The organism is Hydrogenophilus islandicus, from assembly GCF_054657095.1.
Genome location: NZ_BAAHXE010000006.1, coordinates 1 through 88146, shown reverse-complemented (window position 1 = coordinate 88146; position 88146 = coordinate 1). Strand labels below are relative to the sequence as shown.

80 protein-coding genes and 1 riboswitch are annotated in these 88146 nt (G+C 64.6%); of the genes, 42 read left to right on the top strand and 38 right to left on the bottom strand.

The annotated features are described in order from the left end of the window. The 6 genes from ACYQ6T_RS03660 to ACYQ6T_RS03635 form a co-directional block, all read right to left on the bottom strand. The coding region (locus ACYQ6T_RS03660; protein WP_459827762.1) for a glycosyltransferase at positions 1-251 on the bottom strand (251 nt) is incomplete at its 3' end. Beyond that, positions 248-1030, bottom strand: coding sequence for a class I SAM-dependent methyltransferase (locus ACYQ6T_RS03655; protein ID WP_459827759.1), 783 nt, complete (start codon positions 1028-1030; stop codon positions 248-250). The genes ACYQ6T_RS03655 and ACYQ6T_RS03660, both read right to left, overlap by 4 nt. Beyond that, positions 1017-2255: an oligosaccharide flippase family protein gene (locus ACYQ6T_RS03650; RefSeq protein ID WP_459827756.1), complete on the bottom strand. Its 1239-nt coding sequence runs from the start codon at positions 2253-2255 to the stop codon at positions 1017-1019. Before ACYQ6T_RS03650 ends, ACYQ6T_RS03655 begins: the two co-directional genes overlap by 14 nt. Positions 2256-2298: 43 nt before the next feature. Continuing rightward, positions 2299-3432: a glycosyltransferase family 4 protein gene (locus ACYQ6T_RS03645; RefSeq protein ID WP_459827753.1), complete on the bottom strand. Its 1134-nt coding sequence runs from the start codon at positions 3430-3432 to the stop codon at positions 2299-2301. A 105-nt stretch (positions 3433-3537) separates the two neighbouring features. Further along, positions 3538-3816, bottom strand: coding sequence for a type II toxin-antitoxin system RelE/ParE family toxin (locus ACYQ6T_RS03640; protein WP_459827769.1), 279 nt, complete (start codon positions 3814-3816; stop codon positions 3538-3540). Further along, positions 3816-4106, bottom strand: coding sequence for a hypothetical protein (locus ACYQ6T_RS03635; RefSeq protein ID WP_459827750.1), 291 nt, complete (start codon positions 4104-4106; stop codon positions 3816-3818). The genes ACYQ6T_RS03640 and ACYQ6T_RS03635 overlap by 1 nt, the downstream gene beginning before the upstream one ends. Before the next feature lie 127 nt (positions 4107-4233). On the opposite strand from ACYQ6T_RS03635, the gene tviB reads away from it, so the two are divergent. Then, complete coding sequence (gene tviB / locus ACYQ6T_RS03630; RefSeq protein WP_459827747.1) at positions 4234-5508, top strand: Vi polysaccharide biosynthesis UDP-N-acetylglucosamine C-6 dehydrogenase TviB; 1275 nt, start codon at positions 4234-4236, stop codon at positions 5506-5508. On the opposite strand, the gene ACYQ6T_RS03625 is transcribed toward tviB, so the two are convergent. After that, positions 5465-6019 (bottom strand): Gx transporter family protein, encoded by a 555-nt coding sequence (locus ACYQ6T_RS03625; RefSeq protein ID WP_459827745.1) that lies wholly within the window; start codon positions 6017-6019, stop codon positions 5465-5467. The two genes, tviB and ACYQ6T_RS03625, sit on opposite strands and share 44 nt — an antisense overlap. Further along, a complete protein-coding gene (locus ACYQ6T_RS03620; protein ID WP_459827742.1) occupies positions 6016-7389 on the bottom strand; it encodes a sigma-54-dependent transcriptional regulator in 1374 nt (457 codons plus the stop codon). The genes ACYQ6T_RS03625 and ACYQ6T_RS03620 overlap by 4 nt, the downstream gene beginning before the upstream one ends. Positions 7390-7465: 76 nt before the next feature. Here ACYQ6T_RS03620 and ACYQ6T_RS03615 point away from each other — a divergent pair, with 76 nt between their 5' ends. Genes ACYQ6T_RS03615 through ACYQ6T_RS03600 form a run of 4 tightly spaced genes read left to right on the top strand, consistent with a single transcriptional unit; the run spans position 7466 to position 11345 of the window. Next, entirely contained in the window at positions 7466-8356 is an 891-nt protein-coding gene (locus tag ACYQ6T_RS03615; RefSeq protein WP_459827739.1) for an NAD(P)-dependent oxidoreductase, read from the top strand. Next, the gene (locus ACYQ6T_RS03610; protein WP_459827736.1) at positions 8343-9560 is read left to right on the top strand and encodes a methionine aminotransferase; all 1218 of its coding nucleotides are present in this window, start codon (positions 8343-8345) and stop codon (positions 9558-9560) included. The genes ACYQ6T_RS03615 and ACYQ6T_RS03610 overlap by 14 nt, the downstream gene beginning before the upstream one ends. After that, positions 9557-9844: a PP0621 family protein gene (locus ACYQ6T_RS03605; protein ID WP_459827734.1), complete on the top strand. Its 288-nt coding sequence runs from the start codon at positions 9557-9559 to the stop codon at positions 9842-9844. Before ACYQ6T_RS03610 ends, ACYQ6T_RS03605 begins: the two co-directional genes overlap by 4 nt. After that, the gene (locus ACYQ6T_RS03600; RefSeq protein ID WP_459827731.1) at positions 9816-11345 is read left to right on the top strand and encodes a sensor histidine kinase; all 1530 of its coding nucleotides are present in this window, start codon (positions 9816-9818) and stop codon (positions 11343-11345) included. The genes ACYQ6T_RS03605 and ACYQ6T_RS03600 overlap by 29 nt, the downstream gene beginning before the upstream one ends. Here ACYQ6T_RS03600 and mltA read toward each other — a convergent pair. Next, a complete protein-coding gene (gene mltA / locus ACYQ6T_RS03595; protein WP_459827728.1) occupies positions 11302-12570 on the bottom strand; it encodes a murein transglycosylase A in 1269 nt (422 codons plus the stop codon). The genes ACYQ6T_RS03600 and mltA overlap by 44 nt on opposite strands. Positions 12571-12669: 99 nt before the next feature. On the opposite strand from mltA, the gene ACYQ6T_RS03590 reads away from it, so the two are divergent. Further along, positions 12670-13560 carry an ATP-binding protein gene (locus ACYQ6T_RS03590; protein ID WP_459827727.1) on the top strand — a complete coding sequence of 297 codons (891 nt, stop codon included), beginning with the start codon at positions 12670-12672 and terminating at the stop codon, positions 13558-13560. Continuing rightward, the gene (locus ACYQ6T_RS03585; RefSeq protein ID WP_459827724.1) at positions 13557-14582 is read left to right on the top strand and encodes a Nudix family hydrolase; all 1026 of its coding nucleotides are present in this window, start codon (positions 13557-13559) and stop codon (positions 14580-14582) included. The genes ACYQ6T_RS03590 and ACYQ6T_RS03585 overlap by 4 nt, the downstream gene beginning before the upstream one ends. On the opposite strand, the gene zapD is transcribed toward ACYQ6T_RS03585, so the two are convergent. Genes zapD through ACYQ6T_RS03560 form a run of 5 tightly spaced genes read right to left on the bottom strand, consistent with a single transcriptional unit; the run spans position 14579 to position 19888 of the window. Then, positions 14579-15346: a cell division protein ZapD gene (gene zapD / locus ACYQ6T_RS03580; RefSeq protein ID WP_459827723.1), complete on the bottom strand. Its 768-nt coding sequence runs from the start codon at positions 15344-15346 to the stop codon at positions 14579-14581. The genes ACYQ6T_RS03585 and zapD overlap by 4 nt on opposite strands. Next, a complete protein-coding gene (gene coaE / locus ACYQ6T_RS03575; RefSeq protein WP_459827720.1) occupies positions 15343-15960 on the bottom strand; it encodes a dephospho-CoA kinase in 618 nt (205 codons plus the stop codon). The genes zapD and coaE overlap by 4 nt, the downstream gene beginning before the upstream one ends. Next, positions 15957-16931: an SPOR domain-containing protein gene (locus ACYQ6T_RS03570; protein WP_459827718.1), complete on the bottom strand. Its 975-nt coding sequence runs from the start codon at positions 16929-16931 to the stop codon at positions 15957-15959. The genes coaE and ACYQ6T_RS03570 overlap by 4 nt, the downstream gene beginning before the upstream one ends. A gap of 36 nt (positions 16932-16967) precedes the next feature. Further along, on the bottom strand, positions 16968-18347 hold the full coding sequence (locus ACYQ6T_RS03565) for a TrpB-like pyridoxal phosphate-dependent enzyme (RefSeq protein ID WP_459827715.1): 1380 nt from the start codon (positions 18345-18347) through the stop codon (positions 16968-16970). After that, on the bottom strand, positions 18344-19888 hold the full coding sequence (locus ACYQ6T_RS03560; protein ID WP_459827712.1) for a biotin--[acetyl-CoA-carboxylase] ligase: 1545 nt from the start codon (positions 19886-19888) through the stop codon (positions 18344-18346). Before ACYQ6T_RS03560 ends, ACYQ6T_RS03565 begins: the two co-directional genes overlap by 4 nt. A gap of 49 nt (positions 19889-19937) precedes the next feature. Here ACYQ6T_RS03560 and ACYQ6T_RS03555 point away from each other — a divergent pair, with 49 nt between their 5' ends. The 9 genes from ACYQ6T_RS03555 (at position 19938) to ACYQ6T_RS03515 (ending at position 31521) form a co-directional block, all read left to right on the top strand. Next, positions 19938-20642, top strand: a complete 705-nt coding sequence (locus ACYQ6T_RS03555; RefSeq protein WP_459827709.1) for a type 1 glutamine amidotransferase — start codon at positions 19938-19940, stop codon at positions 20640-20642. Positions 20643-20738: 96 nt separating this feature from the next. Next, the gene (gene glnK / locus ACYQ6T_RS03550; protein ID WP_459827706.1) at positions 20739-21077 is read left to right on the top strand and encodes a P-II family nitrogen regulator; all 339 of its coding nucleotides are present in this window, start codon (positions 20739-20741) and stop codon (positions 21075-21077) included. A gap of 39 nt (positions 21078-21116) precedes the next feature. Continuing rightward, positions 21117-22355 (top strand): ammonium transporter, encoded by a 1239-nt coding sequence (locus ACYQ6T_RS03545; RefSeq protein ID WP_459827703.1) that lies wholly within the window; start codon positions 21117-21119, stop codon positions 22353-22355. Positions 22356-22704: 349 nt separating this feature from the next. Then, positions 22705-24003 (top strand): CmpA/NrtA family ABC transporter substrate-binding protein, encoded by a 1299-nt coding sequence (locus ACYQ6T_RS03540; protein WP_459827700.1) that lies wholly within the window; start codon positions 22705-22707, stop codon positions 24001-24003. 42 nt (positions 24004-24045) lie between these two features. After that, positions 24046-25014 (top strand): nitrate ABC transporter permease, encoded by a 969-nt coding sequence (gene ntrB / locus ACYQ6T_RS03535; RefSeq protein WP_459827697.1) that lies wholly within the window; start codon positions 24046-24048, stop codon positions 25012-25014. Next, a complete protein-coding gene (locus tag ACYQ6T_RS03530) occupies positions 25011-25835 on the top strand; it encodes an ABC transporter ATP-binding protein (protein WP_459827695.1) in 825 nt (274 codons plus the stop codon). Before ntrB ends, ACYQ6T_RS03530 begins: the two co-directional genes overlap by 4 nt. Beyond that, on the top strand, positions 25832-28342 hold the full coding sequence (gene nirB, locus ACYQ6T_RS03525) for a nitrite reductase large subunit NirB (protein ID WP_459827692.1): 2511 nt from the start codon (positions 25832-25834) through the stop codon (positions 28340-28342). Before ACYQ6T_RS03530 ends, nirB begins: the two co-directional genes overlap by 4 nt. Positions 28343-28354: 12 nt before the next feature. Next, positions 28355-28711, top strand: a complete 357-nt coding sequence (nirD, locus tag ACYQ6T_RS03520) for a nitrite reductase small subunit NirD (RefSeq protein WP_459827690.1) — start codon at positions 28355-28357, stop codon at positions 28709-28711. Next, positions 28708-31521 carry a nitrate reductase gene (locus ACYQ6T_RS03515; RefSeq protein ID WP_459827688.1) on the top strand — a complete coding sequence of 938 codons (2814 nt, stop codon included), beginning with the start codon at positions 28708-28710 and terminating at the stop codon, positions 31519-31521. The genes nirD and ACYQ6T_RS03515 overlap by 4 nt, the downstream gene beginning before the upstream one ends. Before the next feature lie 16 nt (positions 31522-31537). On the opposite strand, the gene rapZ is transcribed toward ACYQ6T_RS03515, so the two are convergent. Genes rapZ through ACYQ6T_RS03495 form a run of 4 tightly spaced genes read right to left on the bottom strand, consistent with a single transcriptional unit; the run spans position 31538 to position 35110 of the window. Further along, positions 31538-32449, bottom strand: coding sequence for an RNase adapter RapZ (gene rapZ / locus ACYQ6T_RS03510; protein WP_459827685.1), 912 nt, complete (start codon positions 32447-32449; stop codon positions 31538-31540). Beyond that, entirely contained in the window at positions 32449-33003 is a 555-nt protein-coding gene (locus ACYQ6T_RS03505; RefSeq protein ID WP_459827683.1) for a thioredoxin family protein, read from the bottom strand. Before ACYQ6T_RS03505 ends, rapZ begins: the two co-directional genes overlap by 1 nt. Before the next feature lie 30 nt (positions 33004-33033). Continuing rightward, positions 33034-34449, bottom strand: coding sequence for a sensor histidine kinase (locus ACYQ6T_RS03500; protein ID WP_459827680.1), 1416 nt, complete (start codon positions 34447-34449; stop codon positions 33034-33036). After that, positions 34418-35110, bottom strand: a complete 693-nt coding sequence (locus tag ACYQ6T_RS03495) for a response regulator (RefSeq protein ID WP_459827677.1) — start codon at positions 35108-35110, stop codon at positions 34418-34420. The genes ACYQ6T_RS03500 and ACYQ6T_RS03495 overlap by 32 nt, the downstream gene beginning before the upstream one ends. 122 nt (positions 35111-35232) lie before the next feature. On the opposite strand from ACYQ6T_RS03495, the gene hemA reads away from it, so the two are divergent. The 4 genes from hemA to grxD are packed head-to-tail and all read left to right on the top strand — an operon-like array spanning position 35233 to position 38857. Then, positions 35233-36492: a glutamyl-tRNA reductase gene (gene hemA, locus ACYQ6T_RS03490; RefSeq protein WP_459827674.1), complete on the top strand. Its 1260-nt coding sequence runs from the start codon at positions 35233-35235 to the stop codon at positions 36490-36492. After that, positions 36489-37583: a peptide chain release factor 1 gene (gene prfA / locus ACYQ6T_RS03485; protein ID WP_459827671.1), complete on the top strand. Its 1095-nt coding sequence runs from the start codon at positions 36489-36491 to the stop codon at positions 37581-37583. Before hemA ends, prfA begins: the two co-directional genes overlap by 4 nt. Positions 37584-37627: 44 nt before the next feature. After that, the gene (prmC, locus tag ACYQ6T_RS03480; protein WP_459827668.1) at positions 37628-38491 is read left to right on the top strand and encodes a peptide chain release factor N(5)-glutamine methyltransferase; all 864 of its coding nucleotides are present in this window, start codon (positions 37628-37630) and stop codon (positions 38489-38491) included. Positions 38492-38524: 33 nt separating this feature from the next. Then, positions 38525-38857: a Grx4 family monothiol glutaredoxin gene (grxD, locus tag ACYQ6T_RS03475; RefSeq protein ID WP_459827665.1), complete on the top strand. Its 333-nt coding sequence runs from the start codon at positions 38525-38527 to the stop codon at positions 38855-38857. A 21-nt stretch (positions 38858-38878) separates the two neighbouring features. Here the strand turns inward: grxD and ACYQ6T_RS03470 are convergent, their stop codons facing one another. From ACYQ6T_RS03470 to ACYQ6T_RS03460, 3 genes are all read right to left on the bottom strand, one after another. Further along, positions 38879-39757, bottom strand: coding sequence for a fructosamine kinase family protein (locus ACYQ6T_RS03470; RefSeq protein ID WP_459827662.1), 879 nt, complete (start codon positions 39755-39757; stop codon positions 38879-38881). Between the two features lie 11 nt (positions 39758-39768). Next, positions 39769-41166, bottom strand: a complete 1398-nt coding sequence (gene argH / locus ACYQ6T_RS03465; RefSeq protein WP_459827659.1) for an argininosuccinate lyase — start codon at positions 41164-41166, stop codon at positions 39769-39771. 71 nt (positions 41167-41237) lie between these two features. Beyond that, entirely contained in the window at positions 41238-42794 is a 1557-nt protein-coding gene (locus ACYQ6T_RS03460; RefSeq protein ID WP_459827657.1) for a SulP family inorganic anion transporter, read from the bottom strand. Positions 42795-42960: 166 nt separating this feature from the next. On the opposite strand from ACYQ6T_RS03460, the gene ACYQ6T_RS03455 reads away from it, so the two are divergent. Genes ACYQ6T_RS03455 through tilS form a run of 3 tightly spaced genes read left to right on the top strand, consistent with a single transcriptional unit; the run spans position 42961 to position 45510 of the window. Then, positions 42961-43398: a MaoC family dehydratase gene (locus ACYQ6T_RS03455; protein WP_459827655.1), complete on the top strand. Its 438-nt coding sequence runs from the start codon at positions 42961-42963 to the stop codon at positions 43396-43398. Between the two features lie 23 nt (positions 43399-43421). Next, on the top strand, positions 43422-44384 hold the full coding sequence (locus ACYQ6T_RS03450; RefSeq protein ID WP_459827767.1) for an acetyl-CoA carboxylase carboxyltransferase subunit alpha: 963 nt from the start codon (positions 43422-43424) through the stop codon (positions 44382-44384). Beyond that, a complete protein-coding gene (tilS, locus tag ACYQ6T_RS03445; protein WP_459827652.1) occupies positions 44359-45510 on the top strand; it encodes a tRNA lysidine(34) synthetase TilS in 1152 nt (383 codons plus the stop codon). Before ACYQ6T_RS03450 ends, tilS begins: the two co-directional genes overlap by 26 nt. A gap of 40 nt (positions 45511-45550) precedes the next feature. Here the strand turns inward: tilS and ilvC are convergent, their stop codons facing one another. Genes ilvC through ilvB form a run of 3 tightly spaced genes read right to left on the bottom strand, consistent with a single transcriptional unit; the run spans position 45551 to position 48846 of the window. Further along, positions 45551-46567 carry a ketol-acid reductoisomerase gene (ilvC, locus tag ACYQ6T_RS03440; RefSeq protein WP_459827649.1) on the bottom strand — a complete coding sequence of 339 codons (1017 nt, stop codon included), beginning with the start codon at positions 46565-46567 and terminating at the stop codon, positions 45551-45553. A 45-nt stretch (positions 46568-46612) separates the two neighbouring features. Beyond that, complete coding sequence (ilvN, locus tag ACYQ6T_RS03435) at positions 46613-47104, bottom strand: acetolactate synthase small subunit (RefSeq protein ID WP_459827646.1); 492 nt, start codon at positions 47102-47104, stop codon at positions 46613-46615. Between the two features lie 11 nt (positions 47105-47115). Continuing rightward, positions 47116-48846 carry a biosynthetic-type acetolactate synthase large subunit gene (ilvB, locus tag ACYQ6T_RS03430; protein ID WP_459827643.1) on the bottom strand — a complete coding sequence of 577 codons (1731 nt, stop codon included), beginning with the start codon at positions 48844-48846 and terminating at the stop codon, positions 47116-47118. 120 nt (positions 48847-48966) lie between these two features. On the opposite strand from ilvB, the gene ACYQ6T_RS03425 reads away from it, so the two are divergent. Next, the gene (locus ACYQ6T_RS03425; protein ID WP_459827641.1) at positions 48967-49410 is read left to right on the top strand and encodes an RDD family protein; all 444 of its coding nucleotides are present in this window, start codon (positions 48967-48969) and stop codon (positions 49408-49410) included. Then, positions 49411-52263 (top strand): aminopeptidase N, encoded by a 2853-nt coding sequence (gene pepN / locus ACYQ6T_RS03420; protein ID WP_459827638.1) that lies wholly within the window; start codon positions 49411-49413, stop codon positions 52261-52263. Positions 52264-52282: 19 nt separating this feature from the next. Here pepN and ACYQ6T_RS03415 read toward each other — a convergent pair whose 3' ends face one another. The 3 genes from ACYQ6T_RS03415 to ACYQ6T_RS03405 form a co-directional block, all read right to left on the bottom strand. Next, positions 52283-53608, bottom strand: coding sequence for a lytic murein transglycosylase (locus ACYQ6T_RS03415; RefSeq protein WP_459827635.1), 1326 nt, complete (start codon positions 53606-53608; stop codon positions 52283-52285). Between the two features lie 9 nt (positions 53609-53617). Next, positions 53618-54616: an HpcH/HpaI aldolase/citrate lyase family protein gene (locus ACYQ6T_RS03410; RefSeq protein WP_459827632.1), complete on the bottom strand. Its 999-nt coding sequence runs from the start codon at positions 54614-54616 to the stop codon at positions 53618-53620. A 101-nt stretch (positions 54617-54717) separates the two neighbouring features. Next, entirely contained in the window at positions 54718-55722 is a 1005-nt protein-coding gene (locus ACYQ6T_RS03405) for a malate dehydrogenase (RefSeq protein ID WP_459827629.1), read from the bottom strand. Between the two features lie 149 nt (positions 55723-55871). On the opposite strand from ACYQ6T_RS03405, the gene ACYQ6T_RS03400 reads away from it, so the two are divergent. From ACYQ6T_RS03400 to moaE, 15 genes are all read left to right on the top strand, one after another. Continuing rightward, entirely contained in the window at positions 55872-56597 is a 726-nt protein-coding gene (locus ACYQ6T_RS03400) for a GntR family transcriptional regulator (protein WP_459827626.1), read from the top strand. A gap of 58 nt (positions 56598-56655) precedes the next feature. Continuing rightward, positions 56656-57042: a succinate dehydrogenase, cytochrome b556 subunit gene (gene sdhC, locus ACYQ6T_RS03395; RefSeq protein ID WP_459827623.1), complete on the top strand. Its 387-nt coding sequence runs from the start codon at positions 56656-56658 to the stop codon at positions 57040-57042. Then, positions 57036-57383, top strand: a complete 348-nt coding sequence (gene sdhD / locus ACYQ6T_RS03390; protein ID WP_459827621.1) for a succinate dehydrogenase, hydrophobic membrane anchor protein — start codon at positions 57036-57038, stop codon at positions 57381-57383. Before sdhC ends, sdhD begins: the two co-directional genes overlap by 7 nt. A gap of 1 nt (position 57384) precedes the next feature. Beyond that, the gene (sdhA, locus tag ACYQ6T_RS03385; RefSeq protein WP_459827618.1) at positions 57385-59178 is read left to right on the top strand and encodes a succinate dehydrogenase flavoprotein subunit; all 1794 of its coding nucleotides are present in this window, start codon (positions 57385-57387) and stop codon (positions 59176-59178) included. A gap of 18 nt (positions 59179-59196) precedes the next feature. Further along, positions 59197-59907, top strand: a complete 711-nt coding sequence (locus ACYQ6T_RS03380) for a succinate dehydrogenase iron-sulfur subunit (RefSeq protein WP_459827616.1) — start codon at positions 59197-59199, stop codon at positions 59905-59907. 10 nt (positions 59908-59917) lie between these two features. Next, complete coding sequence (gene gltA / locus ACYQ6T_RS03375; protein ID WP_459827614.1) at positions 59918-61510, top strand: citrate synthase; 1593 nt, start codon at positions 59918-59920, stop codon at positions 61508-61510. A gap of 111 nt (positions 61511-61621) precedes the next feature. Next, positions 61622-64453 carry a 2-oxoglutarate dehydrogenase E1 component gene (locus ACYQ6T_RS03370; RefSeq protein ID WP_459827611.1) on the top strand — a complete coding sequence of 944 codons (2832 nt, stop codon included), beginning with the start codon at positions 61622-61624 and terminating at the stop codon, positions 64451-64453. A 15-nt stretch (positions 64454-64468) separates the two neighbouring features. Continuing rightward, positions 64469-65683, top strand: coding sequence for a 2-oxoglutarate dehydrogenase complex dihydrolipoyllysine-residue succinyltransferase (gene odhB, locus ACYQ6T_RS03365; RefSeq protein WP_459827608.1), 1215 nt, complete (start codon positions 64469-64471; stop codon positions 65681-65683). Positions 65684-65722: 39 nt separating this feature from the next. Next, a complete protein-coding gene (gene lpdA, locus ACYQ6T_RS03360) occupies positions 65723-67156 on the top strand; it encodes a dihydrolipoyl dehydrogenase (protein WP_459827605.1) in 1434 nt (477 codons plus the stop codon). After that, complete coding sequence (gene zapE, locus ACYQ6T_RS03355) at positions 67157-68377, top strand: cell division protein ZapE (RefSeq protein ID WP_459827603.1); 1221 nt, start codon at positions 67157-67159, stop codon at positions 68375-68377. A gap of 62 nt (positions 68378-68439) precedes the next feature. Then, positions 68440-70473, top strand: a complete 2034-nt coding sequence (yoaA, locus tag ACYQ6T_RS03350; RefSeq protein WP_459827600.1) for a DNA repair helicase YoaA — start codon at positions 68440-68442, stop codon at positions 70471-70473. 9 nt (positions 70474-70482) lie between these two features. Next, a complete protein-coding gene (gene mobB / locus ACYQ6T_RS03345; protein WP_459827597.1) occupies positions 70483-71028 on the top strand; it encodes a molybdopterin-guanine dinucleotide biosynthesis protein B in 546 nt (181 codons plus the stop codon). After that, on the top strand, positions 71025-72227 hold the full coding sequence (locus ACYQ6T_RS03340; RefSeq protein ID WP_459827594.1) for a molybdopterin molybdotransferase MoeA: 1203 nt from the start codon (positions 71025-71027) through the stop codon (positions 72225-72227). The genes mobB and ACYQ6T_RS03340 overlap by 4 nt, the downstream gene beginning before the upstream one ends. Before the next feature lie 10 nt (positions 72228-72237). Beyond that, positions 72238-72492, top strand: a complete 255-nt coding sequence (locus tag ACYQ6T_RS03335) for a MoaD/ThiS family protein (RefSeq protein ID WP_459827592.1) — start codon at positions 72238-72240, stop codon at positions 72490-72492. Between the two features lie 3 nt (positions 72493-72495). Continuing rightward, positions 72496-72978 (top strand): molybdopterin synthase catalytic subunit MoaE, encoded by a 483-nt coding sequence (gene moaE / locus ACYQ6T_RS03330; RefSeq protein WP_459827589.1) that lies wholly within the window; start codon positions 72496-72498, stop codon positions 72976-72978. Here the strand turns inward: moaE and ACYQ6T_RS03325 are convergent. After that, complete coding sequence (locus tag ACYQ6T_RS03325) at positions 72975-73499, bottom strand: phasin family protein (RefSeq protein ID WP_459827586.1); 525 nt, start codon at positions 73497-73499, stop codon at positions 72975-72977. The two genes, moaE and ACYQ6T_RS03325, sit on opposite strands and share 4 nt — an antisense overlap. A gap of 139 nt (positions 73500-73638) precedes the next feature. On the opposite strand from ACYQ6T_RS03325, the gene clpB reads away from it, so the two are divergent. Together clpB and ACYQ6T_RS03315 are read left to right on the top strand one after the other, a co-directional pair. After that, positions 73639-76218 carry an ATP-dependent chaperone ClpB gene (clpB, locus tag ACYQ6T_RS03320; RefSeq protein ID WP_459827583.1) on the top strand — a complete coding sequence of 860 codons (2580 nt, stop codon included), beginning with the start codon at positions 73639-73641 and terminating at the stop codon, positions 76216-76218. A 57-nt stretch (positions 76219-76275) separates the two neighbouring features. Then, positions 76276-77184 carry a cobalamin-binding protein gene (locus tag ACYQ6T_RS03315; protein ID WP_459827764.1) on the top strand — a complete coding sequence of 303 codons (909 nt, stop codon included), beginning with the start codon at positions 76276-76278 and terminating at the stop codon, positions 77182-77184. On the opposite strand, the gene ACYQ6T_RS03310 is transcribed toward ACYQ6T_RS03315, so the two are convergent. The 10 genes from ACYQ6T_RS03310 to ACYQ6T_RS03265 form a co-directional block, all read right to left on the bottom strand. Continuing rightward, positions 77154-77936 (bottom strand): ABC transporter ATP-binding protein, encoded by a 783-nt coding sequence (locus ACYQ6T_RS03310; protein WP_459827580.1) that lies wholly within the window; start codon positions 77934-77936, stop codon positions 77154-77156. The genes ACYQ6T_RS03315 and ACYQ6T_RS03310 overlap by 31 nt on opposite strands. Next, on the bottom strand, positions 77933-78925 hold the full coding sequence (locus ACYQ6T_RS03305; RefSeq protein ID WP_459827577.1) for a FecCD family ABC transporter permease: 993 nt from the start codon (positions 78923-78925) through the stop codon (positions 77933-77935). The genes ACYQ6T_RS03310 and ACYQ6T_RS03305 overlap by 4 nt, the downstream gene beginning before the upstream one ends. Before the next feature lie 8 nt (positions 78926-78933). Then, a complete protein-coding gene (locus ACYQ6T_RS03300; protein WP_459827575.1) occupies positions 78934-80775 on the bottom strand; it encodes a TonB-dependent receptor domain-containing protein in 1842 nt (613 codons plus the stop codon). A gap of 40 nt (positions 80776-80815) precedes the next feature. Next, positions 80816-81049, bottom strand: a riboswitch (cobalamin riboswitch). Positions 81050-81076: 27 nt separating this feature from the next. Next, on the bottom strand, positions 81077-82045 hold the full coding sequence (locus tag ACYQ6T_RS03295) for an NAD(P)/FAD-dependent oxidoreductase (RefSeq protein ID WP_459827572.1): 969 nt from the start codon (positions 82043-82045) through the stop codon (positions 81077-81079). Next, positions 82030-82620: a malonic semialdehyde reductase gene (locus ACYQ6T_RS03290; RefSeq protein WP_459827569.1), complete on the bottom strand. Its 591-nt coding sequence runs from the start codon at positions 82618-82620 to the stop codon at positions 82030-82032. Before ACYQ6T_RS03290 ends, ACYQ6T_RS03295 begins: the two co-directional genes overlap by 16 nt. A 52-nt stretch (positions 82621-82672) precedes the next feature. Then, positions 82673-83842 carry a glutamate 5-kinase gene (gene proB, locus ACYQ6T_RS03285; protein ID WP_459827567.1) on the bottom strand — a complete coding sequence of 390 codons (1170 nt, stop codon included), beginning with the start codon at positions 83840-83842 and terminating at the stop codon, positions 82673-82675. Further along, on the bottom strand, positions 83811-84926 hold the full coding sequence (gene obgE / locus ACYQ6T_RS03280; RefSeq protein ID WP_459827564.1) for a GTPase ObgE: 1116 nt from the start codon (positions 84924-84926) through the stop codon (positions 83811-83813). Before obgE ends, proB begins: the two co-directional genes overlap by 32 nt. A gap of 39 nt (positions 84927-84965) precedes the next feature. Further along, complete coding sequence (gene rpmA, locus ACYQ6T_RS03275; protein ID WP_459827561.1) at positions 84966-85238, bottom strand: 50S ribosomal protein L27; 273 nt, start codon at positions 85236-85238, stop codon at positions 84966-84968. A gap of 25 nt (positions 85239-85263) precedes the next feature. Continuing rightward, entirely contained in the window at positions 85264-85575 is a 312-nt protein-coding gene (gene rplU / locus ACYQ6T_RS03270; RefSeq protein ID WP_459827558.1) for a 50S ribosomal protein L21, read from the bottom strand. A 47-nt stretch (positions 85576-85622) separates the two neighbouring features. Continuing rightward, entirely contained in the window at positions 85623-88130 is a 2508-nt protein-coding gene (locus ACYQ6T_RS03265; protein WP_459827556.1) for an excinuclease ABC subunit UvrA, read from the bottom strand. Positions 88131-88146 lie beyond the last annotated feature (16 nt).

Sequence of the window (88146 nt, the reverse complement as noted above, 5' to 3'; positions counted from 1 at the left end):
ATCACGATATCGGCCTGCCGCACCCATGGCAGCAGGCGCAGTGCCGCCAAGGGTTTGTTCCAACCGCGCATGTTCAGGCGTACGACGTCCAAACCGGAAGGGTCGAGCGGCTCGAACCATGGGCGTTTGAAGAGCGTCACTAAGCGTACAGGGTAATCCCGCCCTTGCAGTTGCCGCGCCAGGCGCAAGTTCATCGGCTGTGCGCCGCCCGGCCCGAGGTCGGAAATAATGAACAACAGGCGCGGTTTCATTTTCGTGCCACCACGATGAGATTCGGATCAAATTGAGTTGGCGACAGGAAATCCACTAGCAGATACACGGCTTTGTGAAGCATGTGGTTCAGATGCCAACGGCCGTGGTTCAGTAGCCGGAAAACCGCGCGATGCGGCTCAGACCAACTCCAAAAGAGACGCGGCGCCTGCGACTCAAATTCGATTTTTTGAAGATCAAATCCCGCCGCTTCCATAACCTGCAGCAAAGAAAACTCCGAAAAATGCGTAATGTGGGTAAAATCGATCGCCATATGAAAAGGTGCAATCAAACACCCCATATTGGGCACCCGAACACTGAGCCGCCCGCCTGGCGCTAGCAGCCGATAAAATCCGCGTAGCACCTCAATCGTATCCTCGCGCGGCAGGTGTTCGAGCACATCGTGAAAAAATATGACGTCGAACGATCCCTCTGGCATCTGTTTGAGCCACTCACGGATGTCAGCTTGAATCAGCTGCGCTTGAGGTACGTGCGCTCTGGCTTCGGCGAGCAACTGGTCAGAGAGGTCCACGCCGGTCAGATTTTCAAAGCCGACGCGCGCCAGCGTCAGGAGAAGATGCCCTTGGGCGCAACCTGCGTCCAAAATCCGCGCGTTTTTGGGAATCTCATCGATCCAGGGCGGCAGGCGATCGCGTTTCAAGCGTTCCAAATCATCGGGAACACGATCGACACGTCTACCGCCCCGCTCTTCACCAGTTTTATAGTGACGGGCATAATTCTGAAAAAGGTCATACGAAGGATCGCGCTTAGGCTCGGTCATACCATCGCCTCGTTTTGATGATTACCATTGAAACCAGGGTCATGGCGACCTCAGCCACATAGGTCGCCGCGGCCGCACCCTGCCAACCCCAGAGGGGAATCCACCATGCATTGAGCGCCAGATTCATGAGCGCGCCGACGAACAATGCCACCATTCCTTGCTGCTGAAAACCACTCGTGGCCAGCGCCTGGTGGAGCAGGGTACGGGGAAGGCTCACGAGCGGCAACCACGCAAGCCACTGCACCACCGCGACCGCCTCTTCGTACTCTGCACCGAGTAGCCACGGCACCAGAGGCGCTGCAAGCGTAAGTCCTATCCCGGCAGCGAGCGCGTAACCCGCAATCGGAAGGGCGATGGCGCGCACTGCTTTGAGTGCCTCGGCCAGGCCTTGCGCGCCAGCGCGAAAGTGGCGCGGGGCGGCGGCACCCAGGAGCGCTTGTATCGGCAGCGTCACCAGATCGACCAAGCGGTGGCCAGCGGAATAGACCCCGGCGGCTTGCAGTGTGGCCAGCGCAGCAAGCAGGAATTTGTCTGCGTCGAGGTAGAGTTTGTGGGCGCTCCCCCAGACGGCGAAAGGGGCACCTTCGCGCAGGTACGTGCGCACTGCCTCATGCCCGGGTGCTGCTGGAGAACTTAAGTCGCGATGTAGGCGGTGCGAGGCATACCAGACCGCGACAAGGGTTGCCAGCAGGTAGAGCATCGCCCAACTGGGCAGAAGATCGGTTGAAGCAGGAGCGAATTGCGCTAAAGCGACGAGCAAGATCGCTGCGACGAGCCGCGCCACCACAGGCACCAGCAAGAGGCGAGACGCACGGCCGATGCGCTCGACACCCTGATAGGCGCTCGCAAACGTTTGCACGAGGGGAAATAGCGCGAGTTCACTGAGCCCCACGAGAGCGATCACCGACCAGGTGATTTCACCGAGCAACCAACTTGCGACCAAAAAATAGGCAATGCCAACAGGAACGAGGCTGATCGCGTAGACCACAAGCGCTGCGCCCAAACTTTTGCGGTAGCTACTGCCGTCGCGCGCGACGTCGCGCATCAAAAGCACGTGGCTGCCCAGACCGACGAATACCCCACAAGCGCCTGCCAAGGCGAGTGTCGCCGAAAACGCGCCATAACCCTGGCTCCCCAAAAGCTGGGCGGTGATCAGGAACACAAGCGCCTGTGCGCCCGAGCGCAGCCCCAGGCCCGCCGTCAGGATCGCCGTATGTCGTGCCAAGCGGCCGGGGCGGTAGTTTCTCCATGACGCGGGGATCATTACCTCATCCCCGCAACGCCTGCCACACCGCGTCGCCAAAGTGGGGCCAGGCAAAGCGTGCGGCAAAAGCGGTGAGAGCTTCTTCACTCGGGGGATTGATCAGCATGTCGAGCACCGCTTGGGCAAACCCCGCCGCGTCGCCAGGCGCAACGAGCCGCCCCGAGAGACCGTCGGCCACGGCGTCCACCACGCCGCCGGTGGCATAGGCGACGGTGGGTAGCCCGTGAGCGGCTGCTTCCACCGCCACCATGCCGAAACCTTCGGGGTCGCCGGGAAGGTCTCTGACGGGAAAGACGTGCACATCAGCGGCGAAAAAGGCTGCAGACAGGTCGCTGCCGAATCGGGGCCCCAGCCAGCGGACGTGGTTGCCGACGTTTGCCTGCTCAGCCGCGCGCAGAATCGTCTCCGGCGGTTCGGCGGTGGCGGCCAAGGCGCCCCGCGGCACGTCACCCACGACAAGGAGGCACACATCCGGTCGCACCCGCACGATTTGCGGCAACACCTCAGCGACGAACGGCGCGACGCCCTTGCGGGTGGTTAGCCGCCCCACGGTCAGCAAAACGGGCCGTTCCTCCAGGCCGTGTTGTTCGCGAAACGCCATGCGCAAGCGCGCCCGCTCTTCGGATGCCGCCGTAGGGAGCTCGACGCCGGGATGGACGATGGCGATCCGCTCCGCTGCGACGCCGACCTCCTGCGCAAGGTTCGCTGTCGCGCGGCTGTTGGCGATCACCCGATCGAGGCGGCGAATCGCCGGGAGCCAGAGCGCCCGGTAGAGGGGGTGGCGCACGGCAAGGTCGAGGCCGTGGACGTAAGCGGCGGCTTTCGCGTGGGCAGCTTTCGCCGCAGTGAGTGCCATCGGGGCGGTGAGGCCGCTACCTGCCAGTACCCAGTCGAAAGAGCCTGCGCGTACTTCCTGCAGCGCAGCGGCAGATGCGGCGAACAAAAATCGCGCCAAAGGGTGCCCGGCCACTTCACGCACTGTGACGCCAGCCGGTGCATGCGCAGTGGCACCCGCCGGCGCGATCAGGCGCACCCGGCCACGCGCGGCGAGCTCCCGGGTCAAGTGGTAGTTGAGCCGCTCCATTCCGCCCCAGAGGGGGGGGAAGTTACGGGTAATGAGCAGAACGTTACCGGCCATCGCCCCACGTGCGAAAAGAGGTCGCGCGATTCGGATTGCCTCATCATACCACCCGAAGCGTTTCCGTGCGATACTCTCTGGGGCTCACTTTATCGGGATCGGGAGCTATCGTGATGGCCACTGCCGTGCTGCATGAAGCACACGCAACACGCGCACCATGTCGTTAGTCACGTCATAGACCAGAATGTAATTCTTGTGGACCACCAGCTCGCGAGTGCCCGCTTCGCGCCCAGGTTTCCCCATCTCTGGATGATCGACCAGCAACCCAGCCCTCTCTTCGAACAACGCATCGAGAGCTAACGCCGCGACCGGGTTGTCGGCCTCGATGTAATCATAGATTTCGTTGCGGTCTTGTATCGCCTCTGGTGTCCAAAAGAGCTGCATCATTCGGCAGGATTTTCAAGCCGACGGCGCGTTGCTGCACGCTTCTCGGCAAACATGGCCTCAACCTCTGCCGATGGAATGAGGTTTCCAGCATTTGCTGAGTCAAGCCCGATTTGCACTTGGCGGCGAAACCATGCGTCATGCTCAGCGGCCTTGTGTTGCTGCTGAACGAAATCACGCATGAAATCACGCAAGAGCTGTGCGGCATTGCGGTTGCAGTTCTTGGCTGCGGTGGAGAACTCAGATTTCAAAGCCTTATCGACCCGGAAAGTAAAGGTTGTTTCGTTCATGGTGCCCACCCCTCAGGACATGGTAGTTCATGGCTCGCGATCCCAGACAACTTCGATTGCCTCATCATACCACCCGAAGCGGTTCCGTGCGATACTCGCTTGAGCTTACTTCAGCAGCGAGATCACGATGAATCTCATCGGTAAGCGGATCGCGGTGATTGGTCTCGGGTACGTGGGGCTCCCCCTTGCGGTGGAGTTCGGGAAGAAGTTTCCGGTGGTCGGGTTCGATGTCAACCCCAAGCGGGTAGCGGAGCTTGCGAGTGGTTGGGATCGCACGCGAGAGGTGGAGCCTGAGGAGTTACGCGCTGCAACCCATTTGACGGTGACCTCCGATTCTGGCGTGCTCAAGTGTTGCGATCTCTTTATCGTCACGGTGCCGACACCCGTCGACGCCGTCAATCGCCCCGACCTCGGCCCCCTAATCGCTGCAAGCGAAACGGTTGGTCGGGCACTGAAGCCAGGGGGAGTGGTGGTTTATGAATCGACCGTCTATCCCGGGGCGACAGAGGAGGTCTGCGTACCGGTGCTGGAGCGGGTGAGTGGCCTTTGCTTCAACCGTGACTTTTTTGTCGGTTACAGCCCCGAGCGGATCAACCCAGGCGACAAGAGCCGTCGGTTGCCGAACATCAAGAAGGTGACGAGCGGTTCGACTCCGGAGGTGGCTCGGGCGATCGACGCCCTCTACGCGCAGATCATCACCGCGGGGACGCACTTAGCGAGTTCGATTAAGGTTGCTGAAGCAGCCAAGGTGATCGAAAATACCCAGCGCGACCTCAACATCGCGTTGGTCAATGAGCTTGCGATCCTCTTCAACCGCTTGGGGATTGACACCCTCGAGGTTCTGGAGGCGGCGGGGACGAAGTGGAATTTTCTGCCGTTTCGTCCAGGGCTCGTGGGGGGGCATTGCATCGGCGTCGATCCCTACTACCTCACCCACAAGGCGCAAGAGATCGGTTACCACCCCGAGGTGATCCTCGCTGGGCGGCGGATCAACGACCGAATGGGGGAGTATGTCGCAAACGAGGTGGTTCGGTTGATGCTGAAGAGGCGGATCAATCCGGTGGGGGCGCGGGTGCTGGTGTTGGGGCTCACCTTCAAGGAAAATTGCCCCGATATTCGCAACAGCAAAGTGGTCGATCTGATCCAAACGCTGCACGAGCTCGGGCTCGCGGTCGAGATCTACGATCCGTTGGTCGCTCCCGAGGAGGCGATGGCCGAGTATTGCCTGACGCTCACCACCGATCCCCCAGCGGCGAGTTTCGATGCTGTGGTTCTCGCTGTGGCGCACGAGGCTTTCCTCCGGATGGGCGCGGAGGCGATTCGCGCTTGGCTCAAAGTGGGTGGCGTTTTGTATGACGTCAAAAGCGTGTTGCCGAAGGATCGGGTCGATGGGCGGTTATGAGGTAGGCCACCACCACGCCATTGACAACGCCAAAGAGCGTTGCGGTGGTGAGAAAGATCGGGAGCAGCCACCAGAGGCCGTCGTGGGGGATGAGCCAGAGGCGGGCAAATATGAGCTGCCCGGCGATGTGGGCCCACGCCATCAGGAGCGATGCAGTGACGGGCCCAAAGAGACGGCGGGGGAGATGGAGCGCGACGGCGAGCGCCGCAAGGCTTGCGACTGCCCCCGCGAGCGCCAGGAAAAAGCCTGGGGCGAAGAGTTGCCCGAGCGCGATACTCGCCGCGAAAACGCGCAAGAGACTCACCCACGCCGCGGCGTTCCAGCCGTGGTGCCACGCCACCCACAGGACGACGATGTTCGCGAGCCCCGGTTTGACGCCGGGAATCGGGAGCGGGATCGCCGCTTCAGCAACGGCGAGCGCGATTGCTGCGGCGCTCCAGCGGGCGATACGGTGGTCTTCGGGCGTTGCGGGGAGGAACGCTTCGTTGCCGTTCGGCGCGTGCGTGGTCACGGCAAGAGCCCCCACTTGCGCATCCGGTAGCGGAGTTGGCTGAGGGTCAATCCCAACTGCTGCGCGGCTCTAGACTGATTCCCGCCGCACGCGGCGAGCGCCGCTTGGATCGTCTCCGGGGTGAGGGGGGCGTTCGTCGTGAGAGCGGCGGCTGGAGGCTCCCCAGCAGCGGGTTGACGGTCGGGGGCGGGAGAGGGGATAGGCGAGGGAGAGGCAGCCTGTTGTGCTCCTGGCTGCACAGTGCGGTGGCAGCGGGCAAGGAGCTGCGGGGTGATTGCTCCATCGGCGAGCGCCAACGCGCGGGCAAGCAGGTTCTCGAGCTCCCGGACATTCCCCGGCCACGGCTGCGCGACAAGCCACGCTTCGGCCTCTGCGGTAAGGGGCGCGACAGGGAGGCGGTCCCGTTCGGCGATGCGGGCGATGAGGTGGTGGGCGAGGAGCGGAATATCCTCGCGGTGCGCCGTGAGCGGTGGAAGCTCAATCACCAGCACCGCAAGCCGGTAGTAGAGGTCTTCGCGAAAGCGGCCTGCGGCAACCGCAGCGGCGAGGTCGACGTGGGTTGCGGCGCAGATGCGCACGTCGATCGGCGTCTCCGCTGTTGCTCCAAGCGGCCGCACGGTGCGCTCTTGCAGGACCCGGAGGAGCTTGGGTTGCAGCGCGAGCGGCAGTTCCGCAATCTCGTCCAGGAGGAGCGTCCCCCCTTCGGCGGCGGCTATGAGCCCCGGGCGGTCGCGGTGCGCGCCGGTGTAGGCCCCTTTGTGGACGCCGAAGAGTTCGGCTTCGATCAGCTCCGCCGGGATCGCGCCGCAATTGACGGCGACGAACGGCCCCTGGCTTCTCGGGGAGAGGCGGTGCAGCAGCCGCGCGGTGAGCTCTTTGCCCGAGCCCGACGGGCCTTGGATGAGGACCGGCGCCAGGCTCTTCGCGAAGCGCGCGATCTCTTCACGCACCGTGGCGATCGCTGGGCTTTGGCCGATGAGCTCCGCCATGCCGTCCTGCGGAGTAGGGTGAGGCTGTGAAGGGGTGATCGCGGCCAAGAGCTTCGCGAGCCGCTCGCGCTGAATCGGTTTGGTGATGAAGTCGACCGCCCCGAGTTTGGTTGCGCGCACCGCGGTGTCGATGTCACCATACGCGGTGATCACCGCGACGGGGATTTCTGGGCGCGTTTTGGCCAAGGTTTCGACGATGTCGATGCCGTTGCCGTCGGGGAGGCGCAGGTCGGTGAGGATGAGATCAAACGGTTCCCTCTGCGCCAGGGTCACCCCTTCGCGCGAGCATGCGGCGCCTACCGCCTCCCACCCGAGGCGCTCAAGCATCCGTTCGAGGGTGAGGCGCAGGTCGGCTTCGTCGTCGATGATGAGCGCGCGCATGGGCGCTATTGTGCCCGATTTTGTGTCGTTGTGCTTCGTGCGATAATGGAAAAGTCGTGGTGCAAGGAGAATGGAGATGACGGAGCAGGTGGGGTTCATCGGGCTGGGGTTGATGGGGCGGCCGATGGCGCTCAATCTCGTCAAGGCGGGGTTCGAGGTCCATGTCTGGGCGCGGCGGCGGGAGTCGATGGAGCCCCTTCTGGCCGCCGGGGCGCGGGCGGCAGCTTCGCCCGCAGCGTTGGCCGAGGCGGTGCCGGTGACGATTTCGATGGTCGCCGACGCGCCGGATGTCGCCGAGGTGACGCTCGGACCCGAGGGGGTGGCGCAAGGGGCGCGGGCGGGGCATATCCACGTCGACATGAGTACGATCGCTCCGGGTGCGGCGCAAAGCATCGCCGCGCAGTTGGCTGAGCGCAGAGTGCGCTTTCTCGACGCGCCGGTCTCGGGCGGCGAAGTGGGGGCGATCGAGGGGACGCTCACGATCATGGTGGGGGGCGATGAGGCGGCCTTTGCCACCGTGTTGCCCTTCTTCCAGGCGATGGGCAAGAAAGTGACCCTGGTGGGCGGGAGCGGCGCAGGGCAGGTGGCGAAGGCGTGTAACCAGGTGCTCACCGGTGTCACAGTGGTGGCGGTGGCGGAAGCGTTGAATCTTGCGCGAGCGGCTGGGGTCGATCCGGCGCGGGTGCGTGAAGCGCTCCTTGGGGGCTCCGCCTATTCGCGGGTGTTGGAGAACCACGGCGCGCGGATGCTCGCGCGCAATTTCCAACCCGGTTTCAAGGCGTGGATGCACCAGAAGGATATGCGGATCGTGCTCGAAGAGGCGCACCGCTTGAAGGTGCCGGCGTTCACCTCGGCGGTTGCCGCGCAGCTCTTCAACGCGCTCGTCGGGAGCGGGCAAGGGGAGGCCGATTCGATCGCGGTGCTGCGGCTCTTAGAAGCGATGAGTGGCGCAGATGCGCACGAGTGATCTTCGCGGCAGATTGCTTCCTCAAGGGGGCGTGCCGCGGAGCAAGCTCCCGGAGGTGGGGACGACGATCTTCACGGTGATGAGTGCGCTCGCCGAGGAGCACGGGGCGATCAACCTCTCGCAGGGGTTTCCCGATTTCGACCCCGACCCCATGCTGGTTGAGCGCGTTGCCCACTGGATGCGCGCGGGGAAGAACCAGTATCCGCCGATGGCCGGGGTGTTGGCGTTGCGCGAGGCGATCGCGCGCAAGATCGAACGCTCGCTCGACCTCGTCGTCGATCCGTTGGAGGAGGTCACGGTGACCGCCGGCGCCACTCAGGCGCTCTTCTCCGCGATTCACGCGCTCGTCCACCCCGGAGACGAGGTGATCCTTTTCGAACCAGCCTACGACAGTTACGCGCCGGCGGTTCGCCTGGCGGGCGGGGTGGTGCGCTTTGTTCCCCTGGTGCCGCCTTCTTTCGAACCCGACTGGGAGGTATTCGACCGCCAGTTTTCGACGAAGACGCGGTTGGTGGTGGTCAATACTCCCCACAACCCGACGGGGAGCGTCTGGCGGCGCGAGACGTGGGCGGCGCTGGCGGCGCGCATCGCTGCGAGTGACTGCTGGGTGCTCTCCGACGAGGTCTATGAGCATATCGTCTTCAACGGGGTGAGCCACGAAAGCGTCTTGACGCAGCCGGAGCTCGCCGGTCGGGCGCTCGCGGTCTTCAGTTTCGGTAAGACCTTTCACATCACCGGCTGGAAGATCGGTTACGTCGTCGGCAACGGGGCGCTGATGAGGGAGTTTCGCCGCGTCCACCAGTTCGACGTCTTCACGGTGAGCCATGCCGAGCAGTGGGCGTTGGCCGACTACCTGAGCGAGCCCCGCCACTACGAGACGCTCGCCCCCTTTTACCAGGCGAAACGCGACCGGCTCCGCAGGTGGCTGATGGAGGCGGGTTTTGACCTTCTGCCCTCGGCGGGGACCTACTTCCAGTTGGCGTCGCACCCTGCTTACCGTGAGCTTTCCGATACCACCTTCGTGCGCTGGCTCACCGAAGCGGTGGGAGTGGCGGCGATCCCGGTGTCGGTCTTTTACCACGATCGACGTGACGACCACCTGATCCGCTTCTGTTTTGCCAAGCGCGACGAGACGCTCGACGAGGCAGGTCGCCGCCTGGTGGCGGTCTGTGGCCGGGGGAACAAGGCGGAGAGGGGGCGATGAAGTATCTTCTGCTGTTGGCGGTGGTCCTGGGGGTGGTCTGGTGGTTGCGCCGTGCGCTTCCTGATGAGCGGGAAAGGGGCGAAAGAACGGCTCAGCGCCGGCCGTGGTGGAGCCGGCGACCACCCGCGCGTGAGGAGCCGCAGGCCTCTACTCGCTCCGCGGTACGCGAAGAGGCGCTCGTCGCTTGCGCCCACTGCGGGGTGCTGCTGCCGAAAAGCGACGCAGTCGAGGGGGAGGGACGCTTCTACTGCTGCGATGAACACCGCCGACTCGGACCGCGCTGAACCGACCCCAACCGGCGGGGTGGTTGCGCGCGCGGGTGACGCGCTCCGTTTGGTGGTTGCTGGGCTCCTCTTGGTGGGGGGGCCGGGAATGGGGCTCGGGCAGGAGGCGCCGAGGCTCTTTTTCGTTTCGGCGCTCGGTTACCTCACCGGGGCGGTCTTTTTGGCGGTGGTGCCGGGCCGCTTGCGGGCGTTTGCCCCCTACCGGAGTGTCGCGGTGGCGCTCCTGGACGCTGCCGCTTTTCTCCTTTTTCTTGCAACGAGTGGCGGTTTTGCCTCGGGTTTGCCGACGCTCCTCTTTGTGCTGGTCTTTGCGTCAGCGCTGGAAGCCGAGCCGCGTCTCGCCCTCTTTCACGCGGCGCTCGCGGCGCTCGTGCTCCTCGGCGAAAACCTGTGGCGCTTTTGGCGAACCACCCTTGCCGTCGACCCCTTTTTCGTCGGCGCGGCGGGTGCGGGGCTCTTTGTTGCGGCGTGGCTGGCGTACCACTTGGGGGCGCGATTGCGTCGTGCAGAGCGCGCGCAAGAGGCGCAGCAGGCGCTGATCGCGTGGCAGCGGACGGTGAACGACCGGATCGTCCAGGAGCTTGCCGACGGGGTGTTGTGGATCGACAGCGACGGGGTGGTGCGTTACGCTTCGCCCCGGGTCGTCGCCTGGTTGGGGGAGGATCCGAGCGGTCAGCCGCTCTCCGCAGTGATCGACGAGCCGATCGCCCCAGGCGAAGAGCGGTGGTGGCGCCACGGGGGGGTTCTGTGGCGGCTGAAAGGGGGGATGCGTGACCGCGACGGGGTGTGGCTTCTCTTCCTCACCGATTTCGCTGCGGTTCAGCGGACGTTTCGTCAGGAACAGCTCGCGGCGCTGGGGCTTTTGATTTCGGGGGTTGCCCATGAGGTGCGTAACCCCCTGGCTGGGGTAGTGCAGGCGTTGGACCTGCTGCGGGACGCCGTGAGCGAAGCAGAGCGTGCCGAGCTGATCGCGGTGGCGTTACGCAACGCCGCGCGCATCACCCATCTGATCGACGACGTGCTGCTTTTTGGACGCCTGCATCCGCCGCAGCCGCGCGCGGTGGCTCTGAAGCGCTGGCTTGAGGCGTGGGCGGAAGAGCTTCCCCTGTCGGAGCGGAAGCGCTTGGCGGTCGGTGGAAGCGCCGCGGCGACCGCGTGGGTGGACCCCGAGCATCTCCGCACGGTGGTGGAGAATCTCGTCCGCAACGCGCTCGCCTTTGCTTCGCTTGCAGAAGGGGCGGTGGAGGTGCGTGTGGGAGAGGAGGGTGAGCAGGTGACGGTGGAGGTCGCCGACGATGGCCCGGGGGTGGCGGAGGGGGTGGTCGCACGCCTTTTCGAGCCCTTCGTCTCGGAGCGGCCAAACGGCACTGGCCTTGGGCTCTACCTCGTCCACGAACTGGTGCGGGCGAACGGCGGCGAGGTCCACTACCGCCGCAGCAACCGCGGCGGCGCGTCGTTCATTGTCCAGCTGCCGGCGGCGTCGGCGGTTGCAGCGTCGTGAGCGGAGGGGTAGCGGCGCGCGGCCAGAGGAGCCACCAGGCGGCGTCGGCTTGCGTGCGCCCCGCGTCAATCCCTGCCTGACGGCCGCTTCCCCAGTAGAAGTCGCCGCGCAGCGGCCCTTTGATCGCCCCGCCGGTATCGAGCACCACGACGAAGCGCGCAAGGGGCTGCGGCGCGCGCGCAGCAGAGAGCCAGAGCGGTGCGCCCAACGGGAGGTAACGGGGGTCGACCGCGACGCTGCGTTGCGCAACGAGGGGAACGCCCAAGGTGCCTACTGGCCCATCGGCGGGGTCGGTCGCAGCGGGAAGTTCGCGAAAGAAGACGTAGCTTGGGTTCTCGGCCAGGAGCGCGTCGCGGGCGTCGGGGTGGCGGTCGAGCCACGCGCGGATCGCGTCGAGCGAAACGCCCCCCGGGGGGAGCTCCCCTTTTTCGATCAACACGCGGCCGATCGAGCGGTAGGGGTGGCCGTTGTGGTCGGCATAGCCAACGCGCGCCTCACCCCCTTCGGCAAGGCGCAGCCGCCCGGAGCCTTGGACGTGGAGGAAGAAGAGGTCGACGGGGTCTTGGGCCCAGAAGAGGACCGGCGCGGGGAACTGCGCGCCGCGTGCGGTAATCTCGCCGCGGCTAGCATAGGGGACGAGGCGGTTGCCCTCCACCCGCCCCTTGAGGCGGAGGTGGCGGGTTTCTGGGGCGACCGCTTCCAGCGCTACGGTGACAAGGTCGGGCGGTGGGGCGTGGATTGGGTAGGGATAGTCGGGGCGGGGCGAGCGGCTCGCGGCGATCACCGGTTCGAAGTAGCCGGTCAAAAGCCCCGTGCGTTGCAGCACACCGTCGCGACGGGCAGTGAGTTGCCAAGGGGTGAGGTGGGTCTTGAGCCACGCGCGCAACACCTCGGGTTTCGGGGAGGTGGGAAGCTCGGCGCAGAGGGGTAGCCATTCGGGGTAGCGGCTCTGTAACGTGGGGCAGGAGCGGGTGAGCGCCGTGAGCGCCCCGTCTAAGGGGTCGGTGGCGACACCTGGCAGGTCGGACCACGCGACGGGAGTGGCGACGAGCTCGGCAGAAGGTTCGCGCACCTCGGGTTGGGGGAGGGGCGCGTGCGCGCTCTCGGGGAGCATGAGGCACGGCTCATGAACGACGGTTTGGCAGCCGACAAGGAGCGTGACAACGGCGAGCATGGCGACGAAAGTCGTGGTCTTCAGCGAGCGGATGTCAGAGAGGTGTGGCATGGCTCCTTCCCTGAGGGAGGGGAACGCGCAGTATAAACGAAACACGGCCGTCGCCTCCTCTTCGGTACAATGGCGAACCCAGTTGTGGAGGGCATTGCGATGGAATCGGATCGGCAGCATGAGGCGTGGCAGGCGGTCCTTCCCCTGTTGGATCGGATCGCGCGGGCACTGGAGGCGAATCATCTTGGGAGTGCGCTCGTTCCCCCCGATTGGGGGCAGTACGACGCCTTTTGGTTGCGTCGCTTCGGGCCGCAGCTGGCGCTCGAACCGGTGCGCCATCCTCACCGCTTGCGGCTCGCCCAGCTCCAGGAGATTGACGCGCAGAAGGCGCGGGTGGTTGCCAACACCGAGCAGTTCCTGCGCGGGCTTCCGGCGAACAACGTGCTCCTTACCGGCGCCCGCGGCTGCGGGAAGTCGTCGCTGGTCAAAGCGCTCCTCACCGAATATGCCGCGCAAGGGCTGCGGTTGATCGAGATCGACAAGGGGGATCTCACGGAGCTTCCGCGCCTTTTGGAGTTGGTGGCGGAGGCGCCGTGGAAGTTCATCCTTTTTATTGACGACCTCTCGTTCGAGCCGGGTGAGGCCGCCTACAAGACGCTCAAAAGTGTCCTCGACGGTTCGATCTGGGCGCAACCCGAGAATGTCTTGATCTATGCGACCTCCAACCGCCGCCACTTGATGCCCGAGTACTTCGCCGAGAACGAGGCGACGCGCCACGTCGGGGACGAGGTCCATCCGGCAGAGGCGACCGAAGAGAAGGTCTCGCTCTCCGAGCGGTTCGGCCTCTGGGTCTCTTTTTACCCCTTCTCGCAAGCGGCTTACCTCGCGATCGTCGAGACCTGGTTGCGCCACTTTGGCGCGGGTGACGCCGAGGTGGCTGCCGCGCGGCAGGAGGCGATCGTCTGGGCGATCGAGCGGGGGTCCCGTTCGGGTCGGGTCGCGTGGCAGTTTGCGCGCGATTGGGCCGGCCGCCATGGGCTCGCGCGATGAAGCAGGTGGTGGTGGCTGCAGCGGTCCTGTGGCGAAGCGACGGCGCGGTGCTCTTGGGGCAGCGCGCCGCGGGGACCTTCTACGCCGGGTTCTGGGAGTTTCCCGGCGGCAAGGTGGAAGCGGGCGAGACACCGCACGACGCGCTGATTCGCGAGCTCGCGGAGGAGTTGGGGGTAGTGCTCACCCACGCCCGGATTGCCCCGTGGCTCGTGCGCACCCACCGTTACGAACACGCCGAGGTGACGCTCCACTTTTTTCAGGTGTGGGATTGGGAGGGGGTTCCCCAACCGCTTGTCCATGCGGCGCTCGCGTGGGAGCGGCCCGGGGCGTGGTCGGTTTCGCCCGTTTTGCCCGCGAACGCACCGGTGCTCGCCGCGTTGGCGCTCCCGCAGCGGATGGTGGTCTCGAACGTCACCGCAGCGTGTCAGGGCGCTCCGGTCGGGAGCCGCGCGTGGGGGGAGGCGGCCGAGCGTTTAGCTGACGCGATCGCTGCGGCGCGCACCCACGGCGAGGTGATCGTCCAGATTCGCGAGCGGCTGCCGGGGGAGAGTGAATATGCGCACTCAGAGCCGTGGTCGGCATTGGGAATCGACCGGCTGGTGTGCCTCGCGCGCGACGCCGGGGCGAAACGGGTCGTAGTGAACGGCCCGCCCGAGTGGGCAGTGGCGGTAGCGGCCGACGGGTGTCACCTCCCGGCCGAGCAGGCGCGGGCATTTGCTTCTACCCCCGCAGGGTGGCGGCGCGAGGGGCTGCTCGTGGGGGTTTCGGTCCATGACGCTCAAGAGCGGGCGGTGGCCGAGGCGCTTGCCGCCGACTATTGGGTGGTGGGCCCGGTTGCCCCCACCGCGACCCATCCCGATGCCACCCCGCTTGGTTGGTCCCGTTTTGCGGCGTTGATCGCTCACCCGCCGGTGCCAGTTTTTGCGATTGGCGGGCTTGGGGAAAAGGATCTGACGGTCGCGCAGGCGCACGGCGCGCACGGGATAGCGGCGATTCGCGGCTGGCGATCGGCCTCTGACTAGTAGCAGAGGGCGAGGGCAAAGGGAAAAGTGTCGCGGCTCACCGTTTCGCTCCCGATCCCCCCGTCGGGGGTGAGCGGAATGAAGTGGATGTTGAATTGGTACTTGTTCGCCGAAACTTTGGGCACAACCCGATGGGCGGCGTCGACCCAGACCTGCACGAGGCGCGGGAGTGTTCCGTCGAGCGTCCGTTGGTAGCAGCCGTTTGCCGCAATAAGCGTCTGCGGTTCGCTCTGGGCGCGCAGCTGTTCGAGCACACAGGCAACGGCATTGGTGAGTGGCGCAAAGGGTTCGGCCCATGCCGCAAGGTCGGCACGACGCTTTTCTGCCGTCTGGTTGAGCCAGAAGTGGTAGGTGGGGAGATCGAACCCACAGACGCCGCCCGAGACGTGGGCACGGGTACGCAGGGCGTTGAGAAGCGGCTGGCTGCGCATCTGGTGGTCGATGCGCCCCGGTTGGTGACGAAGTGCCTCGATCACAGGGAGCACCCGGGCGGCACGCTCGGCACCCGAGAGGCGGCGAGGTCGTTGTGGGGGCGAATCGGCGGACTCGGAAGACGCCGTGAGCTCGCTTTCGAGCGTCGCGATGAGGTGTCTTTTGAGGTCCCCCCGGCTCGCGATATCGACGCACTCAAAGAGGGTCATCAGCGCGGCGTGGTGGTCGTTGGGGTCGCTCGCCGACGCGAAGTGGTTCCAGCGGAGCCACGCTGCTTCGATTCTCAGCCACGTGCGCACCTGTTCGGTGAGGGGGAATTCGAAACAGATCATCGCTCCCCCGCGGCAAGTTTCAGGTAGCGCTGGTGGTGGTCCGCCACTTGACGCGCCAGGTGCTCAAGGTCGCCGCTGTTGTCGATGACATCATTTGCGGCAGCAAGGCGCACGGCGCGCGGCGCCTGAGCGGCGAGAATTGCGGCGATCTGTTCGTCCGGCAACCCTGAGCGCGCTTTGACGCGCGCAATCTGCAGCGCCTCTGGGCAATCGACGACGAGGATGCGGTCCAGCAACGCCTGGTAGGCCCCCGTTTCGACAAGGAGCGGGACAACCAGGATCAGGTAAGGGTGGTGGGGGGCGAGCGCGGTGATCTCGTCGCCGACAATCCCGCGGATCATCGGGTGGAGGATTGCTTCGAGCCGTTTGCGTGCGGTTGCGTCCCGAAAAACGAGCGCCCGCATCGCCGCCCGGTCGAGTGCCCCCTCGGCGGTCACCACCGCGTCGCCAAAGGCGTCGCGAATCGCCGGGATCGCGGCGCCTCCAGGTGCGGTAAGGCGGTGGGCGATCGCGTCGGTGTCGATCACCCCGGCACCCGCTTCGGCGAAGAGGTGTGCCGCGGTGCTCTTCCCCGAGCCGATTCCGCCGGTGAGCCCCACGAGATAAGGTTTCATCGCGCGCACTCCTGCCACGTGACCTCAGGAAGACGCGCTCGCGCGCGCCCAAGGAAGCGGTCGACGAGCGGCTGAGCCCCCTCCACGGTGATGGTGACCTTTGGCGACCGCTCGCGCGGCAGCAGCTCAACCGCCGTCACACCCCGGCGACGCAGCTCGGCAACCAGCCGCTCGGCGCGCTCGCGGGTACGGAAGATCCCGAGCGAGATCCGCCACTGGTGGGGCCCCGGGTCGCGAATGATGAAGAGGTCATTCACCCCCTGTTGACGCAGCGTCTCGGCGAGCGCCCGCGCCGCTTTCTCGTTCGCTTGACGGGGGGTGGTCACCCACCACGCGTCGACAGCCGCTTCCCGGGCGATCGCCAAGCGAACTCCGCCGACACTCTGCGCCAGTTCCTGGGCGATGTGCACCCGCTCCCGATCGATCTCCGCGAGCCGGCAGAGGATCACCGCTTTGGGCGGGGGGAAGGGGGTGGGCGCAGACGGAGGAGCTGCAGGGGTAGCAGGTGGAGCGCTGGGAGGGGCGCTCGGTTGTTGGGCGGGGGGTGTGGCGGAGGGTTCCAAGGAAGGTGCCTCGGAAGAGGCGGGCAGAGACGGGGGCTGGGGTGCCTCTGGCGCTGCGGCCAAGGGAGGTCGGCCAGCCCCTCCCGGGGCGTCGGAACCAGCGTCGGACCCAGAGGCGGGACCGGGTGGAGGCGACTGGGGAGCCGCTCCACTCGGGGGTTGGGGTGAGGGAGCATCCGCGGCTGCGACAGAGGGTTCTGGGCGGTCGGTTGGCCCTGAGGAAGCAGAGGGTTCCCCCCGTTTGTTACCGTATTCAGTGACGGTGGCACGCACCAACCGGAGCGCGTCGCTTCTGAGCGGCTGAGGAATCGGCTGCGGACGCGGCGGTTCCGGGAGCTTGACGATCCCGGTTTGGACCGCGACCAAGAGCGCGTTGATCACGAGCAGCAGGGCGATCGCAAAACGCATCGCGCAGGAGTCTCCTCAGCCGTCGGGCGCTCTGCCTCAAGCGGCCGGGGCCGCCACCTTCGGGAGGTGTTCGAGCGACGCAACAACCGCCTCAGCGGGGTATTCGTAATCTTCGAGTTCCCCACGCAGATATTTGTCGTACGCGGCGAGGTCGAAGTGGCCGTGACCGGTGAGGTTGAAGAGGATCACCTTCGCTTCGCCCGTCTCTTTGCAGCGCAGCGCCTCGTCGATCGCGGCGCGAATGGCATGGCACGACTCCGGCGCCGGCAGAATCCCCTCGCAGCGGGCAAAGAGGACGCCCGCTTCGAAGGTGGCCACCTGCGGAACCGCGACCGCCTCCAGCAACCCTTCATGGTAGAGTTGGGAGACGAGCGGCGAGTCGCCATGGTAGCGCAACCCTCCGGCGTGAATCCCGGGGGGCATGAAGTCGTGCCCGAGGGTGTACATTCTCATGAGCGGCGTGAAGCCCGAGGCGTCGCCAAAGTCGTAGGCATAGACCCCTTTGGTGAGGGTGGGGCATGAGGTGGGTTCGACCGCAACGCACCTCAGGTTCGCGGCCCGCTTTTCGCCGGCGATCTTGTCCGCCAAAAAGGGAAACGCGATGCCGCCAAAGCTCGAACCGCCGCCGCACGGACCGAAGATCACGTCGGGGTAGAGCCCGAGCTGCGCAAACTGCTTCTTCGCCTCGAGCCCGATCACCGTCTGGTGGAGAAGCACGTGGTTGAGCACCGAGCCGAGGGTGTAGTTGGTGTCGGCGCGGCTCGCTGCCTCCTCCACCGCCTCGGAGATCGCGATCCCCAAAGAGCCGGGGTTGTCGGGATCGCGTTCCAGGATCGCGCGGCCGGTTTGGGTGTGGGGCGAGGGGCTGGCGAAGACTTCGGCGCCCCACGTCTGCATCAGAATGCGGCGGTAGGGCTTTTGCTCGTAGCTCACCTTTACCATGTAGACGCGGACGTCGAGCCCGAACATCTGTCCCGCAAAGGCGATCGAGCTCCCCCACTGTCCTGCACCGGTCTCCGTGGTGAGCCGCTTGATCCCCACCAACTGGTTGTAGTAGGCCTGCGGCACCGCCGAGTTGGGCTTGTGGGACCCGGAGGGGGAGACCCCCTCATACTTGAAGAAGAGCTTTGCGGGGGTGCCGAGCGCCTGCTCGAGACGAACGGCGCGCACCAGCGGCGACGGGCGCCAGATGCGGTAGGCGTCGCGAACGGCCTCCGGGATCGGGATCCAGCGCTCGGAGCTCATCTCCTGCTCAAGGAGCGGCCCCGGGAAGATCGCCCCCATCTGCTCGGGGGTGACCGGTTTGCCGTCGGGCCCAAGGGGCGGTGACGGCGGGTTGGGCATGTCGGCGACGATGTTGTACCAATGGGTGGGGATCTCGTTTTCGGGCAGAAGAATCCGCGTCGGTGTGCTCATGGCGTCTCCTTGTGGTGGATGGGGGGTGTGGCGGCGGGCGAGCAGGAGAGAGCTGCCAGCCCTAAAAACAGCAAATTATCGCGCACCTCATGGGGGAAGTCTAGGTGGGGTGCGATGAGCGGCGCTGCGCCTCCGTGGAGGATGACGTGCGGAGGGCGCTTGGAGCGGGCGGCAGCCTCAGCAACGAACGCGGCGATCGCCCCTTTGTGCGCGAAGAGGACGCCGCCCGTGATCGCCATTTCGGTATCGGTGGGGGGGAAGGAGGTTGCCGCAAGGCGCGGCATCACCGTTTGGGGGTCGAGGAGTGGCAGCTGGGCTGTCGCGCGGGCGAGCGCGTCGAACATGAGGGAGACGCCCGGAAGGATCACCCCGCCGCGGTAGGTCGCCGTCTCGTCGATCCAGTCGAGGGTAGTCGCCGTGCCGCATCCGACGATCACCGCAGGAAGCTGACCGAGGATCACGGCGCCGATCGCCGCAACCCAGCGATCGGTCCCAAGCTGCTGCGGGTTGCGGTAGCCGTTGGTGACTCCGCACGCGTGGGCCGTCGTGGCGATCCAGCGGCAAGGGATCGCGTGCACCGCGAAGCGCGCAGTGATTGCGTCGCGTAAGCTCGGCTCGGTGACGCTCACCCCCACCGCTTCGCGAATCAATGGGAGGTGGGGGGTGAGCTTCTGCCACCAGGCGTCGAGAGATGCCGGATCGTAAGCGAATGCCCCTTGGGCGTCGTCGCGCCAATACCACTTGCCGCGGCTGTTGCCGAGGTCCAGAAGGAGCGGCACGGGGCGGAGCCGAGCGGTTGCCGTGCGTAACGTCATCGGGCTCCCGGCCGGCGTCGTCACCTCAAGCGCCCCGTCTTCATTGACCCCGGTGAGGCGCACGAGCGTCTCACCGGGTGCGTCGGCATTTCTCGAGAGGCGCAGCCAGCGGTCGCGCCACGCTGCGCGCTCCCACCACGCCGCGCGCCACGGGGTGAAACCTGCGCCCCGGCGGTAATCCTCGAACACCTCGACCACCGCGCCCACAAGCGTCTGGGTCAATGTCTCTGCCGGGGGGACGAGCGCCAGATGGTGCGCAATCGCTGTCGGGGGGAGCGTCCATGGGTCACTCGCGTCGAGCGGGGGCGTTGCGCGGTGGTTGATCCCCACCCCCACGACAACGAGCGGCGGTTCTGTACCACGCCACTGGGCTTCGACGAGGATGCCGCCGAGTTTCTGGTCAGCGATCAAGAGGTCGTTGGGCCATTTGAGGCGAACGGGGAGCTCCAGGAGTTCAAGCCGTTCGGCAAGCGCCGCACCTACCGCGAGCGACAGCCCCTCGAGCGGCTGCCCAAAAGGGAGGCGTGTCGCAACCGAAAAGGCGATTCCCGCGCCATCGGGCATCGTCCAGCGGCGCCCCTGCTGACCGCGCCCCGCGCTCTGCCGCTCAGCTGTGACGGCGAGATAGGCTCCAGGCGCGAGGCTCGCGCCGTGGGTCGCGGCGACGTCGTTGGTTGACGTGCAGCTTTCGAGCTTCAACCACTGGAGCGCCAGAGAATCGGGCATGAATCTTGCTCTTATTTCGACGAGACGGTGATCACTTCGAGGAGATCAGATGAAAGAGATTGCGATTGTACGCTTTTCTCCCCAGGAAGGGCCGGGGACCTTTGCCGATTTCGTCGCCCAGCAAGGGGGTGAAACGCATCTCATTGCGGTCGATGAGGGCGATCGACTTCCAGACGATCCCGAACGGTACGACGGCTGGTGCCTGATGGGGGGACCGATGAGTGTCAATGATCCTCTTCCGTGGATTCCACCGTTGTTGTCGCTGCTCCGTCGCGCGGTAGCTTTAAGGGTGCCGCTCATCGGCCACTGTCTGGGCGGACAGCTGATCGCGAAAGCGTTGGGGGGGCGTGTCGTTCGCAATCCGACGAAAGAGATCGGTTGGGGTGCGGTGTGGGTGACCGACCGCGAAGAGGGGGCGCGGTGGCTGGGGGGCAGCGAGCGCTTCGTCGCTTTTCACTGGCATGGCGAGACCTTCTCGCTTCCTCCCGGAGCAAAGGGGTGGCTCGCTAGTGCCCATTGTGCCAACCAGGCCTTTGCGCTCGGTCCCCATCTCGCGTTGCAGTGTCACGTTGAGATGACCGAAGAGATGATTCACCGCTGGTGCGCGGAGTGGGAGAAAGAGGGGGCCGCACCGAGCCCAGCGGTGCAGACGCCAGCGGAGATCATCGCGGCGATCCCGGAATTTTTGCCGCAGCTCACCGAGACCGCTGCCACGCTCTACCGGGCCTGGTGGCAAGGGGTGCTCAACAGGTGAGCAATTGCTGCCACGATTAGGTGCATCGCGTGCTCCGTTTGGGTGCGTCGATGTGTGTGTGTGTCAGAAGGGGTTGATTCACGAAAGGAGCTCTTCATGAAAATGGTTAGTGCGATCATCAAGCCGTTCAAGCTCGACGAAGTGCGCGAAGCGTTGAGCGAAGTCGGTGTATCGGGGTTGACGGTGACCGAGGTCAAAGGATTTGGCCGGCAGAAGGGGCACACCGAGCTCTACCGCGGCGCGGAGTATGTGGTCGATTTTCTGCCCAAAGTACGTATCGATGTTGCGGTGCAAGACGAGCAACTCGATCAGGTGATCGATGCGATTGTCGCAGCGGCGCGAACGGGCAAAGTCGGCGACGGAAAGATCTTCGTGATGCCGCTGGAGGAGGTGGTGCGGATCCGAACCGGCGAAACGAATGATGCGGCCCTGTGATCCTGGGCTTGAGCGAAACAGTGTGAAAGGAGAGTAGCAATGGAGATGGTCAATAAAGGCGATGTCGCCTGGATGCTCACGGCAACGCTCTTGGTGTTGATGATGGTCGCGCCTGGACTTGCCCTCTTTTATGGCGGGATGGTGCGGGCCAAGAATGCCCTATCGGTGTTGATGCAGGTATTGACCACCTTTGCGTTGGCCGTGGTCCTCTGGGCCATTTACGGTTATACGCTCGCGTTCACCGAAGGCACCCCCTGGATCGGCTCGTTGGCCAAACTCTTTCTCCACGGGGTGGGGGTTGAAAGCGTTGCAGATACCTTCAGTGAAGGGGTGAAGTTGCCCGAATTCGCGTTCGTCGCCTTTCAGGGGACCTTCGCCGGAATTACTGCTGCGTTGATCGTCGGCGGTTTTGCGGAACGGATCCGTTTTTCGGCGGTGCTGATCTTCACGGCCCTCTGGCTCACCTTTGCCTACCTGCCGATCGCCCATATGGTTTGGGGGCCGGGGGGGTGGCTCCTTAAGGATGGGGCGCTCGACTTCGCCGGAGGGACGGTGGTCCATATCAACGCGGGAATCGCCGGGTTGGTCGGTGCCTACCTCGTCGGCAAACGGATCGGCTACGGTCGCGAGGCGCTCACGCCCCACTCGCTCCCCCTGACGATGGTGGGCGCGTCGCTCCTCTGGGTGGGTTGGTTCGGCTTCAACGCCGGTTCCGCACTCGAAGCGAACAGCACGGCGGCGCTCGCTTTCCTCAACACGTTGTTGGCTACGGCTGCAGCGATCCTGATGTGGCTGCTCGGCGAGGCGATGCTAAAAGGGAAACCGTCGATGCTCGGCGGCGCGTCGGGGGCGGTGGCCGGGTTGGTGGCGATCACACCTGCGGCGGGGACGGTAGGGCCGATGGGGGCGCTGGTGATCGGTGCCGTCGGCGGCATGGCCGGGTTGTGGGGGGTCAATGGCTTGAAGCGGTTGCTCGGTGTCGACGACGCCCTCGACGTCTTCGGGGTGCATGGCGTCTGCGGCATCGTCGGTGCGCTGCTGACTGGCGTTTTTACCGCTCCCTCACTGGGGGGAACGGGCAGTGCCGATTTTGCGATCGCCACCCAGCTCGTGATCCAAGCAAAAGGGGTGATCGTCACCCTGGTGTGGTCCGGTTTGGTTTCGCTCGCCGCATACAAGATCACGGCGCTCATCACGGGCGGTTTGCGGGTGGCAGAGGATGAGGAGCGCGAAGGGCTCGACATCGTTGCCCACGGCGAGAGCGCCTATCGATATTAATTTCTAAGAAAGCATCTCTTCTGTGTCTCGTTGCCCCTTGCTGTTTGTCGGCAAGGGGTGTTTTTTTGAGTGTCAGTTGAGCATACGCTTTGACCATTGGGGTATGGTCGGTGTCACTTGGGACAATACCCCGAAATCCTATCATTTGTCAGATTGAGCGCGCACCCAAACTGTGCAGAGTATGCACACTTTGGAAACCAAGCGCACCTTTTTGCTCCATTTTTTTAAAAACTCAGTGGTATTCGCCTGGCTCCGGTTAGGAAAAAGCTCGGACAATACCTGGCACGCAATTTGCTAGATGAAAAGTAGAGAAGCTTTTTGCCTTGGGATTCTTTCTAGGAGTGAAGCCATGCACCCAACAATCTCTGGTTCAGACGCAACCTTGGAATCTTCATCTGTCACTGCCAAATCCTCTCCGGTCAGTAGCAGCCGTCGTAAGCTGCTTACTGGGGCCGCTGCGGTGGTTGGCAGTTCGCTATTAGCCAACCTCAGCCACTTGGCATGGGCTGGCGGTTCGGACGCACCCGAGAAGAAGGAGATCAAGATCGGCTTTATCCCACTGACCGACTGTGCAAGCGTTGTCATGGCCAGCGTGCTGGGCTTCGATCAGAAGTACGGTGTAAAGATCGTTCCCAGCAAGGAAGCCAGTTGGGCTGGGGTACGCGACAAGCTGCTCAGCGGCGAGCTTGATTTCGCCCACGTGCTCTATGGCCTGGTGTACGGGGTGCATCTGGGTACGGCTGGACCTCAGAGGGAGATGGCTGTGCTGATGACCCTTAACAACAACGGTCAGGCTCTGACGCTGTCCAAAAAGCTGGCCGACAAGGGTGCCAGCACGCTCGAGGGGCTGGTGGCGCTCATGAAGCGCGAACCTCGTGAGTATACCTTTGCCCATACCTTCCCCACGGGCACCCACGCGATGTGGCTCTACTACTGGCTGGCTAGCGCGGGGGTAAACCCCCTCAAGAATGTGAAAACCATCGTGGTGCCCCCGCCGCAAATGGTGGCCAACATGCGGGTCGGCAACATGGACGGCTTCTGTGTGGGCGAGCCCTGGAACCACCGCGCGATCCTCGACGGCATCGGGGTGACCGCAGCGACCAGCCAGGACGTTTGGAAAGACCATCCTGAAAAGGTGCTGGGAACGACGGCTCACTTCGTACGGCAATACCCCAATACCGCGCGTGCCGTTACGGCAGCCATTTTGGAGGCGAGCCGTTGGATCGATGCCAGTTTGCAGAACAAGACGAAGATGGCCGAGACGGTGGCCCAGAAAGCTTATATCAACACCAGCGTCGATGCCATCATCGATCGCATCTTGGGTCGCTACCAGAACGGTCTGGGTAAGACCTGGGACGACCCCAATCATATGAAGTTTTATAACGACGGTGCGGTGAATTTCCCTTATCTGAGCGACGGCATGTGGTTTCTGACGCAACACAAGCGTTGGGGTTTGTTGAAAGACCATCCCGATTATCTCACAGTAGCAAAACAGATTAACCAGATTGCTATTTACAAGGATGCCGCCGCTGAAACTAAAACACCCTTGCCAAATAGCGAAATGCGTACGTCGAAGCTGATCGATGGTGTGGTTTGGGATGGAAAGGATCCTGCCAAATACGCTGACAGTTTCGCTATCAAAGTGTGACTGGCGCGACACCTCGCCAAAACTTCAGTCAGGAGATCCAATATGGTTAGCAGCGTTGTCCTCAGTAGTATAAAGCATACGGGCGTATCAACTTCCGGGGGATGCGTATCTCCCGGACCTTCGATTCCTGAGCAGGATAACCACAAATGCGGTGACAGTGGAGGCGAAAAGACGTTGCAAGGTAAAGCACCTGAAGCCGTCGCGTCATCCGTGAGATCGCAACGAGTTGACGGCCAGGAACTGGCCATGCGCATCATGGCGCCAGTCATGGGCCTGAGCTTGCTGGTCATTGTCTGGGCGCTGGTTGCCAACGGTTCCGGCAGCGCCATCCCAAACCCAATAGAGACCTGGCAGCAGGCAGTGCAGGTCTTTGCCGATCCGTTTTACCGCAATGGCCCTAACGATCAGGGCATCGGCTGGAATCTGCTCTCATCCCTGCAGCGGGTGGCCACTGGTTTTGGGTTGGCGGCGCTGATCGGCATCCCGGCGGGGTTTGCCATCGGGCGTTCCGAATTTTTGCGCCGCATGTGCAATCCCATCATCAGCTTACTACGCCCCGTGTCACCCCTGGCGTGGCTGCCGATTGGTCTGCTGGTCTTCAAGGGAGCCCATCCGGCAGCCATCTGGACCATTTTTATCTGCTCCATCTGGCCGATGATCATCAACACGGCGGTGGGGGTCCAGCGGGTGCCGCAGGACTATCTGAATGTGGCCAGGGTGCTGGACCTCAGCGAATGGAAGATCATGACCAGGATCCTCTTTCCCGCCGTTTTGCCTTACATGCTGACCGGCGTGCGCCTTGCTGTCGGCACCGCGTGGCTGGTGATCGTGGCTGCCGAAATGTTGACGGGTGGCGTGGGCATCGGTTTCTGGGTCTGGGATGAATGGAACAACCTGAACGTGAAGAACATCATTGTCGCGATTTTCGTCATCGGTATCGTGGGGCTGGTGTTGGAGTTTGCGCTCATCAAACTGGCTTCGGCCTTCACCTACGACGAGGTGAAATCATGAACGCCAGCAAGTACATCGAGATCCAGGGCGTGAGCCAGACCTTCAAGACCAAAAAGGGGCCCTTCACCGCCCTGCGCGACATCAATCTCACCATTGCCAAGGGTGAGTTTGTCGCCCTCATCGGTCACTCGGGCTGCGGCAAATCGACCCTGCTCAACCTGATTGCCGGACTCACCACCCCGACAACCGGTACCCTGTTGTGCGACAACCGTGAAATTGCCAGTCCCGGGCCCGAGCGGGCGGTGGTGTTCCAGAACCACTCCCTGCTGCCGTGGCTGAGTTGTTTCGACAACGTCTATCTGGCCGTTGAGCGGGTATTTGGCCGGGGGCGTGCAGGCGCCCCTGCCGAGACCAAAGCCCAACTGAAAGCGCGCACCGAAGCTGCCCTGGCACTGGTGGGGCTGAGTCACGCGGCACACAAGCGCCCCGGCGAAATCAGCGGTGGCATGAAACAGCGCGTGGGCATTGCCCGCGCGCTGGCCATGGAGCCCAAAGTGCTTTTGATGGACGAGCCTTTCGGCGCGCTGGATGCTCTCACCCGCGCCAGGCTGCAAGACGAGCTGATGGAAATTGTCGCCCGCACCCGCAGCACGGTGGTGATGGTGACCCACGACGTCGACGAGGCGGTGCTGCTGTCCGACAAGATCGTCATGATGACCAACGGCCCTGCCGCCACCATCGGCGAGATCCTGCCTGTCGAACTGCCTCGCCCGCGCAACCGCGTGGCGCTGGCCGACCATCCGGACTACCTGCGCTACCGCAAGGCGGTGATCGACTTTCTCTACACGAGACAACGGCACGTTGAAAAGGAGGCTGTATGAACCATCCTTCCCCCTCCCGGACCGGCACAACCGACATCCGCCCACCGCGGTTGGTGATGGTCGGCAACGGCATGGCGGGCGTCCGCGCTTTGGAAGAGCTTCTGAAGCTGGCACCCGACCTGTACGAGATCACGGTTTTTGGCGCCGAGCCTTACCCCAACTACAACCGCATCATGCTGTCGCCGGTGCTGGCGGGCGAACAGACCCTGGATGAAATCATCCTGAACGACTGGTCGTGGTACGAGCAGCACCACATCACCCTGTACGCCGGCTGGACGGTGACCAGTGTCGATCGCGCCCGCCGCCTGGTTCACGCCAGCGGTCCGGGCGGCGCCACCAAATCGGTGCCTTATGACCGGCTCATCCTGGCCACGGGTTCCAACCCCATCCTGCTGCCTGTGCCGGGCAAGGAACTGGCCGGAGTGCTGGCCTACCGCGACATCGCCGACACACAGGCGATGATCGATGCCGCCGCAAAGTACAAGCAGGCGGTGGTGATTGGCGGCGGCCTGCTGGGTCTGGAAGCGGCCAACGGCCTGTTGAAACGGGGTATGGAGGTGACGGTCGTGCACCTGGCCCCGTGGCTGATGGAGCGCCAGCTGGACCAAACCGCTGCTGGGTTGTTGCAGCGCTCGCTGGAGGAGCGGGGCATGAAGTTCCTGCTCGGGGCACAGACCGAGGCCCTGGTAGGTGGCGAAGACGGCCGGGTGGCTGCCGTCCGCTTCAAGCCCGGCACTGCGCCGGTACCGGAGATAGCAGCCCAACTGGTGGTCATGGCCGTGGGTATCCGCCCCAACACCGCGCTGGCTGAGCGCATGCGCTTGCACGTCAACCGCGGCATCGTGGTCACCGACACGATGCAGACCGTGACCGACCCGCGCATCTACGCCGTCGGCGAATGTGTCGAACACCGCGGTGTGACCTACGGGCTGGTCGCCCCACTGTTCGAGCAGGCCAAGGTACTGGCCAACCACCTGGCGCTGTTTGGCATTGCCCGCTACAGCGGCAGTCAGGTCTCTACCAAACTCAAGGTCACCGGGATCGACCTCTTCAGCGCGGGCGATTTCATGGGCGGAGAAGGCACCGAAACCATTGTGCTTTCTGACCCTGTGGGTGGCGTCTACAAAAAGCTGGTGCTGAAAGACGACCGGCTGGTGGGCGCCTGCCTCTACGGCGATACCGTCGACGGTGCCTGGTACTTCAAGCTCATGCGGGAAAAGCGCAATGTTCGGGACCTGCGCGACCGGCTGATGTTCGGCGAGGCCAACCTGGGCGATACCGGCCATCAGGGACACAACAAGGCCGCGTCGATGGCCGACGACGATGAGGTCTGCGGCTGCAACGGCGTGACCAAGGGTGCGATCTGCAAGGCGATCAAGGAGAAAGGGCTGTTTACGCTGGAGGATGTGCGCCGGCATACCAAAGCGAGCGCCTCCTGTGGCTCCTGCTCTGGGTTGGTCGAGCAGTTGCTGATGCTCACCCTGGGTGGGGACTATTCGGCGGCCCCATCGAAAAAGGCGATATGCGGCTGTACCGATCTCAGCCATGAGGAGGTGCGTCAGGCCATCCGAACCCCGCTGCCCGACGGCAGTAAGCTCCTGACCATCGACGCCGTCATGCGGTACCTGCAATGGCGCACGCCCAACGGTTGCGCCAGCTGCCGGCCGGCGCTCAACTACTATCTGATCTCCACCTGGCCGAAAGAGGCGCAAGACGACCCGCAGTCTCGCTTCATCAACGAGCGCGCCCACGCCAATATCCAGAAGGATGGCACCTTCAGCGTGGTCCCCCGCATGTGGGGCGGAGAAACCAGCGCCGCCGAACTGCGCCGCATTGCCAAAGTGGTGGAACGCTACAAGATCCCGACCGTCAAGGTGACGGGTGGGCAGCGCATCGACCTGCTTGGCGTGAAGAAAGAGGATCTCCCGGCCGTCTGGCGCGATCTTGGTATGCCCTCGGGGCACGCCTATGCCAAAGCCCTGCGTACGGTAAAAACCTGCGTCGGCAGTGAATGGTGTCGCTTTGGTACCCAGGACTCGACGCAGATGGGCAAAGCGCTCGAGCGCGCCTTGTGGCGGATGTACGCGCCGCACAAGGTCAAGCTCGCCGTCAGCGGTTGTCCGCGCAACTGCGCCGAGGCGGGAATCAAGGATGTCGGCATCATCGGTGTCGATTCCGGCTGGGAAATCTATATCGCCGGCAATGGCGGCATCAAAACCGAGGTGGCCCAGTTCCTCTGCAAGGTGAAAACGCCCCAGGAGGTCCTGGAATATGCCGGCGCCTTCCTGCAGCTCTACCGCCTCGAGGGGTGGTATCTGGAGCGCACCGTCCATTTTGTCCAGCGTGTCGGAATGGATTACGTGAAAAAGCGCATTCTCGACGACGCCGAGGGTCGCAAACGCCTGTGGGAGCAGTTGCAATTCGCTCTCGATGGCGAACCGGACCCGTGGTCGGAGCTTGCGCAGGCAAAGCTCGATGCCCGGCAATTTGAAACGATTGAGGTCTGAGCGGAGAAACCCATGAGCGAATGGATCTATATCTGCCGCATGGAAGACATTCCAAAGCTGGGCGCCCGTCGGGTGCGGCGAAAGAGGGGTGCGGATGTGGCCATCTTTCGCACGGCCGATGACCAGGTTTTTGCCCTGCTCAACCGCTGTCCCCACAAAGGGGGGCCGCTCAGTGAGGGGATCGTTTTTGGCACGAACGTCGCCTGCCCGCTCCACAACTGGACCATCGGCCTTGAGGATGGATGCGCCCGCGAGCCCGATCACGGGTGTACCCAGCGCTTTGCGGTCAAGGTTGAATCCGGGCTCGTCTATCTCGCCGCGCACGAGATCGATGCGCTGGTGCCTGACGCCGTCGAGGAAAGCCCATGACACCGACGCCTGTTCGGCAGACGCGCTCGACCTGCCCCTATTGCGGAGTAGGCTGTGGTGTCATCATCGAATCCGCCGGCACGCAAATCATCGGCGTGCGCGGCGACCCCGATCATCCGGCCAACTTCGGCAGGCTATGCAGCAAAGGCAGCACCTTGCATCTTACCGCCGCCGCGGCAACCCACGCTACCCGGTTGCTCCATCCCATGCGCCGTTGTGCACGCGGTCAGGAACCATCTGTGATCAGCTGGGATGAGGCGCTTGACGAGGCAGCACGCCGGTTTGGCGAGATCATCGAACAACACGGCCCGGATGCGGTGGGGTTTTACATCTCCGGCCAGTTGCTCACGGAAGACTATTATGTCTTCAACAAGCTGGCACGCGGCCTGATTGGCACCAACCATATCGACAGCAATTCGCGCCTTTGTATGAGCAGCGCGGTGGCCGCGTACAAACAGGCGTTCGGGGCCGATGCGCCACCGGCCTGTTATGCCGACATCGATCACGCCGACGTGATCTTCATCGCCGGCGCCAACCCCGCTTTTGCCCACCCGATACTGTTTCGCCGCATCGAGCAGGCAAAGGAGGCCAACCCGGCGCTGAAGATCATTGTGGCCGACCCCCGCCGCACGGAAACGGCCGAGCTCGCCGATCTCCATCTGCCCCTACTTCCGGGCAGCGATATTGCCCTGTTTCACGGCATGCTGCATGTGATGGTCTGGGAACGACTGATCGACGACCCGTTTATTGCTGCCCATACCGTGGGATTTGACGACCTGAAAAGGCTGGTCGTCGACTTCACCCCGCGTCAGACAGCGCAACTGTGTGGCCTCGACGCGGAGGCAATCGTGCAGGCCGCGCGCTGGTTCGCCCAATCCCGCGCAACCCTCTCGCTCTACTGCCAGGGGTTGAACCAGAGCCGTTGCGGCACGGATAAAAACGCGGCACTCATCAACCTGCATCTGGCCACCGGTCAAATAGGCCGCCCGGGGGCCGGCCCTTTCTCGCTCACCGGCCAGCCCAACGCGATGGGCGGACGTGAGGTTGGCGCAATGGCTACCCTACTGAGCGGCCATCGCGACTGGTCAAACCCCGCCCACCGCGCCGAGGTCGCGCAATTGTGGGGGGTGAAAGCCCTGCCCGACACCCCCGGCAAAACCGCGGTCGAGCTGTTTGAAGCGGCTGCCCAGGGGCAAATCAAGGCCTTATGGATCGCCTGCACCAACCCGGCGCAATCGATGCCCAACCAGGAGATGGTTCGTCGGGCGCTGAAGCGCTGTGAATTTGTCGTGGTCCAGGAAGCTTACGCCCACACGGCAACCTGCGCTTACGCCGACCTCTTGCTTCCAGCGGCGACGTGGGGGGAAAAAGAGGGCACTGTCACCAACAGCGAACGGCGCATCAGCCGGGTTCGGGCGGCCGTGCCCCCACCCGGCGAGGCCCGCCCGGACTGGCGGATTGTGGTGGACTTCGCCCGCCGCCTTGAGGCGCGCTGGCCCTCACGGCTCAACGGGCAGTCTACCCTTTTTCCCTACCGCAGCCCCGAAGAGATCTGGAATGAGCACCGCGAATCGACGCGGGGGCGTGACCTGGATATCACCGGGCTCAGCTACGGGCAGCTGGAACGCGCGCCCCAACAATGGCCCTGCCCCGAAGGGGGAATGCCACGGGCCAGGTTGTACGAGGACGGCCGCTTCCCCACGCCCGATGGCCGTGCGCGCTTTGTGGCCGTGACCTACCAGCCGCTGGCCGAGCCCCGTGACGCGCGGTATCCGTTCAGCCTGATCACGGGCCGGCTGCGCGATCAATGGCACGGGATGAGTCGCACCGGGCTCCTTGGTCGACTGTTTGGTCACGTCAACGAGCCCACAGTGCAGTTGCATCCGCGCGACATGGCGCGGCTGGGGCTGCAGGAGGGGGACCTTGTCGAGCTCGCCTCGCGACGCGGCTTTATCCTCCTGCCGGTGCAGGGCAGCGAACAGCTGGCCCCCTCGCAGGCCTTCCTGCCCATGCATTGGGGCGAGGAATTTCTCAGCGGCGCCAGCGACTCGGGCGAGGCGCTGGCCGGCGTTAACACCTTGACCACCTCGGTCTTCTGTCCGATCTCCAAACAACCCGAACTCAAACATGCCGCAGTCAGAATCCGCAAGGTCACGTTGCCATGGACCTTGTTCGGTGCAGCCTGGCTGCCCACTGAACACGCCTACCGCGCCATCGTCACCCTGCGGACTCTCATGCGGCAGTTCTCCTACGCAAGCTGCGTACCCTTCGGCAACGAACCCAACGACCGCGGTGTCCTTGGCGTGTTGCTGCGTGCAGCGGCTCCCGCGCCGCCAGGGAAAGCGCTGCTGGATACCATTGAGCAGATCCTGGGGCTGGCTGCTGCGGATGCGCTGCGTTATGTCGATCAGCAGCGGGGACAACGTCGCACGCTGCGCCTGACCAGGGGCCGTGACGCTTCTGGCGATCTTCGCCTCGAGGCCTTTATGGTGGCTGGCAATACGGGCGCCGGCTCATGGCTTCTTGAGCTGCTGCAAAGTGAAAGACCGATCCACGGCGGTGCCCATGCCCTGCTTGCCCCCAGCGCCCAAGCCTTGACTCCACGCGGCCAACGGAGTCGCCAGGTGTGCACCTGCCTCAACGTTACAGAGTCGGAGATTCTCGCCACCCTGGCCCAATGTCACGGGAGCGCCGAAGAGCGGCTGCAGCAACTTCAGGCTGCACGCGGTTGTGGCACGCAATGCGGCTCCTGCGTGCCGGAGTTGCGCAGGATGGTACGGATCCAGCTTGAGGGTAAAATTGCCTCCTGATGCGACACCCCCACGCCTAAGGAAGCGCCCGATGGCGGACGAGCACCCGCGCGCAGGGGGCAAAACGGGCCGCGAGCCGTTCGGCGAGATAGACCGAACGGTGCTGCCCGCCGGTGCAGCCGATCGCGACCGTCAGGTAGCTGCGCTGCTCGGCGCTGTAGCAGGGGAGCCAGCGGGTGAGGAACGCCGCAATCTCCTCTTCCATCTGTTGGACGAGCGGCTGTGCGGCGAGAAACGCTTGGACCGCCGGGTCTTTCCCCGTGAGGGGGCGCAACGCCAGATCGTAGTAGGGGTTGGGCAAGCAGCGGGCGTCGAAGAGGATGTCGGCATCGAGCGGCACCCCCTGTTTGAAGGCGAACGACTCGAAGGTGAGGGTGAGGGGCGCCCGGGCCGCGTCGGCGGGCAGGAGCCACTCGCGCAACGTGCGGCGGAGCTGCTGCGGGAGCAGCTGGCTCGTGTCGATGCGCTGCGCCGTCGCGGCGAGCGGCTCGAGCAGGCGCCGCTCGGTGGCGATCGCCTCTTCGACCGTCATCGTGCCCGTCGCCAACGGGTGGGCGCGCCGCGTCTCGGAGAAGCGCGCAAGCAGCACCTCGTCGCGGGCGTCGAGAAAGAGCACCTGGGGGGTGATGCCGGTCCGCTCACTGATCGCCGCAAGCGTTTGCGGGAGCGCCTCAAGGCTGCCGCTGCGGACATCGACCGCTACCGCAATCCCCTCGCGCCGCTCAAAGGTGGGGGTGGCAAAGGCGTGGTGGAGGATATGTTCGACCACCGGCGCGAGAAACGCGACGGGAAGATTGTCAAGCGCAATAAAGCCGCTATCCTCGAGCGCGCGCAACGCAACGGTCTTTCCCGCCCCCGAGACGCCGCTCACCACGACGACGCGCGGGGTGGGAACAGTACCCTCGGCTTGGGGTTGGAATGACGTCATCAGCCCTGGCGCCATTTGATCGAGCAGCCGATCGACGGGATCTGTTCGCGCGGACCCTCACCGGTCTGGGCGATCTGGACCATCGCCTCAAAGAGCTCCCGCTTCGCGTCTGGGGGAGCGGGTTGGCGTCCCGAGGCGTCGAGGCGACCGCGGTACTGCAGTTCGAGGTTGCGGTTGAAGCCGAAGAAGTCGGGGGTGCAGACTGCGCCGTAGGCCTTCGCAACCTCCTGGGTCTCGTCCCAGAGGTAGGGGAAGGGGAACGCCTTTTCGCGCGCGATGCGCTGCATGTTGTCGAACGAATCTTCAGGGTAGTCGGTGGGGTCGTTGCTCATGATCGCTACAGAACCGATCCCGTACGCGGCGAGCTCCCGCGCGTCGCGGATGATGCGGTCGAGCACCGCTTTCACGTAGGGGCAGTGGTTGCAGATAAACATCAAGAGAAGGCCGTTTTCGCCGCGGACGTCGGCCAACGAGTAGCGTTTGCCGTCGACGCCCAGGAGGTTGAAGTCGACGGCGCGCCAACCGAAATCGCAAACTGGGGTATTGACTGCCATGGGTGTGCTCCTGTGATGGGGGTTTGTTCTCTATTTTAGCGAAGCGCAGCGAAAGCGGACAAGGAATCGGCACCCCCGGCCGTGCGGGGGATCGGTCACGAGAACTTCGGCCTGGTGCTGTTCGGCGATTTCACGCACGATCGCAAGCCCCAGCCCCGACCCCTCGCCCAGCCGCTCCGTATCGGGGAGGCGAACAAAGGGTTCGAAGATCCGCTCCCGCTCGGCGGGCGGAATCCCGGGACCGGTGTCATCGACCGCAACCGAAAGCGTCTGGTCGCTCTGAAGGAGGTGGAGGGTGACCTCGCCGCCCGGCGGGGTATAGGTGATCGCGTTGTCGATGAGGTTTTTGAAGAGCTCCCCCAGCATCAACGGGTTCGCGATCACCGGGGGGCACTCCTCGGGCGCCTCGAGCGCGAGCGCCACCCCTTTGCGGCTCGCTTTCGGGTAGAGGTCGGCGACCGCTTCCCGCAGGATCGGAACCAGGTCGGTGGGGTGGAAGCGGTGGACCTGCTCCGAACTCGATTCGGTGCGTGCGAGCGTCAGAAGCTGGTTGATGAGGCGGGCGCTCCGTTCGGCAGCCATGATGATCCGCTCGAGGTCGGCGCGAAGCTCCTCGGGGGTGGTCGCTTCGCGGGCGAGTTCCGCTTGCATCTTGAGGCCGGTGATCGGCGTGCGCATCTGGTGGGCGGCGTCGGCGATGAAGCGGCGCTGCGCAGCAAGATTCTCCTCGAGCCGCGCCATCAGGCGGTTGAACGCTTCGATGAGCGGGCGAATCTCTTCCGGCACCCGTTCGGGGTCGATCGGTGAGAGGTCGGTAGGGCGGCGGCGCGCGAGGTGCTCTTGCAGTCTTCTGAGCGGGGCAAGCCCTTTGGTGAGGCCAAACCAGACCAGAACGACCGCAATGGGAACCAGGATGAACTGCGGCATCATCACGCCGGTCAGCACTTCGGTCACGAGCGCGTGCCGCTGCTTCACCGTTTCGGCCACCTGCACCGCAACAAGCGTCTGCCCGTGGGCGTGGGGCTTGAGTTCGATGAGGGTCGCGAGGCGCAACGGTTCACCGCGGTAGTCGATGTCGTGAAAGCGGACGTCGACGTCCGCAAACCACGTCGGGGTGGGAAGCTGCGCGTTCCCCGCGAGGCGCTCCTCAGGCGTGCGCACCTCGAAGTAGAGCGTGGCGTCGCTGCCGGCGTGGAGCATCCATTGCGCTGGCGCAGGCAGGGTGAAGTGGGGTCTTCCTTCGTCGATCGCCACAAAGCGCATCAGGAGGCGCGCCCGCTCGGCCAGGGCCTGGTCGTAGGGGCGGTGGGCGATTTCGGTCGCGATCTGGTAGGTGAAAAAGATGGTGATCGGCCACAGCAGCAGGAGCGGCGCGAGCATCCAGTCGAGGATCTCGCCAAAGAGCGAGTTCGGTTCAGCGCGCCGTTTGGGAATCAGAAACGGCATGGTCGCTTTCCAGGCAGTAGCCGACGCCGCGGACCGTCCGAATCACCGCGCCGCACCCGTCGATCTTCTTGCGCAGGCGGTGAAGATAGACCTCAATCGCGTTCGTCGACACCTCCTCCTCCCACCCGCAGAGGTGTTCGACGAGCTGCTCTTTGCTGACGAGCCGCCCTTGGCGAAGGAGGAGAAACTCGAGGATTGCGAGCTCCCGCGCGGAGAGTTCGAGCGGCTCCTGGTCGAGGTAGGCGCGCCGGGCGGTCGCGTCAAAGGTCAGACGCCCGACCCGCAGCTGCGGGGGGGCAGCGGCGCTTCTGCGGGTAAGCGCCCGCACGCGTGCTTCGAGCTCGCGCAGGTCAAAGGGTTTCGTCAGATAGTCGTCTGCGCCGGCATCCAACCCCCGCACGCGGTCTTCGATGCCATCCTGCGCGGTGAGAATCAAGACGGGGGTTGTCTTTTGCCGCGCGCGCAGGCGTTGGAGCACCTCGATTCCCGAGAGCTTGGGAAGACCCAAGTCGAGGATCACGAGGTCGTAATCGGTCGTCGCGAGTGCCGTGTCCGCGGCGATGCCGTCAGCGACCGCGTCCACAGCGTAACCCTGGCGTTTGAGCGCTTGCGTGAGCCCCCGGGCAATGAGCGGGTCATCTTCAACGAGGAGAATGCGCATCGTGCCACCCCGCGCTGATCGGTTCAGCGCGAAGTGTGCCACAGGAACGCGCTATTGTTTGCTGCTCGGCGCCGAATGCGTCGCTTGGGGTTCGTGTGACCGCTCGCTTATAATTCCCCCCCATGCCCTTTTTCGCGATCGGTCTCAACCACCATTCCGCTCCCGTGACGGTGCGCGAACAGCTCGCGGTGGCCCCTTCGGAGCTGCCAGAGCTCTTGCGCACGCTCGTTGCTGCCGGGATCGGGGTGAGCGAAGCGGCGCTCCTTTCGACCTGTAACCGGACCGAATGTTACGTCGCCGCTTCTGACCCTCACGCGGTTTTTGCGTGGCTATGCAAAGAGCGGCGGGCTGACGCGGGGCAGGTGGCGCCGCACCTCTTCATTCACCGTGACGAGCACGCCGTGCGCCACATCTTTCGTGTCGCCTCAGGGTTGGACTCGATGGTGTTGGGGGAGACGCAGATCGTCGGTCAGTTCAAGGAGGCATTCCGCTTGGCGCAGCGGGCGGGAACGCTCGGCAAGCATGTCCAGACGGTGCTCCAGATGGCGCTCTCGGTTGCCAAGGAGGTGCGCAGCAGTACCGCGATCGGGGCCAACGTCGTCTCGATGGCCGCTGCTGCGGTGCGCCTCTCAGAGCGGGTCTTCGGGCCCGTTGCTGCGCAGCGGGTCCTCTTTGTCGGCGCGGGGGAGATGATCGAAACGTGCGTCGCCCACTTCGCTGCGGGTCGCCCCCGCCGAATCGCGATCGTGAACCGGACGCTCTCGCGCGCTGAACAGCTGGCTGCCCGTTTTGCCGCCGAGCCCTTTCCGCTGGAGCGGCTGCCGGAGCTTCTTCCTGAGTTCGATACGATCGTCGCGAGCACCGCAAGCCCGCTGCCGCTCATTGGCCTGGGGATGGTCGAGCGGGCGCTCAAAGTGCGGCGGCGGCGCCCTTTCGTGATGGTCGATCTGGCGGTCCCGCGCGACATCGAGCCGGAGGTGGGGGAGCTCGACGATGTCTTCCTCTACGCCGTAGACGATCTCGCCCAGATCGTTCAGGAGGGGCGGGAGAGTCGTGCGCAGGCGGTGCGGGAGGCCGAAGCGATCATCGACGCCCGGCTCAGCGAATTTCTCCACTGGGTGAGCAGCCAAGAGATGGTGCCGCTCATTCGGCGATTGCGCGCCCACGCGGAGGCGGTGACGGCGGCCGAGCGGGAGCGGGCGCTTGCGAAACTCCGCGCCGGGGCCGATCCGGAGGCGGTGATCGCGGGGCTCACCCACGCGCTCGTGAACAAGTGGCTCCACGCGCCCACCACCTTTTTCCGTTCGGCTCCTCCGGAGGCACGACAGGCGTTGAGCCGCTGGGCACCACAACTCTTTGGCTGGGAGAGGGAAGAGCGATGAAAGCTTCCTGGGTCGAACGTTTCCAGGCGATGGCCGACGAACTCGCCGAGGTCGACCGGGCGTTGGCCGATCCCGTCACCGCCGCTGACCCCGAGAAACTCCGCGTCTTGATGCAGCAGCGTGCCCGCTTGGTCGAACCGGTCGCACTCTGGGAGCGCTTTGCTGTACTGGAGCGGGAGCTGGCCGAGGCGGAGCAACTCGTAAAGAGCAGCGACCCGGAGTTGGCCGAGCTCGCCGAAGCGGAGCGTGCGGCGCTGCTCGCTGAACGGGAGCGGCTCGAGCAGCGCTTGGCCGACGCGTTGGTCCCGGAAGACCCCCTCGATCAGCGCAACGCCTACCTCGAGATTCGCGCCGGTACCGGCGGGGAGGAGGCGGCACTCTTTGCGGCTGATCTCTTCCGGATGTACGCGCGCTACGCCGAAGAGAAGGGGTGGCGGGTCGAGGTGCTCTCCGCGAGCGAATCGGACCTGGGCGGGTTCAAGGAGATCATCGCCCACATTGCGGGGGAGGGGGTCTATGGGCGACTCAAGTTCGAGTCGGGGGGGCACCGGGTGCAGCGGGTGCCGGTCACCGAAAGCCAGGGGCGGATCCATACCTCGGCGTGTACCGTCGCGGTCTTGCCTGAAGAGGACCCCGAAGTAGTCGCCGAGATCGACCCCAAAGATCTGCGGATCGATGTCTTTCGCGCGTCGGGCGCAGGGGGGCAGCACGTTAACCGGACGGAGTCAGCGGTGCGCATCACCCACTTGCCGACGGGGATCGTCGTCGAGTGTCAGGATGACCGCTCCCAGCACCGCAACAAGGCGAAAGCGCTCGCGGTGCTCGCCGCGCGTCTAGCGGAGCGGCAGCGCGCCGAGCAGCAGGCAGCGACCGCGGCAACCCGGCGCAAGCTCCTGGGGAGCGGCGACCGTTCTGACCGCATCCGCACCTACAACTTCCCCCAAGGGCGGGTGACTGACCACCGCATCGAACTCACCCTCTATCAGCTCCCGCAGATTCTCGACGGGGCGCTCGACCTGTTGATCGAACCGCTGCGGCGGGAGGCGCGCCTCGAGGCGCTCACTGCGTTGGAGGAGTCCTCGGGTGGCTGAAACGGCGCAAACGGTCCGCTCTCCTGAGGGGTACGAGGTGCCCCATGGCTAAGCAGACGGTGGTGACCCCGCCGCCCACGTTGGGTGAGGCGCTGCGCTGGGCACGCGAGCGGATCGATCCCTTGGAAGCGCGGGTGTTGCTCGCCCATGCGGCGGGCTTGCGGGTCGCGACACTTCTGGCTTACCCGGAACGGCCGTTGCCAGAGCTCGCGTGGCAGCGCTTTTGCGCGCTCGTGGCGCGCCGCGTTGCTGGTGAACCGGTCGCCTATTTGACGGGGGAGCGGGAATTCTACGGCCGCTCTTTTCTCGTCACCCCCGCGGTGTTGATCCCCCGCCCCGACACCGAAACGTTGGTCGAAGTGGCGTTGGCGGTAGCCGACCAGCGTGGCGGCGAACCGTTGCGGATCCTCGACCTCGGCACCGGGAGCGGCTGCATCGCGATCACGTTGGCGTTGGAACTCCCGCACGCCGAAGTGGTCGCTGTTGATCGCTCGCGCGCGGCGCTTTCGGTGGCGCGCAAGAACGCCGAGCGGCTGGGGGCGAGCGTCTCGTTCGTCGAAAGCGACTGGTATACCCGTTTGGGCGACGACCACTTCGATCTCATCGTCGCCAATCCCCCCTATCTTGCCGAGAATGACCCCCACCTCGCGGCTGGGGACCTGCGTTTCGAACCGAAAGAGGCACTGATCGGCGGCCGCAGCGGCACGGCGATGTTGCGCCGCATCGTCGCCGAGGCGCCGCGCTATTTGACCCCCGGGGGGTGGCTGCTTGTCGAACACGGCGCCGACCAGGGGCGGTTCGTGCGCGGGTTGCTGCTCGACGCGGGGTTTTTGGCGGTGCAGACGCAGTGCGATCTCGCCGGCCACGAGCGGGTGAGCGGCGGACGCAAACGGCGTGACGACGAGTAAAATAGAACCGATTTACCCCAACGGAGCCCAACGATGAGTGACATTCAAGAGACCATTCGCCAACAGATCGCCTCCCATCCGGTCGTCCTCTACATGAAAGGGACGCCGCAGTTCCCGATGTGCGGCTTTTCCGCAACCGTCGTCCATATCCTCGACCTCTGCGGTGTGAAGGACTACCTGGCGGTCAATGTCCTCGAGGACGAGGCGATCCGCCAGGGGATCAAAGAGTATGCAAACTGGCCGACGATTCCCCAGCTCTACATCAACGGCGAATTCATCGGCGGGTGCGACATCACCCGCGAGCTCTACCAAAGCGGTGAACTGCAGGAGCTCCTCAAAAAGGCGGGCGTGGTGAGCGGCGCGTAAGCCGTTCGTGCGCGGCGGCCGTCAGCGGCTCGTGAGGCGGGCGATCAGCCGCTCCGCCTCGCGCGCATAGCCGCCGCCGAAGAGGTTGAAGTGGTTGAGGATATGGTAGAGGGTGTAGAGGGGTTTGCGCCGCTCGTAGTCGCGGTGTAGCCCCGCAAGCCGCCGGTAGGCGGCATAGAACGCCGGCGGAAAGCCGCCGAAGAGCTCCATCATCGCGAGTTCGCTCTCATGGTCCCCTTGGTGAACCGCTGGGTCGATCAGGACCACCTCGCCCTGAGGCGTCTGGGCGATGTTGCCATGCCAGAGGTCGCCGTGCAAGAGCGCCGGCCGCGGCGCGTATTCGAGAAAGAGGGCCGGTAGCCCGGCGAGCGCCTCCTCGAGCCGCTGCGCCGCGGCGCGGGAAAACCCTTTTGCAACGGCCCACGCGAGTTGCGGTTTGATCCGGCGTTCGAGAAAAAAGTGGGCCCAGTTGGGCTCCCAGCCGTTCTGTTGCGGGGTTGCGCCGAGATAGTTGTCGCGGTGCCAGCCAAAGCGGTCAGGGTGAGCGACCGCCTCGTTAAGCGCGACGATCGCACGTGCCGCCTCTTCAGCAAGCTCATACGCAAGGGGCTGAAGCTCGAGCCACTCAAGAAGCAGAAACGCCTCACCCGCCTCGTCATCGACCCCCTGCGCGAAGCAGCGAGGGATGCGCACCGCACCGCACGCGGCCAAAGCGGCAAGGCCGTCGGCTTCGGCAGCGAAACGGTCGGCAGCCGTGGCTCGTGCGCTCTTTGCAAAGAGTTGGGTGCCGTCGCTCAGGGTGATGCGCCAGTGGCGGTCGAATTGGCCGCCGAGTGCGACTGCCTCGCGCACCTGGGCGTTCCCGCCAAGGAGCTGCGGGATGAGGCGCGACCAGTTCACAGCCTTCTCCTCTACCCCCGCTGCTCGATGCGGGCGCGCGCATGGGCAATCGCCGCGCGGACCGCTTCCGGCGCAGTCCCACCGATATGGGCGCGCGCCGCGAGCGACCCTTCGATCGTCAGCACCTCCGCGACATCTTCCGCAATCACCGGACTCAACTGCTGGAGCGTCGCAAGCGGCAACTCCGCCAAATCGACCCCTTGCCGTTCGGCGACGCGGACCGCGCGTGCGACGATCTCGTGCGCGTCGCGAAATGGCACCCCCCGCTTGACGAGGTAGTCGGCAAGGTCGGTCGCAGTCGCGAACCCTTCGCGCAACGCGGCGCGCATCGCTTCGGGTTTCACCCGAATGCCGGCAACCATCTCGGCATAGATCGCGAGGGTATCGACCACGGTGTCGACGGTGTCGAAAAGGGGCTCCTTGTCCTCTTGGTTATCCTTGTTGTAGGCAAGCGGCTGCCCCTTCATGAGGGTGAGCATCGCCATCAGGTGGCCGTAGACCCGACCGGTTTTGCCGCGAACCAGTTCAGGAACGTCGGGATTTTTCTTCTGCGGCATGATCGAGCTGCCGGTGCAGAAGCGGTCGGCAAGGTCGATAAAGCCAAAGCGGGGGGTCATCCAGAGGATCAGCTCCTCGGAGAAGCGCGACAGATGCATCATCAAGAGGCTCGCCGCGGAGAGGAATTCGATCGCGAAGTCGCGGTCGCTCACCGCGTCGAGCGAATTGCGGCAAAGCTCCTCAAAGCCGAGCTCCTGCGCCACCGCCCAGCGGTCGATCGGGTAGGTGGTACCAGCGAGCGCCGCGGCACCCAGCGGCAGGCGATTGGTGCGGCGACGGCAGTCGGTGAATCGCTCCCAGTCGCGCTCGAGCATCTCGACGTAGGCCATCAGGTGGTGGCCGAAGGTGACCGGTTGCGCCACCTGGAGATGAGTAAAACCGGGCATCGGGGTCGCGGCGTGCGCTTCGGCAAGCTCCAAGAGCGCCCGCTGCAGCGTGCGGATCCCCTTGCGGATCTCGTCGATCGCGTCGCGGAGCCACAACCGGATGTCGGTAGCGACCTGGTCGTTGCGGCTGCGGCCGGTGTGGAGCCGTTTGCCCGCGTCGCCAATGAGCGCCGTGAGCCGCCGTTCGATGTTGAGGTGGATATCCTCATCGTCGAGCGACCAGGTGAACTCCCCCCGCTCGATCTCAGCGGTAATTTGCGCCATTCCCCGTTCGATCGCCGCGAGATCCTCTGCCGAAATGATCCCCTGCTTGGCGAGCATCTTCGCATGGGCCAGCGACCCGGCGATATCGTGACGCCACAGCCGCCAGTCGAAGGGGATGCTTGCGGTGTAGCGCTTGACCCGTTCGGCAACCGGTTCAGCGAAACGTCCCGACCAGGTCTTGGGTGTTGCGGAATCACTCATCCAGCGGTCCTCTCGTCGTGGGTGGTTGAGGAACGAAGTCTACCCGATTGGGGGCGCACTGACCACTGGTGTCACGACGCTTGGCCGTTGGGGGCGCGCAACATCAGCTCCGCCTGGAGCGGGTCGGTGAAGAGGCGCGAGGGGTCGAGCCCGGGGAGCTTCATTCCGGCGATTTTCTCGGCCTGTTCCGGGGAGACGAGCACCGCAACCCGCAACCCTTCGCCCACTGCCTGCTCTGCCATCTCCTCGATGAGAAAGAGCGCGGTCAAATCGAAGAAGGTGACCTCACGCAGGTCGAAAAGCACCCCACGAAAGTCGAAGATTTGGTCCACTTTGTTCATCAGCTCGACCACCGAGCCGAAGAAGAGCGGGCCCTTGGCGACCAAACGGCGAAAGTTCCCTTCGACCTCCCCTTCGATCGTCCCCGGCGTGATCTCGATTGCCGCCATCTCTTTGAGCCGGCGAATCGTCAGAATCAGCGCCATGACGATCCCCACCCCCACCGCCATGATCAGGTCGACAAAGACGGTGAGGAGAAAGACCGCGAGGGCGACGAGCAGTTCGTCGCGTGGGGCGTACTTCGCCACCTTGAGGAAGCGGTAGTCGAGAATGTCGATCCCGACTTTGATCAGGATCCCGGCAAGGACACTCAGCGGCACATAGGCGGCGAGAGGCCCGAGGCCGAGAAGCAGCGCAAAGAGAAAGAGCGAATGGACGATCCCCGAAAGGCGGGTCTGCGCGCCGGCTTTGATGTTGATCACGGTCCGCATCGTCGCGCCCGCTCCGGGCAGTCCGCCGAAAAAGGCACAGACGGCGTTCCCCACCCCTTGGCCGAAGAGCTCCTTGTTGGGCTGGTGGCGGGTGCGGGTGAGCGAATCGGCGACGAGCGAGGTGAGGAGCGAGTCGATCGTCCCCAAGAGGGCCATCGTGACGCCCAGGAGGAGAATCTGACGCTCATACCCCGTAACGAACGTGGGCATATGGAACTGCGGCAACCCCTCCGGGATCGCGCCGATGCGCGGAACGTCGAGATCGAGCGCCACCGAAAGCACGGTGAGCACGACAAGCGCGGTGAGCGGCGGCGGAACGAGGCGGGCAATGCGCTTTGGCATCAGGAAGACGAGTGCGAGCGTTGCTGCCGCCAGGGCAAAGGCCGCCCCATTGAACCGCTCGAGCAACAGGGGCAGGTGGGTGATCGCCTCGAGCGGGCTCTTCCAGCTCGGGGCACCGACGAACGGTCCGGTTTGGAGCAGAATGATGATCACCCCGACGCCGGACATGAAGCCCGAGATCACGGGGTAGGGGACGTAGCGGATCAGTGACCCCGCCTTGATTGCCCCGAGCGCGATCTGCCCCAAACCGCCCAGCAGCACCACCATCATCGCCGCGTCGAGATTGCCGCCGAGTGAGGTGAGCGCAGCGGCAAAGACGACGGTCATCGGCCCGGTCGGCCCCGAAATTTGCGTCGGCGTTCCGCCGAGGAGCGCAGCAAAAAAACCGAGGATCGCCGCGCCATAGAGGCCTGCTTGGGCGCCGGCGCCCGAAGCGACCCCGAACGCGAGCGCCAGCGGCAACGCGACAACGCCAGCCGTCAATCCGCCAAAAAGATCACCGCGAGAAAACTGCACGATCGTCTCCTTTTTCTTTGGTGTGGGTAAGAAAAGTTTATCACTTTTGCTGCGATAAGGCGTTTGCATCGTGAAGCATGCGTTGGGCATGCTGCCTCCCCTCCGGGGCACCCCCGCGGAAGCCGCGTGGTAGAATGGCGCATCGCCTTTTTCGAAGGATCCCACGATGGCACGCAACTTCTCCGCGAGCTTGGGGTACGACATCACTGACCTCCAACCGGGGATGGTCGCCGAAATCGGCCGCACCGTTTCGGAAGCCGACATTCTCGCCTTTGCGGGCGTCTCAGGCGACACCAACCCGGTTCACCTCGACGCCGAATTCGCTGCGCAGACCCCCTTCAAGGAGCGGATCGCCCACGGTATGCTCTCAGCCGCTTTGATTTCTGCGGTGCTCGGGACGAAACTGCCCGGCCCGGGGGCGATCTACATGAACCAGACGTTGCGCTTCCGCGCGCCGGTCCATATTGGCGATACTGTCGTTGCCCGCGTCACGGTCAAAGAGGTTATTGCCGAAAAACGGCGGGTGATCCTCGAGACGCTCTGCCTTGTCGGTGAGACGGTGGTGGTCGAAGGCGAAGCGACGATCTACATTCCCCCGCGGTAAGGGGTGCGCGAGCGATGAACGAGATGAAGCGCGTATTTCTCGAGTTCGAACGGCCGGTGGTCGAACTCGAAGAGCGCATCGGCGAGCTGCGGCGGATGCAAGAGGGGAGCAGCGTCGACCTCTCGGACGAGATCGAAAAGCTCGAGAAGAAGGCGCGCAAGCTCCTTGAAGAGCTCTACCGTAAGCTCGACGCGTGGCAGACCACCCAGGTGGCACGCCACCCGCTTCGCCCCTACACCCTCGACTACATCGCCGCGCTCTTTACCGATTTCGTCGAGCTCAAAGGGGATCGCCACTTTGCCGACGACCCTGCGGTGGTCGGCGGCTTAGCGCGCTTTCGCGGCAAACCGTGTGTGGTGATCGGTCACCAAAAAGGGCGCGACACCAAAGAGAAGATCCGGCGCAACTTCGGCATGGCGCGGCCTGAAGGGTACCGCAAAGCGGTCCGGCTGATGAAGCTCGCCGAGAAGTTCCGCTTGCCGCTCTTTACCTTTGTCGATACCCCCGGTGCTTTCCCCGGGATCGATGCCGAAGAGCGCAACCAGTCGGAGGCGATCGGCCGCGCGATCTACGAGATGGCGCAGCTCAAAACACCGACGCTCGTGACCGTCATCGGCGAAGGGGGGTCTGGTGGGGCCCTCGCGATTGCGGTCGGCGACCACGTTGCGATGCTTGCGCACAGCATCTATTCGGTGATCTCCCCTGAGGGGTGTGCGTCGATCCTCTGGAAGAGCGCCGAGAAGGCGGCGGACGCAGCCGAGATCCTCGCGATCACTGCGCCGCGCCTCAAAGAGCTCGGGTTGATCGACGCGGTGGTTCCTGAGCCGATCGGCGGGGCGCACCGCTACCCCGAGGAGATGTTCGCGACCCTCGGCGCGCACCTGGCTGAAGCGCTCGCCCAACTCGAAGCGCTCCCGGTCACTGACCTTCTGGCGCGCCGCGAAGCGCGGTTGGCCGCCTATGGGCGATTCCAGCTCGCATCCTAATCTCTGCACCGCCCGCTTTTCGTGGTTGGCTGTCGACACCGCTCAGCGTGAAAGCGACGCACTTCTCGTCGCTTTCTCTGGGGGAAGCGATAGCACGGCGCTCCTTGCCGCACTCGTTGCGGCGCGCGAGCAGCGCGTTGCGCCTTTTGCCGAGCGGCCGCTGCCGCTTGCCGCCGCGCACATCCACCACGGGTTACAGCCGGCAGCCGACGCGTGGGTGACCCACTGCGTCGCCCGGTGCACCGCGTGGCAGATCCCCTGTTTCGTTCGCCGGGTGACCGTCGAGGAGGAGACGGTCGCCCGCTTCGGCCTCGAAGCGGCGGCACGCGCGGCGCGCTACCGCGCGTTGGCGGCGATCGCGCGGGAGTGGAGCGAAGCGCTCATCCGGTGCGGCGTGGGGCGCGACGCCCACGATCGGCCGCTTCGGATCACGATCGTAACCGCACACCACCGCGACGATCAGGTCGAGACCTTCTGGTTTCGGCTGTTGCGGGGAAGCGGCGTCCGTGGGCTCACAGGCATGCGGCCGTGGGAGCGCTTTCCGGTTGTTGCTTGCGGGGAGATGGAAGGGGCAAACCCACCGGGGGAGGGGTGGCGGGTGGTGCTCTCCCTCTGGCGGCCGTTGCTTGCGACCGCAAAAGGAGTGCTCACCGACGCCCTCATCGCAGCGGGTATCCCGTGGGTCGAGGATCCGACCAATGAACAGATCGAGGCGCAGGCGCACCGCGGCTGGCGGCGCAATCTCCTGCGTCACCAACTCTTACCGGAGCTTCGCCGCCTCTGGCCGGGGCTCGACCGTGTGACTGTCCGAACCGCGGCGCTGATGATGGAGGCGCAGGCGTGTCTGACCGACCTCGCGGCGCTCGACGATCGGGCGGTTGCCCATCCGCTCGGGGGGTGGGCACGGGAGGCGTTCGCGCGCCTTCCCGACTACCGCCAGCGCAACCTCCTGCGCTGGGCGATCCACCACGACCACCACCAGCCCCCGCCTGCTGAGCGCTTATCCGAGGCGCTTCGCCAGCTCACGGGAGCGCGCGGGCGGAAACCGCGATCGTTTCCGCTTACCCCTCAGGTCACCCTTCACGCCGACCGCGATCGGCTGTGGGTAGAGGGGAGCGGTGCGTGAGCACCCTCGCGCGATGTGCAACGAGGGTGCGGCGCTGTGATCAGTTCTTGCTCTGGTCGACGAGACGGTGCTGGGTCAGCCACGGCATCATCGCGCGCAGTTTCGCGCCGACCTGCTCAATCGGGTGCTCCGCGGTGAGGCGTCGCCGCGCGGTCATCACGGGGTAGTTGAGCTGCCCCTCAAGGACGAACGATTTGGCGTATTCGCCGGTTTGAATCCGTTTCAACGCGGCGCGCATCGCGGCGCGCGACTGGTCGTTGATTACCTCGGGGCCGGTGACATATTCACCAAACTCGGCGTTGTTCGAGATCGAGTAGTTGAGGTTGGCGATCCCACCCTCGTACATCAGGTCGACGATCAGCTTCAACTCGTGCAGGCACTCGAAGTAGGCCATTTCAGGGGCGTAACCCGCTTCGACGAGCGTTTCGAACCCGGTTTTGACGAGCTCAACCAGCCCGCCGCAGAGGACCGCCTGCTCGCCGAAGAGGTCGGTCTCGGTCTCTTCGCGGAAGGTGGTTTCGATCACCCCGGCGCGCGCGCCGCCGATCGCAGCGGCGTAGGAGAGGGCAAGGTCGCGCGCTTTACCGCTCTGGTCTTGGTGGACGGCGATGAGGCAGGGCACGCCGCCGCCGCGGAGGTATTCGGCGCGAACCGTATGGCCCGGGCCTTTCGGGGCGATCATGATGACGTCGAGGTCGGCGCGGGGGACGATCTGGTTGTAGTGGATGTTGAAGCCGTGGGCGAAGGCGAGCGCCGCGCCGCTCTTCAAGTTCGGTTCGATGTCGCGGCGATAGACCGCCGGCTGAGCCTCGTCGGGGAGGAGCACCATCACGAGGTCGGCATGCTTGACGGCGTCGCCCACCTCCATCACCGTGAGGCCGGCCGCTTCCGCTTTGCCCCACGAGGCGCCACCGCGGCGCAGGCCCACGATCACCTTTACCCCCGATTCGTGGAGGTTCAAGGCGTGGGCGTGCCCTTGGCTCCCGTAGCCGATGATCGCAACGGTTTTCCCTTTGATGAGGGAGAGATCAGCATCTTTCTCGTAATAGACTTTCATGGTTACCCCTTCTGGTTGTCAAACATGGTCATAAAACGGTCTTGACTACGCTTTCAGGATCCGCTCGCCGCGGGCGATCCCACAGACGCCGCTGCGCACCGTCTCGAGAATGAGTCCGGGGGAGATCGCGGCAAGAAATGCGTTGAGTTTTTGCTGGTCACCGGTGAGCTCTATCACGTAGGTGGTGCTGGTGACGTCGATGATGCGGGCGCGGAAGATGTCGGCGAGCCGCTTCATCTCTTCCCGATCGGCTCCGACGGCGCGCACCTTGACCATCATCAGTTCGCGCTCGATGTGGGGCGCCTCGGAGATATCGACCACCTTGACGGTGTCGATCAGTTTGTTGAGCTGTTTGGTGATCTGCTCGATGATCTCGTCCGAACCGGTGGTGACAATCGTCATGCGCGACAGCGTCTCGTCTTCAGTGGGCGCGACGGTGAGCGATTCGATGTTGTAGCCGCGCGCCGAGAAGAGGCCGCTGATGCGCGACAGCGCCCCCGCTTCGTTTTCCACCAGCAGTGCAATCACGTGTCTCATGGGTTGTGTCCTTACAGTTCTTCCGAGCCGAGGATCATCTCGGTGAGCCCTTTGCCGCCCTGGATCATCGGGTAGACGTTTTCGCGCGGGTCGACCTGAATGTCGAGGAAGACCAGGTCGTCTTTGTGGGTGGTGAACGCCGCCTCGAGCGCCGGGACGACCTCCTCCGGGCGGTCGACGCGGATCCCGACGTGGCCGTAGCTGCGCGCGAGTTGGGCAAAGTCAGGAAGCGAATCCATGTAGGACTCGCTGTAGCGGCCGCTGTAGAAGAGCTCCTGCCACTGCCGCACCATCCCGAGGTAGCGGTTGTTGAGGTTGACGATCTTGATCGGCAAGCGAAACTGCTTGCAGGTCGAGAGCTCCTGGATGCACATCTGGATCGACGCCTCGCCCGTGACGCAGACCACCGGCATCTCGGGGTAGGCGAGTTTGGCCCCCATCGCGTAGGGAAGCCCCACCCCCATCGTCCCCAAGCCGCCCGAGTTGAGCCAGCGGCGCGGTTCGTCGAAGCGGTAGTATTGTGCGGCCCACATCTGGTGTTGCCCGACGTCCGAGGTGACGATCGCCTGCCCCTTCGTGACCTCCCAGAGCTTCTCGATCACGAACTGCGGTTTGATCACCTCGTTGCTCGGCGTGTAGGCGAGGCACTTGCGCGCGCGCCACGCGTCGATCTGCTGCCACCAGGCGGCGAGTGCCGCGGCGTCGGGTTGGTCGTCGAGTGAATCGAGCGCGGCAAGGAGGTCAGCGAGGACCGCTTTGACGTCGCCGACGATCGGAATATCGACGGGCACCCGTTTGCTGATCGAGCTCGGGTCGACGTCGATGTGGATGATCGTGCGCGGCTCTTGCAGAAAGTGGGGGACGTTGCCGACGACGCGGTCGTCGAACCGGGCGCCCACGGCAAGGAGGACATCGCAGTAGTGGAGCGCCATGTTGGCTTCATAGGTCCCGTGCATGCCGGGCATGCCGAGAAACTGCGGGTCGCTCGCGGGAAAGGCGCCGAGCCCCATCAACGTTTGGGTGATCGGGTAGCCGAGGCGCTTCACCACCGCTCGCAGTTCCGGCGCAGCGTTGCCGAGGACAACCCCGCCGCCGGTGTAGATCATCGGGCGCTTTGCTTGCAGGAGCGCTTGGGCCGCTTTGCGGATCTGCCCTGGGTGGCCTTTGACCACCGGATTGTAGGAGCGCATCGCGACCGTCTTCGGATAGTGGAAGTCGGTGAGCTGCGCGGTAATGTCCTTCGGAATGTCGACGAGTACCGGCCCAGGCCGGCCAGTGCGGGCGATGTGAAACGCCTTTTTGATCGTCTCGGCGAGCTTCGTGACGTCTTTGACCAGGAAGTTGTGTTTGACGCAGGGGCGGGTAATCCCGACGGTGTCGACCTCTTGGAACGCATCCTCGCCGATGACGGGGGTGGGGACCTGCCCCGAAAGGATCACCACCGGGATCGAGTCCATATAGGCGGTGGCGATGCCGGTGACGGCGTTGGTCGCCCCCGGCCCCGAGGTGACGAGCGCCACCCCCACCTCGCCCGTTGCGCGCGCGTAGCCGTCGGCGGCATGGACCGCTGCCTGCTCGTGCCGCACCAGGATGTGGCGGATCTCCCGCTCCGGTTCGGCCTGATTGATTTGGAAGAGCGCGTCGTAGATGTGAAGCACCGCCCCCCCGGGGTAGCCGAAGACAAAGCGAACCCCCTCCTCTTGGAGGCTGCGAATGACGATCTCTGCGCCGGTGCGTTGCATCGAAGTGTTCCTTGCTGATGAGCGTACGGGTAAACCCGTAACCTTAACGATTCGGACGCGTTTGGTCAATCCCCATCGGGTAGGGCATAATCGGTTCTGGGTCATAAAGGTCTTGCGCAGGTGAGCGAAGGTACTCCCCCCCAAGCGGTGTTGGCCACGCGCAGCCGCCGCGTGGCGGCGATGCTCTACGAACTTCTGTTGTTGATCGGTGTGGTGGGCGGTGGCGTGCTCCTGCCGTGGGTGGTGGTGGGCGTCGTTGCCCACGTTACGCCCCCAGGGTGGCTTTTGTGGGTTCACCTCGTTGCGCTCCTTGCGCTCTACTTCGTCTGGCACTGGCGGAAACGTGGTGCGACGCTGGCGATGAAGACGTGGAAGCTGCGGATCCTCTCGGCCGATGGCCGCCCCCCGAGCTGGGGACAGTGTCTGCTGCGGTTTCTGCTGGCATGGCCCAGTGTGATGACCGGGATCGGGATCCTCTGGTCGTGGTTGGATCCCGACGCCCTTTTTTTGCACGACCGTCTGGCCAAGACGCGAATTGTCTATTGGGATTGGAAGGTGCAATAGATGGCAGCAGAAGAGGAACAAGCGCTTTGGCGCGAAGAGGCAGAGGAGCGGGCGATCGCTGAAGTGGCGCTCGAGGATTATCGCCCGCCCGCATGGCGGGTGGTCGAGGTTTTTCTCGATTTCGCGCTTGCACCGACCGCGACCGAGGTGACCGCGATCCTCTCCTGTGCGCGCACGAACGGAGCAGCGGGTGAAGCGCTTCAGCTTGATTGCGACTTTTCCGCGGTGACGCTCGAGACCCTCACTGCATGGCCGTGTGACACAGCGACGGTTGTCGATTTTGCCCTGCAGCCGAAAGCGGGGGCGGAGCCGGTGGGGGAGGTGCGGAAGGGGGAACGCAGCGTGACGGTGAGCGGCGCACTCCCCGACCGCCTTTGGGTCGTTGCCGCAGTGCGCCTCAACCCCGCGGCAAACAGCGCCCTCTCAGGGCTCTACCAGTCGTCGAGCGGACTCTTTACCCAGTGCGAACCGGAGGGGTTTCGCCGCATCGTCCCCTTCATCGACCGCCCGGATGTGCTCGCCCGCTACCGCGTGCGGCTGCGCGCCGAGAAGGGGCGCTATCCGGTTCTCCTTTCGAACGGCAACCTGGTCGCGACGGCCGATTTGCCCGACGGTTGGCACTACGCGGTGTGGGACGACCCCTTTCCCAAACCGAGCTACCTCTTTGCCCTGGTTGCCGCCGATCTGGTCGCGACCGAAAAGCGGGTAGTGCTCGCCGACGGGCGCTCGGCGCTGCTGCAGGTCTGGACTGCGGCGCACCACCGCGACCGTGCCGGTTGGGCGCTCGAGTCGCTCGAGGCGGCGCTGCGCTGGGACGAGCAGCGTTTCGGCCGCGTGCTCGATCTCGACCGCTACATGATCGTCGCGGTCGAGGATTTCAACATGGGGGCGATGGAGAATAAGGGGCTCAACCTCTTCAACGCCAAATATGTGCTGGTCTCCCCGGAAACAGCCAGTGACACCGACTACGCCAACGTCGAGGCGATCGTCGGCCACGAATATTTCCACAACTGGACCGGGAACCGCGTCACCTGCCGCGACTGGTTCCAACTGACCCTCAAAGAGGGGTTGACGGTCTTTCGCGATCAGGAGTTCTCCGCCGATCGCCTCGCGGCGATGGCGCGTCACCCCGTTGAAGCGCGCGCAGCACGGGCGGTGAAGCGTATTGAGGATGTCGCGACGTTGAAGGCGGTGCAGTTCCCTGAAGATGACGGGCCGATGCGCCACCCGGTGCGGCCGCGCCGCTACCGCGCGATCGACAACTTCTACACCGCAACCGTCTATGAGAAAGGGGCCGAAGTGGTGCGGATGCTCCATACGCTGCTGGGCGAGGAAGGGTTTCGCCGGGGGCTCGACACCTACTTCGCCCGCCACGACGGGAGTGCGGTGACGTGCGAAGATTTCGTCGCGGCGCTGGCCGATGCGAACGGCCGCGACCTCACCCCGTTCCTCCACTGGTACGACGCCGCTGGAACCCCCGAGGTGGTGGCGACGATTCGTTGGGAGGGGGAGGCGTTGCAACTCACCCTCGAAGAGCGGCTCGCGGGGTGGGACGTTGCGGCAAAACCCCTCGTGATCCCGGTGCGCGTCGGGTGGATCGGCAAAGCGGGAAGGCCGCTACCCTTTGTCGCGACTGCTGAAGGGGAAAGTGAGGCGACGCCGTCGGCAGGTGACGAGGAGAGTGCGCTATTGGTGCTTGACCGGGCGGTCAAGCGGTGGCGGATTGGGGGAATCAGGCGCGAGGAGGATCCGGTGCCGTCGCTGCTGCGCGGCTTCTCGGCGCCGGTGCGCGTGCGTTGGGCAGGGGAAGCTGACGGACAGGAGCCGATCGCCTGGCTCTTGCGCCGCTTCGCCTTTGACCCCGACCCGTTCAACCGCTGGCAGGCGGGGGAGGCGTTGCAGCTCGCCGCGCAGCCGTTCGTCACCGAGGGGGAGTTCGCCGCCGAGTGGGGCGACGATTTCTGCTCCGCGTGGCAGGAGGCGCTCTGCGACGAGACGCTCGACCCCCACTTCCGCGTCCGCCTCCTTGCCCCGCCAGCCGAGGCGATTGTGCGCGACGAGGCGGCGCGGCCGCTTGACCCGCTCCTGATCCGCCGCCGCCTCATGGCCTGGTGGCGGATTGTCGCGAGAATTGCTCCTCCAGAGATCCTCTTCTCGCTGGTGGCGCGCCACACCGTGACTGGTCCTTACCGCTACGAGCCGCGCGCGGCGGGAAGCCGGGCACTGACCGCGTGGCTGTTGAAGCTCCTCGCGATCCGCTCAGGCGAGGAGCGCACAGGGGAGTTGCCGGCACAGGTTGCGTCGCTGCTCGAGGTGCGCTGGCAGGAGGCGAACAATTTGAGCGACCGGCTCGCGGTGGTCGACGCCGCGCTCGCCCACCCCGACGCCGCGGTCGCCGAAAAGTACCTCGCCGCATTTGCCGTGCGTTACGAGGGCGATGCGATCGTCAGCGACAAGTGGCTCCAGCGCCACGCCACCCGTTGGCCGTGGCAGGGGCAAGGAGCGGAGGCGATCCTCCGCCGGGTCCAGATGCTCACCGAACACCCCGCATTTCGTTGGAGCAACCCCAACAAGGTTTATGCCCTCGTGCTTGCGCTCTTTGCCCACAACCTGCCCGTCTGTGTGGAAGCCGGTGAGCTCGCCTGGTCATGGTGGCGCGAGGTGGTCCTGCGCTTGGACCGCAGTAACCCGCTCGTTGCGGCGCGTCTTGCCCGGGCCCTCGAGCAGGCGGTCCATTGGTGCGATCCCCACCGGGGAACGGCGCTCGCGGCGGTGGCAGAGGTGGCGCGCGACGCGCGCTCGAACGAGGTGCAAGAGGTGGTAGCGCGGGTCCGGGAGATGTACCCCCTCTGACGACGGGGTGCACACCCCTTTACCGCAACTCCGTTGTACGGCAAGGCGTCTCGGAGAGGAGTTGGGCGCGGGTCCGGTGATCGGGCCAGCCGCTTGCCGCCGCGTCACCCAGGCAGGTCACCTGGAAGCGGCGCAACGCCTCGCGGGTGGCGTTGCCCAGCGTTCCATCGACCGGTCCGGGGTCAAAGCCGAGCGCCGCAAGCCGCTCTTGAATGCGCTCGATCTCGCTTCGGGTGAGCGGCGGCTCGTCGGTCGGCCACGGGGTGGCGAAGGGCTGCTTCGGGTCAAAACGCGCTGCGCGCGCGGGGTCCTTGAGGAGGTCAAAGAGGAGCCCCACCGCAAGCGTGTAACTCTCTGCGGCGTTGTAGCGGTAGAGGGCGTCGTAGTTGGGAAAGACAAGCAGCGCCGGTCCGGCACTCCCTGCCGGGAGCAGCAGTGCCGCCCGCTCGGGAAGCTGGGTCAAGTCCCACGGAGCGTTGTCGGCGCGGGTGAGCCCCAGCGCGAGCCACTCCCGCGTCGGGCGCTTCACTGTCCTGCCGGTTGCGGTGCTCTGCCAGTTGGCGGGGAGACGCACCTCGACGCCCCACGGTTCGCGGTAGCGCCAACCGGAGCGTTTGAGAAAGTTGGCCGTCGAGGCAAAGATGTCGGCGAGCGACCCGTAGAGATCGCGCACCCCGTCGCCGTCGCCATCGACCGCATAGGCGGCAAAGGTCGAGGGCATGAACTGGGTCTGGCCAAACGCCCCCGCCCACGAACCGCGGGGGGGAAGGGTGGTGATCTCCCCCTGCGCGATGATCTCGGTGAGCGTCAGGAACTCGCCGCGAAAGTACTCTTGCCGCCGCCCAAAACAGGAGAGGGTCGCGAGCGACTGGATGAGGTCGAACCGCCCCAAGTTGCGGCCGAAATTGCTCTCGACCGCCCAAAAGGCGACGAGGAGCTCTGCTTCGACCCCGTAGGTGCGCTCGATTTGGCGCAGCAGCAGCTCGTTGTCGCTCAAAGCGCGCTGCGCCTCGGCGACCCGGGTGCGGTCGACCAACTGGGCGAGGTACTGCCAGAGCGGCGTGACGAATTCGGGTTGGCGATCGAGAAGCGCCAACACCCGTGGTTCCGGGGCCAGCCTCTGGGTGAGGCGCTCGTAGAGCGGTGTCGGTACCCCGCGCGCGGCCGCAGCCGACTTCAGGTCGCGCAGGCACCGCTGCAACGCTTCGCGCGAAACGGTCTCATCAAAAGATTGCTGGGCGAGTGCCGGAGAAGAAGCGCCAAGGAGCAGCAACGCCCAAGAGAATGCCTTGACGAGCGGTTGGCGGAGCGCGCGTACACAGGGGAAGCTGGGAACCGAGAACATCTTTTGTTCCTAACCCGCAGCGGTGAACCAGTGGGCAAACGGTTCGGGGAGGGGAACGCCCACCTGGTGGGCGCGGGCGAGCACCATCCAGTAGTAACGGTACGAGGCGCGGTCGTGAAGCTGCCCATGGTCGCGAATCGGTCCCCACTGCGCCGCCATCGCTGCAGTGAGGATCCGTTCGGCTTCACGGATCTCGGCGGGATCGGGGGTGAAGGCGTCGATAATTGGGGTGATCTGGCTCGGGTGGATACTCCACATCCGGGTAAAACCAAAGTCATCTCGGGCGCGGCGCGCGTCGGCAAAGGCGCTCCCAGGGTCGTCGAGCGTGACGCAGACGTTGTGGGCCGCGACCTTGCCCGCGGTGTGGGCCGCAGCCGCGACGGTGCATTTCGCGCGGCGGATGAGCGGGTGGTCGAACTGGAGCGGCGAGCGCATTGCTGCCACGGGGATCGCACCCAGGTGCTCCGAGACGAAATCCATCAAGCCGAAGTCGAGGCACTCGACGAGCGGGTGGGCGGCAATCCGATAGGCATCCCGCACTGCGCCGTGGGTCTCGATGAGCACATGAAGCGGCGGCGTTCGCGTGGCGGTGCGGCAGAGCGTCGCAATCGCGTCGGCAACCACGGTGATATCGTCGACCGAGCGGACCTTAGGGAGGGTGACAAAGGCGATCCGCTCGGCGGTCGCCGGAAGCAGAGTGGTCAGATCGCGCCACCAGTGGGGGTGGGTGCGATCGTGGATCCGCACGCCGACGCGGCCGAAGCGGTTTGCGTCGCTCAGGACATAGGAGCGCGCCAATTGGGCGTATTCGTCCTCTTGACCGACGGGGGCGCCGTCTTCGAGGTCAAAGACGATGTCAAAGCGGGGTCCGAGCTCAGCTTGGAGCGCGAGCGCTTTTTCCATGAAGCGGGGTTGGCCGCAGTAGTGGACCACCACCGGGAGAAGGGGTGGGCGGCGTGTCGCGCCAAAGAGGAGCAGAGCAGGATCCATCTGGGGCGATCGATTCATGGCATGAGGCCCTACGGGAACGCCCCCTAATGATAGCGCAGCGAACGCCCCTCGCCCAGCGTTTGGGGTTCCTTGAGTAGGGGCGTTCGCGGAGCGCTTGCTCAGGCTTGAGATGACCCGAGCAGGTCTTTCACACCGTTACGCTCTTCTTCGAGCTCGGCAAGGGTTTTCGCGATCCGCTCTTGCGAGAACGGGTCGATTGGCAGCCCCTGAACGATCCGGTATTCGCCGTTTTCGCAGACGCAGGGGAAACCAAAGACGATCCCTTCGGGGATGCCGTAGGAGCCATCCGAAGGAACCCCCATCGTCACCCACTCGCCGTTGGAGCCGAGCCACCAGTCGCGCACATGGTCAATTGCGGCGTTCGCTGCCGAGGCTGCCGAGGAGAGCCCGCGCGCCTCGATGATCGCTGCGCCCCGCTTGCCGACGGTCGGGATGAAGACGTCGCGGTTCCACGCTTCGTCGTTGATCAGGTCTTTGACGGACTCGCCGTTTGAGGTGCAGAAGCGGTAGTCGGGGTACATCGTCGGGGAGTGGTTGCCCCAGACGGCGAGGTGTTTGAAGCTGGTCACTGGACGGCCAGTCTTCTTCGCCAGTTGCGCGAGCGCCCGGTTGTGGTCGAGGCGCAGCATCGCGGTGAAGTTCTTCGCCGGTACCCGACCATACTTCTCCGCGGTCTTCATCGCGATGTAGGCGTTGGTGTTGCACGGGTTGCCCACGACGAGCACTTTACAGTTGGGGTCGGCGTATTGCCCGATCGCCGCGCCTTGCACAGTGAAGATCTTGGCGTTTTCCGAAAGGAGGTCTTTGCGCTCCATCCCGGGGCCGCGCGGTTTGGCACCCACAAGGAGCGCCACCTGGGCATCTTTGAACGCGACGCTCGGGTCGTCGGTTGCGATCATGTCGGCAAGAAGCGGAAAAGCGCAATCCTCGAGCTCCATCATCACCCCTTGCACAGCTTTCTGCGCTTGGGGGAGGTCGAGGAGCTGCAGAATCACCGGTTGGTCGCGACCGAGCATTTCGCCGGCGGCGATGCGAAAGAGCAGGCTGTAACCGATTTGACCGGCTGCACCGGTGACGGTGACACGAACGGGGGCTTTGGCCATGGTTGACTCCCTTTTGCGTGGTTGGAACAGATGGACAGAATGTGCGTTATGATAGGCGTGTGGGTTGAATCTGTCAATTGTCTTTTATGTCATATATAAGATAGAAGACATGGTAGACAGCGCCCGTTTTTTGTGATTCAATCACTCCTATGGCATCGTCACCTGCGTTCTCTCCGCTCTACCGCCAGATCAAGGGGCTGCTCCTCCAGTCGCTGGAGCAGGGGGAGTGGCGTCCGGGTGAGGCGATCCCCAGCGAACAAGAGCTGGCGGTCCGTTTTGGGGTCTCCCAAGGGACGGTGCGCAAGGCAATCGATGAACTCGTCGCTGAGAATCTCCTGGTGCGCAAACAAGGAAAAGGCACCTTTGTCGTTTCGCACAGTGACCCGCGGCAATTCTACCGCTTTCTAAGGTTGCGGCGGGATGACGGCGAATGGGTGCAGGCAACGAGCGTTCCGCTCGACTGCTGGCGCGCCAAAGCGGGGCAAGAGGCGTCGCGCGTGCTGCAAATTCCGCTCGGCTCGCCGATCGTGATCTTTCGCCGGGTGCTGCGCTTTGCGCAAAAGCCGCTCGTGCTCGACGAAATCTATCTGCCGGGAGAACTCTTTGAATCGTTTTCTCTCGATGCCCTCAAGGAGTGGCGCGGGTCGCTCTACAGCTTTTTTGAGACCCGCTTTGGCGTTCGGATGGTGCGTGCCGAGGAGCGGTTGAAGGCGGTTGCTGCCGACCGTGTCACCGCCGAGGCGTTGGGGGTGGCCGAGCGCTCGCCGCTCCTCTTCGTCGAACGGGTTACCTACACCTATAACGATCGCCCAGTCGAGTGGCGCAAAGGTTTTTATGCGACCGAGTCGTACCACTACTACAATGAACTCACCTGATCGGTTTTTGGGGGGGTGCCTGCCGGGCACTCAAGTTGTCCAACCTGGGGAGTAGATGATGATGCAGACCCAAGTGAAGAAGCGGCCGAAATTTCTCGATCTGCGAGAGATTCGGTTGCCGTTGCCCGGGATCGTCTCGATCCTGCACCGCATTAGCGGAGCCGGACTCTTTCTCTTTTTGCCCTTTCTGATCTACCTCTTTGATCTGAGCCTTACTTCGCCCGAGACCTTCGCCACCTATAAAGCGATTGTCGGTCATTGGTTCGTGAAGCTGATTCTGTGGGGGCTCCTCTGGGCCTATCTCCACCACTTCTGCGCAGGGATTCGCTTTCTCTTGCTCGATCTCCACAAGGGGGTGGAGCTGGAGCCTGCGCGGCAAAGCGCTCGGGTGGTGTTGATGGTGAGTTTGGCGCTCACGGTGATTTTGGGGATCTGGCTATGGTGAAGCGATTGGTGGTTGGCGCCCATTACGGCGTCAAAGATTGGCTGGTGCAGCGGATTACCGCCGCTTACATGGCGCTCTACACGGTCATTTTCGCCTTTGCGGCGCTCACGCTCCCGGCAATGACCTATGAACACTGGACGGCGCTCTTTTCCGGGCGGCTGATGCAGTTTCTGACCTTCCTCTTTTTTGCCTCGCTCTGCTATCACGCGTGGATCGGTGTGCGGGACATCTGGATGGACTACATCAAGCCGTTGGGTCTCCGGATTGCGCTCCATGTCGCCACCGCGATGGCGCTGATCGGTTACCTGGCGTGGGTGGCGCGTGTGCTTTGGGGGTTGTGAGATGAATGTCGAAAAATATACTTTTGATGCCGTGATCGTGGGTGCCGGGGGGGCAGGGCTTCGTGCTGCGCTCCAGCTTGCCGAAGCGGGGCTGCGCACGGCAGTCCTGACCAAGGTCTTTCCGACCCGGTCGCATACCGTTGCCGCGCAAGGGGGGGTTGCGGCGTCACTGGGGAACTCCACGCCCGACCATTGGCACTGGCACATGTACGACACCGTGAAGGGGTCCGATTGGCTCGGTGACCAGGACGCGATCGAATTCATGTGCCGCAAGGCGAACGAAGTGGTGATCGAGCTCGAGCACTACGGGATGCCCTTTGACCGGACCGACGAAGGGAAGATCTACCAGCGTCCGTTTGGCGGCCACTCGATGAACTACGGTGAAGCGCCGGTGATGCGTTCGTGCGCCGCAGCCGACCGGACCGGCCACGCGATGCTCCATGCGCTCTACCAGCGTAACGTGCGGGCCCGGACGCAGTTCTTCGTCGAATGGATGGCGCTCGACCTCATCCGTGACGCCGACGGTGACGTCCTAGGGGTCACGGCGATGGAGATGGAGACCGGCAAGGTGGCGATCTTCCACGCGAAAGCGACGATCTTCGCCACAGGTGGTGCCGGCCGGATCTACTACTCGTCGACGAACGCCTTCATCAACACCGGCGACGGGCTCGGCATGGCCGCGCGCGCTGGGATTCCCCTCGAAGATATGGAGTTCTGGCAGTTCCACCCCACGGGGGTTGCCGGCGCAGGGGTGCTCATCACCGAAGGGGTGCGTGGCGAAGGGGGGATCCTGCGCAACTGCCACGGTGAGCGCTTCATGGAGCGCTACGCCCCGAACCTCAAAGACCTCGCGAGCCGTGACGTCGTGTCGCGCGCGATGGTGACCGAGATCAACGAAGGGCGCGGCTGTGGGCCGAACAAAGATTACGTGCTGCTCGACATCACCCACCTGCCGCCCGAAACGATCATGAAGCGGCTGCCCGGAATCCGCGAGATTGCGATCCAGTTTGCCGGCGTCGACCCGATCAACGAACCGATCCCGGTGGTTCCCACCGTTCACTACCAGATGGGCGGGATTCCCACCAACTACAAAGGGCAGGTGGTCGTGCCGAAAGGGGAGAACCTCGAGGTGCCGGTGGTCGGTTTCTACGCCGCAGGCGAATGCGCGTGCGCGTCTGTCCATGGGGCGAACCGCTTGGGTACCAACTCGCTCCTCGACCTCCTCGTTTTTGGCAAGGCGTCGGGCGAAACGGTGATCGAAGACATTCAGAGCGGCAACCTGCGGTTGAAACCGTTGCCGAAGGACGCGGCAGATCGGTCGCTGGAGCGGATCAACCGCCTCAACACCGCGACCACCGGCGAACCGGTTGCCGACGTTCTCCTTGACCTGCAGCGGACGATGCAGAAGCACGCCGGGGTGTTCCGCTTCGCCAACCTTCTCAAAGAGGGGGTCGAGCGGATTCTGCAAGTCGAGGAGCGCGTGAAGAACACCTTCATCAACGATAAGTCGATGGTGTGGAATACCGCGCGGATCGAGGCGCTTGAGCTCGAAAACATGATCGAAGTGGCCAAAGCGACGATGATTTCGGCAGAGGCCCGCAAAGAGTCGCGCGGGGCGCATGTGCGGGACGATTGCCCCGATACTCCGGAGTTCCCGAACGGCCGCAACGACAAAGAGTGGCTCAAGCACACCCTGTGGTATCGCGACGGCAATCGGTTGACCTACAAGCCGGTCCACCTGCAACCGCTCAACCCCGATACCCAGCCGATCGCGCTCGCGAAGCGCACCTACTGATCGAGAAGGAGCCTGGCTATGAGTAACCGCGTGGTCCATTTCCGGATCTATCGCTACGATCCCGACAAGGACGAAAAACCCTACATGCAGGATATTTCGGTGGAGATCGAACCAACCGATAAGAAACTCCTGCAGGCGTTGGTGAAGGTGAAGGCCAAAGACGATTCGCTCGCGTTTCGCCGCTCCTGCCGCGAAGGGGTGTGTGGCTCGGACGCAATGAACATCAACGGCAAGAATGGGCTAGCGTGCCTCACCGACATCGACGCGCTGGAGCAACCGATCGTGTTGCGGCCACTTCCCGGTTTGCCGGTGATTCGCGACCTGATCGTCGATATGACCCAGTTCTTCAAGCAGTACCATTCGATCACGCCGTACCTGATCAACAACGATCCGCCGCCGGAACGCGAGCGGCTCCAGTCGCCGCAGGATCGCGACGAGCTCAACGGTCTCTACGAGTGCATCCTCTGCGCCTGCTGCTCGACCTCCTGCCCGTCGTTCTGGTGGAACCCCGACAAGTTCGTCGGTCCTGCGGGGCTCCTTGCCGCGTACCGCTTCATCGCCGATACGCGTGACCAGGCGACCAATGAGCGGTTGGACAACCTCAACGACCCCTACCGGCTCTTCCGCTGCCACACGATCATGAACTGTGTCGACGTCTGTCCGAAGCATCTCAACCCGACGAAGGCGATCGGCAAGATCAAGGATCTGATGGTTTCGCGGATGGTGTGAGGAGATGGTCATGGAGAGGGGACGGATTCGTTGGCGATGCCGCCGGGCGCTCCTGGAGCTCGACCTCGTCTTCCGTCCCTTTCTCGCCGAGACTTTTGATCAGCTGAATGATGCCGAACTCGCGGCGCTCGACGAGCTCCTTGCGCTCGAAGACCACGAGCTCTGGCCGCTGATCAACGGCACCCACGCACCACCCCGGGCCGACTGGGGCGCACTGATTGCCAAGATTCAGGCGGTTCATCGCCGCCATACCGTGGAACTCCTGGGGCAACCGGGAGGTGAGACAAACCAGTCTGGAGTAGAGACGATGACGCAACAACGCAAAGCAACCATCACCATCGACGGGAAGAGCTACGAGTTCCCGATAATGACCCCGACCTACGGCAACGAGGTGATCGACATTCGCAAACTCGGTTCAGAGGCGAAAGTCTTCACCTACGACCCGGGTTTTCTGTCGACCGCCAGCTGCCGCTCAACGATCACCTACATCGACGGCGACAAAGGGGAGCTCCTTTACCGCGGCTACCCGATTGAGCAGCTCGCGGAGCAGTGCTCGTTCCTCGAGGTCGCCTATCTGCTGAAGTATGGTGAGCTGCCGAACGCCGAGACGCTCGCCCAATTCGAGCGCAAGGTGTCGCAGCACACGATGCTCCACGACCAGATGAATAGCTTCTTCCGCGGTTTTCGTCGCGACGCCCACCCGATGGCGGTGATGGTGGGTGTGGTGGGTGCGCTCTCGGCCTTCTACCACGACGTGATGGACTTCTCCGACCAGGAGCATCGCGACCTCTCCTTCATCCGCCTGATCGCGAAGATGCCGACGATCGTCGCGATGGCCTATAAGTACAACATCGGCCACCCGTTCATGTACCCGCGCAACGACCTCGGTTACACCGCGAACTTCCTCCACATGATGTTCGGCACCCCGTGCGAGAAGTACGAACCCAACCCGGTGATCGTGCGGGCGATGGACGTGATCTTTACGCTGCACGCCGACCATGAGCAGAACGCCTCGACCTCGACGGTGCGGCTTGCGGGTTCCTCCGGGGCGAACCCCTTCGCCTGTATTTCGGCCGGGATCGCCTGCCTCTGGGGGCCGGCGCACGGCGGCGCGAACGAGGCGTGCCTGCGGATGCTCGAGGAGATCGGCGACGTTTCGCGCGTCGGCGAATACATCAAGCGGGCGAAAGACAAAAACGATCCCTTCAAGCTCATGGGCTTTGGCCACCGCGTCTACAAGAACTACGACCCGCGCGCGAAGCTGATGCGCAAAATCTGCCACGAGGTGTTGGGTGAACTGGGCCTCGAGAACGATCGCCTCTTCAAGCTCGCGATGGCGCTCGAGAAAATCGCCCTCGAAGACGACTATTTCGTCGAGAAGAAGCTCTACCCCAACGTCGACTTCTACTCTGGCATCGTCCAGCGCGCGATCGGGATCCCGACGTCGATGTTTACCTGCATCTTCGCGCTCGCGCGCGCAGTCGGCTGGTTTGTGCAGTGGGAGGAGATGATTACCGACCCCGAGTACAAGATCGGGCGGCCGCGCCAGCTCTACGTCGGATCGCCACGCCGTGACGTGGTTCCGATGAGCGAGCGGAAGTGATCAGGTGAGGGAAGCGATCGGATAAGATGAGGGACACGCAAGGCGCCGGAACGTGAGGCGCCTTGTGCCTTTTGGACAACCAGGGAAGTGACGCAACAAGAGAGACCTGCCATGTACCGCGATTTTCAGGCGAACTCCGCCCTTTTTGGCAGCAACGCCCCGTTCGTGGAAGCGCTCTACGAACATTTCCTCGCCGATCCGCTATCGGTCCCGGAAGCGTGGCGTGCCTATTTCGAACAGATCCGCAAAGAGGGTCCCCCAGTCGAAGAGCGCCCCCATTCGCCGATCGTCGCTGCGTTTGAGCAGCTGGGCCGCATGGGCCCCGTGCGCTTTGTCAAGACCGGTAGCGACGAAGGCCAGTATCAGGTAGCGACGCTGCAACTCATCAACGCCCACCGCTTCATGGGGCACCGGATTGCCGACCTCGATCCCCTCAAGCGCTATGAGAAACCTGCGGTTGCCGAGCTGGAGCCCTCGACCTACGGCTTTACCGAGGCGGACCTCAATCGCGAATTCCACGTCGGGTCGTTCCAGGGATTGGGGAAACCGACAGGGACGTTGCGCGAGATCCTCGATGCGCTGCGCCAGACCTACTGCAGCACGATCGGGGTGGAGTACATGTACCTCACCAACACCGCAGAGAAGCGTTGGCTGCAGGCGCGCATGGAGCCGATCCGCAACCGTCCGAAGCTCGACGCCGACCAGAAAAAGCGGATTCTGGAACGTCTGACGGCTGCAGAGACCCTTGAGCGCTATCTCCATACCCGGTATGTGGGGCAGAAGCGCTTCTCCCTCGAAGGGGGTGAGTCGGCCATTGTCGCGCTCGATGAGGCGATCCGCTCTGCGGGCCGCTTGGGGGCGCAGGAGATCGTGATCGGGATGGCGCACCGCGGGCGGTTGAATGTCCTCGTCAATGTCCTCGGCAAGTCGCCCAAGATGCTCTTCGATGAATTCGAAGGGAAGAAGGCTTCCGACCTCTCGTCGGGCGACGTGAAGTACCACATGGGCTTTTCGAGCGACGTCCTGACGCCGGGTGGGCCGGTCCATCTCTCGTTGGCGTTCAACCCGTCCCATCTTGAGATCGTCAATCCCGTCGTTCTGGGGTCGGTCTATGCCCGGCAGGTTCGGCGCAACACCCCGACAGCGAAGGACGAGGTGCTGCCGATCCTGATCCACGGCGACGCTGCCGTTGCCGGGCAGGGGGTGAACCAGGAGGTACTCAACTTTTCGCAAACGCGCGGCTATGGCGTCGGCGGCACCGTCCACATCGTGATCAACAACCAGATCGGCTTTACGACCTCTGACCCGCGCGACCTGCGTTCGACCACCTACTGCACCGACGTCTTCAAGATGGTCGAAGCGCCGATCTTCCACGTCAATGGCGATGACCCCGAGGCGGTGGCGTTCGTCACGCAACTCGCGCTCGAATTCCGCAAGGAGTTCAAGAAAGATGTGGTGATCGACATCGTCTGCTTCCGCAAACTCGGTCACAATGAGCAGGATGAACCGGCGGTGACCCAGCCGCTGATGTACCGCAAGGTGCGGCAGCACCCTGGGACGCGCGCATTGTACGCCGAGCGGTTGGTCCAAGAGGGGGTGATTCCGGCAGAGGAACCCGACGCCTTCATCAGCCGCTACCGCGAAGCGCTCGACCGCGGCGAACTCCTCTACAACCCAGTCGTTGCCAACGTCGTCCGTCGCCACGCCGTCGACTGGACCCCCTTCTTGGGGCAGAGCTACACCGACGAATGCGACACGGCGATTCCCGTGACCGAAGTCGAGCGCCTGGCCGAACGGCTCACCACGATTCCTGAAGGGTTCACCCTCCACCCGCGGGTGCAGAAGATCATCGAAGATCGCAAAGCGATGGGTCGCGGAGAGATGCCGGCGGACTGGGGCTTTGGGGAGAATCTCGCGTACGCCTCGCTTGTTGCCCAGGGGTTTGGTGTCCGGCTCTCGGGCGAAGATGTCGGCCGCGGCACCTTCTTCCATCGCCACGCGGTGTTGCACGATCAGAATCGCGAGCGGTGGGACGCCGGGACCTACATTCCGCTCCAGAATATTCAAGAAGGGCAAGGGCCGTTCTTCGTCTTCGATTCGACGCTTTCGGAAGAAGGGACGCTGGGGTTTGACTACGGCTACTCGCTGACCGAGCCGAACCAGCTCACCATCTGGGAGGCGCAGTTTGGCGACTTCGCCAACGGTGCCCAGGTGGTGATCGACCAGTTCATCGCGTCGGCCGAATCGAAGTGGGGTCGGTTGAGCGGGATCACATTGCTACTCCCCCACGGCTACGAAGGGCAGGGGCCGGAACACTCGTCGGCGCGCATCGAACGCTACCTGCAACTCTCGGCCGAGCTCAACTGGCAGGTCTGCCAGCCGACGACCGCGGCGCAGATCTTCCATCTGCTGCGGCGTCAGATGTTGCGGCGGCTGCGCAAACCCTTGGTGGTCTTTACTCCGAAATCGCTCCTGCGGTTGAAAGAGGCGGCCTCGCCGCGTGAAGCCTTCACCCAGGGGGGGTTCCAGACGGTGATTGGCGAGGTGGAAGCGCTCGACCCCAACCGCGTGAAGCGGGTGCTCTTCTGTTCGGGCAAAGTCTATTACGAACTCGCGGCGTACCGGCGGGAGAAGGGGATCGAGGAGGTTGCGATCGTGCGCCTCGAGCAGTTCTACCCCTTCCCAGCGGAGGCGCTGCGTGCGGCGCTCGCCCCCTTTACCCAGCTCAAAGAGTATGTCTGGGTGCAGGAGGAGCCGCGCAACCAGGGGGCGTGGTACTGGCTCCTTTCCCGCCAGCACCTCGACAACATCCTGGGGAGAGGGAACCGGCTGCTGCTCGTGGCCCGGCCCGCCTCCTCGTCGCCCGCGGTGGGGTATCTTGCCAAACACGTGCAGCAACAAAAAGCACTCATCGAAAACGCCTTTGCGCCGATTGACGCCTAAGAGAGGAGAGTCACCATGTTGATTGAAGTGAAAGTTCCGCAGTTGTCCGAATCGGTTTCGGAAGCCTCCCTGGTAACGTGGCACAAAAAAGAGGGTGAGGCGGTCAAGCGCGACGAGAATCTCGTCGATATCGAAACCGACAAGGTGGTCCTCGAAACGCCGGCCCCCGCCGACGGCGTGCTCGTGCGCATCATCAAACGGGACGGAGAGGCGGTGACCTCTGGTGAGGTGATTGCCGAGATCGATACCGAAGCGCAGGCAGCAGCCACCGCGCAAGCAGAAGTGAAGAGCGAAGCGCTAGCCGCGCCCGCAAGTAGCCCGGCGGCAAGTAGCGCTGCGCCCACACCAGCCGCCGCGGGGGTTGCGAGCCCGGCGGCGCGCAAGATCCTCGAAGAGAAGGGGCTCTCGGCGACGGAGGTGGCCGGTACGGGTCGGGGCGGCCGCGTGACCAAAGAGGATGCTCTGGGTGCTGCACCCAAGGCGGCGGCGCCGAGTGCAGCCACGGTCGTCGCTGCTCCGCCAACCGGAGAACGGCCCGAGCAGCGGGTGCCGATGACCAAGATCCGCAAGCGGATCGCCGAACGGCTGCTGCAATCGAAGCAAGAGACCGCGATGCTCACCACCTTCAACGAGGTGAACATGTTGCCGGTGATGGAGCTGCGGAAAAAGTATGGCGAGCAGTTCGAGAAAGAGTATGGCGTGCGCCTGGGCTTCATGAGCTTCTTCGTCAAGGCGGCGTGTGCGGCGCTCAAGAAGTTTCCGATCCTGAACGCCTCGGTGGACGGCGACGACATCATCTACCACGGCTACATCGACATCGGCATTGCCGTGGGGTCCCCACGTGGCCTTGTGGTGCCGATTCTGCGCGACGCTGACCAGCTCAGTTTCGCGGAGATCGAGCAGAAGATCGCCGACTTCGGCCAGCGGGCAAAAGATGGGCGGCTCTCGGTGGAGGAGCTCACCGGCGGCACCTTCTCGATTTCGAACGGCGGTGTCTTTGGCTCGATGCTCTCCACCCCGATCATCAACCCGCCGCAATCGGCGATTCTCGGCATCCATGCGACCAAAGACCGGCCAGTTGTTGAAAACGGTCAAATCGTGATCCGTCCGATCAACTATCTTGCGCTCTCCTACGACCACCGCATCATCGATGGCCGGGAAGCGGTTCTGGGGTTGCGGACGATCAAAGAGGCGCTCGAAGACCCGGCGCGGCTCCTCCTCAACCTCTAAAAAATCCGGGGCCAACACCAATAAAGGGAGTGAACCATCATGAGTGAAACGCCTCTGTCGTTCGATGTCCTCGTCATCGGGGGTGGCCCGGGCGGCTATGTCGCCGCGATCCGGGCGGCGCAACTGGGCCTCTCTACCGCCTGTTGCGAATCGAACCCCTACGACGACCCCAAAGGGGAGCCGCGCTTGGGCGGAACCTGTTTGAACGTCGGCTGTATTCCGTCGAAAGCGCTTCTCCACACCTCGCATCTCTTTGCCCAGGCGGCGCACGACTTTGCGCTCCAGGGGATCGAGGTCGGGAGTCCCAAGATCGACGTGCCGCGGATGATCGCCCGCAAGGATCAGATCGTTGCGCAACTCACCCAAGGGATCAAAGGGCTTTTCCGCAAAAATCGTGTGACCTTTCTTCCCGGGCACGGCCGCTTGGTTGGCCGTGAGGGGGATCGCTGGCTCGTCGAGGTCAATGGCCAGCAGGTGGCGGCGACCCACGTGATCGTCGCAACCGGTTCTAAAGCGCGCCATCTCCCCAACATTCCCGTCGACAACACCGTGATTCTCGACAACGTCGGCGCGCTCAAACTCCAGGCGGTCCCGCAGCGCTTGGCGATCATCGGCGCGGGGGTGATTGGACTCGAGATGGGGTCGGTCTGGCGGCGGCTCGGTTCTGAGGTGACGGTGCTCGAAGCGGCACCGCAATTCCTCCCTGCGGCCGACCCCGACGTTGCGAAAGAGGCGCAAAAGCTCCTCACCAAGCAGGGCCTTGCCTTCGAGTTGGGGGTAGCGATTGACGGTGCCGAAAGGGTAGGGGATCGGGTGGTCGTCCGCTACCGCACCGCTGAAGGCACGCAGAAGGTGCTGGAGGCCGACCGGTTGATCGTCTCGGTGGGGCGCGTCCCCAACACCGACGGTCTGAACGCCGCCCAGGTGGGGCTGGCGATCGACGACCGGGGGCGGATCGTCGTCGACGACCACTGCCGGACGAACCTGCCCAACGTTTGGGCTGTGGGCGACGTCGTTCGGGGTCCGATGCTCGCGCACAAGGCGATGGAAGAAGGGGTGATGGTCGCTGAGCGGATCGCCGGCCAGGCTGGCCACGTCAATTACGACGCGATTCCGTGGGTGATCTACACCGAACCGGAGATCGCCTGGGTCGGCAAGAGCGAAAACGAACTCAAGGCCGCGGGGGTGGACTACCGGGTCGGGAAGGTTCCATTCCTCGCCAATGGCCGGGCGCTCGGGATGGATGCCGGTTATGGCTTTGTCAAGATCGTGGCTGACGCGAAGAGCGACCGGATCCTGGGCGTTCACATCATCGGGCCGAATGCGTCGGAGCTGATCGCCGAAGCGGTGGTCGCGATCGAATTCGGCGCAGCGGCCGAAGACCTCGCCCGCATCTGCCACGCCCACCCGACCCTTTCCGAGGTGGTGCATGAAGCGGCGCTTGCCGTCGACAAACGGCCGCTCCACTTCTGAATGAACGCGCCGTTTCCTGCTCCGACCGCCGTACCCCAGAGCGGCGGCGAGGTGCTCGCTGCGTATGAAAGGGCGCTGGCCGCACGCGGTTACGAGGCCGATTCCTCTCAGCGCGCGGCGGTGGTGCGGCTGCAGCACCTCGCTGACGCCCTCGCCGCGTCCGCGGTAACGCCCTCTGCCCCCTCTTCCCCCAAGGAGGATGGAGGGGAAGGGGGAGGCCGGTGGCGGCGGCTGGTCGGCAGACTCCTCGCCACGCCACCGCGAAGCGACCGCGCTGCCTCAGCGGGTGCGACTTCCCGCCGCGCGGTGCGGAGCCTCTATCTTTGGGGGGGCGTGGGCCGGGGGAAGAGTTTCCTGATGGATCTCTTCTTTGCGTCTGTCCCCTTCCCGGCGAAGCGCCGGGTCCATTTTCACGCCTTCATGCAGGAGACCCACGAGCGGCTCAAGCGCTTCAAGAAGCAGCCCGACCCTCTGCGGCTCGTCGCGGCGGAGATCCGCGCTGAAGCGCAGCTCCTCTGCTTCGATGAATTTCACGTGAGCGACATCGCCGACGCGATGATCCTCGGCCGGCTGCTTGATGCGCTCTGGGCCGAAGGGGTGGTGCTGGTGATGACCAGCAACTACCATCCTGACGGTCTCTACCCCAACGGCTTGATGCGGGTCAATTTCCTCCCCACCATCGAGCGGATCAAAGCGATGTGCGACGTCGTCGAGGTCGACGGCGGAACCGACTACCGTCTGCGGACGCTCAGCCACGTCGACCGTTACCTCACCCCAATGAGTCCGGAGAGTGACCGGAAGCTGGCCGAAGATTTTCAGGCGCTTACCGGTACGTCTCCCCAACCGGGGGAGATGACGCTCTTTGACCGGCCGGTTCCCTACCGCGGCGCGGCGGCGGGGGTGATCTGGTTTGACTTTGCTGCCCTCTGCGCCGGCCCCCGCGGTCAGGCCGACTATTTGACGATCGCAAACCAGTACCACACCGTGATCCTCTCCAACGTCCCGGCAATGACCCCCGCGCAAGCTGAAGCGGCACGGCGGTTCACCTGGCTCATCGACATTCTCTACGACCATCGGGTGAAGCTCCTGATCTCTGCGGCAGCCGAGCCTTACGACCTCTACCCCGAAGGGCCGAATGCCCATGAGTTTGCGCGGACCGTCTCGCGACTCCTGGAGATGCGCAGTAGCGCCTACCTCGCCGCTGCGCACCGCTCCGATTGACCGCTTGCGTTCTCCCGCCTCTCTGGCACAATGGCACGGTTGGGCGTAGAGGTACGTCGGTGATGGCGGAGACGCACCAGGAAGCGAACGATTGCGATTCTCCTTTGCAGGTGGAGGTGCGTTCGCTCTTTGCGGCGAATGGGCGCCTCGCGCAAAAGATTCCTGCCTTCGTTCCGCGTACGGGGCAACAAGAGATGGCCGTTGCCGTCGCCGCGGCGATCGAGTCGCGTTCGATTCTCCTTGCCGAAGCGGGGACGGGCACCGGCAAGACCTTTGCCTATCTGGCCCCGGCGCTCCATTCGGGCGTGCGCACCCTGATCTCCACCGGCACCCGGAACCTGCAGGATCAACTCTTCCATCGCGATCTGCCGCGTCTGCGCAGCGCCTTGGGGGTGCCGATTCAGAGCGCGCTCCTCAAAGGGCGGAGCAACTACGTCTGCTGGTTTCATCTCGAGCGCAACCTCAGCGACGGCCGCTTCCTCGATCGCGACGTGCCGACGATGCTGCGCGCGATCCGGCGCTTTGCCGCGACGAGCCCAAGCGGTGACCGGAGTAGTTGCGCTGAAGTGCCGGAAAATGGGCTCGCTTGGGCCTACGCAACATCGACGCGTGACAACTGCCTGGGGAGCAACTGTCCGTACTACGCCGACTGCTTCGTCTTTCGCGCGCGCCGCGAAGCCGCCGAAGCGGAGCTGATCGTCGTCAACCACCACCTCTTCTTCTCCGATCAACAGCTCAAAGAGGAGGGGGTCGCGGGACTGTTGCCGCAATGCGATCTGGTGGTCTTCGACGAAGCGCACCAACTGCCCGAGCTGCTTCCCCACTACTACAGCGACGCGGTGAGTAGCTGGGAGGCGTTGCGCCTCGCGCAGGATGCGCGGCGGGAGCTTCTGATCACTGCGCGCGACTTTCCCGACGGTCAGGTGGCTGTCGACGCCTTCGAGAAGGCGACGCGCGACGCGCGCCTGACTCTTCCGCTCGATCTCCCGCTTCGCAGTGCGCTCGCGGCATCGGCGCAACACGGGGTGCTCCTTGCCGCGGTCGACCGCTGGGTTGCCGCGACCCAAAAGCTCGCCGACGCGCTCGCGGCGGTTGCCGAACGCGATGAGCTCCTCCACCAACTCGCGGAGCGGGCAAAGCGCTTCACTGAGACGTTGACGAGCTGGCGGCGCGCGGCCGAGGCGGGAGACTCCGCGAACGAGGTGGTCTGGTTTGAGACGAGCGACGAGCGTCTCACCCTCTACCGTACCCCGCTCACGGCGGCCGACGCGTTGCGTGCGTTGATCGCTTCGACCCCTGCCGCGTGGGTCTTTACCTCCGCGACGCTGACCGTCGCGGGGGCTTTCGACGCTTTCCTCCGCGAGGTCGGGCTTGCCCCGAACAAAGAGAAACCGCTTGTCTGCCAGCGGTGGGCGAGTCCCTTCGACTATCGCGAGCAGGCGTTGCTGTTGGTCCCCGAGGAGATGCCGGAGCCATCCGATGCGCGCCACCGCTCGGCTGTCGCCCAGGTGGCAAGGCGCCTCGCGACCGCTGCGGCGGGACGGACGATGGTGCTCGCGACGTCGCTTGCGGCGATGCGCGCCATCGCCCAGGAACTCGCCGAACAGGGGGGATGTGACGGACACCCCTTTGTGGTGCTGACCCAAGGGGACGCGCCGAAGGAGGCGCTCCTGGAACAGTTTGCCGCCACCCCGCGCGCGATATTGGTCGCGAGCCACAGTTTTTGGGAGGGGGTCGATATCGTCGGCGAGGCGCTCTCGGTCGTCGTGATCGACCGCCTGCCGTTTGCGCCCCCCGATGAGCCGGTTCTGGCTGCGCGCCTCGACCGGGTGAAGCGTCAAGGGGGGGACCCCTTTTTGACCGTGCAGTTGCCGCGCGCGGCGATGCTGCTCCAGCAAGGCGCTGGGCGGCTTATTCGGAGCGAAGAGGATCGCGGCGTCCTCTGCATCTGTGACGTGCGCCTCGCAACCCGCGGTTACGGGCGGCTCCTCTGGTCAAGCCTCCCTCCGTTTCGCCGCACCCGTTCGGTAGCAGTCGCCGAATCGTTTCTCCACTCCCTCTTTTTGCGTTATCCTAACCCCCTTACTGCTTCTTGAGGGGAAAGGATGCGCGTCATCGGCATTGCCGGGTGGTCTGGCGCCGGCAAAACGACCTTGATCGAACGAATGATCCCCGTGTGGCGGGCGCGCGGGTTGACGGTAGCGACGATCAAACACGCCCACCACGGGTTCGACCTCGATACGCCCGGGAAGGACTCGTGGCGCCACCGTGAGGCCGGGGCGAGCAAGGTGTTGATGCTCTCGGACGCCCGCTGGGTGTTGCTCGCGGAGCTGCGTGGCGAACCGGAACCGACGTTTGCCGAGCAGCTCGCGCTCCTCGCGCCCTGCGACCTCGTCGTCGTCGAGGGGTTCAAGCGCGCACCGATCCCCAAAATCGAAGTCTATCGTCCCGAAGTAGGCAAACCGCCGATCTGGCCGAATGAGCCGATGGTTGCTGCTGTCGCGGTTCCAGGTGGGGAGGGGGCTCGAGCGCATCTTCCCACACCGCTCTCTTTGCCGCTCCTTGACCTCGATTCGCCGCAAGCCGTTGCCGAAGCGGCGATGACGCTCGCTGCCCCTGCCGAACTTTTTCTCTCAGAGGAGAAACCATGAGTGAGTTACTCCCGTTTGAGGTTGCGCGCGATCAGCTCCTCGCTGCCGTTCGGCCCGTTGCCGAATGGGAAGAGGTGGCGCTCGCCGCTGCGCGCAACCGCGTCCTGGCCGAGCCGATTCTCTCCCCGATCGCCATTCCGGAGCGCGATACCGCAGCGATGGACGGGTACGCGGTGCGGGCCGCAGAGGTTGCGACCGCTGGCGTGACGCTGCCGGTGTCGCAGCGGATCCCTGCGGGCTCGGTTGGCGTGCCGCTCGAGCCCGGCACAGCCGCCCGGATCTTCACCGGTGCGCCCCTTCCCGCGGGCGCCGACGCGGTGGTGATGCAGGAGCTGACTGAAGCCCACGGCGATCGCGTCACCTTTCTCCAACCGGCCAAAAGGGGTGACGCGGTGCGGCGCGCAGGGAGCGAAGTGGCCAAAGGGGCAGTGGTTCTGCCGGCAGGTGTGCGCTTGCGGCCGCAAGAGATCGCGATGGCGGCGAGCGTCGGCTATGCCCACCTTCCGGTGCGGCGGCGGGTGCGGGTGGCGCTCCTCGCCACAGGGAGCGAACTGGTAAACCCGGGGGAACCGCTCCCGCCCGGTGGCGTCTACAACTCCAACCGCTATCAACTCTTGGCGCTTTTGGAAGCGCTCGGGTGCCTCGTCACCGACCTCGGGGCGATTCCCGATACGCTGGAAGCGACCTGCAGTGCGCTCGAGCGTGCCGCGGAGTCGGCGGATCTCATCCTCTCGACCGGGGGTGTTTCGGTGGGGGAGGAGGACCACGTCAAACCGGCGGTCGAGCGGCTCGGGGGGCTTGCCCTCTGGCGCCTGCGGATCAAGCCGGGGAAGCCACTCGCCTTTGGCCGCGTTGGCGCCGCCCACTTCGTTGGACTTCCGGGTAACCCGGTGTCGAGCTTCGTCACCTTTCTCCTCCTCGTCCGCCCGCTGCTTCTCCGTCTCATGGGGGTCGAGGAGGTCTTGCCGAAGGTGATCGAACGCCCTGCGGCGTTCGATTGGCCGCGCCCCGACAAGCGGCGCGAATTCCTCCGCGCGCGGCTCAATAGCGCCGGGGCGGTCGAGATCTACCCCGACCAGGGTTCGGCGACGATCGCGTCACTCGTCTGGGCCGACGGGCTCGTCGAAGTGCCGGAGAGTACGCCGATTGCGCGGGGCGAGCAGGTGCGCTACTGGCCGATGAGCGAATTGTTGGGGTAAGGAGAGAGCGATGGCGTTGACGATCAAATACTTTGCCCGCCTGCGCGACACGTTGGGGGTGGGGAGCGAGACGCTGCCGTGGAGCGAGGAGCTCCGCACGGTTGAAGATGTGCGGCGCACCCTCTCGGCGCGGGGGGAGCCGTGGGCCGAGACGCTCGCCCGCGCCGACATCCACTGCGCGCGCAACTTGCAGATCGCCGCGTGGAACGATCCAATCGCCGACGGCGACGAGATCGCCTTCTTCCCCCCAGTGACCGGAGGGTGAGCGATGAATACGCCGACCCGCGTGACGATTCGCGTCCAGCAGGAGCCGTTCGACCCGGGGGTTGAGACCGAGCGGCTCCACCACGCCGACCCCACCGTGGGTGCGGTCGCGACCTTTCTCGGGCTCGTCCGTGCCCACCCCGAAGACGACGGCGCGGTCACCGCAATGACCCTCGAACACTACCCGGGGATGACCGAAAAGGCGCTCGCGGCGATCGTCGAAGAGGCGTGCGCGCGTTGGCCGCTAACGGCCGTCACGGTGATCCACCGCGTTGGCCCGCTCACCGTGGGTGACCGCATCGTTTTTGTCGGCTGCGCGAGCAGCCACCGCGCAAGCGCCTTTGCCGCGTGCGAATTTCTCATGGACTACTTGAAGACCCGCGCTCCCTTCTGGAAAAAGGAGACGACCGCGAGCGGCGCCACCCGATGGGTCGATGCCCGCGCGTCAGACGACGAGCGGGCTGCACGATGGGTTGAGTCGCCCTAACTCTTTTTTTGTGGTGCGGCGAGACCGGCGATTCGCTGCCACATCTCGGTGGTCATGCGGCTCGCCTCCTCCAGCGCTTGGAGGGTTTTCGCGGGATCGCCCCACGGGGTACTCCCCGCGGTGGGCCACGGGAAAGCAGCGGGCGCGGTGGACCCTTCTTCCCCTTGTTGCGGCCACCCTCGCCACAGCGTGGTGCCCTTTTCGAGCGCGTCGATGACGAACTGGTTCATTTCGGCTTGGCTTTTCACCATTAGCTGTGCCGCTTCGTTCATCGCATTCATCACCTGTTGGGCGAACTGTTGCGCCAGCTCCTGTTGCAGCTGCCGCTGCTGATTGGGATCTGGTGTTTCGGCCAGCGCTTGTGATCCTTGCACACTCTGTTCAAAGAGGGTGCGGGCGAGCTGATATTGCAATGCGACCAACCGCTCCGCATTGGCGAGCGCGTTTTGGGTGAGCTTCATCCATTCGCCCATCAACGCCACCAAGGGTTCTTGTTGCGCCGGGGTTCCCTTCTTGCTCATCGTCTGCCCTCCTCCTTCCAGTTGATCCTCCATTCCAGTATAGTGCGGCGAGAGCGCCAATACAAATTCCTCTTGAAATCGGTTGAATCGCTCCCCATACTGAATGACAACTCACTAAGTTACCGAAAGGAACCAACCCATGCGTTTCGACAAACTGACCACCAAATTCCAGCAAGCGCTCCAGGAGGCGCAAAGCATTGCCGTCGGGCACGACAACCAGTTCATCGAGCCGCAGCATCTGCTGCTTGCGTTGATCGACCAAGAGGATGGCTCGACGCGCTCGCTCTTGCAGCGCGCCGGGGTCAATGTCGCGGGGTTGAGAGGCGCGCTGCAGAAAGCGATTGCCAACCTGCCGCAGGTGACCGGCACCGGCGGCGAAGTGCAGGTGGGACGGGAGCTCGCCAATCTCCTCAACCTCACCGACCGCGAAGCGCAGAAGTGGGGGGACCCCTTCATCGCGAGCGAGATGTTTCTTTTGGCGCTCACCGAGGATAAAGGGGAGACGGGCCGTATCGCGAAGGAGCATGGGCTCACCCGCAAAGCGCTCGAGGAGGCGATTCGCCAGGTGCGGGGCGGCCAGAAGGTCGACAACCCCGACGCCGAGGCGCAGCGCGAGGCGCTCAGCAAATACACCATCGACCTCACCGAGCGGGCGCGGCAAGGGAAGCTCGACCCGGTGATCGGCCGCGACGACGAGATCCGCCGCACGATTCAGATCCTGCAACGGCGCACGAAGAACAACCCGGTGCTGATCGGCGAACCGGGGGTCGGAAAGACCGCGATCGTCGAGGGGTTGGCGCAGCGGATCGTCAACGGCGAAGTGCCCGAGACGCTCCGCGACAAGCGGGTCTTGGCGCTCGATATGGCGGCGCTCATTGCCGGCGCGAAATACCGCGGCGAGTTCGAAGAGCGGCTCAAAGCGGTCCTTAAGGAGATCGCGCAGGATGGCCGTGTCATCCTCTTCATCGACGAGATCCACACCATGGTCGGTGCGGGGAAAGCCGAAGGGGCGATGGATGCCGGCAACATGCTCAAACCTGCATTGGCGCGCGGCGAGCTCCACTGCATCGGGGCGACGACGCTCGACGAGTACCGGAAATACATCGAGAAAGATGCGGCGCTCGAACGCCGTTTTCAGAAGGTGATGGTCGAAGAGCCGACGGTGGAGCAGACGATCGCGATTCTGCGGGGACTTCAAGAGAAGTACGAGATCCACCACGGGGTCGAGATCACCGACCCGGCGATCGTTGCGGCGGCCGAGCTTTCGCACCGCTACATCACCGACCGCTTCTTGCCCGACAAGGCGATCGACCTCATCGACGAGGCGGCAGCGCGGATCAAGATGGAGATCGACTCGAAGCCCGAGGCGATGGATCGCCTGGAGCGGCGGATCATCCAGCTCAAGATCGAGCGCGAAGCGGTGCGCAAAGAGAAGGACGAGGCGAGCCAGAAGCGGCTGAAGCTCATCGAAGAGGAGCTCGAGAAGCTGCAGCGCGAGTACAGCGAACTCGAGGAGATCTGGAAGGCCGAAAAGGCGCGGATCGAAGGGACGAAGCACATCAAAGAGCGGATCGATCAGCTGCGGGCGCAGATCGCCGAGCTGCAGCGCAAAGGGCAGTGGGATAAGGTCGCCGAGCTCCAGTATGGCGAATTGCCGAAACTCGAAGCGCAACTGCGGCAAGCGGAAGAGGCGGAAAAGAGCGGCGCGCCCTTCAAACTCCTGCGCACGCAAGTCGGGGCGGAAGAGATCGCCGAAGTGGTTTCGCGCATGACCGGTATCCCGGTCTCGAAGATGATGCAGAGCGAACGCGAAAAACTCCTCAAAATGGAGGCGTATCTGCATCGTCGGGTCGTCGGTCAGGACGAAGCGGTGCGGCTCGTCTCCGACGCGATCCGCCGCTCGCGCGCCGGGTTGGGCGACGAAAACCGTCCCTATGGTTCGTTTCTCTTCCTGGGGCCGACCGGTGTCGGGAAGACCGAGCTGTGCAAGGCGCTTGCGGAATTCCTCTTCGATTCGGAGGATCATCTGATCCGGATCGACATGAGCGAATTCATGGAGAAACACTCCGTGGCGCGGCTCATCGGCGCGCCGCCGGGGTACGTCGGTTACGAAGAAGGGGGGTACCTCACCGAGCAGGTGCGGCGCAAACCCTACAGCGTGATCCTGTTCGACGAGGTCGAAAAGGCGCACCCCGACGTCTTCAACGTCCTTCTGCAGGTACTTGACGACGGTCGGATGACCGACGGGCAGGGGCGGACCGTCGACTTCAAGAACACGGTGATCGTGATGACCTCGAACCTCGGGAGTCAGCGGATTCAGCAGCTGGCCGACGAGGGGGACTATCAGGTGATGAAGCTCGCGGTGATGGCGGAGGTGAAGAACTTCTTCCGGCCCGAGTTCATCAACCGGATCGACGAGGTGGTGGTCTTCCATCCGCTCAAGGACGAGCAGATCGCCGGTATTGCGCGGATTCAGCTCGAGCGGTTGGAAAAACGGCTGGCGCGTCACGACATGGCGCTCAAGGTCACCGATGCGGCGCTCATGGAGATCGCCAAGGTCGGGTACGACCCGGTCTATGGCGCGCGGCCGCTCAAGCGGGCGATCCAGGAGCACATCGAGAATCCGCTCGCCAAAGCGATCCTCGAAGGGCGCTTCGGTCCGAAGGATACGATCCGGGTCGACGTGCGCAACGGTCAGTTTGTCTTCGAGAAAGCGTAATTGACCGCTCGATTCGCATTGATTGCGAAGCGCAGCCACCCGCTCACCTGGCAAAAGGTGCGCGGGTGGCTCGCGCTGCTGCTGAGCTTATTCCTTTTTCCGCTCCCCGTGGGGGCGGTGAGCGTGGTGGACGATACCGGGGTAGAGGTGACGCTCACCCAGCCCGCGCGGCGGATTGTGAGCCTTGCGCCGCACCTCACCGAAAACCTCTATGCCGCAGGCGTCGGTGACCGGGTGGTGGCGACCGTCGACTACAGCGACTATCCCCCCGAGGCGGCGCGGCTCCCCCGCGTCGGCGGCTACTCGCGGCTTGACCTTGAGGCGATCGTCGCCTACCAGCCTGACCTGGTCGTTGTCTGGGCAAGCGGCAACCCGCGCGATCTCGTCACCCGGTTGGCTGCGCTCGGCATTCCGGTCTACCGCTCCCAGCCCGCTCGCCTGGAGGATATTCCCCGGACGTTGCGCAACCTCGCAGAGCTTGCCGGCGACCCTGCTGCGGGCGAGGCGGCTGCTGAGGCTTTTACCCAACGCATGGCGCTCCTCGCGTCGCGCTATAGTCACCGGCCGCCGGTCCGCGTCTTCTACCAGATTTGGGATCGGCCGTTGCGCACCGTCGGCGGGCAGCAGATCCTCTCCGACGTGATGCGCCTCTGTGGCGGGACGAACGTCTTCGGCCACTTGGAGCTCCTTGCACCGACCGTTTCCGTTGAAGCGGTGCTCGCTGCCAATCCCGAGGTGATCGTCGCGAGCGGCATGGGGGAGGAGCGCCCCGACTGGCTCGACGCCTGGCGCGCGTGGCCGATGCTCACCGCAGTTCGCGCCGAAAACCTCGTCTTTATCCCGCCGGCGCTCCTGCAGCGTCCGACGCCGCGGCTCCTCGACGGCGCCGAACGGCTCTGCGAAGCGCTGGAGGAGGCGCGCCGCAAACGGGGGGATCAACCGGCTGCACCCGCCGGCACGAAGTAGCGACGGGGGCTTGTGCCGCACGCAACGAGCGGAAGCCCATAGAGCGCGCTCAGCCGCTCGGCAGTCAGCAGCGCCGCAGCCGTGCCCACCTCGACACCCCCTTGACCATCCATGAGGACCACCCCCGTCGCATAGCGCGCCGCCCAGTTGGGGTCGTGGAGCGCGGTGACGATCGCCGCCCCTTCGCGGCGCCGCGCCTCAAGCCGTTCGAAGATCGCCAGCTGGTGGCGCAGGTCGAGGTGGTTGGTCGGCTCGTCGAGGAGATAGAGGTGCGGTTGTTGGGTGAAGAGCGCGGCGATCGCGACCCGCTGCCGTTCGCCCCCCGAGAGGGTGACTACGAGCCGCTCCTCGAACCCAACAAGGTCGGTTTCGGCGAGCGCTGCGCGGGCAATCGCCCAGTCGCGCGCTCCTTCCCACCCCCAGCGCCCGACGTGGGGGTGGCGCCCGATGAGCGCCGCCTCCCAGACCGTCGCATCGTCGGGGAGCAGCGGATTTTGCCCCAACCAGCCGCGCCACTTCGCAAGTTCCCGCGCAGGCCACGCCGAGAGAGGCCGCCCCGCGAGCACGACGCTGCCAGAAGCAGCAGGGGTGAGCCCGGCAAGTGTCGCGAGGAGTGTCGATTTGCCGACACCGTTCGGGCCCAGAACCGCCCACCACGACCCCGCAGTGACCTGCCAGGAGAGGTCGCGGCAGAGGATATTGCCGCCGACGGCGAGGGTGAGTTGCTCGCACGCGACCAGCACCTCGCTCATCGCGCTCCTCCGTAACCGCGCGCGTGGGTCAGCAGCCAGAGGAAGAAGGGGACCCCAAGGAGCGCGGTGACCACGCCGACCGGCAACTGGAGCGGCGCCCAGAGCGAGCGGGCAGCAGTGTCGGCGACCAGCAAGAGGAGCCCTCCGGCCAAGGGGGTGGTCGGCAGCAGCCAGCGCAGGTCAGACCCGAGGAGCATCCGCATCGCGTGCGGGACGATCAGCCCGACAAACCCGACCGAGCCGACGAGCGTCACTGCGGTTGCGGTCAGGAGCGAAGCGACCCCATAGAGCCCCCAACCGATGAGCACAACCGGAACGCCCAGGCTGCGCGCCTTCTCCGGGCCGTAGGCAAGGAGATTGAGGTCACGCCCCCAGGGGAGGAGCAGCGCCACCGCAGTGAGGAGCACGGCAAAGGGCCAGGGGGAGAGCGTCGCGTGCGCCGCGTCACCCATCAACCAAAAGAGCATCGAGTGGAGACGCTGTTCGGGCGCCAAAGTGAGCATCAACGCGACGATCGCACCACCGCCAGAGGCGACGATCACGCCGGTGAGGATGAGCCGCGTCGCAGACCAGGGACCAGAGCCGTGCGCCAGCGCAAAGACGAGCGCCATCGCGGTGACCGCGCCGGCAAAAGCAGCCCCCGTCACCGTGACCGCTGCGGCGCCAAAGAGCAGCGCCGCGAGCGCCCCCACGGCAGCGCCACTCGAAACCCCCAAGAGGTATGGGTCGGCGAGGGGATTGCGCAGCAGCGTCTGCATGAGGAGCCCGGCAAGCGCCAAGAGCGCTCCGGCGCTCCACGCGGCGAGCGCCCGCTCGAGCCTCAGCCCCCACACCACCGCGTGCGCGGGGTGGTCGCTCCGCACAAGCGCCGCGGGAAGCTCGGGCAGTGCCACCGGATAGGAGCCGGTGGCGAGCGCCGCGGCAAGGCCGCCGCCCGTGAGCACGACCAGAGCGAGGAGCACCACCAGACGGCGGCCGGAAACGCGCACCGATCGGCTCAATCGCGATAGCGCAACCCGACGAAGAGGGTTTGTCCCGGTTGCCGGTAGGTGGCGGCGGTCTCATACCTCTGGTCGAAGAGGTTCGCGAGTTGCGCTTCCAACCGCCACCCTTTGGTCAGCGCGTAGTGCCACCAGAGGTCGGTGCGGCCAAAACCGTCGAGTCGGGTGGTGTTGCGGACATCGTCCCACCGCGGGCGTTGCGCATTGACGTCGACCCCCGCTTGCCAGCGACCGGCGTCGTACGCCACCTGTCCGGACAAAGCGGCTGGTGCGCGACGGGGGAGGCGTCTGCCCGTCGCCTCGTCGGTGGCGTCGAGCCAGTCGGCCGCGAGCCTCACCCGCCACGCGCCGATGTGACTGCCGAGCGCTCCTTCCACCCCTTTGAGTCGCGCCCGGTTGACGTTCACCGGGGGCCAACCCGCGATCAGGTTTTTGACCCGGGCGTCAAAGAGGGTGAGCTCGGCGTGGGTGCGGTCACGCTGCCAACGGATGCCCGCCTCTTTCTCATAAGCGGTCTCCGGTTTGAGGTCGGGGTTGCCGACGCCAAACCCCGTGTCGGGCCAGTAGAGCTGGTTGAAGGTTGGCGCGTTGAAGGCGCTACTCACCGCCACCCGCGCTTGCCACTCCGGCGCGATCTGGTAGCGGTAACCCGCCTGGCCGGTCGTTTTGCCGCCAAACTGGCTGTTGTCGTCATAGCGCGCGGTCAATTGCCAGCCGTGGCGGCCGACTTCTCCTTGCCAGCCGAGGAGATAGCCACGCACCACCCGCCGCGTTCGGGTGTAGGCGGTGGTGGCGTCAACCTCCGTGCCAGTGAGGTCGAACGCGGCAAGGAGTGTGCCGAGCGGCAGGGCGACCTCATTTTGCCACTGGAGCTGCCGCTGGTCGGTGGCATAGCGGCTTCGGCTCGTCGCGCTGGCAAGGGAGATCAACGCGTCGCGGGTGGCGCCAAGGCGAACAGTGGTGAGCCACTCGTCGGTCACCGGCGCGCGGAGGTAGAGTTGCCCACTGGTCAAATCCTTATGGAGCATCGGATTGAAACTGCCAGCCCCCCAGGTGTCGTACTCGTTGCGGCCGCGCGTCGCCCACGTCTGAACGCCCACCTCACCCCCTGCGGGGAGGGCCCAAGCGAGATGGGCGGAGGCAAAGCGGTTCCACCAACCGTCGCGGTCGTCCTGGTGACCGAAGTTCTTGGCGGTGGTGGCGTCGAACCCTCCCGTTCCTTCGCCGCCAACATCCAAGGTGTAACGAAACCCCCCGTCGGAGCCGGAAATGCCGGTGGTTCCGCGAAAGGTTTGGTTGCTGCCGTAGCCGAGCGCCGCACGGCGGTGGAATCCTTCTTCCCCGCGCCGGGTGAAGATCTGCACTACCCCGCCGATCGTCTCAGACCCGTAAAGGGCGCTTGCTGGACCGCGGACGATTTCGATCCGATCGATGAGTTCGAGCGGAATCGCCTCGAGCGTCGGGGTCCCTAAGGTTGCCGAGCCGATGCGCATCCCGTCGACAAGGAGAAGGGTGTGGCGCGATTCGGCCCCCCGGAGAAAAAGAAACGCCGATGACCCTGCGCCGCCATTTTGCGCGATGCGCACGCCCGGTGTCTGGGCAAGGAGCTCGACCAGGGTGGCGGCGCCGCTCGCTTCGATCTCGTCGCGGGTCAGCACCGTGACGGCGGCGAGACTCTGGTCGGTGCGCGTCGCGATCCGGCTCGCTGTTACTGTGATCTCGGCAAGCGTCGGATCACTTGCGGGTAGCGTTTCGCCCCATGCGGGCAGGGGGGTCAAAGAGGTGAGAAAAGGGAGCGCGCAAGCGACTGCTTGCGATACGCGCAAATGGATGGACATGGCGAGAACTCCAATCACCGGCCATTCCCCCGTGGCCGAGAACCGAAACTCCTTCGCGGCCGGTCTCCGGGCTTGGAAGCAAACCGAACGCCGCCTTCCCGAACAGCCCACCCGCAAGGCGAGCAGCGCTGTCAGTGGCGTTGTGGCGTCGGTAGAATCTTCCCTACCGTTGCGGGGGCAGCAGCGGCTTTGCGCAGCATATGCGCACACCGCTTTCCCGTTTCACCGCAACCGCACGAACGGCAGTTGCGGCACCGCGAAGCATGGAAGGCGAAATTATAACTTCCCGAGCGACTCGCGTCTAGCAGCGGCCGAGGTCGAGGTCGACCGCTTTCGCCGCTTTTGCGCCGCTCGCGATCGCCGAAACGACGTTGGGAAAGTCGCGGTTGGCGGCGTCTCCTGCAGCGTAGAGGCGCGGGAGCGTTGTTCGCCCCCACGCGTCGGTCAGCAGATACCCCTCCGCGTCGCGGTGGAGCGCTTCCGCCGCATCGCCGAGCGCGGCGACGATTCCCTCAATGTTCGGGGTGTAACCAAGCAACAGGTGGAGCCGGTCGATCTGGGCTTCGTCAATTGCGTGATCGCCGTGGTGCCACGTCGCGACGAGCGCGCCCCCTTCCCGGCGAAGGGCGCGGAGGCGGGCGTGCGGGTAGAGCCGGAGACGGTCAGGGTAGTGGGCAACCGCTTCCCGGAGGTGGCGCTGGGCGCGCGGCGCTGAGCGGCACAGGAGAATCGTTCGCCCCCCCGCTTCGAGCACCATCTTGGCGTTCTCAAAGCCGTTGTCGCCACAGCCGACAATGAGGACCGTTTTGTCGCGGCAGGCGTCGAGGTGACAGAAGGCGTAGGGCCCAAAGGCGATCTCGTCGGGCGCCAACGTCTCGATTCCGGCAACATCGACGAAGCTCTCCAGCCCGCGAAAGCGCAAGCCCGTTGCGAGAATCACTGCGGCGGCAGCCAGCGGTTCGGGGGTTTCAGCAAAGTGGAGCCGCCACCCTTGCGGGGTGGCGATAAGGCGCGTGACGTGGTGGTTGCAGAGGAGCGGAATCTGCCGCTGCGCAATGTGGGCGACGAACTGCGCGCTCATCGCGGTGCCAGTGAGTCCCGGTAGCCCCAACACCCATTCGTTGGGGAGAAAGTTGTAGCGCAGTGTCCCGCCCGGCTCGTCGGCCGCTTCAATCACCACCGGGGCGTAGCCCAGCAGCTGCGCCCAGAGGGCGGCGGAAAGCCCCGCCGGACCGGAGCCGATCACCGCAACGGTCAGAGAATCTGACATGCTTCGTCGAAGGTGAGTCTGGGGCTGCGAGGAAAGAGTTTGCTCGGGTCGCCGACGCCGAGGTTAACCAGAAAGAGCGAACGGATCGTCGTCCCGGCGAAGAAGAGCTCGTCGGCCCGCGCCTTGTTGAAGCCTGCCATCGGCCCGCAGTCGAGTCCGAGCGCTCGGGCGGCAAGAATCAGGTAGGCGCCTTGGAGGGCCGCGTCGCGAAAAGCGGTCTCCCGAGCAAGCGCTTCGTTGCCGACAAACCACGACCGCGCGTCGGTGTGGGGGAAGAGTTTCGGCAGCTGCTCGTAGAAGGCGAGGTCGTAGCCGATGAGGACGGTGACCGGCGCGGCCATCGTCTTCGCGACGTTGCCGGGGTCGAGCGTCTCCTTCAGTTTCGCTTTCGCTTCGGGCGATTTGATGAAGCGAAAGCGCGCCGGGCAGCCGTTTGCAGACGTGGGGCCCCATTTGAGGAGCTCATAGAGGGCGTGGAGCGTCTCGTCGGGGATCGGGTCGGGAAGAAAGCCGTTGTGGGAACGCGCTTCGGTAAAGAGCTGCGCGAGCGCTTCATTGGGAAGGGTCGGTTTCATCGCAATCTCCGGAGTACACCCTCTCCAATGATACGCGAAATGGGCCGCGAAGCTAGGGGTCGAGGAGCACCAGGTTGTCGCGATGGATCAACTCGGGTTCTTCGAGGTAACCTAAGAGCGCCTCGATCCGCTGGCTCGGTTGCCCGGCGATCAGCCGGGTTTCGTGGGCGGGGTAGTTGATGAGCCCCCGCGCCACCTCCCGTCCGTCGGGGGCGCGGCACGAGACGACCGAACCGCGAGGGAACTCCCCCTCGCAGCGGGTTACCCCAACCGGAAGGAGGCTCTTCCCGGCACGCAACGCCGCGACTGCACCGGCGTCAAGCCAGAGGGTCCCGGCGGTTTTGAGATGGTCGGCAAGCCACTGTTTGCGCGCCGCCAGGGGGGTTGCGCGCGCTTTGAGCCACGTGCCGAGCGCCTCGCCTGCGGCAAGGCGAAGCAGCACGTCGGGGGCACGTCCCGAGGCGATCACCGTATGGGCGCCACTTCGGCTTGCGCGCTGCGCTGCGCGTACCTTGGTGATCATTCCCCCTTTGCTGATGCCGCTCCCTGCCCCTCCGGCCATGGTGACGAGTTGCGGATCGTCCGCATCCGCCTCAGGAACGAGCGTCGCGTCGGGCGCTTTGCGCGGATCGGCGGTGTAGAGCCCCGCCTGGTCGGTGAGGATGAAGAGGGCGTCGGCCTCGATCGCGTTCGCAACGAGCGCCCCCAAAGTGTCGTTGTCGCCGAATTTGATCTCGTCGGTGACGATCGTGTCGTTTTCGTTGATCACCGGCACGATCCCGAGGTCGAGGAGGGTGGTGAGGGTGCTGCGGGCGTTGAGGTAGCGGGTGCGGTCGGCAAGGTCCTCATGAGTGAGGAGAATCTGCGCGGTGTGGCGCTGGTAGGGGCGAAAGGCCTGCTCCCACGCTTCGACGAGCGCCGCCTGTCCGACCGCGGCGGCGGCTTGCAGGAGGTTGAGCGACGAGGGGCGCTTGCTCCAGCCGAGCCGCTGCAGGCCACAGGCGATCGCACCTGAGGAGACGACCGAGACGGTGACGCCGCGGGCAAGGAGCGCGGCGATCTGCCGCGCCCAATCGGCAAGGCGCGCCGTGTCGAGCCCTTGTCCGTTGTTGGTGACTAAGGCACTCCCGACCTTGACGACGAGGCGGCGGCTGGCCGCAATCGGCGCACGGTGCGGTTGCGGCGCGGGATTACTCGGCTCGGGGAGGTTCGTGCGGGTCATCGCAGCGTGGGGTTTCGATGATTTCGTCCGGTTGTTCGGTGGTCACCTGGGCGTGTTGCGCGATCGCCGCAGCTTTCGCAGCGTCGACCGCTTCTTGCACCGCATAGACGAGTGCTCGGCACCCTTCGCCGGTTGCAGCGCTGATCGCGAACCACCGCTCCACCGCCCCAAAGCGCGCGAGAAATGCCTGATAGCGGTCGGCGCGCTCCTCTTCGGGGATCAAATCGATCTTGTTGAAGACGAGCCACCGCGGTTTGCGGTAGAGCGCTTCGTCGTAGCGGCGCAGCTCCTCGACGATCGCCTGGGCGTCGCGCACCGGGTCGGCTTCCGGGTCGAGCGGCGCGAGGTCGACGAGGTGGAGGAGTAGTGCTGTGCGCTGCAGGTGGCGGAGAAACCGGTGACCTAAGCCAGCCCCTTCGCTCGCCCCTTCGATGAGCCCCGGAATGTCGGCGACAACAAAACTGCGGTCGACGTCGGTCCGCACCACCCCGAGATTGGGGTAGAGGGTGGTAAACGGGTAGTCGGCCACTTTCGGGCGTGCGGCAGAGATCTGGCGAATGAGGGTCGACTTGCCGGCGTTGGGGAGCCCGAGGAGCCCGACGTCGGCAATCACCCGCAATTCGAGCTCAAGAATCTTGTGCTCCCCCGGTTCCCCCCGGGTGAACTGGCGCGGCGCGCGGTTGGTGCTCGATTTGAAGTGGAGGTTCCCGAGCCCCCCGCGACCGCCGCGCGCAATGAGCGCACGTTCTCCTGGAACAGCCAAGTCGGCGATCAGCTCGCCCGTTTCGGCGTCGCGCACGACCGTTCCCACCGGGACGCGGATGATGAGATCTTCACCTGCGGCGCCGTACTGGTCGCGTCCTCGTCCCGGTTCGCCGTTTGGCGCGCGAAAGATCCGCGTGTAGCGAAAGTCGATAAGGGTGTTGAGGTTGGGGTCGGCTTCAAAGTAGATGCTGCCCCCGCGGCCGCCATCGCCGCCGCTCGGACCCCCTTTGGGAATGAACTTTTCCCGCCGAAAGGCAGCGCATCCGTCGCCGCCTTTCCCTGCGATCACTTCGATACGCGCTTCGTCAAAAAACTTCATGATTCACTCTTTTGGGGGCGACGAAGCGCGCCCATTCCGTCACGCTTGCGGCTGAGCCAACGGACGGATGTTCACATAGCGGCGCTGCTTCGGTCCTTTGACGACGAACTCGACCACCCCGTCGGTGAGGGCGAAGAGGGTGTAATCTTTGCCGCAACCGACGTTTTCACCGGGATGGAACTGGGTGCCGCGCTGCCGCACGATGATGTTGCCGGCGCGAACCTTCTCGCCGCCGAAGCGCTTGACCCCCAGCCGTTTCGACTCGGAGTCACGACCGTTGCGGGAACTCCCGCCAGCTTTTTTGTGTGCCATTCTTCAGCTCCTTGCCAAGACCGAATCACCCTTCGATGGCGTCGATGCGGATTTCGGTGTAGTTTTGCCGATGCCCTTGGCGCTTCATGTAGTGTTTGCGCCGCCGCATCTTGAAGATGCGCACTTTGGGGTGGCGTCCGTGTGCGATCACCGTGGCTTTGACAACGGTACCGTCGACCAACGGGGTACCCACTTTGACGGTTTCGCCACTTCCGACCATCAGCACGTCGGTGAGCGCGAGCTCTGTGCCCACTTCTGCCGGTATCTGTTCTACTTTGATCTTTTCGCCGACGGAAACACGGTACTGTTTGCCGCCGGTTTTTATGACCGCATACATGGCGCTGCTCCAGTTGTCGATGCTGTGAAATGAAAGAACCTGCAATTCTATTTTTTTTGCGTCGTGCCGTCAATGGGTTGGGGCTCTCTTCGGGAGGCAGCGGCGTATTGCGCGCAGCAGTACCCCCCTTCAGGACCCCCGACGGGGCCCAGTTCGATCACCCAATCGGCGTGGCGGAGAAAATCGGGGTCGTGCGCAGCGGCGATCAGCGTATGCCCTGCGTCGCGCAGCGCAAAGAGGGCGACGAGGAGTTTTTCGATATCGGCAAAATGGAGCCCACTCGTCGGCTCATCGAGAAGAAAGAGGGTGGGGTGGGCGGCGGGTTTCGCGAGCTCACGCGCGAGCTTCAGCCGCTGTGCTTCCCCCCCTGAGAGGGTCGGCGCGGGTTGGCCGAGCGGGAGGTAGTCGAGCCCGAGCTCACCGAGCACCGCGAGCGTGCGGCGGAGGAGAGGGTGGGCGTCAAAGATTTTTTGCGCCTCAGCCACTGAAAGCGCAAGCGCGTCGCCGATCGAGAGCCCACGGTAGCGGATTTCGAGCGTCTCACGGTTGTAGCGCGCTCCGCGGCACGCCGGACACGGTTCGATCACCGGCGGAAGAAACTGCATCTCGATCCGCCGCCACCCCTCTCCTTGGCAGACTTCGCACCGGCCGCCGCGCACATTGTACGAAAAACGCGCGGCCGTGTAGCCGCGGGCGCGCGCCTCGGGCGTTTGGGCAAAGAGTTCGCGCAGCGCCGCCATGATCCCCGTGTAGGTGGCGGGCGTCGACCGGGCATTCGCGCCGATCGGATTCTGGTCGACCACCACCACTCGCCGCCAAGGGAGCGCGCTAGGGTGCTCCTCGCTGTCTTGGCGCTTCTCCGTGATCGCCGGCTGTTCGCTGCACTGCCCCAACGCGAACTCTCCCCAAGCCGGGTCAGCAGCTCCCTTAGGCGCAAGCGTTGATTCGACGAGCGGCAAGAGGGCGTCAAAGAGGAGCGACGACTTCCCAGCGCCCGATGGCCCCGTCACCGCGATCAAAGCGCCGACCGGATAGGCGACCGGATCCCCCTTGAGGTTATGGACGCGGGCGTTGCGATGCCAGACGGTGGGCGCGTCAGAAGGAAGCGAGCGGATGTGGTTGCTGAGGTCGAGCGGTTGCCGGAGGTAGCGGCCAGTAAGGGTTTCGCTGGCAACGAGTCCCGCGAAGTCGCCTTGGTAGAGGATGGCACCGCCGTGGACACCCGCGCCAGGACCGATTTCGATCAGATGGTCGGCAGCACGCATGAGCGCGGCGTTGTGTTCGACCACCACCACGGTGTTGCCGAGATCGCGCAGTCGCAAGAGCGCTGCGACTACCCGTTCGACTTCGCTCGCGTGGAGCCCTTGGGTCGGCTCGTCGAGGACGTAGAGCACCCCCGAGAGGGCGTTTGCGAGTTGCGTCGCGAGGCGCACCCGCTGCCGTTCGCCCGCCGAGAGGGTCGGTGCCCGCCGCGCCAACGTCAAGTAACCGAGGCCGAGCGCGACCATCTGCTCGACCCGCTCGCACGCCAGTTGCAGGATCGGCTGCGCGACCGGGTCGTCGCGCCGCTCGTCACGCCAGCGGTGAAGCGTTGTAAGGAGCGCGGTGAGCGGCTGCGCCTCGAGCTCCGGGAGGGTCACGCCGGCAAAGCGCACCGACCGCGCCACCGCATTGAGTCCGCTGCCGGCGCACTCGGGGCAGGGGAGGTGCGCTTCGGGGGCAACGGTCCCCAAGCCGTTGCAGCGGGGACAGGCGCCACTCGGGTGGTTGATCGAAAGGTGCCGCGGTTCCAGCTCCGGCGCGGTAAAACCGCAAAGCGGGCAGCGCGGGTGGGTGTCGAAGCGGGTGGTCTCGTTGCGCTCGAGGTCGATGGCAACGACCGTCCCGTGGCTCAGGGTCAAGGCGTGCTCAAGGCTATCGGTCAAGCGCGCCGCCTGCTCGGGCCGGAGAATCAGCCGGTCGATGATGAGCGCCGCCCCGTCGGGGATTGGGCCGAAGAGGCGCTCGAGCTCGACCGTTGCCCCTTCAAGCCAGACGCGTGTGTAGCCGGCAGCGCGCAACGCTTCGGCGGTCACGAGGTGGGGCGGGAGCGCGGCATAGGGGACCGCTAGCGCGAGCCGCTTGCCACTCGAGCGGGCTAAAAGCGCATCACGAATCGCGGTGAGCGAATCGCCGGCGAGCGGCTGGGCGGGATGGTTGGGGCAGTGGGGAGTGCCCAGGCGGGCGTAGAGAAGGCGCAGCGCGTCGAGCACTTCGCTCATTGTCCCCACCGTCGACCGCGGCGAGGCGTGCAGCGTCTGCTGGGTGAGCGCAATCGCTGGCCGCAAGCCGGTGATCCAATCGACGTCGGGGCGGGGAAGGGAGTCGAGCCACTGACGCGCGGAAAGCGAGAGCGCGTCGAGGTAGCGGCGCTGCCCTTCGGCAAAGAGGGTGTCGAACGCGAGCGACGATTTCCCCGACCCCGAGACACCGGTGATCACCGTGAGCGCGTCGTCGGGGATCTCGAGTGAGACACTCTTCAGATTGTGGGTTCGGGCACCGCGAATGACGATCATCAAAGTGGCCTAAAGA

What these genes read in the sequence shown, in the direction of transcription:
- tilS (WP_459827652.1), top strand. Translation starts at nt 44,359, where the DNA reads ATGGGCGATTCCAGCTCGCATCCTAATCTCTGCACCGCCCGCTTTTCG.
- coaE (WP_459827720.1), bottom strand. Translation starts at nt 15,960, where the DNA reads ATGAAACCTTATCTCGTGGGGCTCACCGGCGGAATCGGCTCGGGGAAG.
- sdhC (WP_459827623.1), top strand. Translation starts at nt 56,656, where the DNA reads ATGATGCAGACCCAAGTGAAGAAGCGGCCGAAATTTCTCGATCTGCGA.
- ACYQ6T_RS03530 (WP_459827695.1), top strand. Translation starts at nt 25,011, where the DNA reads ATGAACGCCAGCAAGTACATCGAGATCCAGGGCGTGAGCCAGACCTTC.
- ACYQ6T_RS03495 (WP_459827677.1), bottom strand. Translation starts at nt 35,110, where the DNA reads ATGCGCATTCTCCTCGTTGAAGATGACCCGCTCATTGCCCGGGGGCTC.
- argH (WP_459827659.1), bottom strand. Translation starts at nt 41,166, where the DNA reads ATGAGTGATTCCGCAACACCCAAGACCTGGTCGGGACGTTTCGCTGAA.
- ACYQ6T_RS03300 (WP_459827575.1), bottom strand. Translation starts at nt 80,775, where the DNA reads ATGTCCATCCATTTGCGCGTATCGCAAGCAGTCGCTTGCGCGCTCCCT.
- ACYQ6T_RS03310 (WP_459827580.1), bottom strand. Translation starts at nt 77,936, where the DNA reads ATGAGCGAGGTGCTGGTCGCGTGCGAGCAACTCACCCTCGCCGTCGGC.
- ilvN (WP_459827646.1), bottom strand. Translation starts at nt 47,104, where the DNA reads ATGAGACACGTGATTGCACTGCTGGTGGAAAACGAAGCGGGGGCGCTG.
- tviB (WP_459827747.1), top strand. Translation starts at nt 4,234, where the DNA reads ATGAATCTCATCGGTAAGCGGATCGCGGTGATTGGTCTCGGGTACGTG.
- ACYQ6T_RS03415 (WP_459827635.1), bottom strand. Translation starts at nt 53,608, where the DNA reads ATGTTCTCGGTTCCCAGCTTCCCCTGTGTACGCGCGCTCCGCCAACCG.
- rpmA (WP_459827561.1), bottom strand. Translation starts at nt 85,238, where the DNA reads ATGGCACACAAAAAAGCTGGCGGGAGTTCCCGCAACGGTCGTGACTCC.
- ACYQ6T_RS03615 (WP_459827739.1), top strand. Translation starts at nt 7,466, where the DNA reads ATGACGGAGCAGGTGGGGTTCATCGGGCTGGGGTTGATGGGGCGGCCG.
- ACYQ6T_RS03410 (WP_459827632.1), bottom strand. Translation starts at nt 54,616, where the DNA reads ATGAATCGATCGCCCCAGATGGATCCTGCTCTGCTCCTCTTTGGCGCG.
- grxD (WP_459827665.1), top strand. Translation starts at nt 38,525, where the DNA reads ATGAGTGACATTCAAGAGACCATTCGCCAACAGATCGCCTCCCATCCG.
- odhB (WP_459827608.1), top strand. Translation starts at nt 64,469, where the DNA reads ATGTTGATTGAAGTGAAAGTTCCGCAGTTGTCCGAATCGGTTTCGGAA.
- rplU (WP_459827558.1), bottom strand. Translation starts at nt 85,575, where the DNA reads ATGTATGCGGTCATAAAAACCGGCGGCAAACAGTACCGTGTTTCCGTC.
- ACYQ6T_RS03515 (WP_459827688.1), top strand. Translation starts at nt 28,708, where the DNA reads ATGACACCGACGCCTGTTCGGCAGACGCGCTCGACCTGCCCCTATTGC.
- sdhA (WP_459827618.1), top strand. Translation starts at nt 57,385, where the DNA reads ATGAATGTCGAAAAATATACTTTTGATGCCGTGATCGTGGGTGCCGGG.
- ACYQ6T_RS03405 (WP_459827629.1), bottom strand. Translation starts at nt 55,722, where the DNA reads ATGGCCAAAGCCCCCGTTCGTGTCACCGTCACCGGTGCAGCCGGTCAA.
- ACYQ6T_RS03640 (WP_459827769.1), bottom strand. Translation starts at nt 3,816, where the DNA reads ATGCAGCTCTTTTGGACACCAGAGGCGATACAAGACCGCAACGAAATC.
- ACYQ6T_RS03400 (WP_459827626.1), top strand. Translation starts at nt 55,872, where the DNA reads ATGGCATCGTCACCTGCGTTCTCTCCGCTCTACCGCCAGATCAAGGGG.
- ACYQ6T_RS03340 (WP_459827594.1), top strand. Translation starts at nt 71,025, where the DNA reads ATGAGTGAGTTACTCCCGTTTGAGGTTGCGCGCGATCAGCTCCTCGCT.
- ACYQ6T_RS03290 (WP_459827569.1), bottom strand. Translation starts at nt 82,620, where the DNA reads ATGAAACCGACCCTTCCCAATGAAGCGCTCGCGCAGCTCTTTACCGAA.
- ACYQ6T_RS03610 (WP_459827736.1), top strand. Translation starts at nt 8,343, where the DNA reads ATGCGCACGAGTGATCTTCGCGGCAGATTGCTTCCTCAAGGGGGCGTG.
- ACYQ6T_RS03585 (WP_459827724.1), top strand. Translation starts at nt 13,557, where the DNA reads ATGAAGCAGGTGGTGGTGGCTGCAGCGGTCCTGTGGCGAAGCGACGGC.
- ilvC (WP_459827649.1), bottom strand. Translation starts at nt 46,567, where the DNA reads ATGAAAGTCTATTACGAGAAAGATGCTGATCTCTCCCTCATCAAAGGG.
- ACYQ6T_RS03505 (WP_459827683.1), bottom strand. Translation starts at nt 33,003, where the DNA reads ATGGCAGTCAATACCCCAGTTTGCGATTTCGGTTGGCGCGCCGTCGAC.
- ACYQ6T_RS03570 (WP_459827718.1), bottom strand. Translation starts at nt 16,931, where the DNA reads ATGCGTTTTGCGATCGCCCTGCTGCTCGTGATCAACGCGCTCTTGGTC.
- ACYQ6T_RS03325 (WP_459827586.1), bottom strand. Translation starts at nt 73,499, where the DNA reads ATGAGCAAGAAGGGAACCCCGGCGCAACAAGAACCCTTGGTGGCGTTG.
- ACYQ6T_RS03380 (WP_459827616.1), top strand. Translation starts at nt 59,197, where the DNA reads ATGAGTAACCGCGTGGTCCATTTCCGGATCTATCGCTACGATCCCGAC.
- zapD (WP_459827723.1), bottom strand. Translation starts at nt 15,346, where the DNA reads ATGATCTGTTTCGAATTCCCCCTCACCGAACAGGTGCGCACGTGGCTG.
- prmC (WP_459827668.1), top strand. Translation starts at nt 37,628, where the DNA reads ATGGCTAAGCAGACGGTGGTGACCCCGCCGCCCACGTTGGGTGAGGCG.
- ACYQ6T_RS03600 (WP_459827731.1), top strand. Translation starts at nt 9,816, where the DNA reads ATGAACACCGCCGACTCGGACCGCGCTGAACCGACCCCAACCGGCGGG.
- ACYQ6T_RS03655 (WP_459827759.1), bottom strand. Translation starts at nt 1,030, where the DNA reads ATGACCGAGCCTAAGCGCGATCCTTCGTATGACCTTTTTCAGAATTAT.
- ACYQ6T_RS03620 (WP_459827742.1), bottom strand. Translation starts at nt 7,389, where the DNA reads ATGCGCGCGCTCATCATCGACGACGAAGCCGACCTGCGCCTCACCCTC.
- ACYQ6T_RS03635 (WP_459827750.1), bottom strand. Translation starts at nt 4,106, where the DNA reads ATGAACGAAACAACCTTTACTTTCCGGGTCGATAAGGCTTTGAAATCT.
- ACYQ6T_RS03560 (WP_459827712.1), bottom strand. Translation starts at nt 19,888, where the DNA reads ATGCCCGATTCTCTGGCGCTCCAGTGGTTGAAGCTCGAAAGCTGCACG.
- ACYQ6T_RS03455 (WP_459827655.1), top strand. Translation starts at nt 42,961, where the DNA reads ATGGCACGCAACTTCTCCGCGAGCTTGGGGTACGACATCACTGACCTC.
- mltA (WP_459827728.1), bottom strand. Translation starts at nt 12,570, where the DNA reads ATGCCACACCTCTCTGACATCCGCTCGCTGAAGACCACGACTTTCGTC.
- moaE (WP_459827589.1), top strand. Translation starts at nt 72,496, where the DNA reads ATGAATACGCCGACCCGCGTGACGATTCGCGTCCAGCAGGAGCCGTTC.
- ACYQ6T_RS03565 (WP_459827715.1), bottom strand. Translation starts at nt 18,347, where the DNA reads ATGAGCACACCGACGCGGATTCTTCTGCCCGAAAACGAGATCCCCACC.
- proB (WP_459827567.1), bottom strand. Translation starts at nt 83,842, where the DNA reads ATGACCCGCACGAACCTCCCCGAGCCGAGTAATCCCGCGCCGCAACCG.
- ACYQ6T_RS03645 (WP_459827753.1), bottom strand. Translation starts at nt 3,432, where the DNA reads ATGGCCGGTAACGTTCTGCTCATTACCCGTAACTTCCCCCCCCTCTGG.
- pepN (WP_459827638.1), top strand. Translation starts at nt 49,411, where the DNA reads ATGGCAGCAGAAGAGGAACAAGCGCTTTGGCGCGAAGAGGCAGAGGAG.
- ACYQ6T_RS03555 (WP_459827709.1), top strand. Translation starts at nt 19,938, where the DNA reads ATGAAAGAGATTGCGATTGTACGCTTTTCTCCCCAGGAAGGGCCGGGG.
- sdhD (WP_459827621.1), top strand. Translation starts at nt 57,036, where the DNA reads ATGGTGAAGCGATTGGTGGTTGGCGCCCATTACGGCGTCAAAGATTGG.
- ilvB (WP_459827643.1), bottom strand. Translation starts at nt 48,846, where the DNA reads ATGCAACGCACCGGCGCAGAGATCGTCATTCGCAGCCTCCAAGAGGAG.
- ACYQ6T_RS03590 (WP_459827727.1), top strand. Translation starts at nt 12,670, where the DNA reads ATGGAATCGGATCGGCAGCATGAGGCGTGGCAGGCGGTCCTTCCCCTG.
- ACYQ6T_RS03605 (WP_459827734.1), top strand. Translation starts at nt 9,557, where the DNA reads ATGAAGTATCTTCTGCTGTTGGCGGTGGTCCTGGGGGTGGTCTGGTGG.
- obgE (WP_459827564.1), bottom strand. Translation starts at nt 84,926, where the DNA reads ATGAAGTTTTTTGACGAAGCGCGTATCGAAGTGATCGCAGGGAAAGGC.
- ACYQ6T_RS03500 (WP_459827680.1), bottom strand. Translation starts at nt 34,449, where the DNA reads ATGCCGTTTCTGATTCCCAAACGGCGCGCTGAACCGAACTCGCTCTTT.
- nirD (WP_459827690.1), top strand. Translation starts at nt 28,355, where the DNA reads ATGAGCGAATGGATCTATATCTGCCGCATGGAAGACATTCCAAAGCTG.
- ACYQ6T_RS03450 (WP_459827767.1), top strand. Translation starts at nt 43,422, where the DNA reads ATGAAGCGCGTATTTCTCGAGTTCGAACGGCCGGTGGTCGAACTCGAA.
- lpdA (WP_459827605.1), top strand. Translation starts at nt 65,723, where the DNA reads ATGAGTGAAACGCCTCTGTCGTTCGATGTCCTCGTCATCGGGGGTGGC.
- rapZ (WP_459827685.1), bottom strand. Translation starts at nt 32,449, where the DNA reads ATGACGTCATTCCAACCCCAAGCCGAGGGTACTGTTCCCACCCCGCGC.
- mobB (WP_459827597.1), top strand. Translation starts at nt 70,483, where the DNA reads ATGCGCGTCATCGGCATTGCCGGGTGGTCTGGCGCCGGCAAAACGACC.
- ACYQ6T_RS03265 (WP_459827556.1), bottom strand. Translation starts at nt 88,130, where the DNA reads ATGATCGTCATTCGCGGTGCCCGAACCCACAATCTGAAGAGTGTCTCA.
- ACYQ6T_RS03335 (WP_459827592.1), top strand. Translation starts at nt 72,238, where the DNA reads ATGGCGTTGACGATCAAATACTTTGCCCGCCTGCGCGACACGTTGGGG.
- ntrB (WP_459827697.1), top strand. Translation starts at nt 24,046, where the DNA reads ATGGTTAGCAGCGTTGTCCTCAGTAGTATAAAGCATACGGGCGTATCA.
- ACYQ6T_RS03295 (WP_459827572.1), bottom strand. Translation starts at nt 82,045, where the DNA reads ATGTCAGATTCTCTGACCGTTGCGGTGATCGGCTCCGGTCCGGCGGGG.
- nirB (WP_459827692.1), top strand. Translation starts at nt 25,832, where the DNA reads ATGAACCATCCTTCCCCCTCCCGGACCGGCACAACCGACATCCGCCCA.
- ACYQ6T_RS03370 (WP_459827611.1), top strand. Translation starts at nt 61,622, where the DNA reads ATGTACCGCGATTTTCAGGCGAACTCCGCCCTTTTTGGCAGCAACGCC.
- gltA (WP_459827614.1), top strand. Translation starts at nt 59,918, where the DNA reads ATGGAGAGGGGACGGATTCGTTGGCGATGCCGCCGGGCGCTCCTGGAG.
- yoaA (WP_459827600.1), top strand. Translation starts at nt 68,440, where the DNA reads ATGGCGGAGACGCACCAGGAAGCGAACGATTGCGATTCTCCTTTGCAG.
- prfA (WP_459827671.1), top strand. Translation starts at nt 36,489, where the DNA reads ATGAAAGCTTCCTGGGTCGAACGTTTCCAGGCGATGGCCGACGAACTC.
- hemA (WP_459827674.1), top strand. Translation starts at nt 35,233, where the DNA reads ATGCCCTTTTTCGCGATCGGTCTCAACCACCATTCCGCTCCCGTGACG.
- zapE (WP_459827603.1), top strand. Translation starts at nt 67,157, where the DNA reads ATGAACGCGCCGTTTCCTGCTCCGACCGCCGTACCCCAGAGCGGCGGC.
- clpB (WP_459827583.1), top strand. Translation starts at nt 73,639, where the DNA reads ATGCGTTTCGACAAACTGACCACCAAATTCCAGCAAGCGCTCCAGGAG.
- ACYQ6T_RS03545 (WP_459827703.1), top strand. Translation starts at nt 21,117, where the DNA reads ATGGAGATGGTCAATAAAGGCGATGTCGCCTGGATGCTCACGGCAACG.
- ACYQ6T_RS03540 (WP_459827700.1), top strand. Translation starts at nt 22,705, where the DNA reads ATGCACCCAACAATCTCTGGTTCAGACGCAACCTTGGAATCTTCATCT.
- glnK (WP_459827706.1), top strand. Translation starts at nt 20,739, where the DNA reads ATGAAAATGGTTAGTGCGATCATCAAGCCGTTCAAGCTCGACGAAGTG.